This is a genomic window from Shewanella colwelliana ATCC 39565 (genome assembly GCF_000518705.1).
Lineage (GTDB): Bacteria > Pseudomonadota > Gammaproteobacteria > Enterobacterales > Shewanellaceae > Shewanella > Shewanella colwelliana.
The window spans coordinates 1-115,343 of record NZ_JAEC01000008.1; the positions used below are offsets into that span (position 1 = coordinate 1).

A 115,343-nucleotide genomic window follows, 5' to 3' on the forward strand; every position below is an offset into this window, starting at 1 on the left:
AAAAACGATTTAACTTTTGATTGTTAGATTGATACCCGAAAGGCTAAATCGGAGAGATAAAATAACCCTGTGTAGATGCGGCTGAGGGTATCGAAAACATGGCCGAAAATGTTCCCGACATTTTACGGCATTCACTACTTCCATGTAGGTCAGATGTTTTCGTTAAGCGGTCAGGGATGACGTATAGCGTCCCGAAGCAGTATCTGCACTTAAGCGAGCCGCAGGCTTTTAACTACAATGAAGATTCGACTTTAAACACAAATCCCAATTCCAAGACTGCCAAATGTTAAACCACAAAAAAATGCCAACACCTTCATTCGAAGGCCAGCTTATTTTTGTCCAAAAACGATTTAACTTTTGATTGCCAAGTGATACGAACAAGGCTAAATCGAAGAGAGTGATAACTCGGTGTAGGTATGGCGGCATGGCCGCTCTCTGACATCTATGTCAACGCGGTATTTGCGCATTCATGCGATTCACCTGCTGCAAGCAATTCAACACAATGAAGTTATGGTTTCAAATATCCTTTTAAATACCAAAGTCAGCTTGTCGCTCAAAAACTAAAGATGGGTAGATTGGCGCTATATGTTCAATCACATTACAAATACACACTGGGCAGAACCAGATTCTTCACTCCTCGCTGTGACAGTTGCTCGGCTAGCTGCTGGATATCGGTTTCGTGGCAACTTAGCCAATGTCCCGCTTCACCGGTAACGCCGTGATGATGAAAGGCGTTGAGTTTAATGCGTACAGTTTTGGGTAGCTTGACTAGGTAGTGAGATAGGGCATCGACCTCTCGGTCGAAATCGCTAATGCCGGGGATATGCAACAGGCGCACTTCATACAACTTTTCATGTTGGGCTAGTAACGTGATTGACTGAAAAACCCTGTGGTTATCGCGGCCAGTAATATAGTTGTGGGTCTCTTGCTGCCAGGCTTTTAAGTCCACCATGGCGCCGTCGAGATAGGGCAGTAGCTTATGCCAGCCAGTTAGACTTAGGCTGCCGTTGGTGTCTAGCATACAGCTGAGGTGGCTAAGTTGCGGGCAGGCTTTAATCGCCTTAAAGAGCGCGATAACCAATGGCAACTGTAGGCTAGCTTCACCGCCGCTAACCGTGATGCCATTGATAAAGGGTAGGTTAGCGCGGATCTGTGTCAGTAGCTGCTCGACACTGTATTGCAGGGTTTTAGGGTTAGATTGTTTAGTGCAAGCTGACAAACACTGATCGCAATGGCTGCATCGTTCACTGTGCCAAACAATACGTGGTTTTACGTCGCAGCTATCTAAGGCGAGCGCCGCCTGTGGGCAGGCGCTGATACAGTCGCCACAATGATCGCAAGGGGTGATGGTGTGGGGGTTGTGACAGTTTTTACAGCTGTAATTGCACCCCTGCAAAAAGATCACCAACCGACTGCCTGGCCCGTCGACACAGGAGAAGGGCAAGATTTGGCTGACATTGGCCATTGGACTTGCCGATACTCGGTTGACCTTGGTGTCATTCACAGTGGTTTTATTCACCGTAGCAGGGGGTTAACTCATGGGCGGCAACGCGAGGCTGTCGCTTGAGTATTCTGGTATTTTTAGCCGCTTCTGCGCCTAACCCTGTGGTGTTAGTGCGTGACCCCTGCTGCTTAAAGGTGGCGATATCTGACAGTTTTATCATGTAACCTGTAACACGAATTAAGTCATTAGAGGCGACATTGGCACTGAACTCGCGAAAGCCTAAGTTGAATGCGCCTTTGCATAGTTGATACATCGCTTCAGGATTTTGCTTTACGGTGGCATCAATAGTGAGAATATCGCTGATCCCTGAGGTGTAGTATTGATGGTGGGGCGCAAGGGCTTGAATATGTGCCACAGGGTTAGGCTCTGTACCATAAGGAATACGCACGCCGGGGGTGACATCAACATCTAAGCTGATGCCGCTTTGAGAATGCAGCAGTGCGCGGCCGTGGTAACCGTAGGTGACAGGTGTTGATTTAACAATGGCATCTAAGGCTTTTGATATGCGGTAACCCAACTGATTGGCGCTGTCATGGTGGCCGTAATGTTTGCTTGGTTTGTCGCTCATCTGTTCAGATATTGGGGGGTTGCCAAGCAGGATATCCACCGCCTCTGCCATGCCGTAAATGCCAAACATCGGCGCGAAACGCGATGGCTCAATTAAGCCCTCTTTCACCAAGAAACTGTCGAAAAAGTGTGACTCTTGATGGAGGAATTTAGCGCGGGCTTCAATCAACTCATAGGCGAGCGCGCAGTAGGTAGGCAAACACTGCTCAAAGAAAGCATCGATACTACTTGCCTGATTGGCCACCTGTTTTAGATTAATCCTGACCAAGGTATTGGCGCCGCCAGCAAGTGGTAGCGCGTTATAACAACTGACAATACCAAATCCTTTTGCGTCAAAGGCGCTGGCGTGCATGGGGTAGCTAGCAATATGAGGTTTATTACATTCACAAATATTGCTGGCTGCCATCAATAGTAGATCGTCGGGCGTGGTATCCGGATCATACATAAAGGTCAAATTAGGCACGACCTGTTTAAGCTCTGCATCGACCTTAAGTAGGGTGCGACAAACGATATTATCCCTTGGACCGATATTGACGTGCACAAAGGCGTCAGGCAGGGTGCGATCTAGCATGATCCATAAGTTTTTAAGCTTGCGGTATAAGGTTTGTTCGTCAATCCCCTCAACGTAGGGCATTAAGAGTTCATCGAGTTGACCCAGATATACAGGCATGTTGGTGACTGACGGAACATGATGATAGAGGATGATAAGCGCATTAATTGCTTCATCTAAATCTGTCGCGGCGGCCAGCTCTAAGTGGCGTGAGCCTTGGCGTAAGAACTTTGCATAATCTGGCAGTACATAACGTGGCTTAAAGGGCGCATGACCCTCAAACATGTCACAAATAATACCTTCCTGCATAGCGGCTTGCAGCGTTTCAGACACTTCGACATAGGGAAGACTTGCTTCAGCCTCTAAGGCCAAATAGGCGGATTTCTGTTTAGCAGAAAGATGCGGGTCGCTAACAATGCTGGCCAGTTTATCGAGAACGGTCATGATGGTATCCACAATAATGTTATGGATATAAATTTACGTGGTTAGTGGATGAGCGAAAAGTGAAAAACCGCTAATGGCGCGTTTCCAGTTTGGAAATCCGAGGGGGCAGGTCTTAGTTCTATGGCGTTGTGCGATCTAGATAAGAGATCGCCCCCTTTATGATGAAGAGGGCGATGGCTGGCTTAGAAGAAGCCTAGCGGATTGACATCGTAGCTGACGAGCAAGTTCTTAGTATTTTGGTAATGGTCGAGCATCATTTTGTGGGTTTCACGCCCAATACCTGACTTTTTATATCCGCCAAAGGCGGCGTGAGCTGGGTAAGCGTGATAGCAGTTTATCCATACGCGCCCGGCTTCTATGCCTCGCCCCATGCGTTGAGCACGGTTCATATCACGGGTCCAAAGGCCTGCTCCTAAGCCATATTCGGTGTCGTTGGCAATCGCTAGGGCTTCGGCTTCATCTTTAAAGGTGGTGACCGAGATAACAGGGCCAAATATCTCCTCTTGGAAGATTCGCATATCGTTGGTGCCTTTGAAAATGGTGGGCTCAATATAGAAGCCACTTTGCTGATCGCCATTGAGCTGGCGCATGTTGCCACCAAGAAGCACTTTTGCCCCTTCGTTACGACCAATCTCTAGATAGCTCAGAATCTTATCGAACTGCTCTTTAGAGGCTTGGGCGCCAACTTGGGTATCTGTGTCGAGTGGGTCACCCTGTTTAATGGTTTTCGCGCGGGCAATCACTCGTTCGATAAACTTGTCGTAGATAGACTCATCGATCAGCACCCGTGATGGACAGGTACAGACTTCACCTTGGTTGAAGAACGCCAGTAGCATCCCTTCAACGGCTTTATCTAGGTACTCATCTTCATGGTCCATGACGTCGGCAAAATAGATGTTGGGTGACTTACCCCCAAGCTCTACGGTCGAAGGAATGAGAGATTCTGCGGCGCACTTTAAGATGTGGTGGCCAATTTGAGTGGAGCCAGTAAAGGCAAGCTTTGCGATACGCTGACTTACTGCTAATGCCTGTCCAGCTTCGGTTCCGAAGCCGTTAACTATGTTAAGGATACCCGCTGGTAACAGATCTTCAATCAGCTCAATCATCACCAGAATCGACACAGGTGTCTGTTCGGCAGGTTTAAGTACCACACAGTTCCCCGCAGCCAATGCTGGGGCAATTTTCCATGCCGCCATGAGTAGCGGAAAGTTCCACGGGATGATTTGGCCGACGACCCCAAGGGGTTCGGGGAAATGATAGCTCACAGTGTTGCCGTCAAGATCGGCAGCGCTACCCTCTTGAGCACGGATACACCCAGCAAAGTAGCGGAAATGGTCGACAAACAGAGGGAGGTCGGCATTCAGGGTTTCACGTACCGCTTTGCCATTTTCCCAGGTTTCGGCCACAGCGAGATACTCAAGATTCTGTTCGACACGATCGGCGATTTTTAACAATAGGTTGGCGCGGTCCATCACAGATGTTTTGCCCCAAGCTACTTTGGCTGCATGGGCGGCATCGAGTGCAAGGTCAATATCTCGCGCATCGGAACGTGCGACTTGGCAAAAGACTTGGCCATCGACCGGTGAGCTATTAGAGAAATACTCACCACCAACTGGGGCGACCCACTCGCCACCAATATAGTTGTCATATTGGTGTTTAAAACTCACTTTTGCATCTGTGCTGCCAGGTTTTGTATAGATCATTTGGCTTTCCTTTTCGCTAACGTTGTCTTGTTGAGTGCCGTCATTAAGAGACGATCGTCATTGTGATAAATCAGGTTTTTCAGTGACTAAAGCGAGTGTTCATCCTAGTGTGACACTATTGGCTTTAGCCTTGTTGCTATCGCAAGGTACGCGCCAAACTGGCAGGAGTTGTGCTGGTTAGCTTGTAACAGTATGATGAAAAACTGATTTTTGATGTCCTAATGTGCGTAGTCCAGGATGATGTAGCACTGGTTGAAGGGTCGCACTGTGACATAAGTGCACACAATGAGTGTGCCAAAATGGAACGCAGGTATGACAATTACACCCCACTCTCAAGCGTGGTTAACAGATTCGTGGTCCCGCAGCCAAGGTGCTGGACTACAGCAGACCTCCAGCCCCGATGAACTGCGTCTCGACCGCGACGCGTTAGCGGTTAAACACTTTCAACACAAGCAGCTTATCGAGTTGGTGAAACAGCATGCGCTACCGCTGTTTAATCAGTTGATGGCCCACAGTAAAAGTCGGCTGATTTTGTCAGACAGTGAAGGCTATGTATTGTGTCATTGGGGGGTGAGCCAATACTCTGACAAACTTGCCAATGTGGCGCTGGATATCGGCGTCAACTGGCAAGAGCAGCATAAGGGTACCAATGCGATTGGTACCGCATTGCTGGCTAAGCAAGCGGTGCCAGTGATTGGCGATCAACATTTTATTCGTCAGCATAGATTTATGAGTTGCACGGCGAGCCCGATTTTTTCTCCACAAGGGGAGCTGATTGGGGCTATCGATATTACCAGTGAGCAGCAACGCCATACCCAGCAAACCTTACTTTTGATCTCCAGCTTAGTGCAGCAGGTTGAGACGGCGCTGCTGTGTCATCTTCCTGGGAGTCATTATCGCATCGATCTGGCGGAGCAGCCGTCGCTGATCACTTCAGGATGGCAAGGCATTGTCGTTGCCAATGCGGATGGCAAAATATTGGGGTGTAATCCCATGGCTAAGACCTTGCTGCATGACGCCAAGGTGGGCGATGATCTTCACCAGTATTTGGGTGAGAAATGGAATCGTAGCGAACATCTGCTACAGCACCAGCGCTTTCATCTTAAGACCCAATCTCTGGTGCCTGAACGTCGCACACAGGTCGTCAGCCAACAGATAGGCGTGCGCTTTCGCGACCCTATATTAGAGCGCGCGTGGCAGCAGGCCAATAAAGTGGTTCGCCGTTGTATTCCCTTGCTCATATGCGGTGAAACCGGTGTCGGTAAAGAGCAATTTGTGAAAAAACTGCATGCTCAAAGTGGTCGCAGCCAAGGACCATTAGTTGCCGTTAATTGTGCTGCATTACCGGCTGAGCTAGTGGAATCTGAACTGTTTGGTTACCAAGCGGGGGCGTTTACTGGCGCACATCGTAATGGTTACGAGGGCAAAATCCGTCAAGCCGATGGTGGATTTCTGTTTCTGGATGAAATAGGTGAGATGCCCATGGCGACTCAGAGTCGTTTGCTGCGGGTGTTGCAGGAGAGAGAAGTGGTACCTGTTGGCTCTAATCGCAGCTATAAAGTTGATATTCAAGTGGTTGCGGCTACGCATGCAAACTTGCAGGCCTTAGTGAAAGCGGGTGAGTTTCGTGAAGATCTCTACTATCGACTCAATGGGCTGCAAGTCATGTTACCCGCGTTACGTCAGCGAGCCGATAGAGAGCGGATAATTCATAAGCTACATAGGCGCTATCGCACCGCACCCCAAACCATCTGTCCGCAGTTACTGCGCTGTTTATTGGATTATGCGTGGCCGGGAAACCTCAGAGAGCTGGATAACTTGATGCAGGTAGCCTGTTTAATGGCCGAGGATGAAGTTCAGCTGCAATGGCAACATCTGCCCGATGCACTGCAAACGCAGCTGGGGGAGCAAGTGCAACCTGAGGTGTCAGCCACAACGGCTGAAGGTGAATTAAGCCTGATGATCAACGCCAATATTGTTGCAACGTTTCACAGGTTTGACGGCAATGTTAGCCGTTGTGCAAAATATTTAGGCATGAGTCGTAACACGCTGTACCGAAAATTAAAGGCGTTGGGGCTCAAGTAGGCTTAAGTGCTAGGGCTGTTTTTATGCAAAGCTAATGCGTCGTGCGCATGCTTGTTATGCAAAACGTGCAGTGTACTCATGACATTTTTTGCTCTACTCTTTTATTCTATTTCGTCATTGTTGGAGGCCCCATGTTTAAGGCGCTCGTGTTAACCCAAATTGAAAAACAGACCCAAGCTGAAGTTCGTCAGGTGCCACTAACAGACTTGCCGGAAGGCGATGTCTTGGTTGACGTGGTCTACTCCTCTTTAAATTATAAAGATGGCCTCGCGGTGACAGGCCTTGGCAAGATCATTCGCCAGTTTCCTATGGTGCCGGGTATCGACTTTGCGGGGGTGGTGAGTGAATCTGCCGATCCTCGTTATCAAGCTGGCGATCAGGTTATTCTCACCGGGTGGGGTGTAGGCGAGAATCATTGGGGTGGTATGGCACAAAAAGCACGGGTGAATGCCGATTGGTTAGTCCCTATGCCACAAGAATGCGATGCGGCCAAAGCCATGATGATAGGTACGGCGGGGTTAACAGCCATGTTATGTGTGCAAGCATTGCAAAGCGCTGGTGTGACACCTGAAGCGGGCGAAGTGTTAGTGACCGGCGCAAGCGGTGGTGTTGGCTCGGTGGCAGTAACCTTGCTGTCACAGTTGGGCTATCGTGTGGTAGCAAGCTCTGGACGTGTTGAAGAAAATGGCGAGTGGCTAAAACAGCTTGGTGCGACTGATGTGATAGATCGCAGCGAACTTGAGCAAGATAGTCGCCCGCTTGAAAAACAGCGTTGGGCTGGCGTTGTCGATACCGTGGGTAATAAGGTACTGGCCACAGCATTAGCTCAGATGAATTATGGCGGCAGTGCGGCTATTTGTGGTTTGGCAGGGGGATTTGCTTTACCGACTACAGTGATGCCATTTATTTTGCGTGGCGTGAACCTATTAGGGGTCGATTCGGTGTCGTGTCCTTTTGCTAAACGTCAGCAGGCGTGGGCGCAAGCGATAGCGTTATTGCCAGAGCGCTTTTATGAACAAGCTTGCCAAACTGTTGAGCTTGATGCAGTACCTGAACTTGCCCAGAAAATCGTGGCGGGCAAAGTGACAGGGCGAGTATTGGTTAAAGTGTCTTAACAATCAGCATAGCGATAGACTCATTGTGTGTTGGTAGCAAACGCACTTAATTGAGTGAGCTGCCAAGTGTGCTGAGTAATCTCTATATGATTAAAAAGTGGCTTAATGCCACTTTTTTTTATTCTGACGGTGGTGCAATGCCAATTAGTAAAATGGCAATCCCTAATATTGGTGTTATGATCGTGTTAATGCGTTGTTTGTTTATCGAGATTTTGAGAGAAAGTGACATCGAAGATAAATGCTTATTTAACAGGATAAACAGTAAAGATGGGGTTTCAGATCAGCCGTGTATTGACCATGGTATTGCTGTGTTGTTTACCGCTAGCGGCGACAGCCGATACACCAGCCGCCAAAATCGTGATTGGTGTGATTGGTAAAACTAAGAATGACAGCTTTTATGAGCAGTCATTTCAAGGCTGCCAAGCCTTTGCCGCCAGTAAAAGCCAAGTGCAATGCCTTTACGATGGCCCAAAAGCCTTTCAAGATATCCGTGAGCAAGTGAGTGTCACCAAAGCCATGCTTGATAAGGGAGTGGATGGGATTATGATTTCGACCACGGATTCCCAGTTTTTAAGCGACAATGCATTGCGCCTGGCTAAAGCGCGAAATATTCCTGTTATCACCTTTGATTCTGATCTCTTACCAGAGCATCAGTCATATCGTCTTGCCTATGTGGGCACCAATAATTTTGAATTTGGTGTGGCATTAGGTAACTATGCCAAGCAATTTAAACAAACGGGGGTTACCCCTGTGTGTATCCAGTCTGGGCATGCCAGTACCCCTAATTTGAATGAACGTATTCGTGGCGTACGTTTTGCGTTGTCGGGACATGACGATAATCGTCGATTAAGTGGTGACAATGGCTGGAGTGAATATTCTCGCTGCCCTTTTTATAACCTAGGCAAACGAAAAATGGCGCTCAGTCAGTTAGAGTTGCTGTTAAGAAAACAGGTTCCCATTTATATCGCTGTGGCGGGGGTTGCTCAATTTTCGCCCGACTACATAGAGCGCATAGCCCCTTACAAGATGCAGATAGCGAGCCAGACGAGTGTGATCATCTCTGCGGATACCGAAAGCGTACAACTTGAAGCGTTAACTGCTGGGCTGTCGACGGTAAATATTGGGCAGCGTCCTTTTGAGATGGGGCGGCTCAGCGCTCAAATGATGTATGAGTATATTGTTAATCAGCAACTTCCCGCACAATCACTTAACTATTTGGGCTTCCACTATTGTACGCCACAGACAGTAACGACCTGCACCCGCAATGATTAATATCAATAGGTATCTGGCGCACCGAGTAGTGACTGTATCGAGGTGGCGATAGTTTCTCTAAGCCAGCGCTGCGCCTTATCTAACTCACAACGAGAGTGCCAAAATAAACTGTAGTGAAGCGGGGCGATCTCAAAGGGGAGCGGTTTAACATGCAGTCTATGTCGAGCGGCGGCCAGTTCTGCCATCCCTTCGGGCAACGTTATGATCAATGAGTCCAGCTTAAGTAGTGCCAGTGCACTGTCTAAATTTGGTGTGCGTAAAAGCTCTTTACGCGGTGGAAACTGATCGATAGCGGCATCGACGATAGCTTTTACGCCATCGCTAATGGCGATGGTGGCATGGGGGGAGTGAAGGTAATCTTCAAGGGATAAGGCTTCAGCTGCTTTAGGGTGTTGGCTAGAGAGCAAGCAACTTACGCCGACTCGGCCTAGCGGGGTTTGTGCAAGCGGTGCTGTTTGCCCAATCGCTCGACAAATCGCCATATCGGCGCCCTGAATACTCAACTGTGCCTGCAGCGCATGGTGTTGTACTGGGATGATCTCTAGGCGGATATTGGGAGCCTGTTGATACAAGGTTGGCAAAATAAACGGCAGTAATGCCTGAATCGCAAAATCGGTGGCTGCAATGGTAAATTTTTGCTCGCACGCAAGCGGTACAAAGGCTTTAGGGGTGAGTAAGGTCAGTAAGTCGCCAGTAGGCCCTTGCAGCTGCTTATAGCAATCGAGTGCGTATTGTGTCGGTACTAGTTGTTGGCCGATACGGGAAAATAGCGGATCATTGAGCATGGCTCTTAATCGGCTCAATATGCGGCTGGTGGCCGATTGACTTAAGTGCAGTCGCTTGGCAGCCTTGGTCACACTGCGCTCCTCGACTAATATCTGCAGCGCAATAAGTAAGCTTAGATCTTGGCGGTAGATCTCTTCGAGTTCCATGACGTTCTATTATTTGGGAAAGATACCTTATCTAATTTAACAGTCTCATCCATTTTTTGCTCTCAATTTTAGGTTCAATGTGGTGCGAGCGCATTTTTGGAACTTGTTCCAAAATACCCATAAAGTAGTATTTTTGAACAAATTTGAAGCTAAGCGATGTTTTAAGAATGTTATCAACTTGTATTAATGTAACTGATGATTAACTCCCGTTTTGGAACGCATTCCAGTCTTATGATCACCTTGTCGAATAAAACAACAAGGGTGATGACAGATGAGCAATGTAGATCTGCTAGGACGCCGTAATTTCATTAAAGGTATGGGTGCCGCTGCTGGTGTAGTAATGGTATCGCCTGCGATGGCGGTTTCAGAGAAAGCTGACGGTGTAAAATGGGACAAAGAAGTTGAAGTGCTGATTATTGGATCAGGCTTTGCGGGTTTGGCGGCAGCGATAGAAGCAACACGCAAAGGCGCCAAAGATGTCCATATTTTTGAAAAGATGTCTTATTTTGGTGGTAACTCGGCCATTAACGGTGGTCTATTTGCTGCACCGGGTACGCCGATGCAGAAAAAAGAGGGCGTACAAGATTCGGTCGATCGCATGGTCGGTGACCAATTAAAATCAGGCCGTGGGATTGCCGATGAAGCATTGCTACGTCACGTAGCTTCGCACGCGGTTGAAGCACTGCAGATGACCATTGATGCGGGGGCAGAGTTCCACCCTTACCTACAGCAACTTGGTGGTCACTCTGTTGCACGTACGTATCAAACAACTGTGAGCTGTGGCGCGGGTATTACTCAGCCTCTTTACAAAGAGTGCCAACGCATTGGTGTTAAAACCCATAACCGCTCTAAGTTTGAAGGTTTCTTAGTGGGTAAGAAAGGCGAAGTGGTTGGCGTTAAAATGCGTCAGAACTACCACTTTGGTGAAGATCAGCCCGGTGAAGTACTTAATATCCGTGCCAAGCGCGGTGTGATCATGGCAACAGGTGGCTTTGCGCAAAACGTTGATCTGCGTATGGCACAAGATCCAACCTTAACCTCTGAAGTTGGTTGTACTAACGCTCCAGGTGCGACAGGTGAAGGGATGTACGAGATGTTCCGTTTAGGCGCAATCCCTGTGCATCTTGCTCATATCCAGTCAGGTCCATGGGCATCGCCAGACGAAGGTGGTTTTGGTTATGTGTCTAACTACTCTATCTATAACTTCCCTCATTCAATGGCGATTAACCGTTTAACCGGTAAACGTTTCATGAATGAAATTGCTGACCGCAAGACTCGTGCCGATGCTGAACTGGCTTGTCGCGATGAAAAGGGTAATGCACTACCGCCAATTTTGATCACTAGCTATAAGGATTCTAAGAAGCATCCCAATACTAAGAAAGTGATTAAGTATAACGTGGGTTGGAAGTTCGACACTCTCGAAGAGTTAGCTAAACATTTTGATGTGCCTTTGAAGCCACTTAAAGCGCAAATCGAAGAGTACAACAGCTACGTTAAGTCAGGTGACGACAAGCAGTTTGGTAAAAACATGACTAAGGCGAAGGACAAGTATATCCAAGCCCCATTTACCGTGGTTCGCCTATGGCCAAAAGTGCACTATTGCCAAGGTGGTGTGCAGGTCAACACTAAAGCTGAAGTGAAAGACAGTTTCACTGGTCAGTCGATCGCTGGCTTGTACGCGGCAGGTGAAGTGTGTGGCGGTATTCATGGTGTCAGCCGTTTAGGTAGCTGCTCAATTCCAGAATGTATGGTTATGGGTATGACTGCTGCACGCAGCCTCATGCAAGCCTAACGTGACCAGTTAATTAGAGGAATCAATAATGAAAAAATTTAATATTGTACTCGCGCTGGTCTTAGGTGGCTTAGTGAGTTTATCGGCTCAAGCGATTGAGCAACGCGCTTGGCATAAAGATGTGATCGGTAAAGATTGTAAGGTATGTCATGACAATGGCATCAAGCAGTTCCCGTCAGATCAAGCCTGTTTACAGTGTCATGATGTCGACGATTTAGCCGAGCAAACCGCACGTAGTGAAGAGGATAAGTGGCAGAATCCACATAACAATCTGCACTATGGTAAAGATCTACCATGCCAAGAGTGTCATGGTGAACACAAACCGAAGAAACCATTATGCAGTAACTGTCATACTTTTAAGTTTGACAAGCATCAAGAGTAGTACAGGGTTAAATAACCTGTAAGGCCCATTAACCAATGGGCCATCTCTCCCATCTTCGCTCCCTCGATATGGGTTTCCACAACTTATTTGAGTTTTCTTTTAGGTTGTCTCATTAAAGTAACATTGACTGTTTAATTATCCCTGCAAAGACAATCTAACGTTAATATTATTGCTTATCAAGCCTCTCTGGATATTCCTTAGAGGCTTTTTTTGTTCAGAATAATTTTAATTAAATTAAAATGAATTTATATTTTTATATTTAAATTGTTACAAGTATGTGCTGCATATATTTTTGGAATTGATTCCAACTGTATTGTTTGTGTTGAAAAAATGTATAAATAATATGGTGAGAAATGATGAATAAAAAAATTTTGGCTGTATCGGTAATGACTGTTTTAAGTAGTGGTGTGAATGCTGCAGACACCGAGTTTAAGTTTGGTGGTTATGTTAAAACTGATGTAATGTTTAGTGATTACAGCAATGGTGCGCCAGATTCCGGTTATATATCAAGGCAATTCTATGTTCCAGGGACCATATATGGTAAAGCTGGCAATGGTGAACAAGTTGTCGATTTTCAAGCGCGGGAATCCAGGTTTAACTTTAGTTCAATTAGCAAGGTTAATGGGCATAATTTAAAAGGCTTCATCGAGTTAGATTTCATGCCGCACGCTGATGGTAATGAAAGAGTATCAAATAGCTATTCTCCAAGAATTCGCCATGCTTTTGTGAGTTATGATAATTGGTTAGTCGGACAAACTTGGACGACATTCCAAAACCCTGCAGCATTACCTGAAAATTTAGACTTTGTTGGTGCTGCAGAGGGAACACCTTTTGTCCGTCAAGCTCAGGTGCGTTATACCAATGGAGGTTTTCAGTTTGCTGTCGAGAACCCAGAAACCACATTAACACCTAATGTTGATGGTGGACGTATAACCAGTGGAAGCGGGATGGTGCCTGATTTCGTTGCACGTTATAACTTTAATACTGAATCTGGCTCAAAGTACACGTTTGCAGCTTTAGTTCGCCAGCTCAATATTGAAAATTCAAGTTATGATGCACAAGCAATGGCTTATGGTGCCAGTGTGACGGGCTTTGTTCCATTGAGTGGTGATGATCTAAAATTCTCGGCTACGGCTGGCTCGGGTTTGGGCCGCTATATGGCAATTAACTATGCTAATGGTGCTGTGATTGACGGGAATGGTGACCTTGAAACCATTAACTCCTTTGGAGGCTATATATCATATCGTCATTGGTGGAGCGATAAGTGGCGATCTAGTTTCACTGTGTCGGGTTTTAAAGCTGACAATGATGAAGTACTTACCGGTGGCTCTGTCAATAAGGAGTCTTATTCTGGATATATTAACCTTCTATACTCACCAATAAAACCAATTACAGTCGGGATGGAGTATATGTATGCTGAGAACACTAAACAGAATGGTGACTCTGGGGAGTTGAATAGGGTTATCTTCTCGTTTAAATATGTGCTTTAGCTATCTGTAGAGGTGTTATTTAACACCTCTTTTTTGTGATGTTTGTCTATGTAGTATAAATATTTGCGTTTTTGTTTTGTTTTGTTTTGATTGTGTTTCATTTTTGGAATGGATTCCAAGAATATTATGCTACTTAGTAAGTGGTGAAAAATAATATATTAATAAGGATGAGATGAATGAAAAAGACAATCATTGGTTTGTCATTGCTGTGTGCAAATAGTGCACTGGCAGCCAACCTACCTGACTTCTTAGATCAAGCTGATATTGATAATGCACAGTTTACCTGTTTAGGTGAGCCCGTTGGGTACTCAGCGGCTGATCAAAAGTATGTCGATATGTTGTGGGACGAGACGCTAACCTACCTAAAGGCTTATGCCATCGCCTTAACCAATGGTGAAAATAGTCACTGTCTTAATTCTGATGAAGCGCTGTTTGATTCAACCCAGGGCGGCCAGAAGATGTGCATCATGGATCGCCGCGACATGAAACTGATGGTGAAAAATATCTATCAGGTGATCAATAACCCTGAGCAAGCAAAGCAGTGTTTTGGTGCGCGTGAGAACGTTAATTGGATCTACAACCCGGGCGGTGAGTTAACCAAAAATTCACCCGTGGCACAGCATTTCAAACGCACAACTTTTGATGAGTTTTTTAAAACTAAAGTCACTAATAAAGAGGTGAAAAAGATTGGTAAAACCTTTACCAAAAACTTTGCCAAGATGGTGACTGGCGAAGAAGTGAAAATGCCTGCAGCGTTTCCTTATGATATCAGCGCGAATGCTTTGCCAAACCTATGGGCAGCGGCGGGGTGGTTCCCAATGTATGCTGAAGAAAGTAAGCGTAATGATAAGAACTTCAATAATATTCGTGGCGGTTATGCCTATGCCGAGATCTTCGGTCATTGGGGATTACTGCGCATCGATGAGATTAACGGTGAAAAGGTGGGTGCAGAAGTGGGGATGACAGTGCAATCTGTCGATACGCTTTATCCCTATCATAACCATGCGATCTCTGAGATCTACTACAACATGCGTGTGCCAGCTTGCGCTAATCAGTTTAAAAGTTTTGCAGTACGTGAAGACTCACCACTGGTTCATACCGTTAAAGAAGATGACAAGATGAGACGGGTGCAGTTTGATGCCGCACAGCCTAATGGGCATACCATGTGGTTGGCAGGCAGCGCCGATCAAGACGCTTTACTTTATTTTCACCAAAACACCATCCATGCATTCGATGTTGATGGCAGTTGCGAAGCTAAACCAGAAGAGCGAGCCATTGTCTCGGTTTGGGCAAGAAGCAACGCTAACGATAAGCGTAATGACTATGGTACGACCTTATTATGTGAATCGGCTAAAAATCCAGGCACTCCAGCAAATAAAGATGAAGTTATTCAATGTGATTTAACCAAGCTTAAGTGGTAATCGAATATTGATTATCTGAGTTTATTAAATTGACTTTATGGCTGTATTTAGCCGTTATTTATTCCACTATATTTTGGTGATGGTATGAAATTATTTAAATTATCTGTTTTGTCTGTTGTGACATCTTTATTGCTCTCTAGCTCAGTTGTACAAGCACAAGAAAAAGAAGATGGCATTGATGTATCGGGAACCGTTAGGGTTAATTACGCTTATAAAGATTATAGCGAGAGCTCAAAAGATAAAGGTGGTGATTTTGCTTTCGATATGGCGGCCATTAAATTTAATGGCAAATTGGGTGAGTGGGGTTTAGCCAGTGAATACCGTTTCTTTGATGGTTGGCAGGCGCTACGCTACGGTTACGGCTTCTATGAACTGAATCCGTCATGGCAACTCCAGTTTGGTGTTAACCAAGTCCCTTTTGGGAATCCTGGCTTTATCTCTAACAGTTTTTGGTTTGGCGTACCCTATTATCTAGGTTTCGAAGATGATTACGATCTCGGGGTCAAAGGGGTTTATTCAAATGGGGCGTGGGGAACAGAGATGGCATTTTATAAAAATGCCGAATATGGTGCCAGCCGCAGCGACCGTTACTCCACTGATCTGTATACAGGTGTTGTGAACGGAACGGAATACAACAACGAAGAGACCAATCAACTTAACTTACGTCAAACTTATGAGGTGAGCTACGAAGGGGGTAAAACTCTGTTTGGTGGCTCTATTGAGTATGGTCAGATTTATAACGGTAAAACCGGTAATAATGGCGATCGTTACGCGGTAGCAGTTCACATGGACAGCAGTTATAAGGGCTGGAATCTGCAACTGCAGGCCATGCAGTATGAATATGATGCCGCCGATGCTGTCGACAGTAACAAAATTGCGGTAGCTGCCTATAATTGGCAATATGAAATCGCTGCTAAAGCTCAAGCCTATAGCATTAATATTGCTAAGAATATTGCTACGGATTGGGGCAGCCTTAAGGTTTACAATGACTTTGGTATGGTGACGCCAGATGTGGCGGATGACAGCTATGATACTAGCTACCAAAACGTGACGGGTTGTGCCATTTCAGCTGGTCCAACTTATACCATGATCGATTTCATTGTAGGTAAAAATATGTATGCCTCGACCCGCGACAATGGCCATGTGGGCTTACCTGAAGTGGGCGATAGCTGGGACAAGCGAGTTAACATTAACTTCGGCTACTACTTCTAAGTCGATGAAACGCACTTCGTCTCTGTAATAAAAATGCCAACCCTAGGGTTGGCATTTTTATTTATACTTTTAATGATTGTTTTTATTCGATTATTTTAAATTATGACAGTCAATTAGTCGGTAGGGGCACAGCTTGGAATCAATTCCACGGGTAAAGTCACCCAATGTGGGTTAGTGCCTCAGTGACGAGAGTAAATTTGTAATGAATACCATTGGCTTTAAAAAAACAATTACCCTATCGGTGATTATTTTAGTTTCCCTATGCCTCGCTTTTTCTAACCTGTTTTCTTACTTAACACTAAAAAGTAATACGATCGAGCAGGTGCGAGGCAATCTTGAAATGATTGCAAGTTTTGAGTCTGAAAGCATACAGAACTGGTTCATGGGTAAAGCCAACAGTATTGATGCACTGGCAGGGCAATACCGCCAAAACCGAGTGAATGGTGAATATGCCATGGTGGCTAAGTTGGTCAAAGATAATAGCCGTTTGTATTCTGTTTTTTGGGGGTTTGAAGATGGTAGCTCTTATGCCAGCGTAGTGGATGATGATATTTGGCATAACGGTGTTGCCGACCCCGCACAGTACGATCCAAGACCTAGAGGCTGGTATCAACTGGCTAGAAACAATAACAAAGCAGTATTGACCGATATTTATGTCGATATGGTAACGGGCAACCCGGTGATCTCTATCGTAACCGATGTTGGTGATGGGGTGTTATCTGGCGATATTGGCCTCGAAATTCTTAACAAGACCGTCAAAGATGTCAACTTCCCTGGGGCGACAGCCGCCATTGTCGATGAAGCGGGCAAGGTGTTGGCGTCAACTATGCCACAGTTAGCGGCGGGTAAACTGATGAGCCAGCAAGGTTGGAGCCAGATGGAGCAACAGTTAGTGGCCCATGATACTTTTTCGGGCGATTATCACTTTGCTGGTAAAGATCTGCTTATCTTTAGTCATGTGATCCCGCTATTACAAGGCAAAAAGAAGTGGTTTCTTGTGCTGAATATCGATCAAAAAATTGCCTTTGCCAAGGTGGATGAGGCGCTAAATTCAGCCTTAGTTAACTCAGGCATCATGTTGTTGGTCAGTATTTTACTTGTACTACTTATCTTAAATTGGCTCTATCGCCCTATCTTACAGTTGAAGCAGGTGATTTTAGGCCTCTCTCAAGGCCAGGCCGATCTGACCATGAGGTTGCCTGTGAATAGCCATGATGATCTTGGCGATATTGCCTCGGGGGTTAATCAGTTTATTGCTAACCTTGAGGTTATCGTTAAGGAGCTCTACATCGACTCCCAAGATATAGGACGAAGCATTATTGCCTTACAAGATCAGATGGATGGTAACAGTCAGGTACTGACAAAACATGTGCAAGAGACAGAGCAGATTGTGGCGGCAGTCGAGGAGATGAGCGCCACAGCCAACGATGTGGCTAATAATACCTCGCAAGGCTCTCAGGTGGCGACCTTAGCCAGCAGCCAAATTAACGATACTAAACAAATTGTAGCCAACACCCGTGAGACTGTTGGGCGGCTGATCAAGGATGTGGAGGCGACCGAAGTGAGTATTGCCAACATCTCCGATGACGCCACAACTATTACCCAAGTGCTGCAGGTGATTGGAGACATAGCCGATCAAACCAATTTGTTAGCCCTCAATGCTGCAATTGAAGCGGCTAGAGCAGGCGATCAAGGCCGAGGCTTTGCTGTGGTGGCAGATGAGGTGAGGGCCTTGGCGGCACGGACTCAAACCAGTACGGCTGAAATTGAGCAGACCTTGGATAAGTTGCTTCTGGGGATAGAGCATACCGTGGCCACGATGAAGCAAACCAAGAGAACCTGTGAGCAAACCAGTCACTGGACCAATAATGTGACCGAGAATTTAGATGAGGTGATTAAATCTGTAGAAACGGTGAGTGATCTCAACACCCAAATAGCGACTGCAGCCGAAGAGCAAAGCATGGTGTCGGCCGAGGTGAGCCGCAATATGGCAGAAATACGCGATATGGTTGTGGTGCTAGAGGACAGCGGCGCAGCGAGTCGAGATGAGACACATAAGCTGTCGGCGTCGAATCAAAAACTGGTGGCTGTGGTGGATAAGTTTACTATTGATAATGTGTAATATAGCGCTGACTGGATGAGCTTTTATCTGGGGTATTGTCTATATCCATTGGAAGCTTAGCGAACAAAAGTGCCGGTTGTCGGCACTTTTTCATCTCTCACGGCAAGACTAGTTGTTGCTGGCTTCAGCGAGATGCTCGACGTTCGCTTTGATCAATGTGATCAACTGCTGGGTTGCGTCAGTTTGGGTATCAGGGTTGAGGTACAAGGCCTCGTTAAACACTGGGAGCACTGGCAAATGATGCTCGATTGGATCTAAGATCTGCATATTGTCGTTAATGCGAAACTCTGCAATGGGCGCAATCGCGAGGTCGTTTTCTACTGCCATACACAAGGCTTGTGGCGACGGAGTCGATAACAATACATTAATCGGTCGCATCGTCAGCTGATGATTAGCAAATACCTGCGCTCTAATCGGGCAATTCTCTGGGTAAAGTGCCATCGGAATGGTATCGCGTTTATGGGCGTTACCTATTTTTGCCGCGACCCAATGAAATTTGCGCTCAAATAGCAGTTCACCGTGTGCCGGTGGCTGCCAGTGGGTGGCAACAATTAGATCAAACTCCCCTTGCTGTAAGCGTTTATACAGATTGCCACTGACATCGGTATCAATGACCAGTTCGATACAGGTAAATTCGCGAATGAACTCCAGTAAGCAGCTATTGAGGTAGCGTTTAATATAATCGGTTGGCACCCCAAGTCGAATGATTTCGCGGTTTTGGCAATCTTTAAGATCATCCAGTGCTTGGGAGTTAAGCTGCATCATTTTGTAGGCATAGTTGAGCAGTGTTTCACCTGACTCAGTAAGTGTCACCCCTTTGTTATCACGTAGCAGTAATGGCTGGCCGACACTCTCTTCCAGTTTTTTAATCTGCAAGCTTAACGTTGATTGAGTACGACAAATCTTGTCGGCTGCTTTTGATAAATTGCCACACTCTGCAACCGCGATAAAACTTTCGAGTAATTCGATTTTTAACATAGGGTATTGGCTTTGCTCATAGTGGTATCAGTATTACTCAATATCGACGGGTCACAAACCCTGTTATCGTTTGATTGTGAAGTTGCAATGTTTTTGTTTGTAAAAATGTGATGAGGTCGGTATGAGCAGTTGGGAACAGAGAACGGATTATCTTGTTGAGGTGGCGCAGCGTTGCCTTAGGGGGCATCAAAGTTTCGATTTGTGCCGCTCTCATCTTGTGGCAGCGAGTCAGATCTCTAAGGGAACCATCTATAATCATTTCACCACTGAGGCTGACTTGGTCGTCGCAGTCGCTTGTGCCCAATATCAAGATTGGTTGGTCGCCGCTGCGCGTGATCAACAGCAATACACAGACCCCTTTGAATGCTATCTGTTTCATCACTGCCAACGCCTACATGACGTGTTAGCTCAGAAGCGCTTTGTGATAGAACGAATGATGCCCAATCAAGAGTTATTACAGCAAGCTTCAGATGTATATCGTGATCGATTTAATGATTTGCTCGAGCAATATCAAGCATGGAATCAAGGTATTATTTTGCGCGTTGGCGAGCGAGCGGGATTTGACCGTTATGAACTACTCAAAAACTATATTCGTGGCACCATGATCAACAGCGATGATGGCATTAGGCGATGCGACGATCTGCAGACCTATTATCAATTTAGTTATGCGATGGCTCAGCTAATGGGGCATTCGGACAAGCGAATCCCCTCCAAGCAAACATTTGCCGACTGGTTGTCACAACAACACCAACCGCAAGCCGCTATGTCAGCCGCGTGATGATATTGCCATTTCTTAAGTGGTGAAATGCGCACATTCAGCGTGTAAGCGCTGGGTTAAATCACTCAATTGTGTCGACTGTTTGGCGACCTTATCTGATATTGAGGCAACATGCTGACTGACTTGCTCAATTTGGCCTAGGTTGTCAGTTAGCTCCGTGGTGGCTTGGGCCTGTTCTTTACTGCCCAGTGCTATCGATGCCAATTGGGTCGTCGACTCCTCCATTTGATTCACTATGTGATTAAACGCCTGCTCGGTCTGTCGCGCTATCTTATTGCCTTCGGACATTTTTTGAAGTGAGTTATCAGTAAGGCCTATGGTCTTTGAGGCTGCGATGGCTGTGCGGTTTGCTAGGCTTCTAACCTCATCGGCCACCACAGAAAACCCTCGACCAAACTCTCCTGCTCGTGCGGCCTCGATGGCGGCATTGAGCGCAATCAGATTAGTTTGATCGGCGATGTTGGTGATCTCCTTCATGATGCTGGCGATTTCGTTGCCTGATTGATTTATGCCGTCTAAGGAGACAGTGAGCGATTGCATCTGCTGATAGCCGCCTGCCGCTTGAGTTAATATTTCGCTACTTTGTCGGTGCATACCATCGGATGAGTGCGCGGTGATTTGGGTTTGGCTCTCTATTTCATGCAGTGCAGAGCTCATGGAGGCTAAATAGCTCAGTTGGGTGCTGGCACCATTCTCCAGTTGAGTACCATCTTGTTTCAAGGTACTTGAGGTGTGTTGGATGGCATCACTGCACTGTTTTACCGAGAGAATGAGCCTAGAAAGGTTCGCCAACATTTTGGACAATGCCTGACCGAGTACATCTTTTTCGCTGGCCAGTTTGATTTGACCTGAGAGATCGCCCGCAGCAATTTTTTCCGCGCTTACCACCTGTTGGCGTAGTATTGCAACTAAGTGTGATACAGCCTGTGCGATATGCCCCAGCTCATCTTTTCTATCTAGCAGGGATTGCCATTGAGTTTGGTTTAAGCGGCTAAGTTCAATATCGCCAATGGCGAGATCATCAATGGCGGTAGATACGGTACTGAGTCCTTGAGTGACCAAGGTCACCAGCTTAATGATCAGCAATGACACAATCAAAATGGCAATGAGAGACACGACAGCACTTACGATGATTAACTGTGATTGGCTATCTTCGATAACTTGTTTTTTTATAGCACTCACGATTAACCAACCACTGGTGGGTTCCTGTTGGACCCAGCCTTGATAGGTTTGATTTTGTTCGTCAAAGTCTACAATTTGATTCTTCTTGCTGCATAAGTCTTTAAAGTTAAGTGATTCATTGTTTGTGCTGGCTAATTTACTGTGAGCGACCAGTTGGCATGTTTGCGACAACACGAATGCATTGCTGTGTTGATTGACCTCGCCAATATCCACATAGTCTTGATAAAAATTATCCAATGGCAGACTCATAAACAGTAAGCCTTTGCCTGAGACTTTTATTGCAAAAGTCACCAGCAGTTTGCCATCGACACGACTTTTAGTTGGCTCAGAAATTACAGCGTGTTGGCTATGCTTAGCCAGCATAACGTAACGCATGCTGGCGTAGCTTTTACCGATACGGCTAGGTTTGCTGGCGGCAATGGCTATTTGTTGTTGATCAAGTAACGCAATATTTCTAGCGCCATATTGCTCTGCCATCTCCTTAAGGTGTGCCGATACATTTGACCGAAAAGCGGGGTCCTCAAGTGCCATAAGTATAAATGGGCTTTTTGATAAGGCATTAATGGTGTTTAGATTGCCATTGACCCATGCGCTGATATTGTTTTTTAGCAGCGCATTACTGCCCTGAATACTACTGGTTGATGCCTGCTGCATTGCACTGAGACTCATGCTGATCGTGATATAAGCGATCGCAATGAACCCGAGCGTCACGAGCGGCAGCAATAGCGCATTAAATCTGTGCGTTAACTTCATAATTGTCCTCGTATCCAGTGGCAGCAATACCGTGAGTTCAGGTGTTAAATGACCACCTGATTGAACAGGTTTTGTATAATGAATAGCCCAATGAAACAGGCAATCGCAGACATTATCGGTGTGATCACCCAGCCGATAAGTATTCTAAAAAGGACTTTCCATTGAATAGGCAATCGCTTGAGTAATGCGATGCCGACAACGGCACCAATAACCGCTTGAGAGCTTGATACAGGCACCAGAGGGATGGGCGGTAATCCGATACTGACGAACGCATTTGATAAGGTTTGAGAGGAGAAAATAAACAAAACGATAGAGTGGGCCATCACCACCACCCAAGCGGTGACGGGGGTCATGGCGATGAGGTTGTCACCCACAGTCAGCATCACTTTTTTTGAGTAAGTAAATACCCCTATGCTGATCGCGACAGCACCGATAAAAAACAGCTGCATTGCTGCGGTGAGTTCAATGTTGAATATCTTAATGGGATCTATGGGGGTACTGAGTACAAACACCCCCATGACATTAGCGATGTTATTAGCACCTAGGCTGTAGGACCCAAAAGCCCCTGCCAAGATAAGGCCTATGCGGGTCCACTGATCGAGTTGAAACAGCCCCGGACGAAGTTTAGCAATCGCTGAGGTGACGCACTTAAACAGGATAACCGCAGTGACTGCTGCAAGTATTGGGCACAATACCCAGGTACTTAATATTTTTGATAACACCTCGGGATCTGTTTCCATGCCGCTAAACAGGTTCCAGCCAATGATGGCCCCAACAATGGCTTGCCCGGTAGAGACTGGCAGGCCTGATTTCGTCATGAAATAAACCGTGGTTGCTGCAGCGAGTGCAACGGTAAATGCGCCGCCTAACGCAGAGACTTTACCAAGCGCACCTAAGGTATGTGATGCCCCTGCACCACTGATCACTGCACCTAATATGACCATTACTGAGCAGATCATTGCAGCGGTCGAGAACTTAACCATATTTGAGCCAACGGCAGTACCGAAGACGTTGGCAGCGTCATTGGCTCCGAGAGACCAACCGAGAAACAGGCCGCTAGAAAGAAAAATCCAGATTGCAATATCCATACTTAAACTCCTTACTGCACGCGTTTAAGGGTGAAGATTGCTATCCGGTCACTAATGTCTTCCGCGAGGTTGGCGACTTGGTCGATACGGTCGCAAAAATAGCGCAGCTGAATTTTGTTAACTAGTGGTAGGTCGGTATCAAATAACATCACTTTGGTGCGAGTGCATAGTAGGTCGGCTTGGCTTTCAAAAGCGATAACTTTGGTATGGTACTCTTGCACTCGCTGTAAATCGGTGAAGAAGCTTTTGGCACACAGGAGTGTGTGATCTATGGTGTCGCTGACAGTATTAAGTAAGCTAAGCAGTTCATCGCCAATCTCTTTAGGAATAAGCGGTTGCTCAATTTTTAGGTGTAAGCCTATGGTTTCTTGTTTGTTGATTAAACGGTCGGTGAGATCAATTAATGATGCCACATCAGAGCGTAAGTCAGGGATAAGCGTCTTTCGGTAAAGCGTATGCTCTATCTCTCTTTTTAATAGATCAGCTTGATGCTCAATACTTTGAAGTTCGGCCAATGTTTTTTCAAACTCAGCGCTCTTGGCACCGTAAGTTAAGTAGTTTTTCCACATCTGGATGGACTTATGGTGAGATAAGGTGACCTGTTCAAAAAAGAGGTAAACCTTTGTTTCTGTAGATTCGCTCTTTGAAAGAAGCGTAGTGAGCCGAGAAAAGCCAAACATGGCATCTCCTTATTCGATTGGATAGGTGTGTAGGTAACGCTGAGGGGAAGGCCAAATATCACTAAAGGGAGCAATTTAGTAACACTTGGCCTTAGTCGGGTTTAATTAAACCCTTTTGACATCTTAAAGGTGGCAGATGTCTTAGAGCCGTTGTTTTCACTCGGCATGTTCACTTTATTAACTTCTTCGTTGAGGAAGTTATAAGCTTCTTCTAGGTAACTCTTATCGCTAGCGTGGCCTTTAAACGAGAACTCGGTAAAGGTGACGCGAGGCTTGCGGTAGTAAGGGGTCCACAACTGAAAATCGATCTCTAAATTTTCGTAGCGAGGGTCTTTAAGACTACCTTCCCAGCCATGCGTTCTCATCACTAAGGTTTGCTGCAGTTTGTCTTTATTATTTTCGTAGATAGGGCCTACGATTTCCCAAACCGTGTCATCTTTCTTCAAAATATTGAAGACGCTTTCGATATCGACTCTTTTGACATCAATATCTGCTGGCGAGTACGGCACATCGTAACTGACACTGTAGGCTGATTTGTCGTTAGTAAAGTCAATTTCAGCTTTTTTGTAGTCACTCACCTCGCCAAAACCTTCAGGGTTTGCCGCTCTGAGTTTGACCGTTATTTTACTTTTTCTCGGTTTGGTGACATGTTCTCTGACACGGATTTGAATGTTATCGGCTTTAAAAGCACGATCGGCTGTATCGATATAAGTGACTAGTTTTACTGAAATATCATCATCCAAGTTAATAAAGCTAAATGCTTTCTTGAAGGCATCTGTTTGTTTGTCTGCAGCATAGGGTAAGGTTTTTCCTACCCCTGTATTGACGTGATACTCAAGTTGAGTAAACGCGTCGGGTGATAGTGCATAAGCACTGGCACTAAGGCAGAGATTGATTGCACCGATTAGAAATAAATTATTTCTCATAATGTAGGCTCCTTACCTTAAAATGCGAACTGTAGGCGAGCTTGGAAAATATTACCGTCTTGATCGTATTGTTCTACACCATTGATATCTGTGTATGGCGAGACATAATCGGCCTGGGTATGTACGTAGTTGAGTTGGGCTTTAAGGTTGTCTTCTAAGTACCAGTTTAATCCCAGTACGTAATCTGTTTTCTTACCGCCTTCGATCCCTGCATCGACATCATCAAAGTTGGCTTGATCAACTCTCAAGGCAACTTCCCATGCACCCCAACCTCCAGAAGAGATAGGACTATCGGGAGAAACAGCTTTGAATGTGCCTTTCTTGCCGCTATAACGCCATTTTTCGCCTGTGATGGTATAGACAGCTTGTGCATAGTAAGAGTTAACACTCACTTTCGGGTCATCAATTTGATCAACCGCAGCGGTCATGTATTCGGCTTGCAACAATAGATTACTGTATTGATAGGCTAGCTCTGCACCGTAGTGAATGCCCGATTCCGCTTTTATCTTGCCAGTATCTACAATACGCTCTGTCGGCTTGGTATTTGGACGCGCACGATAGCGCAGGGATTTAGCGGCATCATCATTGAGGTTGTTATAGAGTCCGCTCGCACCAATGTGGAGCAAGTGACCATTACTATTGATCGGCGCCATGGTGAAGCGCGCGTTAAGCATATCCATTTTGGCGTGGTTTTGATCGTCAGTTTCTTCAAACTCATTCTCGGTGATCACGCCATAACCTAAATGCAGGTTGTAGTTATTACCCACATAGCGCCACTGCACACCTAATGCTCTGTCTGGAGAGAAACTATCAGTCGATGCGCGCTCTAAAAAGGCAAGGTGAGCGGAGCTACCTGTTGCTTCCATACCAAAGGCATATTTTTGGAAACCCAGTTTTAAGGTCGAATTGTCCCAGCCTTTATAGGTGACGTTGGCATCTTTAACTTCAACTTCGGCAAGTCCATCGAAATCGAGTTCCAGTTCATATTCCCAAGAGTTTGAAAAGTATCCCTCTATGCCAAAACGTAGGCGGCGAATACTTGCGTCGGTAAAGCTCTCTACATAGTCACCGCCATTTTTGTAAAGCTCATCAGCTTTGACGTAATCAGCTTGAATACGTGCTTTAAACTCTAACGTAGAGCGGCCATCTTGGGAGATCAAGGCTGGGCTTGGCGAATCTTTAGAGAATTTAACGCGGTCGACTTTATTGGCAGCATCTTTGGCTTCAATTAACTCCATTTCTAATGCATTGAGTCGTTCTTCTAGCTCTAAGACCTTATCTGTTTCCGTCGCCATGACTGCAGATGAAAAACATAGCACTGAGGCGGAAATTGCTAGCGCGATAGGTGAGATTGAAAACATCTTTTTACTGTTCATAATACGCTTCCTTCGGTAACTTCTTATTGTATACACTTGGTGTTAAACGCTTTCTAAACTTGATGTGTTAAGAGTATGCTTTATATGTGCTAAAAAACATGATCGATGTCAACTAATTACAACTAAATCGTACACATTGTTGATTTTTTGGTGGTTGATTTTGTCTTGGGTGGATATGCGCTAATGTATAAATGCTAATCGATGCCTAGCTTCTATCTTACACAGGGTATAAGCGTGTCGTTGGCTACTCTGGTGTTAGTTGTTAATGTTGTCAGATTAGGTGGTTTTTCTTTCTGATTAACTAGCCTTTAATGTTATGTTTTATATCTACTTTGTCTATGCGGTGTATTCCTTTTCTGCTCACAAAAAGCTTGTAGTGATCATGGGTTTCCTGCGCGCCATGTTGCAGTGTCACAATGAGGTGTACCGTGTTGACTTTGTGGATGTTGGTATATTTGATATTTGACTCATTTTCATACCAGTGCTGACTCATTACCTTAGGGAGTTTTCGTAAAGGTCTGCTCAAATTTATTGTAAGTTCATCTAAAAACTTTTCCTCAGAATTTGTGTTGTTTGTTGTCGTAAAATGATAACTACGCTGATGGACAAAAGCGGTATTAAATCGACTACTTTCGGTATTGTTGGCGCGCTTGATAATTGCCTTTACCTCCTCATTTAACAGATGTCGATTTTGGCTATAGTAAGTCTCTTTTAGATCGCAGAGGCTGTTGTCATCATTGGTATAGAAACGGTAATGATGTTGAAAAAAATGGGAGAAAAATTTCTGCATCAGGTAGTTGCGACCCAGCTCTTTAATGCGATCTTTAAAAATGTAGGAGAGCACTAAAGAGACAAAGAAAGGAGTTGAAAAGTTGCCAAAGGCTTTTTGAGTGGCAAAGGCAACTCCAGTCGCAAATGCCATGGCTAATGCAGCGGCAAAGCCAAAAATGAGTTGTTCGACAACCGCACCATCATTCAATTTTTTACAGCGGACTTTATAGGGGCTGTTAATAATCCTACGTCCCATATGCAAACGACGCAGGAGTTTCTCCTGCCCATCTTCGCTGCTATCGGTTAACTTGATATGGTGCTTGTTGGCATAATTGCAGGTGTGGATTATTTTGCTTTCAATATCACTTTTTTCAGACTTACATGCCTTAAGTTTGTGTTGCAGTAGCGTTTGGTGGAAGTGATAGAGGAGTTGATGGTTGGCGAGCTGAAAACGTTTATGATGAGTGAGTTGATTCTCATTGTCATGAATACCTTGAAAAGATTCAATCAATTCGCCAACTAGCGCCAACTGTGAAGTACTAGCGGTTAATAGCATTTGATTTATGCCTGAGACGAAGTTCGATAATGCGCGAATATAGTTGTTGGAGTTGTGGGTTGCTTTGGCGTAAGCCGTTTGTCTCAGGGTAAATAGGTCGCGTTTGACTGAGTCGACGTTCATTGGCGTCGCTTTTATCAGTGATTGTTTTTGTAATAAGGATTGATAGAAGTGGGATGGAGAGAAAAAGTCGCTATGATCGGCCAATGGTGCTGGGTAAAAGTAGTGTACTTTTACCCGTGCATTTTTAATGGTGGCGGCAAGCTCAACATTAATGGCTAAGTGGTATTGGTCGGCGATCGATAGCGACAACATAATTATTACTGTTACCAGGTAGTATAAGGTTGCTTCATTAGTATTGAGTTGTAGTAACGCGTGTCACCAGTGACCTCTTCACCTAACCAACTTGGCTTGTTGACGGTTTGCGCTTCAGTTGTCAGTTCAACCTCAGCAACAGTTAAGCCTTGGTTACTTTGGTAGAATTCATCGACTTCAAAAAGATGATTCTCATGTTCAACTAAGTAACGGGTTTTATCGATCACACCCGGCTCGCAAATTTTAAGTAACTCTTGTGCTTCGGAGACTGGGATTTCACTTTCCCACTCGTAACGTGAAGCCCCCGATTCATTACCTATCCCTTTAATGGTGAGAAACCCTTTGTCACCCTTAACTCTTACTCTAACGGTTCGCTCAGGAACACTACTCAAATACCCTTGAATGATGCGAACTGAACGAGCTGCTTGCTGCTTAAACTCATCACTTTTGACTAAATATTTACGTTCAATTTCTTGTGCCATGATCCGTTTCCTTAAAATTAATTAGCCAGCGGTAAATTTTTCATGCCGATGACGCGCTTGATCGCTTGCAGGTAATTGATGTTTTCAACACCTTCTAATTTCACATCTTTGACTGTCTGTTGAATATCTTCGAGTTCTGTTGATTCGCTATTGATGCTAACAATACGCGCACCGTTAACAAGCACATTGGCCACTTCACAGATAGTGTTGTTGACCATGTAGCCAAAACGCTCTTTGTGGATTTTTACTGCTTGCAGATCTGGATGCGCGTCAATGATTGCGATGAATTCGTCAAAAGTGTACTCCTCTTTATCTAAATCAGGCTGTTCGACCATAAATGCGGGGAATATCTCTTCTATCAATTGTGCTGCGCTAATCGGGAACTCAGCTTTTAGTTTCGGGTCCCACTGCTCAAGGCCATCAATGGTTTGTACATAGCATTTGACGTCCATTTTGCCGTCGCGGATTTTAGTATTATTCAGATCATTAGTACGCGACATAATATAGATTTCGTCGCTTTCTCGATGCCAGACCTTCTCTGGGATCGGTACAGAAAGTCGTGCCATACGTTGGGCGGCTTCGGTAAAATCTTGACCGAACGTGCGGAATTCGAAACGAGGCTTTGAAATTTCGCCAATTTTAAGTTCTGACATAAATGCTTCCTTGATACGGTTTTTTAGGTGGTTAAGTACGCTATTTACAGTACTCCTAGAAAACTAAAAATAAACCGATCTAGATCAACTTTAAATAATTTAGTTACAACCTAATCGTACGCGCTTTCCGTTTACGCTGTATGCGTATTCTTGCAAGTTATTGTTTCTAATTGTTTTGATGTGTTTTGGGGTTGAGCTTTACCTGTGTTAATACTTTTTATGTAAAAACTAAATTGTATTTATGTTGATCTGGATCCAGTTTTGTTTCGGCGTATGAGAGTAAGGTTTGCTTAATCACTATCCAGTTTAAGGGCGCAGTTAGATGACTCAAGGAAACGTTAGTGCAGCCAATCCGCTAGATATGCATCAAGATTCAACCGATGGGCTTGCTGTAAGATATAACCCTAGTAACAAAGCGAAGGTAGAAGAGGGCATGAGTGTGGAACAAAAGGAGGCGAGCCAAATCGATCCACTCGATATGAATCAATACCGTATGGAAAAATTACCCGTTAGACATAAAAGCCCTATTGAAGTGTGGCTAGCTAGGGCGGGTATCTGGATTGCGGCGGCGGTATTTGTATTGTTGTTGAGCAGTCAGCCGCTTAGTTTTCTGGTGGATTTTGATCCGAGCATGCTGAGTAAAACCGCAGCGGCTCACTTTGCTGAAGTTGGTGGTGTGTTATTTAGTTGGCATGGTCAGGCCATGCTGGCCATTTTTTGTACTGCGGTGATTTTATGGATAACAGAGCCTATTCCAAATTATTTGACCTCGCTTATGGTGATCATCGCGATGGTCTTAACGGGTGTTCTACCTGAAAAAGTTGCCTATGCTCAGTTAGGGCATCCAATTATGTGGCTGAATATATTGTCTTTTATTCTTGCTTCTATGTTGGTGTCATCGGGTGCAGCTAAACGTTTCGCGCTATGGTTTATTTGTCGATTTGGCACCAGTGCTACGCCAATTTTTTATAGCTTTATGGTCATAAACCTCGCGTTGTCTGCGTTTATCTCGGCGACCACCGCCAAAGCTGCGATTTTGATGCCCATTTTTATGGTTATAGCAGCGGTTTATGGCGCCAAAGGCGGAGATAACAAGAATAACTTCGGCCGTAATTTAGTTTTACAAAACCTGTTGCAAATAAATCTTTGTGCTGGGGCGTTTGTGACGGGATCCGGAGCAAATCTCCTGGCGGCGAGTTTAATTGCAGGGGCTATTGGCGGCAGCTTTTTCTTTGCCGATTGGATGATAGTGGCGATGCCCATTGTCATTTGCATGGTGGTGATTGGTTGGTTAATTGCCACCAAAATTTTCTTCCCGTTGGCTGAAGAAGAACGATTGCCGCAAATTGAGGGGGGAATGGATCGCCTAAAAGAAGAATTGGCTAAAATGGGAACAATCTCGACACGAGAGATAAAGTCTCTTGTGATTTTTGTGACCATCTTAATATTTTGGGCAACCGATAAGTATCATGGTGTTAGTGCAACCGCAATAGCGTTTATTGGTGCCATTGTCGCTTTAAGTCCTAGAATTGGTGTCGTTAATTGGAACCAAGTGGATGTGCCCTGGCACTTACTACTGTTTTCTGCAGGAGCTTATACGTTAGGGGCGGGGTTTAAACAGACGGATTTACCTAATTTAGCAGTGAATTTTAGTTTAGAATACTTTGGTTTAGATGAAAGTACGCCATTTAGCGTGTTCTATGTTTTACTCACTGGAGCCATGCTATTTAGTTCGTTGGTGTTTCAGTCAAAAACCATGAGAACGATGCTGTTTGTGCCGATAGCTATTGGTATTGCACAACGCTTTGACTTTCCGATTATGAGTTTGGCGTTGCCTGTGGCCCTTTTAATTGAACATGTTTATGTGTTGCCCTTTAACAGTAAGCCAGCGCTACTCTTGTATTCAACTGACCATTATAGTTTGAGCGATACCTTTAAATTTGGTTTTACTATGTTATTGATCGGTTGGGCGACAAGTATTTTGATGGGTGAGACGTGGTTTAGATGGTTGGGTTATACGCCAAATGGTGTGTTTGGCTAAGGCCGCTCTTCATTGTGAAATGGAATATTATTGAGAGTTTGCTATGAGCGCAAAGAATAATGAAATCCGCAGTAAGCTAGCCTTATTACAATTGGCAACTGAACTTGGCAGTATCAGTAAAGCCTGTGAAATTATGGGATATAGCAGGGACAGTTATTATCGCTTCAAAAAGCAATACGAGACTGTTGGTGAGAGAGGGTTGAAGAATCTGTCGCGGAAAAAGCCTGCGATGAAAAACCGTGTCTCACAAGAGGTGGAAGATCAGGTTATTGAGATAGCATTGGATTACCCTAATTATGGTCAAGCCAAAGTCGCAGAGTTACTCGGTGCCAGAGGCTGTAGTATCTCTGCTAGCGGTGTTCGAACTATTTGGCTGCGACATAACTTAGAAACCAAAAAGAACCGTTTATTGGCATTACACAATAAGCTCAAGCAAAACCAGAAGTTTGCGCCATTAGATCAGCAGCACATTGAACAGCTTTATAAGCAAGATCCTAATGATCCCAATATTGAGTGCCTTTATCCTGGTGATATATGTGTACAAGATACTTTTGATCTAGGTGTCATTTCTCCACTGGGGCAGCTGTCTCTACATACCTTTGTGGACGGGTATAGTCAGTATGCGATATCGACTGTCATGACGGATAACAGTTCGGCGAGTGTCGCTCAATTTTTACGTGAGGTTGTGCTGCCTTGGTATCGAGAGAATTCGATTAACATCAACAGTATTCTGACAGATAGAGGGCCTGAATTCTCAGGGAAGAAAAGCCAAGAATTTAGTCAGTTCTTGAGCGAACAACAGATTAACCATATTCAGATGAGGGCGTATAACGGCCCTGTTGTTAATGGATTAGCGGCAAGATTTCAGACGTTTGCCAATAGTGAGTTTTTTGAGCCCTATTTTAAGGCGAATAAAGTCGAATCATTGGCGCAGATCAATCATCAATTTAGTGCATGGCAAGCTGACTATAATCAACATCAATCACTATCTGGGCGTTATACCTTAGGTAAAACCGCTGCAGAGGTCCTTAGTGTCAGCCGCCACCTGATTGGTGCAGATAATGATTGACTTAACTAGCCCATCAGGCTGCTATTTCGGCAGCCTAATGGTGATTTTTAGCCCCTGAGGTGACAGGTTGCTGGCTGTTATCTTACCCTTGTGGGCGTCGATAGCAGCTTTGGCAATTGCGAGTCCTAATCCCCAGCCACCCGATTCTCTTTCCCTTGCTGATTGCGGTCGGTAGAAGGGTTCAAAAATTGCTTGTAGGTCGCGTTCATCTTCAATACCTGGTCCATCATCGGCAATGGTAAGTTCTATCTGTTCAGGGTGCTGAATGGCATGAATGCTGACATCTTGGTTGGCATAACGAATGGCATTACGCAGTAGGTTTTCGATGGCTCGAGCCAGTGGCCTCGGGGTCATGGCAAAACAGAGTTGCTCGTCGATGTCGATATTGAGCTGTTTATCTTGCTGGGCGGCTTCAAATTCGGCGTCATCTAACACTTGCCCTAAGGTTTCACTCAAGGATAAATGATGTTTATTTTCATGTAGGTTGAGTTTAACCCGAGACAATTCAAGTAGCTCGGCAATCATGGCTTCTAGTTGTTCGGCTTCGTAGCTGATGCGTTCTAGCTCGGTAGAGGTTTGTCCCTTCTTACGGGCCAATGCCAATGCCAGTTGCAAGCGGGTCAGTGGTGTTCTCAGCTCATGGGAGATGTCACTAATCAACCTTTGTTGACTATTCACCATAGATTCAATAGCGCCGGCCATCGCATTAAATGATTGAGCCAACTGGCCAATTTCATCTTTACGTTTAGTGGTACTGCTATCGGCCCTGTGACCTAAATCGCCACTGGCGACAGCTTCGGCACTGTGCTTTAAGGCCCGTAGCGGTTTTCCAAGGTGCCAAGCCAACAAGGCACACAGCAAGCCAGAGAGAAGAATAGCCAATGCCAAGGTTAGGATGATGTTTTCGGCAAAAAAGAAAAACCACGGCCTAGGGTGCATCTCTGCGAGACGACCGTAAAGACTGTATTGTTCGCCATTGACTTCAAACGTATGAGGGCCAAACAGTAATTCGTTTTTAAACTGATGACTGATAGGGCGGGTTGCGTCATCGGCCATAAGCATAAAACGACGTATAGCGCGCGAAGGGTGCTCGGTATTGAGTATCTGCCCCTGTGCATTGGCGAGATAAAAGCGAACAGGTTTGTTGTTCATCTCTCTGAATCTGTGCCAGCGTCTATCGCGTTGGGTTGTGATCAGTTCTGGGTTGGCTTGGATCCGTTTAGCGATCCTGTCGAGCAGGTTGACAAGGTGAGGCGGAATTGGGGCCCGATCGTGGTTTTGCTGCAGCAGTGGCAGCAGGCCGACGGTAGCAATAATTAAACTGCTACAGAGCCAGAAGCTTAGCAGCAGTTTGATAAATATGTTGTTGGGTAAGTGACTAACTTTCATTAGGTTAACCAGATATATCCTTTGCCACGTAGGGTTTTTACTCGTGGACGACCATCGCTACGTTCCGGCAGCTTTTTACGTAAATTTGACAGGTGCATATCTAAACTACGGTCGAATGGCATCAGCTTTTTACCTAAGACTTTTTCACTCAGGCTGTCTTTGCTCAATACTTCGCCGCTATGCTGGATCATGTGGTAAAGCAGGCTAAACTCGGTGCCCGTTAAGATGAGTAATTGCTCTTGGCAGATCACCTCCTGGCGGCTCGGGTCTAGCTTAATGTCGGCGAATTCGAGCACACTCGGTTGTTGCTCATCAATTTGCTGATGCGTGCGGCGAATAATCGCCTTAATGCGAGCAATCAACTCACGGTCATTAAATGGTTTGGGCAGGTAATCGTCGGCACCAATTTCTAGGCCGACAACTCTATCAATTTCATCGCCACGAGCCGTTAGCATCAATACCGGAGTTTGCTTCTTGGCACGCAGGGCCTTGAGCACTTCAAAGCCATTGAGTTGTGGTAGCATGACGTCCAGTAAGATGAGATCAAATGTTTGTGTCAGCGCCAGCTGTAATCCCGTTTGACCATCATGGGCTAGCGTTAGTGTAAAACCTTCCAGCTCAAGCAGTTGTGCCAACAATTCTGCGAGTCCTAGATCATCATCAATTAACAAAATGTGGCTCATACTACTTCTCTTCTCTTTCTATAACAGCTTGAGTATACCTGTTTCGATGTCAATTGCCGTCTATAGAATGTAAGTCTACGTAAAGTGCTGTTCTTTGAAGGCGATGCAGTAACTTTACGCAGTTTTACGTAGGTCAAACCCTAGATTACATTGCAGGGATTACACTAGCTCATGTTGGAACTCACTTAAGAGTTTATTTACCTATTCCACTCGCTATAAAAGCTAAGAGGTAGCTTATGAACAAGATGACAGTAAAATCCGCATTGTTTGCATTAATGACTAGCGCAGTATTGTTAGCACCGACGGTTAGCGCAGAGAATGGATCTAATCAAGGGCAAGGCTACCATGAGATGCGCGGTGAACATCGTGGGCATCATGGTGATATGCGCAAGATGTTACGTGGCCTAGATTTAACTGAGCAGCAGCGCACTGAAATTAAAAGCTTAATGAAAGCACATAAGAGTGAGAGGGCAGCACAACGTCCATCGGCAGAGGTGCGTCAGGCTCATCAGCAACAGATGTTAGATATGATCTCTAGCGACAGTTTTAGTGAAGCAGACGTGGTAAATATGATGGATGCACGCCAGGAAAAACGTCAACAAGCTGCCGTTGAAAGAGTGAAGATGCAGCGTGCAATCTACCAACTGCTTACGCCAGAGCAGCAAGCTAAATTTAAAGCGAATTTTGCTCAGCGTGGGTCACGTAAAGGAGATCGCTCATAGCGACTAACTGAGTTACAATTGGGTCATGTTTCTTCCCCTACTGAACTAGTAGTAATATGACCCTATGACAGACACTTCCCAATACGATTTCTGGGTGAAGCTGGCAAGCCGCGCAGCGGTGGCAACGGCGTTCACCCTTATTATTATCAAATTAGCGGCGTGGATGTATTCTGGCTCGGCGAGTATGCTGGCATCACTCACCGACTCTTTTGCTGATGCACTCGCTTCTATTGTTAATTTCATAGCGATACGTTATGCCATTGTGCCGGCTGATAAAGATCACCGATATGGTCACGGTAAAGCTGAACCGCTCGCCGCCTTGGCCCAGTCTGCTTTTATTCTCGGTTCGGCATTTTTGTTGCTATTTCATGGTGGCGACCGCTTAATCAATCCTGCACCTGTACAACATGCAATGATAGGCGTGGTGGTCTCTGTTATCGCAATTATCTTGACCTTTGCCCTAGTGATGTTACAAAAGCGTGCAGTCGCCGCAACCTCAAGCACTGTTGTTGAGGCCGATGCGCTGCACTATAAGTCAGATCTCTTTCTCAATGCTGCGGTGTTGCTTGCCTTAGTGTTATCACAGTTTGGATGGTGGTGGGCCGATGGCCTGTTTGCGGTGCTGATTGCGCTGTTTATTGGTCAGCAAGCATTAGGGTTAGGGTATCGCTCCGCACAGTCGCTACTCGATAGAGAACTGGATGCAGATACCAAACTTAAAATCGTACAGGCATTAGAGCAAGACCCTCGTATTAACGGATTTCACGACTTGCGTACACGAGAGTCAGGTAAAACGACCTTTGTGCAGTGCCATTTAGAGCTTGATGGTCGACTTACCTTGCTAGAGGCGCATGCCATTGCTGATGCGGCAGAGGCAAGAGTTCGTCACCTATTTGAAGATGTAGAGGTGCTGATACATCAAGATCCTGTGTGATAGTCGCACCCAGTCTGTCATTGAGCCTACGGTAGTTAAGCCTGCTGTAGGCGGTCCTTCTCGTTAAAACTGCACCATGTTAATTCTACATAACCCCTGTTTCGGGGGAATTATTTTGCTGCCAATTTGTTCATTCTTTTCCTAAAATTAATTCTTCTAATGAGGAATTAATATGGCAGAAGCGAAAAAGCGTGTTGGTCGTCCCAGCGGTGATAGTCAAAATCGCGATAAGCTTATTTTAGCGGCACGAAACCTGTTTATTGAGCGTGACTATGCGCAGGTCACCATTCGTGAGATAGCGAGCTGTGCTGGCACCGATCCTGGCTTGATCCGATACTACTTTGGTTCGAAAGAGAGTCTGTTTTCTGCCATGATCCGTGAAACGGCGCTACCAGTTGCCCAGTTGGTGTATCAGTCCAAATTGGACATACAAGCTGACGGTCCAGCGAGTTTGATGCAAACCTATTACACCATCATGGCGAAACACCCTCATTTTCCTCGCCTGATGTTCCGTATTGCGGGCTTAGACCAGAGCTTGCCGGAAAATGAAGAGGTCACCAAAGCGTTTTATGAAGTGGTTAACTTTGATCACATTGCCATGTTTAAGCGGATGAAAGACAAAGGGATGTTAAAAGATGATATTGATGATCGTTGTGCGCAACTGTCTTTTTTCGCCATGATGGTGTTTCCGTTTCTGGTGCCCGATAACCTATTAAAGCGTGTCGGGATTGAGATCACGCCTGAGTTTCTGCAAACCTTAGCAAAACAAAATGCCAATTTACTCCGCAGAGGATTACTGCGTGAAAAGGACCACACTGATGAATAATAAAAAACGCCTAATATTTGTTGGGTTCGGCATAGGTATGTTGGTACTGGTTCTTGCGGGACTGTTAAAGCCTTCGCCTTCTCTGGTGCAAGGATATGATAAGGCGCGTTTTGTTGAAGTGTTGTCGCTTAAGCAGATTGAATTAGCGCCGCGGATCGAAGGGTTTGGGCGCGTAGAGCCCAAACATGTTTGGCAAGCCATGGCTGAGGTGGGTGGTAAAGTTATCTATCGCCACCCTCAATTAGAAACGGGGCGGATGCTAGCCAAAGGTACGCAGGTGTTAGCGATCGACCCTCTGGAGTACGAGCTTAAGTTGGCACAGGCTCAGGCCAATCTTAATGCGACGCAAGCCCAGTTGACTCGGCTAGCACAGCAAGAGCGCAACCTTAACACTAGCCTTAAAATTGAGCAGCAGAAGTTGGTGTTAGCAGAGCAGGAGTATCAACGTAAGGTTACCCTTAAAAAGCGTGACCTAGTGTCAAGTTCTGAAGTCGAAAATCAAAAGCAATCTTTGCTGGTACAGACCAAGTTAGTGGAAGATCTACAAAGCTCATTAAAGCTGCTGCCCGATGACCGACGAGTGAGCCAAGCGCAAGAGAAAGTGGATATTGCCTTGTTGGCTGATGCACAGCGGCGACTGGAGCAGACTAAGGTTGTCCTGCCGTTCGATGCCAGAATCTCAGATGTTAACATTGAACAAGATCAGGTTGTGACCACAGGTTCTGTGATGCTGGTGGCACATCAGCTGGGCACTGCAGAGATTAAGGCCGAGCTCTCTATTCAAGATATGCGTACCTTAGTTGGTAGCATATTATCCACATCAGCCACGATGAATATGCCCTCAATTGAACGCTTTGAGCTGCAAGCGGAAGTTACTTTTGAGGCAGGTAATAACCGCTTCACTTGGCCGGCTAAGGTGACACGCGTTGCAGAGACGGTAAATCCAAACCTAGCCACGATCGGGGTTTACCTTGAAGTGGAGCAAGATTTTCATCAGTTGGATCTATTAACACGCCCGCCATTAACTAAGGGGATGTTTGTCCGCGCGGATATCATTGGCGGGGCAAAACCTCACTTTGTTATCCCAGAGAAGGCACTTCATGGCGGCGCCATTTATCTAATGGATAATGATGACCGACTGCAAATTAAACCGGTGGAAGTGCTATTTCGTGATGGCTTACAAGTCGCCATTGATGGGGAGATAGCGACAGGAGATCGTTTAGTGCTCAATGATCTCATTCCTGCTATTCCTGGCATGTCCCTTAAGGTCGTACAGCCCAATGCGGCGCAAGCTGGCACCAAGGAGGCCAGTCTGTGATCGCCTATATTACCAAGCACCCAACATTAGCCAATTTGATCATGCTGGCCTTTTTGATGCTGGGCTTGATCAATATGGGGTCGATAAAACGAGAGACATTTCCTGAGTTTGCGCCGCCTTATGTCGTGGCTACCGTGGTGTATCCCGGCGCTTCGCCTGTCGAGGTGGAAGAGAGTATTTGTCTGCGTATGGAAGATGCGGTGGACGGTTTAGCCAATATTGAAGAGGTGAAGTGTGATGCCCAAGAAGGCGTGGCGTCGATGCGACTTAAGCTCGAGTCCAATGCTGATTTAGGGCGGATGTTGGTTGATGTTCAGACACAAATTAATGCCATTCAGAACTTTCCGACCCAAATCGAACCCCCTGTGGTCAAAGAGCTTGATTGGGCGGAGCCGGTCGTCGACATTGCGATTGTCGCCGACACCAGCTGGCCACATTTAAAGAGTTATGCTGAAGATATAAAGCGACGCCTGAAGATCGATGCGGGTGTCAATTTGGTATCGATAGCGGGCTTTTCCGATCACCAGCTTCGTATCGAATTAGATAGTATTGCGATGCGTCGCCTAGGGCTGACTGCGGCTGATGTGGCAGATAAAGTGGGCCGGCAAAATGTTAAAATGCCAGCGGGTAATATTGAGCTGCAAGACAAGAATATTTTGCTGCGTTTTGATGAGCGCAAAGTTACACCTCAAGCGCTAGGCCGCACTATTGTAGCCTCCAATAGTGATGGTAGTGTGGTACGGCTTGACGATATTGCCACCATCACAGACAGGTTTGAGCTGGATGAAGAGCATATCCAGTTTAACGGTAAGAATGCCGCGTTAATCAAGGTGCAAAAAAATAAGGCCGATGATGCGTTGCGGATTAAAGAGCGAGTCAATGCGTTTATCGCGCTTGAGCAGACTCGGGCACCAGAGGGTGTCACCTTAACCATGACCAATGATCTGTCTTCGGTATTACAAGACAGGCTGGACATGATGCTAACCAATGGTTGGCAGGGGATCATCTTAGTCTTCTTTAGCATGTGGCTGTTTTTCTCATTGCGCTACTCATTTTGGGTATCGGCAGGACTTCCGGTCGCTTTTCTTGGCGGCCTCTATTTGATGAGCCTATTTGGGGTCTCCATTAACCTCATGAGCTTGGTCGGTCTGCTAATGGCTATCGGTATTATGATGGATGATGCGATTGTGATTGCGGAATCCATTGCATCGCACATTGACCGTGGCTTCTCTCCGAGTGATGCGGTGGTCAAAGGGGTCAGTAAGGTGGCGCCAGGCGTCGTGTCCTCCTTTTTGACGACTGTGTTGATCTTTAGTGCGCTGCTTGGGCTCGACGGCCAGATGGGCGCAGTGCTGTCGGCGATTCCAACTGTGCTTATCATGGTGTTGACCGTGAGTTTGGTTGAAGCCTTTTTGATTTTACCCAATCACCTAAACCATTCGCTTACCCATGCTGGTAAAGAGCGTGAACCGCTTGAATTTAAGCGTAAGTTCCTGGCTAAGTTTGAGTCTTTTAGAAACAATCAGCTGGTAGATATGGTCACCTTTATGGTGCGTTGGCGCTATGCCAGTGTTGGCGCAACGTTAGGCATTCTGCTTATCTCAATATCGCTAGTGGTGGGCGGTGCGATTAAGTTTGTTCCGTTTCCTGAGCTCGATGGCGATATCGCTGAAGCCCGGATTATTTTGCCGCCAGGCACCTCTTTGAATCAAACTAAAGCGGTGGTGGAGCAGTTAATCGCCAGTGCCAAGCTAACAGGTGATAGGTACAGTGAAGAGGTGGAAGAGGGGGTTGAGCTCATACAAGATATCACTGCACAATATAATTTTAACGCTGATGCGGGAGAGAAGGGACCACATGTGGCCACAGTGCGCTTAGATCTGCTATCGGCAGAGACGCGCAACACCCTCATCGATGCTTTTATTGCCGATTGGCGTACCAATAGTGGCGACTTGGCGCTACCGCTTTCGATTGTCTATAAACAGCCAACCATGGGGCCTGCGGGGCGTGATATCGAAGTGCGCTTACAGGGCGATGATCTCGATACGCTTAAGCAGGCGTCGGTATCACTGCAATCTTATTTGGCGCAGTTTGATGGGATTAGCGGCATCCTCGATGACATGCGGCCTGGTAAAGAGGAGATAAAAGTCAGTTTACGTCCCGGTGCTGAAACCTTTGGTATCGATGGCCAATTGGTGGCTGCACAGCTGCGCAGTGCTTTCTATGGTCAAACCGCCGATGAGATCCAAGTTGGGCCGGAAAATATCGAGATTGATGTACGTCTTAATACGAAGCAAGCCGGCGACTTACAGGCGTTGGCGAATTTCCCCATCATACTCGCTGATGGCAGCCAACTGCCACTGTCAGCAATTGCGAAGCTGGAAGACCAACGCTCTTATGTGCGCATTCAGCGCATCAACAGTTTGCGCACAGTAACCGTGATGGCCGATGTGAATAACCATAGCGCCAATGCCAATGAAACCTTAGCTAAGGTTAAATCTGAGTGGTTACCACAAGTGACGACTCAATATCCTAGCTTAAGGGTCGATTTTGAAGGTTCAGCTAAGGAGACCGCCAAGACGGGCAGTTCAATGGCCAAGGGCTTTATGATTGGTCTGTTTGGGTTGTTTGCGATATTGAGTTTCCAGTTTCGCAGTTATTTAGAGCCTACCGTGGTGATGTTGGCGATACCATTGGCATTAATTGGTGTGTTATGGGGCCACTTTTTGTTGGGGTACAACTTGTCGATGCCATCGATAATGGGCTTTATCTCGCTGGCGGGGATCGTGGTGAATGACTCGATACTCTTGGTGCAATATATTCGTCACCATGTGGATGAGGGCGATAGCGTCCAACAAGCGGTGATCAGCGCCAGCCGAGAACGTTTTCGTGCGGTTTTCTTAACCTCGTTGACCACAGCTGCGGGACTATTACCACTGCTGATGGAAAGCAGCTTACAGGCACAAGTGGTACAGCCTTTGGTTGTCTCCATTGTGTTTGGAATTTTTGCATCGACCTTACTGGTGTTGTTTATCATTCCGTGTGCCTATGCCATCTTGGCAGATTTTGGCAAGGTACATAAACACCAAGACATTTAGATAAGTGCCAATAAGTAAACGCCCTCCAATAATGAGGGCGTTTTACTAATGGGCTTTATAGTTGTGCGGCATGGCTCAAGTAACTCAACCTTGCCATCTGGCCCTGATCTTTTAACTCCAACGCCTGTAAAAAGAAGGGGGCTTTCAGACCTGACGCTATGATAGTGTCACGGTCAAATATTAGACTAACTTGACCATCTCCCTCTAACCACAATGCCGACTGGCTGCGCAGAATATTGCCGACAGCACCGCTCGCGTCGGTACCCACCAATACGGCCGATAGCTCATAGCGTCCAGGATTTGCGATTTGTAGATCCAGCATCGCTTTAACGGGCAACTGCTGTTGCCAATGTATCTGAGCTGACTCACCCCACATCGCCGAAGGTACATACTGTTTGAATGCCGTTTTGACGGTACGGATAATGGGCTTGTTGTCGATACGGGTTTCGATATCTAGCTGTATTTCACTCAGTCCACGATTGCTGCTGGGTAAGGTTAATGCCTCTGGCAATTGCGCTTGCCACTGCTGATCGACATTAACTAAAGTCAGTTGATGATATTGACCATCACTCTGCTTTAATGTCGCTGTTGGCTGCAGCGCGATGTCGCTATTGCTGATGGCTAACGAGAAGTTAAGCGTGGCATTACTGCTCGCCAGCGTTGCGGGGGCGTGCAGTTCAAGCTGGTAAGGGCTTCCCTTTTCTTTGACATTAATTAGGTAGCTATCTTGTGCGGCCAATGGCTGCATGACCTGCAGTTGATATTGTCCTGCGCTGGCTTGCTTTGACAGAGTGAGTGCGCTGGAGTCATCGATAATCCCTGCTGTTGCCATGGCTTGTGGATCGCTTGTTGAGTGGATCATGGAGGCTGATCTATCGATGCCGTTTTTATTGATCTTATACAGGCGTAATTGCTCTGGAGCGATGGCGGGGCTGTGAATGAGTCCGCCTGAACGATTATCACCACGGGGGGCGATGCGAATAACGCTCTCGCTTTGGCTGATCGCAAGCTTAATACCTGCGTTAAGTTGCGCACCGCTCACTGTGCGCCAATATTGATCGCTGTTCTGTTGCTGTGTCAGCGACGGCGCGACCAAGTTAAGTGTGGCGTCGATAGACTGTGAGAAGCCAATAGCATCATGGGATTGGTTAATTGGGGGTAATGCACTTGCTGTTATGTCTGTGACGCTTAAATCATTGCCACTTGGCTGTAACAGTTGCACTGTGGTGATGACACTAGCTTGCTTATCCGTCGTTGCGTTGCTGGCGGTGTCTTCTGATTGGCACGCTGTCAAAAGGCTTGCTATGGCGAACAAACTCGCCAGCTGGATTGATTGTTTCATCAGTTGGCTCCTAAATATGATCGGCGATGATGGTGTCGAGATTGAAGCATGCTCTGCGGCTTTGCTGATGACTCAGAGGTTCTCTGCCTGCAGTGCGTTGTTTATCGGTAAACCACACAGTGCCCGCCGCGCTTTGTGATTGGCATTCAAGAAAGCCATCTGAGCAATCGTCGAGCCAGTTTTGGGTGGTTTCTAGTGCTACTTGATATTGATAGCCAGCGCAATAACTGTCGCTATCCCAAAAGGCTGAATCCACATCAGAGCCGACGATCACTTCAAACGGCTTACCTAATGTTGGGCGGCCTGCAGTACCATTGAGCCAGGTATTGTTGTAATAACTCATCCAACTAACTTGCTGCTGTTTAACGGCATTACTGCCATAACCCAACAACCAGCCTAACGAGGTTTCAAATACATTGCCTTGGTTGACGGCATCGGCCAGCGGTGTGCCGCCGCTTGAGGGAGCGATGGCAATTACATTGGAGATGGCATTGATGATTTTAGGATAACGTCCATCCCAGGTTGGGTTAGATAACACCCAGCGCACCACATTACCGCCATTGGAGTGAGTGATAAGGGTTAGGTCGGTGATCGCCTTGTCATCAATAAAGCGGGTGAGCTGCTCCGCAAGGCACCCAGCGGCAACATCTTCCCACATGTATTGGTCGAAATTGCAGTTAATGACAACATAGTTGTTGGGAGTAGTCGCACCTTGACGTACTGAATCGACAAAGTCTCTTGTCCAGTAATCTGATAGTGCATCGGTTTGGTTGCCAGTTCCATGGATGAACGCGAGTCCTGAAGCGGCATAAGACAATGGGCTGACAGCAAACAGACCCAGCAGTAGTAGCTTGGTATAGATCTTCATTGGCTTATCTCTATTTATTATTTTAGTTACTAGGGTTAGCAGGTCTAACAGTAGACCTGTTTGCAACCTAACGGCATCAATGCATCGCTTCAAGGCTTATTATCGGTACTTTAGTACATGTTAAAGTGGGCAGGTTAGCTCAGCTGTTTTAAACATATTTAGCAGCAGCGGTAACTATGGTGTTGCAAGGGGTAACAGAGCTAGTAGCTGTTTTAATATAAAGTTAAAAAAATATCGCTTGGCGTATTTTATAGTGGCATATTTTTAAAGTTAATCGTTATTTAGATTAAAACTCTGAATTTTTATCGATATCTGTGCACTTATTAGGTATGACGGCGCTTTTACTTGCCACTCACATGATGTCTGCAAATCCGTTAACACCACAAATATTGGTCAGTAACCAGCAATCACCCTTAGCTAAAACGGTCACCGAGGCTGCGATGAGTTACGCGAATTTTTGGAATACCGGTGATGCAAAATTTGCGCGTAAGGCGTTGCTAGAGGACTTTCAGGATATGACACCACCAGAAGGCCGTGAAGCGGGAATTGCTGGTGTATTAGCGGCATCGAGCCAGTTTCGTCAGGCTGTTCCCAATCTGCATGTAGAGGTAGAGCACCTATTAGTTTCTGATAACTATGCAACCATTCGCTACCGGTTTAAAGGTAACTTCACCGGCAAAATGGGTGAAAAGCAGGGAGCAGGACAGGTTGTAGATTTTCCTGCAGTGGATATTTATGAAGTACATCAAGGCAAGATAACCAAAAATTGGCACTTAGAAGACTATTACACCTTCTTTTCACAGATTCACTAATATGAACTGGCGTCTGTAACCTGTAAGGTCACCGACGCTATAAGGTTCATGCAGTGACCATATTGAAAGGCGATGTGAGCTAGAATCTAAATTGAGCACTGTGGATGAAGGTGGGCTTGCTGGCTAAGACTGAGGAGCGCCTCTGCTGCGGGGGTCAGTGGTAGGTCCTTACGCCAGATTAACGCTAGATCCCAGGTGAGATTGGGCTCCATTGGTATAAATACCAATTTGTTGCTGCTCAGTTTATTGCTGATGGGTTGGGGTAAGATAGCCACGCCCATTTGTGCTTCAACCATAGTCCCTAAGAAGTCCCATTGACCGCTTCGAAAGGCGATATTAAGTTGGACGCCTGCTTTAGCACTTAGGCGAGTAATAAGCTTGGCCAGTGAGAAATCTTCGTTGTAAAGAATAAAAGGATAAGCTTCAAAATCTTGCCAAGTAATCGATGTTTTATTGGCTAATTCATGCCCTTCAGGCACACAGGCAAGCAAGGGATAGCGAGTTAGTGCTTGATTTGCCAATTCGGTATCGTGGGTGGTGGGTAGAGCGGTAAAGGCGATGTCGAGACTGTTACTAAGCAGCGCTTGTTCACAGCCAAACCCCCCATATTCATACATCTGCAGCTCTATACCTTGGTAGCGTTGTCGAAACTCAGTCAGCAAGCCAATGATCAGGCTGCTCATCATAGGGCAAACGCCAAGACGAAGTCGACCAGATTTAAGGCCACTTAAGTTGTTTAAGTCTTCTTGCAACCTATGCCATTGACCCAGTATCTCTCGGGCACTTTTTTCTAGTAAAAGGCCAGCTTGGGTTAGCTCCACTTTTTGATTGTTGCGATGCAGCAGTTGTTGGCCGAGATTCTCTTCAAGTCGCTGGATGATTTTGCTCAATGTGGGTTGAGTGATAAAGCATTTGTCAGCCGCGCGAGTAAAGTTCGCGGTTTCCACTAGGGTCAAAAAGCACTGCAGTGTTTTGATTGGAATGTTCATGCCAAAAAGGAATTTAGGTAATAGTATTTATTCATTTTACTAATAGTCGCCTAAGCATTACTTTGATCCGGTAAGCAAAAAGGGGAACTAAATGAAAGCGAATCAAAATTTGTGGGTAGGCGCTTTGTGGCAAGCGGCGATGCCTGTGCAGCAGACTGAGACTGAAGCTCTGTCCGACGCACTACCTCAATCGGTGATAGTGACTGCCGAAAAGAGTACTAATAACCCAGCGTAAGCTGGGTTATTTTTTGCAAAAAATGGTTTGAGTTGTTTAGCCTATGCCATACCAATCAGTATAAGAAAATGATCTACTTAGCATATTTTTTGGCAACTACTCCATCTCTAACTCTTTAAGCTTGCGAGTTAAGGTATTTCTTCCCCAGCCTAAGCGCTTGGCGGCTTCTTGCTTGTGCCCTTTAGTATGTTTAAGGGCGGTTTTCAACAAAATGCGTTCAAAGGCGGGCTGTACTTCGGTGAGCAGATCGCTATCGCCGCTACTGAGTCGCTGATCTATCCATTGTGTTAAAGCTTCTTGCCAGCTTCCTGCCTCTGCCGCGGCTTGCTGTTGGCCGTTAAGGCTTGGGCTTAACAGTTCGGGTGGTAGATCTTGCGGTAATATCTCCTGCCCTGAAGCCATGACCATTAACCAGCGACAGGTGTTTTCTAACTGGCGCACGTTACCCGGCCACGGAAGGTTAGCTAAGGTTTCTGCAGTGCTTTTAGCCAGTACCTTCGGCTCTACGCTGATCTCTTTGGCCGCTGTGGCTAAAAAGTGGCGCGCCAATTGAGGAATATCTTCACGTCGCTGTGATAGTGGTGGCAGGTGTACTCGAATCACATTGAGGCGATGAAAGAGATCTTCACGAAACTCGCCTTTACTTACTTGAGACTCAAGGTTTTGATGGGTTGCCGCGATAATACGCACATCCACCTGCACTGGTGAGTGACCACCAATACGATAAAATTGACCATCGGCCAATACACGTAGTAAGCGGGTTTGCACATCTAGCGGCATATCGCCAATCTCATCGAGAAACAGGGTGCCACCATCAGCTTGCTCAAAACGCCCTTGACGCACACTGGCTGCGCCGGTGAATGCGCCTTTTTCATGGCCAAAAAGTTCTGATTCAATCAGCTCTTTTGGGATAGCCGCCATGTTGAGGGCAATAAAAGGTTTGTCTTTGCGTGGGCTATGCTTGTGCAGGGCGCCAGCAACGAGTTCTTTACCTGTACCCGATTGACCATTGATCAGCACGCTGATTGATGAGCGAGATAGGCGACCGATAGCACGGAACACCTCCTGCATGGCCGGCGCTTCACCGATGATCTCCGGCGCTTTAATTTCTGGCTCAGTTTTAGCTTTGGGTGACTGCTCTTTGGCGTGGCTAATCGCACGTTCCACTAAACCCACGGCTTCATCAATATCGAACGGTTTAGGTAGGTACTCAAATGCCCCCGCTTGATAAGCACTTACTGCGCTGTCTAAGTCTGAGTGGGCCGTCATGATGATTACTGGAATGTGGGGATAGTGCAGCTGTAAACGATCGAGCAAGGTGAGCCCGTCGGTGCCAGGCATTCTAATGTCGGAGATGATCACTTGCGGCTGGGCAAGCTCGAGTGCCTGCCAGAGGGATTCGGCAGCGGCGAAGCTCGCACAAGTTATTTTAGCGCCTTTTAGCGCGCGCTCTACTACCCAGCGTATGGAACTGTCATCGTCGAGAACCCAAACTTTTTCTGTCATACATCTACTCTCTTAAGTTGAATGCTCATGTTGGTGTCCTCTTACAGGCCGTTTAACGGCAGTAAAATTGTGAATTCTGTTTTGCCAGCCACTGAGCTGCAGTCGATACGACCGCCATGGAGTCTGGCAAAGTTGTGAGCGATAGATAATCCGAGCCCAGAGCCTTGCTCACGCCCGGTGACCATAGGGTAAAATAGGGTGTCCATCAGTTCGGGCTTGATCCCGGGGCCGTTGTCGATTATCGATAAGGCCAACACTAGCTTATGCCTCATAGTGCCAATGGTAACTTGGTGCTCGGTACGGGTTTTGATGCGTATTTCACCGCCTTCAGTTCCGGTCTCCAATGCCTGTATCGCGTTTTGCACTATGTTCAACACCGCCTGCTGAAGTTGTTCCTGATCCATTTCGATATCTGGAATCGAGGGATCATAATCTTGGATCAGGTGGATATTACTGGGCAGCGTGACATTCACCAGCTTAAGCACTTTTTGGATCACTTCATGAATATTGTGCAGACTATGCTGGGTTGGCTTTTGTGGCCCTAATAGGCGATCGACTAAGTTACGTAAGCGATCAGCTTGTTCAATTATTAGGTCGGTAAACTCACGTTGCTCAGCATCTTCCAACTCTCTCGCCAGCAGCTGGGCTGCACCTCTGAGCCCCCCCAACGGGTTCTTAATTTCATGGGCGAGGTTACGTACCAAGTATTGCGCCGCTTGTTGCTGCGCATCTAAGGTCAATTGCTGATGGATTCGCCTTTGTTGGTCAACCTGACGTAGCTCTAATAGCCCTTGTGCCGACGTTTCAGCGGTTTCAATGGGAGTTAGGGTGATATCTACCGTATGGTGATGGCCATCTAAGGTAACAATATTGGCGGTATTCACTGTCAGCCCTTGATGCTCTCTAATCGCAATGCTTAACAGCTCTGATTCAACACTGAGAACTTGATAACAGTCGGTCAGTTTATGTTCGGTAAGTCGGTGGCTACCCAAACCGAGTAACTGCTCGGCGGCACTATTGGCATAGCACAGCTTTAGATCACCATTGATGACAATAACGGCGGTCACCAAATGGTTGAGCAAGGGTTCAGTGTTCATCGACGACTCCAATAAAATAGACTGCACCATGATGGTGCACCAATTTGGTGCATGGTGCAAGCTTACTTCATCGAGGTCGAATGGTGATAGTTAGAATGTAACTATTTAAAAAACATAAGTATTAATGTCTTTAATTACCTCGAGGCGTCGGTCTAGGCCTCGCATTTACGGTGGCTCGATGAAGAAATATGGTTCTTGGAGGAGTGGATGCAAGTTGTTTGCCGTTTTGTGCCAGAGCCTTTATTTCGAAGGTGTGCTCGCCTCGGTCGACATTCTCTAGGTTAAAAATTGGTGAGTACTGGGCTGGACCTGTCACTTTGCCATCCATCACTAAAACCAACACGTGACTTTTAGCGAGATCAGGGCTAATGGAGCCAATAATGGTGATATTGCCATTATTGTCACGGATAGTTTCCTCGGCAGAGGGGCTAGTGATCCGCATTTGGTACAGGTCGCCTTGAGGCTCTGTTTCGTTATCTTTGACGCCAGAGTCGATGACAATTGGGGGAGGAAGTTTGATTTGGTTTTCGGTATTACTTTTAAACTCTACTGCTTGAGCGTTCTCAACAGGCGAATCTGAGTAATGTACTTTGCCATCCTTGTCGACCCACTTATAGATCGCACCATGGGCGAGTCCTGCCATGAATAACAGGGCAATGATGAGTAGCGTGCGCATAAGAGATCCTTTGTTATACGGTAGTATCCCTATCAGATTAGCCGTTTTTTAGACAAAAATCATGGTGTAAATGACCAGAGAAGAGACTCTTGTCGGCCCATTTTAATTAATGGGGAGTTGATGACGCGAAAAGGTTTGTTTGAGCACCACGGTTGACTCTATGCTGGCAATACATTTGAGGCTACCCAGTGACTGTTTCACAAAGCGTTCATACTCCAACAGGTTATGGGCGACAATTTTTAATAGATAATCGTGAGCCCCTGTGATCACAGAGCACTCGAGCACGGGGTCGAGTAGTGCCATCTGCTGCTCAAACTGCTCAGCATAGCTGTCGGAGTTCTCGGTTAATCGAACCGAGGCGTACACCACCACATCCAGTGCCAATGCCTGAGCATCAAGGCGCGCGCTGTAGCCTTGGATATAGCCATCTTGCTCTAATCTTTTGATGCGCCTTAAACACGGCGTGTCGGATAAATTAAGCCGTGTGGCTAGTTCAGCCACAGAAATACGACCCTCTTTTTGCAAAATGATCAGTATCTGTTTGTCCTTGCTGTCTAGAGTTTTCATATTTCGAACGTCTATTTTTGAGAGGATATTGTTATTTATAATCCAATTGTTATTGGAAATCACTAACTTGGTGCGATATTAATATGAACATTGATGATTTGACCTAACGTTATGGTGTTAGGTTATCAGGGCTCCCTCAGTAACTAACAACAGCAAAAGGGTACCCTATGAGTGAACATGTTCAAGCGTTCGATCGCTGGATTAGAGAAGAGTTTGTGACACTGAACTCAGCACTAGAAAGACTTTATTTACAACAAGATGATCCAGCGAATGTGCAGGGCGTGGGTGATGAACTCAAATCGACTTTAGCAGAACAGGGACGGGTGCTAGTTCAGGCGTTAGTCGAAGAGGGCAATACCGATGAAGGTTTTGACAGTGCCTTCGATCTGCTGGGGAATGTAGGGCTATATATGGCGGCATGTCGACGCCATGAGATCACTGAACCCAGCCGTGAAACGAGTTCGCCTTTAATCGAGGCATCCGCACTGGCTATGCATATAGGTGCATCGATTGGGGTGACACCGAGGTTTGCGACCGCCCATTTGACGACCCATAACCGAGCGGTTAATGGTGTTTTTAAACGTTTTACCGATTTGGACGATGAAAAACTGTTTGTTGACTACAACACCAAGGGAATTTTGGCCTACAAACGCGCCGCCGATGCCTTGCTAAAAATCCAGCCTTTGGGGATCTCTCACCCTATCAGCGCCGATCTGTTTACTGTGGCACTTAAGGCGTTGCAAGAGGTGATAGCTTCCAATCAAATACTGTTTGAACGCCTAGATAAAGAGATGTTCTTCAATTGTGTTCGTCCCTATTACAAACCTCATCGTGTTGGACAGCAGGTGTATCGAGGTGCCAATGCGGGCGACTTTGCAGGTATTAATGTGATCGATCTGCAGTTAGGCTTGTGCTTTGCTAATGAGCCCTCCTATTCGCAACTGCTGGTGGATAAGTTTCTCTATATGATGCCTGAAGATCAGCGGATTTTGCGAGATTGCATGCGCCGTAGCAGTATCATGGATGAGTTTCTTGCAGCGCAGGAGCACGCAGAAGAAGAGTGGTATCAGCAGAACTTGTCACTCTTTTTAGCGGTTTGTCAGTGCCACGGTGAAACGGCCATTCAGCACCACAATCAGCTGGTGGAGAAATATATCACTGAGCCTTCCACACGTATGGTGCAGGAACACATGGAGAAGGTGACGGCCAGTGGACCACCATTGGCGGTGTTACTCAGCGCGTTAGAGAAGCTACGTGACCGACGTGCGGCGGCCAAACGTGATGATATTCGTACCCGTTTCGATGATATTGCTGCGTTAACCTTGACCTTAAAGGGAGCCGAGTAACCTATGTTGCAACAAGATTTTGTTTTACCCCAATCGGTTTATCTACTCAATCATTCAGTTGGGCGCCCGCTGAAAACCACTAAAGCCGCCTTTACTCAGCATTTCCTTAGCCCTTGGCATGATTCGGGGCGCGAACCTTGGGGAGATTGGCTAGGGGTGATAGAGCGGTTTACTTCAGGGTTAGCTGCGCTATTTAATAGTCAGTCAACGCAGTTTTGTCCGCAGACAAACCTCTCTAGTGCGTTAACTAAATTGGTGATGTCCGTGCCGCAGTTGCGCCGCGACCATGCCGTCATATTGATGAGTGAAACGGATTTTCCAAGCATGGGCTTTGCCCTTCGCCAAGCGTTACCCCATTGTCAGATACGTTTTATTGGTCAGCATTTAGATATTACAGATGCCAATGTTTGGCGCGATCACATGAATGATCAATTGGACTTAGTTTTTATTAGCCATGCTTACTCCAATACAGGCCAACAAGCGCCTGTGACAGAAGTCGTCGAGATGGCGCGTCAACAAGGGTGTTTATCTGTCGTTGATGTGGCACAGTCTGCTGGCGTATTGCCCATCGACTTAAGCGTATTACGTCCCGACTTTATGATTGGTTCAAGTGTCAAATGGTTGTGCGGTGGACCGGGCGCGGCGTACCTATGGGTGAATACCGAGGCCTTAGAGCTGTGCGAGCCAATGGATGTGGGTTGGTTTAGCCATGAGAACCCGTTTGAGTTTGATATTCATCACTTTCGCTATCATCCCACGGCACTGAGATTTTGGGGAGGAACTCCCTCCATCGCGCCATTTGCCATAGCTGCCAACAGTATCCATTACTTCGCGCAATTAGGATGTGACAGAGTGCACCAGCACAATCAACACCTTATTGGTATTGTTACCGAGCAAGCAGCATCCGTGTTGGTGTCGCCTAACACGCAAAGTAAACGTAGTGGTACCCTGATCTTGCAGTTTTCTAGTCGAGAGGATGAGGTAATAGCGGCCTTAGCTGAGGCCAATATTAGCGTCGATGCGCGTAGCCAAGGGATAAGAATATCACCCCATGTCTATAACACCGAGCAAGATATCGCGCAGCTATTGCAGGTGATCAAGCCTTACTATTAGTGATTACTGGGAGGATATAGCCGCTTGATTAAAGCGGCTGTATCTACCTTGTTAGTCAAGGTACTGGCAGCAGTATTGAGCGATTTCGGTGCAGCGAATGCTAAAGCTAACTTGTGCAGCCAGGTGGAATTCACTGCCTGCGGCATAATCCACCCATTCAAGGGTTTCTGGCAGTAAAATCGATAGCGTGCCATCAGTGACTTGCATTATTTCACCAACGGCAGTGGAAAATTGGTATTCCCCCGGCAGCACAACGCCCAATGTCTGCTGACTACCATCGGCCAAAGTTATTGTACGGCTAGTGACTTTACCATCGAAATAGATATTGGCCTGCTTGGCGACTGATACCTGTTGAAATTGACTCATGCACTGACTCCAAAAAACGATTTGAATGAATATATACTCGATAATTCAGATTATCTATTCTTAATTGTGCTGAGTTATTCATCTTGATGTGCCAGCTTATTGTCTGGCGTTCACCTGGTCGATAAAGGCTTGCATGATGGCACTGTTGGCTAAAATGCGTTGATCTAGGTTTTGCTTCCCAGGTGTTTCACTGCACACGCCGACGCTGGCGCCTAGACGCACTAAAAATGCCTCAAATGAGAGATCGAAATGGTTAAAGATGATGCCATCTCTTACCGGGCAATCATCGATTTCACCATCTTGTGCGATAGGGAAAAACTGTCCTAGTGTGTCACGTAGATGTTTACTAAATGGACCAGGATTTTGATTGGCTTCGAATGAGTAGATATAAGTATCTGTGAGTAACACATCCTCATGGCAGGTTAAGATGCCATCTTTACTGGCCGCTTGTAATAGTTGTGAATGCTCAAGCAATACCTTGCCTTCAGCAGATGTGTCATCATTGCTTTTACCTCGGCCATTATCTAGTACGAAACCTCGGTTAGGGTTTTCTCCTAACTGATTGAATCTATGACCACGTTTAAACCCAGTTGGATTGACCAAGGGTAACAGACTGAGATTAATCTGCTGAAATAACTCTGGCTCTAGTTCATTGAGGAAATGCAGCAACCCCCATGGCCCTGCGGCTTCTTCACCATGAAACCCTGCACTAATGAGTAGTGAAGGCTGTCCCGATTTCTGTGCGGGTGATTGATACAGGTTGAGCGGATAACGGCCAGCATCGCCTAGCTTTCGCTCCAATAAACCGAGTCGAGTCACTTGCTCATTTAAGCGGGCATAAAAGGTACTGATATCGTTGCTATCACAACTGAAAATATCGCTTTTCCACGTGTAGCTTTGAAAGGGATCTCGACTCGACATAATTGATTCTAAGTTAAATTAACGACTTGCTCATGATAGCAGTTTAGGCATAAAGATAAATCATTTTAGGCACTAGTACGGGTTAATTATTGTAGGTTAAACCTGAGAGTCGATTAATGATGTTCAGTGTGCGTGTTGAGATAAAGAGAGGGCTAATTTCTGTTTGCTACCACGTTGCATGTTTAGTCAGATTAAAGTGAGGTTGTTCTACTGAGACCATTGCATGTTATTGGTTGCACTAAAATGGTGCGTGGTGAGTCATTTTTTAGATTGTTGTTTATTATGACTTTATTTTTCCTGACAGTTGGCGGGAATCATAGTTTCGACTGTAGTGACTGAATTGATTTCAATAATACCGTCATAGTCTGCGGCGAAACCGTCAATGAAAGCGGGATTGCAGTCCCGGGAGATGGGAAAGATCTCGGCCTCAACATAAATCGGTTGATAGGGCTGTGATCTTTGCTCGCTGAGGGTCAAAGCGAGTTGATTGAGCTGGTCTGTGGTTGGTGTGGCACGTACCCAATATACTTGCTGACTATCACAGAGCTGAAAGGCGGCAACTTCATGCCCCCAAATATAGAGGCCAGCCGTGGTTGTGGCTGGGGCGATTCCAGCTAGCGCCGCCGCATTGGTTAATTCAATATTGTCAGTTTTAGATTGAACACAGCTACAACCAATCAAGATGAGCATTAGACTGCTACCTAAGATCAATCTATTTAATATCATGCACCTATCCCTTTGTTGTTGGCTTGGTTCACACTTAATGTTGGATCGCAAAATACATGATTAGTGCCCCGAGTATTGCACCAATTAGGCCCGCCGCGATAAGTAGTGCAGGCTGATTGTAGATGGAGATTGACCGGAGTTCGTCAGCGTTTGGGTGAGGCACAGATCTCAGTGTTGCTTGATCAACCTCGAGTACCGCGCATAAGCCCAAAAGGGTTTCACTCGATGCACTGCCCTCTTTTTCTACCCGCTGTATAGTGCGAATACTGATGTCACAAGCATCGGCTAAGTGTTGTTGAGTCCAGCCTCTTTGCTGGCGCAGTTGTTTGACACTTTCTGCGTTAATATCCATAGTTTTGCTCTTGTCCTAGCCAAAAAGTTTTGCGGCAATGAGCCCTGCCAGTGCACCTGTGATTATGCCACCGATAAAGAATAAGCCTATCTTCTTCAGAGAGGTCGAAGTGGTATCTTGGGTATAGGCTTTGGTTTCGGTTTCGAGCAGTTGCTCATTTTTATAGAGTGAGCAGACAATCTCACCTTTGAGTATGCTGGTGACATTGAACTCGACTCGATAGTTATCTTGCGCAACGTTAAATTGATGCTGACTGTGACGACGATAATTTCGCAGTGACGAGATTAGTTGATCATTAAGATAGACCGATTCTTTACCTGAATAGCCCGAACCGTGTATCGCAAATTGGCGATTTTCATCACGGAAGTAGAACCAATAGCCATTGGTTAACGTGACTTTGTCTGAGTGTTTATCCATGTGGTGGGGCTGTGCTGCGTTATCCATAATATGCTCCAAATCTTGCCAGTTGTGATTGAGGAGTGCAAGTGAAGCATAGGTAAGGTAAAAAAACGCCGACAGGGTTATGACAGACAGTTATCTGTCATATGACACGAGAGGTGTCACATGGATTTTATCATAATAATAACAAGTAATTAGTTTGGCGATGAGTGTTAAGTCCACCCATAAAAAAACCGCCCGTTAAGGCGGTTTTTTTATGGGTTCTAACGGATTACAAGCTGTAGTAAAGCTCGAATTCAACTGGGTGAGTAGTGCGAGACACTTGCTCTGCTTCAGCTGTTTTCAGCGTGATATAAGAGTTGATGAAATCTTCACTGAATACATCACCTTTAGTTAAGAACTCACGGTCAGCATCTAGACACTCAAGTGCATTCTCAAGTGAAGTAGCAACTTGTGGTATCTCAGCGGCTTCTTCTGCAGGTAGATCGTACAAATCTTTATCCATCGCTTCACCTGGGTGAATCTTGTTTTGGATACCGTCAAGGCCAGCCATAAGTAGCGCTGCAAACGCTAAATATGGGTTAGCGGTTGGATCTGGGAAGCGAGTTTCAATACGACGTGCTTTCGGGCTTGGTACCACTGGGATACGGATAGAAGCACTACGGTTACGTGCAGAGTATGCAAGCATAACTGGTGCTTCAAAATGTGGAACCAAACGCTTGTAAGAGTTAGTGCTTGGGTTAGTGAAAGCATTAAGGGCGCGAGCGTGCTTAATAATACCACCTATGTAGTAAAGTGCTGTTTCACTTAGGCCAGCATACTTGTCACCAGAGAATAGGTTAACACCGTCTTTTGCTAGTGATTGGTGAACGTGCATACCGCTACCGTTGTCACCAACGATTGGCTTAGGCATGAAGGTTGCTGTTTTGCCATATGCATGTGCCATGTTGTGCACGACATACTTCAGGATCTGGATTTCATCAGCCTTTTCAGTAAGTGTGTTGAAACGCGTGGCGATTTCGTTTTGACCCGCAGTCGCCACTTCGTGGTGATGCGCTTCAACAACTTGACCCATCTCTTCTAGTACTAGACACATTGCGCTACGCAAGTCTTGTGAAGAGTCAACGGGTGCAACTGGGAAGTAACCGCCTTTAACGAACGGACGGTGACCAGTGTTACCATCTTCGTAGTGAGTACCTGAGTTCCAAGCGGCTTCTTTAGCATCTAGCTTAACGAAACAACCTGACATGTCAGTACCAAACTTAACATCGTCAAATAGGAAGAATTCTGGCTCTGGACCAATCAATACGGTATCAGCGATACCCGTTGAGATGAGGTACTCTTCTGCTTTCTTAGCGATAGAGCGTGGGTCACGGTCGTAACCAGTCATAGTGCCTGGTTCAAGAATGTCACAACGAATCAGTGCCGTCGTTTCTTCGGTGAAAGGGTCTAATACAAATGTTGTTGGGTCAGGCATTAATACCATGTCTGACTCGTTAATGCCTTTCCAACCAGCAATTGATGAACCATCGAACATCTTACCGTCTTCAAAGAAATCGGCATCAACCTGGTGAGATGGAATAGAAACGTGCTGCTCTTTACCTTTAGTATCGGTAAAACGCAAATCAACAAACTTAACTTCAAGTTCTTCTAGTTGTTGTAAAACTGATTCAACTGACATTCTAAAGTCTCCGAGTAGGGTAGAGGGGATGCCCTTCTTATAAAATTCAACTTAGCGCTTAACGCGGTTCTGGCTATTGTAAAGCTAGACTCGTGCCAACATTCTAAGTTGTTGATATTTATGGGTTGATTGGTAAGTGACAGGACTGCCATCAGCATTTCTGCACCAGAATGGTGCGGTATTTGCTTTATGGTGGTGCAATATCCATATTGGTGCGCACCATGATAAACATGACTATTCATAGCTGACTAAAAAATAATCCTGTGCGAGAGCCCTCGGCTAGAGTAGAATGGCACGTTTTTTATTGCAACAGCTATTATTAAAGCTGTTATCAATACCCTATTTTTTTTGATGGTAAGAGGTTTATCCGTGTTAGAGAATTTACGTAACATCGCCATTATTGCACACGTTGACCATGGTAAAACAACCTTGGTTGATAAGTTGCTGGCACAGTCAGGAACCCTTGAAACTCGAGGAGAGGCCGCTGAGCGGGTGATGGATTCGAACGATCTTGAAAAGGAGCGTGGAATCACGATTCTTGCAAAGAATACTGCCATCAAGTGGAACGATTACCGCATTAACATCGTCGACACTCCTGGTCACGCCGACTTCGGTGGTGAAGTAGAGCGTGTTCTTTCTATGGTTGACTGTGTATTGCTATTGGTTGACGCGGTTGATGGCTCAATGCCACAAACTCGTTTCGTTACTAAGAAAGCATTCGCTCAAGGCCTAAAGCCAATCGTTGTTATCAACAAGATTGACCGTCCAGGTGCTCGCCCTGATTGGGTTATTGATCAAGTCTTTGACCTGTTCGACAACCTAGGCGCTACCGATGAACAACTAGATTTCCCAATCGTTTACGCTTCAGCGTTAAACGGTTACGCAACCTTAGATCCAGAAGATACTGGCGTAGATATGACGCCACTTTTCGAAACTATCGTTGAAAAAGTTTCATTCCCAGATGCTGACTCGGAAGGTGACTTCCAGATGCAGATCACTCAACTTGATTACAACTCATATGTCGGTGTTATCGGTGTAGGTCGTATCAAGCGTGGTAGCGTTAAGACTAACCAGCAAGTGACTATTGTCGGTGCTGATGGTAAGCAACGTAACGGTAAGATGGGCCAAGTATTAGGTTACATGGGTCTAGATCGTACCGAAGTTGAAATTGCTAACGCGGGTGACATTGTTGCTATTACTGGTCTTGGTGAACTTAAAATTTCTGACACTGTATGCGCAGCCGGTGCTGTTGAAGCCATGCCTGCATTGTCAGTTGATGAGCCAACACTAACCATGACTTTCCAGGTCAACACTTCTCCATTCGCTGGTAAAGAAGGTAAGTACGTGACTTCACGTAATATCCTTGAGCGTCTAGAGCAGGAGCTAGTGCACAACGTAGCACTACGCGTTGAAGAGACTGAGAGTCCAGATCGTTTCCGCGTATCAGGTCGTGGTGAACTTCACCTTTCAATCTTAATTGAAAACATGCGTCGTGAAGGTTACGAGCTAGCCGTTTCTCGTCCAGAAGTGATCATGAAAGAGATCGATGGTGAGATGTGCGAACCATACGAAACCGTTACCGTTGATGTTGAAGAAGAGCATCAAGGTACTGTTATCGAGAAGCTTGGTACTCGTAAAGCTGAAATGAAAGATATGCAGCTTGACGGTAAGGGTCGTGTTCGTATCGACTTCGTTATCCCAAGCCGTGGTTTGATTGGTTTCCAAACTGAGTTCCTAACTGCGACTTCAGGTACCGGTCTTATCTATCATTCATTTGACCACTATGGTCCACATAAAGGTGGCGAGATTGGTCAACGCGCTAACGGCGTATTGATCTCTAACGCAACGGGTAAGGCACTAACATTCGCTCTATTTGGTCTACAGGACCGTGGTCGTCTGTTTATTGGTCATGCAGCTGAAGTTTACGAAGGTCAAGTGGTGGGTATCCACGCACGTTCTAACGACTTAACAGTAAACTGTCTTAAAGGTAAGCAGCTTACCAACATGCGTGCGTCGGGTACCGATGAAGCGCAAGTATTGACTACGCCAATTAACTTAACCCTTGAGCAAGCGCTTGAATTCATCGATGACGATGAGCTAGTTGAAGTAACGCCACAGAGCATCCGTGTTCGTAAGCGTTTCTTGACTGAAAACGAGCGTAAGCGCCACAACCGTGGTTCAAAAGACGCTTCTTAAGTCGGCAAGGTTATTGAGCACTGTATTGGTGCAGTGATAACCCCGCGATAAGCATTAAAAAGCCCTGAACATCTAGATGTTCAGGGCTTTTTGTATTGATTAGGTAGACCCCTTTTTTTGGCATTGCATCAAGAGCCCAACGTTTTCTTGTTAACTGCTGACGCTACGATTTAAACGGTCGTTGCCATCAGCTGCAATTGATTCAAACTGGGTGTCTAATTCTTGATAGATATCCCAGCGCTCCTTTGCCAGTGTCGCAGCAATACGGTCAATGACGTGTAATTCGAGCGATTCAACCCTTTTCCCTTTCCAGAGTTTATCTGCCAGTGCAATGAGCAGCTCTTCAGTAGAACAATCCATTTCATGCCAGCGAGCATGGGACATACAACAGCGAGCTATCTTGGGCGAAACACCTTCACTAAGAAGAATTCTCTCTCCTTCTGGTTCGTGCTCTGAGCCGGGGGCCGTCATTTCTTGGGCGTGGGTAATTTTTCCTATATCGTGAATAGCTACCCCAATTTTTACAAACTCCGAATCAATCGGCACCCCTAACTGCTTACATTTATCCAGAATTAAATCTGCCGCTTCTCCGACGAGCTTAACATGAGTTAGTAGGTGCTCCGATGCGCCCAAATTACTCATAAGCGTTAGTGCATCAACTTTTGAATTTAACACCAATACTCCTTTAGACAGTTAACGTTCCGTTTAAAGCACGGGGTAGCTGTATTTAACATCAAAATGGCCAAACTTTCATTGGAAGGTGTTAATGCCCTATGGCATTCAAATGTTGGATCAAATACATCCTGATCTCTGTTGGCGTCTGACTGACCCAATATCCGCAGCTATAGGCGATAAGCGGGAGCATAAACAATATCATCAATAGCATAATCATCAGCCCTCGCCCAGATAATTGAATGCCGTTACGGGTGCTGAACTGAAGCGCTTCTTTCTTTGGACAGGCCGATATACAACGCATACAAGCTTGGCACTCATCTGAGCGGATATTTGCTTGAGTATGGACATTGATGGCAGCAGGACAGGCGCGAGTGCACTTATCACAGCTCATCCCTCTAGATTCAATCAGGCAATGTTCGGTATTTCTACGAATTTTAAACGGACTGAGAAAGCTTAGTAATCCTAATAGCGCACCATAGGGACAGATGTAACGACAAAAGCCTTGGCGTCGCCAAGCGGCCAGTCCTAAAATTATGCCAAAGCCTATGAGTGTAACGAGCCCCGGAGTAATGAAAAACAGCGCCATCTTTAAGTCGGCAATCTTATGATAATTTCCGTTTAGGTATTGGGGTAGTGAGGCTGTTGGCATGGTAATGATGATATACAGCAGGCCTGCGAGCAGTAGATATTTGAGCATGCGCAGGGGCCAGTCGAGCCATTTTGGGGGTAATAACTCAGATTTAATGAAGCGTTTTCTGAATTTATAAAGATACTCCCCAGCTAAGCCCAGCGGGCAGGCCCAACCACAAAATGCGCGTTTGCATAATAAACCGGTCAGCAATACTAGCGTTAGCATCACCGCTGCAGCAGGATGGTTTTGATCCCAAAGCCCTAAGGTGACAATTGCCTTGATTTCAATGCCGCCAGCAATGGGTAAAAAGGCATCGCCTACGTCGGGACGCATTAACCAAGGAGTCATGCCCATTTTTAGCATGACGGCATTGGCCGCAAATTGAATCCCAACAAGTAGCATCGACAGGGCTAACAGGTGTTGAATCACTTCTCGTTGGGTGTTGATACGTTGTTCACCGTTTACCCATTGTGGCCGAAGCCTACCGAGCACGCCAATGGTCACCGCAGCAAGCGCAAGGCATAAAAATAGTGGCCAATAGAGTGTGCTGAGGGTAGCCGCAAGGAGTGTTGTTGCGCTGGCAATTGCCCCCCATTTCTTGCCACTCCAGTAAAGTAAGCTGGTGCCATAAATCAGTGCCAGCATTAAGGTTAACGATTCAATCATGCTCATCGTGAGAAGATCCCGTGACAGTTTGTATCACTAGGAGGCTGGCAAGGCTTATTAGTTCTTGCACGGTATTGAGACTGTGGTAAAGGTCACTAAATTTTGTCGGGCCGTTACTATTTTGATGATCAATGTCGCCTTATTGCTAGCTTGTAACATCTGATACTGGGTATGCCTAAGCACTGGTAGGATGTTTTTTGATGAGTAGATAACGATCTCTCGGTCAATGGAACTCGCATTTATGCTGTGGAAGGTCGTGATGTTCATTCTTTAAAATTGTTTTAATTCAATTGATTAAATAAAAATTAAACTTGTGTGTGGTTTCATTTTGTTTTGTTTTTTGACCTTGGTGATACAGATTAATACATTGCGCCGCAGTGGTAGCGCAATGACGCTACGTGATTCGTGAGTGAAGCTGTGATTGCTTCCTAGGTAAAGGTATTTATGTTGCGTTCTGTATTGATGGTAGGTGTATTAGGGTTAGCGCTTGTTGGGTGTGGTGGTTCGAATAGTGACAATGGGGTAAAACCGGGTCCAGATAAAATTAAACCTAAGCCAATATTAATTGATAGATATCCAGAAGGTATTTATCTTGGCAGTTTAGCGAATGATGCTGGGGATATTGTCCGTGGTGTTAATGGCTATAGCCAGTATGTTGGCGTTGGTTTTGCTGTAGATGTAGGGACCGTAGGACAGATAACTCAAGAGTTTGAGGCCAGCATTGCTGAGATCGGTGGTGAGGCAAATCAAGCGGGTGATTGGTACAGTTTAACCACTAAAGCGAGCAAGACAGATAAACTGCTTCATGACATCGATTTAAATTACTGTGTGTATGAGGGGGCGACATCATGCCCTGTTGCTCAAGCGAGTACAGAGATCGGTGACCGCCTGCTTAAGCCATTATCATCACTCCATCGTGCGCAACTGGAATCCAACCGATTTGCGCCAAATTTTTCGCCAATTCTCACCAATAAAGGCTTTACTGTTGAGACTGATCTGGTCACGCCCACCTCATTACTATTTGTTAAAACACAAGCGCTACAGCTTAACGGTGAACTAATGAGATCGTTAGTGGGCAGTGAATGGCTGGGGCCAACATCTCATGCAAAGGCCAGTCATTACAGTCGTTATCGCTTTCAACAACTACCTAGTGGTGGCCTCATCATCAATGCTTCTATGCTCGATGAGCAAGGCCAAGCGCAATGTCGAGTAACAAGTGAGCGTAGCTTTAATGCCAAACAAGGTTTGCTGATGACGTTTTCGGTGGAGATGAATCTTGATGAGCAACTTAACTGTAATACCTACCTCAAAAATATGGGACAGTCAGATGAGTTTGTGAAGGCGCTGCAAACTCCCCAAACCGTCACCATCGGCTTTATTGCTGGTGAAAGTGGTTTACCAACGATGGCTTTAAAACAGGTGGCTGGTGACTATTCTGTTGCTGGTTCAGGCTTATTTATGCGCTAGGTGTCGCCGCCGGGAATAGGCTGCCGGTAGGCAGCCTATTTGGCTTGCGGCGCAGGGAAATAGGTTTGTGCGCGGTCACAGTAGTCCTGGAATATATCAATCCAAGTACCAAGATCATTGCTTAGGCGTTCATTTTTTATTAATGACTCCCAGGCACCTAAACATCTTTGTTGTATGTTGTCTGGGTCAAGCTGAGTGAAAATTTGTTTTGAGGGTAGTACTAACGACAGTGATACTTGAGACTTTAGGTAGTACAGGCGAAACAGATCGGGCTTACTCTCTTTGAGTGCGAGATCAGATAGCACGAGATAAACGAATGCATTGTCGATTTGATTGTTAAACCGTGCTTTAAACAATCGCTCTCTGGCGTTTTCATGCTGGCCCATTTTGAAGTTTAATAGCCCTAGCCAGATCTCCATCTCCTCTTCGGGATTGGGAAAGTCACGCTCCATACGTTCTAACCAATGCGTCATTTTTTGTGGCTCAAGTGCCGGGGTTTGCAATAGCTGACGTGCCAGATAGTTGACCTCTGATGAACTGAGCTGCTGGCTATCAAGTTGTGCAGCCATTGTTTTAGAGACAAAAGCCAGCGTATCATTCTGTTGGGGTTGTGGAATGGCTGGCAGGGCAAAAAACTTTGCCAAATCAGCAGTCATACGTGCAATTCCGCTGTCGAGCGCCTTGATGTCGAGTGAGTATTCTCCGCTAAAGATACGTTTTTCACTGCTATGAAAAACTAACTCAAGTTGTGCGATTAGCTCAAAGTCAGAACGACCTTTGCTGAGGCGTAGGTTGAGTTTGTAATCACTAAAGAGGGTGTTTCTGGAGCCTGGCCAATAGGGGCTATCATCTATTTGGCTAAGGAAATAGCTAGGCGCATCTTGATTGTTCACATTGATATAGGGGTAGGCTATCTGTTGTGCCAAGAGTGCTGTTTTGATGGCTTTAATATAGGGTTTAAGCGAGTTGTCGGTAACGTTCACTTTATGGAGCAGCAGTTCGACAACTGGCACGGTAACAGATGAACTGGCTGGTGCCGTGGTGATCTTAGATTCTTGTTGTGGCGTTAGGCCAATAAACAGACCAACGGTAACCAGTAATATAGCGATATAAACCAGGTGAACACTCCACTTCTTGGGAGATGGTGTTGGCGGGCTTGCCAATGGCTGCTCAATGGCCTCCACTAAACTGACTCTAGCAGCATTAAGGTAGTAGCCCTTTTTAGGGTAAGTTACCAGCAGTTTAGTCGCATCAGATTCGGGTGAGTGCTCTTTAAAAATAGCGCGTAGGGTACTGATTCTATTAGTGAGTACATTTTTAGATATAAAGTTACTCTGCCAAACCTTGGCGATGAGCTCGTCGGCGGCGATCGGAGTGCCAGTTTGTTGTAGCAAGACTTCCAGGAGTTCTTGGCTGCGGGGCTCTAGTTCAATCTCTTTACCCGCTTTGCTTAATTGGCGATGAACGGGGTCATAGATTAAGGTATCTATCGCAATCTTACATTGACGTGTTTTTGCTTGAGAAAGAATATCTGCCATAGATTAAGAGTCAGCTGTCACTTGCAATATCTTGGTGTGGAAAGTAGCGCCTCTGAAGAGGCGCCAATAGATTTACTTGCCGCCTTCAATCGATTCGATAAATTTGGTTGATTCGGCAATCGACTTGTTCATCTCTTTAATTAGGCTTGATATGTCAGTTTGTAGACTAGCAAATTCTCCTTTTATCGCACCAATGGCTTGGGCGTTAAGGTTGTGCTTAAGGTAGAGCATGTTATCTTTCATGGCGGTGAGAATTGGCGGCATCTTGCTTTCGGCACGGCGCATGGTTTTAACCAGTTGCTGGTATGAACGTTGGGTTTCACGTAATTTGGTTTCACTGTTGCGGCGCAGACTGGCTTTGCTTATTTCACCAATTTCAGTTTGCCACTCATCAAACAGCGCCTCGGCGACATCTTCAACCTTATCGATACGGCTGCTTACCTCATCAGCGGCTTCTTGAGATGATTCATACTCATCCTTTGCTTTATTGTAGGCTTTTTCAAGGTCGCCACCATCATGGTTAAGTAGCGCCTGCATCTCTTCGAGTGCCGAGCTAAACTGCTCTTGTGCTTCTTCTTGTGACTCTTTGGCGGCAGTCACGCGGTCGACCATGATGTCACGCTTATGGTAGCCCACTTTTTCCATGGCGCCGTAATAAGCGCTTTGGCAGCCGCTAAGCAACATTGCTGAGGTGATGACAACAGCTGATAATACGTTTTTCATCCTGAAATTATCCTTTAATAAGTTAGTCGGCCTTAAACTTTGCCGCGTCGATAATGCTCCAAAGGTGGGCAATGCCGCCAATGATAGCCGGTACAATGAGCCACCACATGGCATAACCAACAATGGTGATCACGCAAAATAGTATGGCGGCTAAGATGCGCCCTTGGACTAATTGTCCCAATCCTGGGAAGAAGAAACTTGCAATTGCAGCAATAACATTGCCTGCAGAACCTTGTTGTGACATCTATTTGTTCCTTACACTTGTAACTAGCATCTTTAAACTTGTAATCTAGCTTACGCAGTTAACACCACTTGAATCAAGAGAATACCGTGATAAATAGAATTGATGGGAGCCTATTTCGCTCGATTATGCTGGGTATCTGGGAGTTTATGATACATCTAAAGCAGCGTGTGGCGGAAGATCAGATTAATATGCGTGCTGGGCACTTAGCTTATGTGACTTTATTGTCTCTGGTGCCTATGATCGCTGTGACCATGTCTATGCTGTCCGCGTTTCCGGTTTTTAAGGGCATTCGGGGTCAGATTGAAGCTTTTATCTACGAAAATTTTATCCCCTCGGCTGGTGACAGCGTCCAAGTTTATATTAATGAGTTTGTCGCCAATGCTTCTAAAGGCACTGCTGTGGGTATTGGTGCCCTAGTGGTTGTGGCGATTTTGTTGATCTCCAATATCGATAAATCTTTAAATGGTATCTGGCGCACTACTGAGAAGCGCTCGTTTGTGGTCTCCTTTTCGATGTATTGGATGGTGTTAACGCTAGGGCCAGTGTTAATGGGCGCGAGCATTGTTGCCAGCTCTTACCTGGTGTCGCTAAAGGTGTTTAATGGAGCAGATTTAAGTGGTGTGGTCCCGTTACTGGTGGAACGCCTGCCGATGTTTTTCTCTGTCGCGACCTTTTTGCTTATCTATATGGTGGTGCCTAATACAAAGGTTAAGTTTTTCCATGCCCTTTTGGGGGCTATTGTTGCGGCATTATTATTTGAGTTGGGTAAAAAAGGATTTGCGCTGTATATCACCGAATTTCCCTCCTATGAAGCCATTTACGGAGCATTGGCAACGATTCCAATTCTGTTTGTTTGGGTATATCTGTCATGGATGATTGTCTTAATTGGTGCTGAGATAACCGCTGCCATGCCGGAATATTTGGATAAGCGTTTACTCGCCATTGATGATGGTGCTGAGCCTGATGTCAGTGAAGCAAAACAGCAAACCTCTGCCATGGACATGGATAAGTGAATAAGGGTGATGGCCACCCCTTCACCCGCCAAGATTGGTTAGATGTGGGTGCAGGGCATCAGCTTTTTTTAGCACAATATGGTGACCCTCAAGGTGTTCCTGTGCTCTACCTGCATGGCGGGCCAGGTGCAGGCTGCAGTGCCGAGGAGTTGAAACTCTTTATTGATGATGGTTTTCATATCTACATGCTGGACCAGCGTGCGGCAGGTCGCTCAAAGCCTTGCGGAGTATTAGAGCATAACAATCTACTTGAGCTGCTCAAAGATATCGAACGGGTGCGAAACTGGGCCAAGGTAGACGCATGGTGTCTGCTTGGTGGCTCATTTGGGGCAACTCTGGGTTACCTTTATAGCTGTATTTACCCTAAGCGGGTGTTGAGTCAGGTGTATTGGGGCATGTTTATTCCATCACCAGAGGGCGCTGATTGGCTTTATGGCCCAGGCGGCGCGGCGCAGATATTCTCAACCCAATACCGAGAATTCACCCGAGGGTTTAACGGCACTCTCGATGCCTTGTTTGAGCAGTTTCATCAAGATTTTCATGCTCCTTGCAGTGATGTGCGTGATCATTCTATCCGCAGATGGTTAGCCTGGGAGCTTGAGTTGGCAGCGCCTGGCTGCACCATCCATGATCGTTATGCAGAGCAAAGTAGTGTGCTGGCGAGGTTAGAGCTGCACTATGCCAAGAATGACTATTTCGGTGCCTACGCCTTGATGAAAAAGGTGGGGGCTGCGTTAACCGCGCCAACCGTTATTTTGCAAGGGGAGCTCGACTGGGTCTGCCCACAACCGATAGTGGACAAGTTTTTAGCTTGCGATGGCCCAGAGTTGTTAAGCTCTCGTTTAGTAAAGAGCGGTTACCATACCTTGTCTGATGAGCGCATGTGTAGCGCCGTGGCGGCGGCAGTGTCGCAAATGGGACGTTATGTAAAAAGCCTTTAAGGCAATGCTTTGGGTGAGGTGTTGTCGTGCTGAGACAATACCAATCAGAATAAATGTAATGATCAATCTGCGCATGATGCGCCTATATGAAGAAAGAGAGATGGGATGAAAAAACTGATAATTGCTAGTGTAGTGTTGTCATTGTGCGGCTGCGCGATGACTGATACCAAAGAAACTGCGCCTGACGTTAATCAAGTGCCAGAAAAGGTGTACTTAAGTGGCATGAGTAATGAATTGGCGACGGATGCGCTACTGGTCTCTTTGATTAATAAGAACTATATGGCGAAAAAGGTCGCATCAAACCGCATCGGAGTACAATTGGGCGGCCATCAATTTGTATTGCAGCCTAGCTTAAATCCGCAAGGTGTCGATAGAATTTTAGCTAGCCGCTATTACGCGGTACACCCTAAGCTAGCAAACAGCCAAGATTTAATGGTGTTAATTGGCAGCTTAAATCACAAGTTAAACTTTGCGAAGTTCACCCTGCGCGACAACGGTAAGGTGATTCAGGTCCAAGGCGCCGCGACCTTTGTGGGTACCCTTGAGCTCGAAGAGCTACGTCGTTTCTTGATATGGACTGACGATGCCCTCAAGCAAGTGGCAAAGTCATTGCCTAATAGTGCCGAAGAGCTGATTAAACCTATGCCAGTAATGCCTTGATATTGGGTGTTAAGTCTGGGAGATAAGAAATCGTGATTGCGTTAATACAGCGTGTGAAACAGGCCAAGGTCGATGTAGCGGGCCAAACCATTGGCGCCATCGACCAAGGTTTATTGGTGTTGCTCGGTGTCGAGCGCGACGATGATCTGGCTAAGATGGAGAAGCTGGCCACTAAGGTGATGAGTTATCGAGTTTTTGGTGATGACAATGGCAAGATGAATCTTAATTTACAACAGGTTGGTGGCAGTTTATTGGTGGTGTCGCAGTTTACCTTAGCGGCCGATACCGGGCGCGGCCTGAGGCCTAGTTTCTCAGGCGCTGGCACGCCGGATCAAGCGAATACTCTTTATGAAGCGTTCGTGGCGTTTTGCCGGAATAAAGGCGTCAATACCCAAACCGGTGAGTTTGCGGCAGATATGCAGGTCAGTTTGGTTAATGATGGCCCTGTGACCTTTAACTTGCAGGTGTAGTATGGCTAATGATGCATTGCTTACCCAGTTGCAGGCCACTTGGCATCGCACTATACCCGTAAGCCAGTTTATGCAGATAACACCAGAGGCATACCGCGACGGCACCTTTAGTGTGTCTGCGCCCTTGGCCCCGAATCTCAATCTTCACGACACCATGTTTGCTGGCAGCATCTACACCTTGATGACTTTAACGGGGTGGGGGGCGGTGTGGCTTAATCAACGCTTATCTGAGGTCGAAGGCGACATAGTATTGGCGAAAGCGGATATACGCTATCTTGCTCCTGTTGATGCTAACCCTGTGGCGAAAGTAAGCTGGCCAGAGGTTGATTTAACAGTATTGGCAGAGGGGCAAAAAGCGAAGGTGAACTTGTCGGTGGAACTTTATAGTGGCGATAGGTGCTGTGCCAAGTTTGAAGGCACTTACGTCAGTTTGCCACAGATTAGGTAACCGTTTAAGCAGATAAAAAAGCCTCATAATGAGGCTTTTTTTGGGTTCATATTTTCAGGCTAGTGCTGAAAATTGATGCTTATCCTTTTGGATAAACGTGTGCAACGCCTTTATGACAGTCAACACAGGTCTTACGCTTGTCAGCATCTTTCTTAAAGTTGTTGGCGTGCATTCTCTTCGCCATCTTCTTCATAGTTTCAGGCTGATCTTCGTAGATTCGTGTGTGACAGTGCTGGCAGTTTGCGCTGTCGTTTGAGCGGAAATACTTAAGTGCTAAATCAGCTTGCTCTTTACGGTTTTCATCCAACCACTCTTGGGTGTTGAAACCATCGATAGTAAGGAAACCATATAGATCTTTAGATACGATGATCTTTTTGATCAGGTAGTCAACTGGGCCATGTGGTAAGTGACAGTCTTGACACTGAACGGTAACACCCGCTCGTCCGCCACCGTGTGCAGAAGCCAGTACTTCATCTTTTAGTGAATGGTTGCTGTGGCAAGACATACAGAATTCATCTGTGCTTGTAGCATGTAAGGTTTGCTGTGTAGCAAAGTAGCCCACAACACCGACAACAATACCAACAACTAGTAGGGCTAGTATTGAGTATTTTGCGCTTGGTTTAAATAGTGCACGCCAGTTCATCACTCTATCTCCAAAATAATATAGTTATTATATCTATTATATTTACTTCATCTCTGTAACGGTGAGTATAACCAGATTGGGCTGATTGATCTGGCTTTAAAGCTACAAAATGAGAGCTAGCTCTAACTCTATATTACATAAGCAAGAATATCTGAATTTGCTCAATATATATGCGCAAACTCTAAAGTTAATCCATCCACAACAATATGACAAGTTTGTCGTATCTTTTACTGCTTGGTAATGATTTTGTTGGTGAATTGTCCTGCTTTAGTATGACAACGATGTGACCTTCAAAGAATTATTTTGCAGTGCGTTGAACCTTTTTGCTTAATTCCAGGTCTACTGCAATAACCGATAAAAACTATTTTGGGCAACCGCAGTAAATGATGGTTAACTTGGCAAAAGCATTCTTGATTATCGCGCTGATGGGGCAGTTTATTCTGACTCCAGCGATGGCGATGCCGAGTGCTTTACTGACGCTGTTACATGGTCAACATGAAATGACGGCGATGTCGATGGGTGATAATAGCCGCTCTGAGGCGCTGGCCTCTTCCATGGTCGATGAGTCAGTGATGGCCAAATCCCATGGTGATGAACCTTGCATGCATTTAACCGCGGATTCAAAATTGTTATCGATGATCGATTGCCAAGCAGTGTGTGACGCACTTGGAAGTGGCAATTGTATGGCCCATTGCGCCTCAACATTAGGATCGTTAATCGAACCTAATCTTTTGGTCATTAGCATTGACTTAGGTGGCGCTATCGATAGTGCCTCTTGGTCACTGCAAACCGCAGAACTCGTTCAAACTTCTCCCCCTCCAATAAGCTAAACCCTAACATTCATATATTTACCTTACAGAATATAGGCTGTTGCCGTGCTGCATATAGCGCATGAACATGGCCTCAATGTTAGACATCCCTATATGTTTTTGGAGTGTATTATGAAATCTATATCTACTATTGCTACAGCATTGGTTGCATTTTTACTGTTTGCAAGCGCGTCCGTTGCAGCTGCGAGTATTACCTTTCCCGATGTGCTTGAAGTGCACAATGATGTGCCATCTCAAGGCGCTAATACGTTTGAGTTTAACAAGGGAAGGCAGCTAATTGAGTTGACCTATCGTGATATTTTTGCTGATAACGCCGATGATTCTGGCGCCTGGATAAAGTCGGATCCGCTTTACTTGACCTTAGAGTTGGCGGCCGACGCTCATTATCGCATCACGCTACCGAACATTGATAGTGAACAGGAAGCGCGGGCATTTATTCAGCGCCCAAAGGTGACGCTTATTGGCAGTGATGGGCAGGTTGAGCCGCTGGCACTGCTGAATCATCAGGAGTTGATGGCGATGATATGGATATCCAAATAGCCGTTTTAATTGGCAATTTTACTTAATTCAGTAAACTGACTTGTTTAGATTATGTGAATTCAGTCAAGGTTGTTTTCAATTATCGTGATAGACTTAATCCATCTCATTATCAGGAAGCGTCATGCGTAAAATGCTGCGTCACCATACATTCGTCATCATTACTTTGCTCAGCATGCTGGGTCAGGTATTGCTGTCTAATGGCTTTTCTATGGTGTCTTATGCACAAGCGGATGAGATGCCGATGGTAATGCAGATGGAAAATGGTGCCAACTGTCATTCGTCTCCAACACAGATGAAGTCTCACTGCTGCGATGCCGAGCAAAATGTGCTTCCCGCGGCTCAGCATTGCTGTGAAGGCAATGGATATTGCAAGGGAGATTGTAATCATTGTTTGGTGATCTCCGTGACAGGAACACTATTTACCGTGAAGTCTTGGCCTAGCTTTAACGGATCAGAGTCTATCTTGGCCACTCAAATGCCTCATTTTCACTCCATCTCGTTAGGTTCCGATCTCCGACCTCCAATCGCTTAATAGTGCTCTATTTGTGCTGCCTGCATGGTCAGGTTTGCGATCGCGTTATCTAACACAAAAATTATTTAGTCATCCGTAACAGTTCGGTGAGTGCTATCCGTAGGTGCTACTTTGTGTCCACACAAGAGCAAAGATAATCTATGGCAAAAAGCGTTAACACCAAACTGATTTATAACGATAATTGCTTTATATTAGCCGTTCATTGTTTATCCTTGGTTGCTGTCTTAATTAGGGCTCAAGGGAGGCAATACGGTTACCATTATGATGGAGTCAATGAATGAAAACCCTTATCAGCTTAGTGCTAACCGCTTTTCTTTTTGTAATGTCAGCGCCGATGGCGTTTGCACACCAGCATGCTCATGGTGAGCAAGCTGTACAAAACTATGATTGCCCTATGCATCCTGAAGTGACTGGCAAAAAAGGGGATACCTGCCCTAAATGTGGCATGAACCTCGAGGTCGCTAAAGGTTCCGCTGACACTAAAAACTGCCCGCATGGTAAGCACGCAGCAGATGCCAATGTGCATCATGAAAAAAGCAAGTGTGATAACTGTCCAAAGCATCAAAAACACCACAAAGTAACGGCCAAATATGATTGCCCTATGCACCCTGAAGTGACGGGGAGTAAAGGCGATACTTGCCCTAAATGTGGCATGAATTTGGAACCAGTAAAAACTGCTAGCAGCCCTGCTCAGCACCAACATCACTAGTTACTGAGTGGAAGTGAGGCATTATGAGTCATTTAAATTTATCCAATAAGCGCCAAAAGGCGGCTTATCTTTTAAGCCTATTTTTAGTTACTGCACCATTGAGCTCGACGAGTTTAGCGGCAACGGAGCTATCAAACCATCAGAGTCATGAACACGGCGCTGAGCAGAAAAATTATGCGTGCCCAATGCACCCAGAAGAGACCAGTCATCAAGCGGGTAGTCGTTGTCCCAAGTGCAATATGTTCTTAGTGGAACAAGAGGCCGATGGTGTCGATAGCCAAGCGGTTGCTGAGCAGAAAACTTATGTGTGCCCAATGCACCCAGAAGAGATAAGTCATCAAGCGGGTAGCCGTTGTCCTAAGTGCAATATGTTCTTAGTTGAAGAGGAAGAGGAGGAGCGCCTCTCTGATCCCCACGCAGCCCATCAGCAAACTGAAGGGCTGCCCGTATCAAGTCAGGCCGACGAGATACTCAACCAACCTAAGCCGACATTAATGCCAGCGGCTCAAAGCAGTGGCGATGGCAATGTGAAATATGTCTGCCCAATGCATCCACATGTGGTGTCTGACGTGCCCGGCACTTGCCCTATTTGCGGGATGAACCTTGAAAAAGTCACCTTGGGTGAAGTGGGCGAAGAGGTGGTTGTTGGCGTATCGGGAGGCATGCAGCAAGCATTAGGCATGCGCAGTGAAACCGTTGGCGAAGGGACCCTATGGAAGTTAGTTAAAACTATTGGCACCGTTGAGTACAACCAGAACGCGATAGGTCATGCGCATACCCGTGTTAATGGCTGGATAGAATCTTTAATGGTGCACAATATTGGTCAGCAAGTTAAAAAGGGGCAGTTGTTATACGAGCTCTATTCACCTGAGCTTATCAATGCCCAAGATGACTATATGCAGGCAAAAGACTACCTAAAGCAAGACAAGGTGAGGGGAGAGTCGCTATTACGTAAAGCGCGTCTTCGCCTTGAGCTATTAGGGGTGACATCAGCAACCATTAAACAGCTAGAGCGCACTGGCGAAACCATTTATCGGGTGCCTTTTTATGCGGAGCAAGATGGCTTTGTCAGTCAATTATCGGTACGTCATGGCATGTATGTGCAGCCCGGCGACACCCTGTTTGAGATTGTCGACCTCAGTAGTGTATGGGTTATTGCCGATGTGTTTGAAAATGAGCAAAGTTGGCTTGAAACCGGACGCCCAGTTGAGGTGACATCAGCGGCGCAAGGCTTATTTGATTTAGCGTCCAGTATTGACTACATCTACCCAGAACTGGACCCCGTTTCACGTGCTATGCGGGTGCGCATTAAGCTTGAAAACGCCGACAAGCTGCTTAAGCCTGGCACTTTAGTGGACGTTAAACTGTTTGGTGGCCCTAAACGTGGTGTGCTGACCGTGCCTACCGAAGCATTGATCCTCACTGGTCGCGAAAATCGAGTGGTGGTGCAGCGTGACGATAATCGCTTTACCTCAGTGACGGTAAAAGTTGGCATGATTGCTCAGGGGAAAGCTGAGATTATTGAAGGCTTACAGGCTGGCGATAAAGTCATCGTATCAGGCCAGTTCTTACTGGACTCTGAAGCGAGCATTCAAGGTAGCTTGCAGCGATTGAGTGGCAGCAATAGTGACGCTACAGCTGACCCTCATGCCAACCATTAATCGGAGACCGTTATGTTAGAGAAAATAATTAGCGCTTCGATTAGGCAGCGGGTGATGGTGTTAGTGCTCACTGCGGTGATTGCTTTAGTCGGTTACCAAGCAATGCGGACCACCCCATTAGACGCACTACCGGATCTATCCGATGTCCAAGTGATCGTAAAAACCTCCTATCCTGGTCAAGCGCCACAGTTGGTAGAAGATCAGATCACTTATCCTTTGTCGACAGCGATGTTGGCAGTGCCAGGGGCGAAAACCGTGCGTGGTTTTTCGATGTTTGGTGACTCCTACGTCTATATCATCTTTGAAGATGGCACAGACATCTATTGGGCGCGCTCGCGGGTGTTGGAATACCTGTCGCAAACTCAAGGCCAACTACCCGATAGTGTTACGCCCACACTAGGGCCAGATGCCTCTGGCGTCGGCTGGGTATTTCAATATGCGTTAGTTGACCGTAAAGGCCAGCATGATTTAGCACAACTACGTTCATTGCAAGATTGGTTCTTGAAACTGGAGTTGCAGAGTGTGGCTGGCGTGTCAGAAATTGCCACCATTGGTGGTATGGAACAGTCTTACCAGATCATTGTCGATCCCCATAAGCTGGCGCTGTATCAAATTGATTTGATGACAGTGAAAAATGCGTTAGACAACTCAAACAGCTCAACGGGTGGCTCTGTCATAGAGATGGCGGAAGCCGAGTATATGATCACCTCCTCAGGCTATCGACAAACTTTAGCCGATTTTGCCGAGATCCCACTGGGTATCGTCTCGGAGTCGGGCACGCCAGTCCTGATGAAAGACGTGGCACAGCTGCGCACAGGGCCTGCGGCTCGTCGTGGTATTGCCGAGCTCGATGGTGAGGGCGAAGTGGTTGGCGGTATCGTAGTGATGCGTTACGGCGAGAATGCTCTGACGACCATCAATAATGTGAAAGAGAAGCTCAAAGAGATTGAAAATGGTCTGCCCGATGGCGTAGAGATTATTATTACCTATGATCGCTCTGAGCTGATTTTAAATTCGGTGGATAACCTCAAGCATAAAGTGATTGAAGAGATGCTGGTTGTGGGGCTTATCTGCTTAATCTTTTTACTGCATGCTCGCTCAACCTTAGTGGCAATTATCTCCTTGCCTATTTCTATTTTGATCAGCTTTATTGTGATGAACCTCATTGGAGTGAATGCCAATATCATGAGCTTGGGCGGCATTGCGATTGCCATCGGTGCTGTGGTGGATGCGGCAATCGTCATGGTCGAAAATGTGCATAAGCATCTGGAACACTACCGCACCACACACAATGGTGAGGTGCCACAGGGTGAGGCGCATTGGGAGTTGGTGCGTAAAGCGTCAGTCGAAGTGGGTCCAGCGCTATTTTTCAGTTTGCTGATCATCACTCTCAGCTTTGTGCCTGTGTTCGCTTTAGAGGCGCAAGAGGGGTGCTTATTCCATCCTCTGGCATTTACCAAAACTTTTGCCATGGCGGGCAGTGCCATTTTAGCCATCACCTTGATACCGGTATTGATGGGCTATTTTGTGCGCGGTAAAATTCCCGATGAAAAGAAAAACCCTATTAGTCGGGTGCTGATCGCTATCTATGAACCTGCGTTACGCTTAGTGCTGCGCTTTCCTAAGGTGAGTATCTTAGTAGCACTGATTGCATTAGGCAGTGCGGTCTATCCTTTTAGTCAGATGGGGTCAGAATTCATGCCTGAGCTAGAAGAGGGCGATCTGCTGTATATGCCGACAACCTTACCCGCGGTGAGCTCAGGTAAAGCGGCGGAGATTTTACAGCAAACTGACCGATTGATTAAAACTGTGCCTGAGGTAAAACGTGTCTTTGGTAAGGTCGGGCGCGCCATGACCGCCACCGATCCTGCTCCGTTGACCATGCTAGAAACCACTATCATGCTCAACCCGCGTGATACCTGGCGTGCAGGGATGACGTTGGAAGGTATCATCGCTGAGCTACAAAAAACCGTGAGGGTACCAGGCATGACCAACGCTTGGGTACAACCGATTAAGACGCGTATTGATATGTTATCGACAGGGGTGCGCACACCTGTGGGCATAAAAATATCAGGCTCAGACATTGATGAGTTGCAACGTATCGGCACTGAAATAGAGGCTGTGGTGAGTGGCTTACCTGGCACTATGTCGGCTTTTGCGCAGCGCACCAGTGGCGGACGCTATATTGATATTGAACCGGATCTTAAAAATGCCGCCCGTTATGGCATGACCTTAAAGGATATCCAAGATGTGGTGCGTATGGCCATTGGTGGTATGCAAGTGGGGCAGTCTATTCAGGGACAAGAGCGCTACCCCATCAATATCCGTTACCCGCGTGAACTGCGTGACAATATAGAAAAAATCAAAGACTTACCAGTACTCACCAAAACGGGCAAGTACATCCCGCTAGGCAATTTGGCCAGTATTACGATTAGCGATGGTGCGCCCATGCTCGCCAGTGAAAATGGTCGCCTAATCAGTTGGGTGTTTGTCGACCTGAAAGATATTTCCATTGGCGAGTATATTGCGATGGCAAGAACTGCGCTGGATGAGCAGATCCAGCTACCACCGCGTTATAGCTACAGCTTTGCTGGTCAATATGAGTATATGCAGCGAGTCGAGGCGAAAATGGAGCTGGTAATTCCATTAATGCTGGCCGTGATCTTTATGCTATTGATGATGACGTTTAGCTCATTTGTGCAAGCTTCGGTGATCATGTTGAGTTTGCCATTCTCTTTGGTAGGCAGTGCGTGGCTGCTCTATTTCTTAGATTTCAACTTTTCGGTCGCAGTTTCAGTTGGGATGATCGCGCTTGCAGGGGTGGCGGCCGAATTTGGCGTAGTGATGCAGGTTTACCTTAATAACAGCATTCGAGATCGTAAGGAAGCTGGGCGTTACCACAGTCGTAGCGATTTATGTGAGGCGTTAATTCACGGTGCTGTAATGCGTATTCGTCCCAAAGCGATGACAGTGGCAACCATCTTTTTTGGTTTGCTGCCGATCATGTGGGGCAGCGGGACGGGAAATGAGGTGATGCAGAAGATTGCAGCACCTATGGTTGGCGGCATGGTGACAGCGCCCCTGTTGTCGCTGTTTGTTTTACCAGCGCTGTACCTCATTATTTATGGGCGTAAGCTTGCTAAAAGTTAGTCTGTAGGTTGATAGAGAGGAATATAAAAAAAGCACTGTAAATACAGTGCTTTTTTCTGTCACTCGCAAATCAATCCCATGTGGATGTGGCCAATTAAGCGTTTACGGTGGGTAAACGGAGAGTGCTCACACCGTTAACAGAGGGAATATTACTTTTTGCAACGACTGATGTTTGAGCCTGTGGCTCTGACTTTGGTGCACTCTTTAGTTGTTTTCTTCGCAGCGCTGTTGCTCGCTACAGAATCAGCGTCGGTGTCACTTGTCGAGGCGCAACCGCTTAAGCCGAGGACGGCAACGGGTATCAGTACCACTATCCATTTTTTTAGCATTGTATACATCCCTGATTAAATTGTTGTTCATTTTCTGGTTGCTGTCAGACAACACAGACCCAATAAACTAACTAAAAAAATGTAGTGATACAACGTTATAAACTAAAGGCTTAGTGTAAATTAATGCTTTCTACTGACAAAGACTACTCGTTTAGCTTAATCACAGAGAAAAAACCGCCTTGTGGATCATTGAGTACCGAAAATCGTCCAACGCCCTCAATATCTGTGGGAGGCACACAGACTTTACCGCCAATCTCTGCGGCTTTAGCGGCTGTGGCATCACAGCTATCGACCATGATGTATGGCATCCAGTGAGGTGGCATCTCCCCCCACTCTTCATTCATCACCATCATACCGCCGATAGCCGTGCCATCGACTAGCCACTGGGTATAGTTAAAGTCTGCCATCGGTGTCTCTTTGGCCTGCCATTTTAACACTTGGGCATAAAATGCTTTAGCCATCTGCGGCTGTCGACATGCCAGTTCTACCCAGCAAAGGGTATTGGCCTCATTGTTGCGCATTGACCCCATATGTTGCCCGGCTTGCCACAGTGAAAATACGCTACCTTCAGGATCTTGGCATTGAGCCATTTGGCCAGCATCTCCCACAGAATGGGGACCTATCAATACTTTTCCGCCGTTAGTTTTCACTGCTTCTATGCTGCTGGCTAAGTCATCCACCGCAAAATAGATGGTCCAATGGGTGAGGATATTATCGTCGATGAGTGTTTGAGGAAGCTGGTACATGGCGCCGATATCGTCATCATCGATGGCAAACATGGTATAGATCCCCTCTGGGATCGGCATATCTTTGAGTTGCCAATTAAACAGTGAACTGTAGAAATATTTGCCAGAGAGTGCTTCTTCGCTTGCGAGCTCTATCCAGCATGGAGCGCCATGCTGATAACTTGAGATCTTCATCGTGAATTCCTTAAACGTCGCGCAGAAAAATAGTCGCGTTATTGATTTAGTTAAGCCTGTTTTCTGGTGACTGTCTATGTCAAAACCAAGAGTTTTACTTGGCAAGTGAGGAAGAGGCTATGGTGCAGCGGTTAATACTGATTGGCATCATTGCCCACTGCACCACGCCGGGAAGCTTAAAGTGAATAGAAGTAATAGATTTGCGATTTCATGCGGATCACTATGCCTCTGATCACGTCGAGAAAGGCGAGGAAGCTGATAGGTTTCTCGCCGGAGATCCAGGCGAGCCCCACCGCGCCAACGGGAATGTCATAGCCTTGGGTTTCGGTTAGCCTTAATCGAACAAAATGGTGTTTGTTGTTAAGGTTTTGGCCTGTGGTTTGGCGCACATTGTCATCGCGTGCAAACAGGTTCCCCTGTGCTTCACCTGTGGCTTCAATGATCCCTTCGACTTCGGCGGTAAAGATTTTTCCTGGGTAGACAGCTGAGGCAAACTCCGCTTGTTGGCCCACTTTAACGTTACGAATCGCCTGATGATTAACTCGCATCAGCACATACTTTTCATCGGTATACATCTGAATTCGTGGTACGACACCAATAAATTGCCCTTCTCGCATGATAAAGTTAGTCGGGTAACCGTCTGCAGGGGCATAGATTTTAGTTTGCTCTAGGTCCCATTGCGCTTTGGCCACATTTTCTATCTCTGACGCTAGACCTGAGCGGCGACTTTGTACCGCGAGCTGTGCCTTTTTGATGTCTAACTTGGCCTTGTTTTCGGTCAGTTTGGCCTTTTCTATTTGAGTGACAAAAGTGTCGTGCTGCGCCTGAGCCAAATCAATCGATGTTTGCTGCTCATCCAGTTGGCTTTTGGTGATGGTATCGGGAACGACTCGATTTTGTTCCACGTAACGCGCAAGGGTGGTTTGCTTCCAAGCCAGATCTTTTTTAGCCGCCGCCAGCTGATTTTGGCTAATAGTGATATCGGCAAGGGTAGCTTGCCGCTGTTTACGCGCAACGTTTACATCTTCTTTCGCCATGGCAAGTAGAACATCCGCGCTCTGTTGAGCCACTTTGGCTTTATTTAACGCGATGCGATAAGGCTGGTCATCCAGTTCATAGATAAGCTGTCCGGCCTCGACTCGTTGATTTGGCTTGACGTAGATACGGTTAACTTGCCCCTTGATTTGACTCGATGCAGGCCTGAGTTGAATATGAGGAGACTGCACCAACGAGCCACCTGAGAGGTCCATAGGGGTGTAGTTAAGTAGTCCAGCCCAGACAAAAAGTAGCCAGCTACCGCCACCTAGATAAGCAAAGCTTTTACTGTATTGATTCCAAGGCATACCCACTAAGCGCAGCAGGTAGATAAAGAGTGCCCAAACCGCTAAACCTTCAAGCATGCTTGTTGTCCTCAGTGGGGTGTGGTGGCTCTTTCTCGCGCCAAATATCGCGAACTCTTCGCAGTGCCTTCTCGCTATCGACAAAGGCAACGCAAACCGCTAACACCCATACCCAATGCCAGATAAAGCCTATCCAAGTCAGTATGGTTATCAAACCTAGTTGCTGGTGTTGCTCGCGGTGAGCCTTGTTGATCGGCAGCTCATGAATTTTCCAAAAACCATAGGCTAATGCAGCGATAGTGCCCACCATGACAAAGGTCGCTATGACATGCAGTGTGGTATCTACACTGGTGTCGACGAAGGGCATACTGAGTAGACTCATAAACATCCTCTGGGATAAAAATAGTCAGCCATTTTGATAGCTTCTCCAACTAACACAATAACTAAAGGCTAACTACATCAAATTATGGTATTTTTGGAGTTAATTAGACTGTTTTGGCGGGGCGATGGATACATCATTTATTAGAGTGTGTTACGTGCGGGCGTTGCTTTATGGGGTACAGCAACAATATGGTATTACGCCACAGCAACTTGATATTCCTCACGCATTGTTAGCCGAGCCAATGGCATTAATCCCGTTTACAGATGTTGCGCGTTGGCTTGAGACGATTGCCCATGAATCCGCAGATGACACCTTTATGTTGTCGATTGCAGAGCATCTTCATCTGTCCGATCTTGCATTGCCTAATAACTGGTTCTTGAGTGCGCCAGATTTAGCCGTGGCGGTTAGGCGAATCAATCATGGATTAGCGAGTTTTCAGTCTGGGGCCAGCTATTACGTGATTCAATCGGGTAAGTTACTAAAATGGTGTTATAGCAACCCCTATGTAATGGGAGAGGCTCGTTCTCACGACGCACTGCGGGTAGCGATCACGTTAGTGCACGTGTTACGTCACTTTTTAGGGGCACAATATTCACCTCTTAAAGTCTTGCTGTGCGGCGCCTCATTAGGCCACCAGAAACAGTTAGACTATTTCGGTTGTCAGGTGAGTTGGAGTGGGTCACAGGTTGAGATTTGGCTCGATATTGAATCATTGCTACAGGTTAACCAGTGGGAAGGGACGCATCAAAGTCAGACGACAGTCTCGCTTGCACAGTTTGGCTGCTATTTAGATATGCCCCAACCCCATGATTTCCCAAAAGTCCTGTATGAGATGATTAACTATTCTCGCTACTACGGTTTACCTAAGGTCGACGCAATCGCGGCACTTTATGGGTTGTCCAGGCAGCAGTTACAACGTCGCTTAGTGCAATTTGGGTTTAACTTTAATAGCTTGTGTGGCTATATCCTCAGTAACCAAGCGATTAAATACATGATGGAGGGCAAAGGCGTTGAGGAGATTAGTGACCTACTCGGTTACGCCAATACACAGAGTTTTAGTCGTGCCTTTAAACGTTTAAGACGGATAACGCCAGCGCAGTATATCGTACATCTCAATAAAAACGGCGCTCAATGAGCGCCGTTTTCTTATCGATAAACCTAACTGTTATGAACCATATACTGGCAGCAAATCTGCCATGACCAATAAGTGACAGGCGGCTGTTAACACGCCGTAGGCCACAACGATGACGATCACCGCTGTGCCACCAGGTACCCTGAATGTGTCGGCTTGCGCAAACATCTGCCTAGACTTATACGCCATTAAGGCTGGTACGATGGCGGCCCAGATAGTTGCCGCGAGTGCGGCGAAACCAATCGCAATTAAAAAGCCATTAGGGAAAAGTAACCCCAGCAGAGTGGGTGGCAGAAAGGTGACTGCCGCGGTTTTGAGGCGACCGCTACGTGACTCATCAAACCCAAATAGATCAGCCAGATAATCAAACAGACCTAATGTGACACCTAGGAAGGAGGAAGCCACAGCAAGGTTAGCAAACAGGGTGAGCATAGTGGTAAGCCAATCACTGGCCATGACATCAGACAGTGCCGCAACCAGCACGCCCATGTTGCCTCCTTTATGGATGATATCAACAAACTCACTGCGGGCGATATTTCCCATAGTCGCCACTAACCAACATACATAGATCACAAATGCGATAAGGGTACCTAAGGTGATGGCTTTGACGATAGTGTTGGCATCTTTACCATAATACTTAACCAAGCTTGGCACATTTCCATGATAGCCAAAACTGACCAAACCAAACGGAATAGCGGCTAGCATATAAGGTAGATAGGTCGCTTCACCATCGGGGACAAAAAGCTTGCTTGGCTCAATCTCGATCAGCAGGTTACCAATAGCGAGGAAGAAAGTGATGATCATGCCACCCAGCATAATGGTAGTGATCCGATCGACCGCTTTGGTACTGATAAACACGATAATGGCTAGACCGACAGCGAACACCAGTCCCGCGACACTTTGTGGCAGTTCGATGCCAAGCCCCGTAAGGCTATGATTGACAATCGAGCCGCCGCCGCTGATATAGGCGTACGCGAGAATGTATAATACAAAGGCGATAGAGAGGCCGTTAACGATACGCCAAAAGTTACCGAGCGTATCTCTAGTCAGGGTGTCGAAGCTGGCGCCGGGTTCAAAATGTAAGTTGGTTTCTAGTAATAGTAGGCCAGAGACCAGCATACAAAACCAAACGCCCACCATCATTAGCATTGAGTAGCTAAACCACATCCCTGCACCGACGACAGGCAGTGAAAACATCCCAGCGCCCACAGCGGTACCAGCGATGATCATCGCCCCACCCAATAATGACTTCCCTGATGCTCTGTTTTTGGCAGCATTCATATGATTAGCCATTATTTAGCGTGCTCCGCTGCTACGCTATCGACGATAGTTTGCTTGACCGATGAACGCAGTAAACTGTTGGCACGTGAGCGAATACGTTGTACCGCTTGTTGATTGCCAGTTTGTGAGAGGTAACCTAACTCTTTTAGTTTAACACTGAGGGTGCCATACAGTTTCTTGTCGTAGAACTCAGGGGCGGTAATGCCGTGCAATGCGCCTAAACGTTGGGCTAACTGATGGCTGTCGCTTTCCAGTTCTGCACGTTCAATGTTAGGTGACGACGCCAATAGATTAAAGATAATCGCATAGCGTTGCATGGTTTCGCTGACGGTACCCGCTAACAAGAGGAGCTGGTTAAGATGTTCATCGTTTACACAAAGGTGTTCAGATTCGGTAACCATCCCCTGTTTAATTAGGATATCGATATTGCTTGACACATATTGTGTTAAATCGTCGATGCCCATAAAGAGTTCCGCTTGAAGCAGCGGGTAGAAATCTTCTACCGTCTCTAAAATCTGTGCACGGCTGCACTGCTTGTTGCGTGTGAGGCAGCTAGCAATTAACGATGGCACGACCAATAGGTGGATAATGTTGTTGCGATAATAGGTCATCGCAATGGCGATGCTTTCATCTATCGAGATGATATCGCCGAGGGGATCGCTATCAAGCTGGAGTTTTTTCAACTCCAGTCCTTGGGTGACAAGTTTGGCACCGTCACCTTCGACAACCGATGCAAACTCAGTATAGGGCTGCTCCTTCAAGATAGTCAGATAGAGATCGAGCTGCCTTTCTAGCTGTGAACGCTCTAAGGCATTCTGCTCAGATGCGAGCAGGACTAAGCTGGTTAGGGTGACCGAACTCACCGCTGCGGCATCGTTAATACGAGTCATAACTCGGTTGGCTAAGGTATTGACCACAGGGGTTAACCAAGTCGGTTTTTGTTCTGGATCTTTCGCTAACTCTTCACGCCACGTGGGGACTTGCTCGTTAAGGAAACTGTGCAAGGTAATTGGCTCACCAAAATTGACATAACCTTGGCCAAAATTACTTAGTTTGCGGATAGCACCGAACACCTGCCATACCGATTCTTTCTTCTTTTTCTTACCACTGAGTTCTTTGTGGTAAGTGGCGACTTCCATCACGTGATCATAGCCAAGATAAACAGGTACCAGTGTCACAGGGCGCTCTACGCCACGTAATACGCTGTTAAGCGTCATGGCGATCATGCCTGTTTTGGGAGCGAGTAGGCGGCCTGTGCGAGAGCGTCCACCCTCGGTGAAGTATTCCACCGAATATCCTTTGGCAAACAGTTGATCAAGGTATTCACGGAATACCGCAGTGTAGAGTTTATTGCCACGGAAACTGCGGCGAATAAAGAAGGCCCCGCCGCGGCGGAACATAGGTCCTGCGGGCCAGAAGTTAAGGTTGATACCAGCGGCAATGTGCGGTGGCACCATGCCTTGGTAATAAAGAATATAGGAGAGTAGCAGGTAATCCATGTGACTACGGTGGCAGGGCACATACACGATCTCATGGCCATCGTGGTGCAGCTGACGCACCTGTTCAGCCCCTTTAATGTTGATCCCTTTGTAGAGCTTATTCCACAACCAAGTGAGGAAGCGCTCAGCAATACGAACTAGGCTGTCTGAATAGTCGGCTGCGATCTCATCAAGATACTCCATCGCTTTTTCGCGGGCCTGCTCTTCAGAGATCTTCTTACTTTGCGCCTCTTCTTGAATCGCTTTTTTCATCGACTCAGACTTGAGCAATGCATGGAATAAGTTCTGCCTATTGGGCAGCACCGGTCCTGTCATTACTTTACGTTGCCGGCGGAAGTGTACACGTGCTACACGGGCTAATTTCTGTGCGATCCGTTTGTCGGTGCCGTGTTCATCAGCCATATAGCGTAATGACATTGCATTGGAAAATTGCACAAAGTTATGCCGACCGAGGAAGAGGATCATTAAGCATTTACGCAGCCAAGTCGGGTTTTCACGCTCTAATACCGCGGCTTTCATGGTGTCATCTTCTTTACCAGGAGTGCGTCCCCAATAAAGGCTTACTGGTACTAATTGGATGTCTAACTCGGGATGCTGCTTGTGGGCGCTGAGTAACCGAGTGAAGCTTTCAAGATAATGTTGATTACCTTCACGTTGACCAAATAGGGGTTTGGCCCCTTCAACACAGACAACGCGCGGTGCCGTTTCACCTTCAACCTTGAGCGGTTCATAAGGGCTAGGTAGACCGAGTTTTTCTGTCATTTCGCTGAGGGCAGCAATGTCGCTGATCGACTCAGTCTTCATCACGTAGACAAGCGGCTTGTCTGAATCGAGGTTAAGGTCGTCAAAAGGATCATGGGGTACAACAATAGTGTGTACTAATTTCTTTTGGATCCAGCGTAATGATTTGAACCACAGCGAGTCTTGTTTGGACATTATTCTTTATGCATAGAAGTCATTTAATAACTGCATAGAATACCAGAAAACCATCACCGATCCCTAATTTGTGTATCACGCTTTGGTAAAGTACTGGTAAATCTAAGGTGTTAAGTTAATTAAAATAAAACAGCGCCATAAAAGGCGCTGTTATTCATCTTTGATTCTCACAAAGCTTTAAATTTGTGGAAACCAAGCACTATCAAGCGGAGGGCTACATATCTGCAATAAAGTCATCCATTAGAATAACGCTTAGCGGCGCGCCGCCCCCTTGAGCATCAACCGCTGCGACGCCATATAATCCACCCGCTGCCAAGCTCACACTAAGTGGGCCAATTGCCACCGTTTTTGTACCTGTTGGGGTTACACTTATTACATAGTCACCTGGCGCAACAGATAAGCTGCCCGATGCGGCCATAAACGGTACGTTGGTTAAAGCGGGAGTCGCTTCTGATATGTCATCGGACTCAGTAAGATAGATGTCTACGTTGCCTGCCGAATAAGAGGCATGAGCCACATTCAATTTGGCTTCAGTTGCCACAGAACGACGGTTTTCCATTAGTACCCATGGCTGAATGTCATCACCGCCGAGTGAACCTACAGCCATTACGGTATAACTATCGCCTGCATTTAAGGTGACTTCCGCTTCATCGATCACCACTACACTGTTATCGACGTCGGCCGCTACAGTGACGGTGTGAGTGCCCTCTGGGACATTAAGGTAGCCAGTGGCGTTACCGAATGCCAGCATGTCTACAGCAGGAGTACTTGCACCATCGAGAAACACATCAACCTCGGGGGCGTCTGCAACGGCGTGCACCACTCGCACATCACTGCCTGCCATTTTGTCTAGCAGCACCAGCTGGGCATTATCCAATGCCACCAACAGTGCTACCGGTGAGTCACCTGACCATGCGTTGGGAATGGCGGTGATTAAATAGCCAGTGGTGGCCTGCAGCGCTACAGCGCCAGAATCAAATACTGGGGTTTTACTACCCGATCCTGTGATTCTGATTTGGTAATCGCCAGCAAGTACTTCGAGTTGATCGCTGGCATCTAAAAAGTTGGCCGACAGGGTAGGTGCAGTGGTCGTGATGTCTGCGTCGGGGGCGGTCACGTAGATATCAACCAGACCGACATCTGAAGTGCCGTGCAGTACCTGAACGCGAGCGTAATCATCGGCGATATCGCTGGTGGCATTTGCAATCAGTTTAAGTTGCAAGGTTTCGTCAGCGACTTTACCTACAGCGACGGCGGTGTATTCCATCTCTGTCATCGCATCTAAGTCTGCGTTTAGGACTTCAGTGACGGTACCGTCTGCAAGTTTGGCATCAACTGTAACGGCATACATGCCTTCAGGCACAGTGAGCAAACCGCTTGAAACGGCATAGTCAACATCGGTAAGAATTTCAGCACCATTAGCATTGACATTGACTGCTGGCGCATCGACGCCTGCATGGATAACGCGGATGTTGGTTTCGGCAACGGGTAGGTTTGTTGCGGGCATCTCATTATCATCGTCGCTGCTACAAGCGGTAAGACCTATCATAGTGCTGAGCAGTAACGCGGGGTATATCCGTTTCATTAGCTTTTCCTCAGTTACAATTGATTACCCTGTGCTTTACGCTGCAAAAATTCAGCAGGATCACTTTTTGACGATTAATCGTTCACCTAATGATTTGGGGGCTTATTGCTCATTCGATGCTGTGAGAGAAAAGCCTAGGTTATATCCTTGTCAGATTTAAACCTGCAGATGAGGTGTTAATGGTTCTAAAAATTAGATTGTTTTGGAGAGTTTTATGCGCTTATCTTGCAATTAATTGAGGTATAGACTGAGCCTCAATTATCGAAAACGGCATTGGGGAAACAAACATGGCAAAGGTTTTAATATTAAAATCGAGCATATTAGGGGACTACTCGCAGTCAGCTAAATTGGTTGAACACTTGCAGTCTCACTGGCAAATACAAGGGGCGAGCATCACGGTGCGCGATCTGGTGGCGGATACGCTACCTATCCTTGATGGTGAAATTGCCACGGGATTGCGCGGTGGTGACGAGCTGACATTGCGCCAGCAGCAGGCATTAGATTTGTCTGACCGCTTGATTGAAGAGTTAAAGTCGCACGATACCTTAGTGATAGCGGCGCCTATGTATAACTTTAGTATCCCGACACAGTTAAAAAACTGGATTGATTTGATTGCGCGAGCGGGTGTGACGTTTACCTACACAGAAACAGGACCAAAGGGCTTGCTTGAAGGGAAGCGCGCAGTATTGCTGACAACTCGTGGTGGGGTACATAAAGATGGTGTGAGCGATCATGTGGTGCCTTACCTGAAAACGGTTTTAGGTTTTATTGGCATTACAGATGTTGAAACCGTTTATGGCGAAGCCCTGAATATGGGGCCTGATGCAACTGAACAGGGTATTAATTTAGCTAAACAGAATATCGAGCTGTTGAGCGCCTAACCTTTTGGCTGCAAACATTTTCACTATCATCAACCCTAGACCCAAATGCTCATGTCAGTTTATGTAGCGATAGGTTACAGCGCCATTTTGAATTGAGTGGCGCTTTTTATTTATCTTGAATAGCTGTTACTTAACCTTGTCTAAGTCGCACAGCGTACATCGGTCACTCGTCACATTGGTTTCAATATAACGCACTTTGTGGCTGGCCAAGCGTCGGTTTGCCGAAAAGCTAAAGTGAGCGCTGGCTTTGTTATCACTGCGGGGTGGCGTTTTAGTCGTTCTAGGCTTCATTAAAAGGGGCTCACTATATTGGTTGGCAACAGAGGAGATCTTTAAGTGAACCGCCATTGATGGCACAGCTAAAGCCCTGAGCCTTTAAGATATCACAGCCTTTCTGGGCACGGATCCCTGCGCCACAATAGAGCACAATGGACGCTTGTTTGTCGGTAACCTGAGTTAATCCGCTTTCTAAATTGGCTAACGGTATATTTATCGCGCCTGGCAAATGGCCGCTATTGAACTCCTCTGGTGAGCGCACATCGATCACTTTGGCCCCTTGCTCAATAAGTTGCCAACAGGTGTGTCCATCTTGGCTACCAGAGAGTTTAGCTAATAACGATTGAAACATAACAACGCCCATTCATTAGAAAATATTCAATAAGATTATTCTAATTGATTGTTAAATGCAATATCTTCATTTAAAGCTGTTTGGTCATAAAAATGCTATTAGGGTCGGGTTGATAATCAGCAAAGGGCGGGCAGATGTGAAAGCCAAACTTGCTGTATAGGTTTCTTGCTGGCGCAAAAAACGCCATAGAGCCTGTTTCTAAACTGATCTGTTTGCCCCCTTGTTGTGCGGCATCTGCCACTAAATGATGCAAAATTTTTGCACCGAGCCCTTGTTGACGGTAACTCAGTGCGATGCGCATGGACTTGATCTCGTAGTGGTTGTGACAGAGGCGTTTGAGTGCGCCGCAACCCGCAAGTTGCTCATTGTCCCATAGACTCCAAAATCGAATGCAGGGCTGCTTTAATGCGCTGAGATCGAGTGCGTGAACGCTTTCTGAGGGGGAGGTGGAATACATCTCTTCGAGGTGTTGCTGCAATAACTGGGCGATAGCGTCACCCGTCAGTTCGTCTAAAATAAACTTCACCAATTGTCCTAATTTATTGAGCTGGTCGCTTGTATCTATGTTGAGCAATAGCAAAAGCGGTGCCGGTTTTCGTTAAGTGTTGTGAACTTAGACAAAGCGATGCCGTGTCGTTTTGCCTAGGTTTAGACTATGTGAAGTCATCAAGGGCGTTTGTTCGCCCTTCAGGCTGTGTTATGTGGTTGCTGTTTGGTAAACCGGTAAAAATTCACTCGCGCCAGCGTTTGAAGATTAACGAGGTATTAATACCACCAAAAGCAAAGTTATTGCTCATGACGTAGTCGGTATTTATCTGCCTAATATCATCTTTGATATAATCGAGCTCGCCGCATTCGGGGTCGATGTTACTGAGGTTAAGAGTTGGCGCGAACCAACCAGCATTCATCATCTCAATGCTTACCCAAGCTTCGAGAGCGCCACATGCGCCTAAGGTATGACCGGTGTAACTCTTGAGTGATGAGATGGGCATAGTGGGGCCAAACACCGCCGATGTGGCCTGTGTTTCAGCAATATCCCCTCTATCGGTGGCGGTACCGTGGGCATTAACATAGCCGATTGCATCTGGGGCTAGCGCGGCATCTTTGAGTGCCAAGCGTATGGCAACTTCCATGGTGTTGGCATTGGGCTGGGTTACATGCAAGCCGTCTGAATTGGTGCCAAAGCCGACAATCTCAGCATAGATTTTAGCGCCGCGCGCCTGAGCATGTTCGAGTTCCTCTAATACTAAGGTGCAAGCGCCTTCGCCGATGACTAAGCCATCTCTATCTCTGTCGAATGGGCTTGGAGTGTTCGCTGGCTGATCATTTTTGGTGCTGGTGGCAAAGAGGGTATCAAATACCACGGCTTCGGTTGGACACAGCTCCTCTCCTCCGCCTGCAAGCATTAGATCTTGTTGGCCATATTTAATCGCCTCGTAGGCATAACCTATGCCTTGGCTACCAGAGGTGCAGGCGCTGCTGGTGGTGTGCACGCGTCCCTTGAGACCAAAGAATACTCCGACATTGACGGCCGTGGTGTGCGCCATCATGCGGATATAGCTAGTGGCCGTAACGCCAGACATATCACCCTCTTTGAGCATGTCTCCAAAGGCGACAATTGGATCGGTACTTCCCGTCGACGAGCCATAGGCGATTCCCATCGCCCCCGAGGTTACCACTGGAGAGTCGAGTAATTCTGCATCCATAAGGGCTTTTTCGCTGGCCCATGCGGCCATGATCGACACGCGCCCCATAGAACGAATTTTTTTGCGTGAGTAGTGGGCGGGCTTGTCGAAGTCGACGATTGGGGCGGCAAGGCGGGTATTTAATCCATCATAGCGATCCCAATCATCCATGCGAACAACACGGTTTTTTTGTGCTTTTAGGCGACTGGCAATGGTTTGCCAGTCGTGGCCGAGGGCGGTGACGCCACCTACACCGGTTATCACGACTCGTCTGCTGCTGTTTGTCATCAAATCATGCCACCATTTACTGATATGACCTGCCTAGTAATATAGGCCGCTTCATCGGATAACAGGAAATTTGCCAGCCCAGCAATCTCTGAGGGTTTTCCCATGCGGCGCATCGGTACCAACTCTTTGACCATATCGCTAGGAAACTCTGCCACCATATCAGTTTCAATTAACCCAGGCGCGATGCAGTTAACGGTAATTTTACGCTTGGCTAGCTCTAGGCTTAGGGCCTTGGTTGCACCGATAATACCGGCTTTAGAGGCGCTATAATTCACTTGGCCGCGGTTGCCTGCAATACCTGAAACTGATGCCATGGTAATGATCCGTCCACCTTTGCGGGTTTGAATCATTGGCATAGTGCAGGGATGTACCACGTTATAGAAGCCATCTAGGTTAGTGTGGATAACGCTATCCCACTCTTCTTCTGTCATGGCTGGGAACGCGGTGTCACGGTTAATGCCCGCATTGAGGATTAGGCCGTAATAAGCTCCATGGGTGGCGATATCATTTTCGATAGCCTGTTTAACGCCAGCGCGATCCGCGACATCAAACTGCAGCTTACTCACATTGACCCCTATAGCTGTCAGCTCTGCTTCGGTATCTGCCGCTGCGGTGACATTGCTATGAAAATGCAGGGCAATATCGTAACCCGACTGTGCCAGCTTGAGAGCTATCGCCTTTCCTATGCCACGGCTAGCGCCTGTAACTAATACTCTTTTATTCATCCTGGTCTCACTTACCCATTACCTTGAATACTGTCAGCGATATACGCTTGGGTATCCTGAGGCTGAAAAACATTGACGTTGGCTGAAGCAACGACTTGATCTTGATGTGAAATTTGGCAATCAAACACCGCAAGGCCACTCTCCTCTTGATAGAGTCTGGTCACGCTAACTTGGTAGCATTGATCTAGCTTATAGTCTGTTATACTCATGGCCAATTTACGCGTTCCTAATAAAAAACCTACCTGAATGGGCTCATCGCGCGCGATAGCTTCGATACCTGCAAGTGCCGCAATACTTTGTGCCATATACTCGATGCCAACATAGTTTGGTACGCTAGCAGTGTGTGAGTTGTAATAGGCACTGTGCTTACCAATGGTAACTTCAGTGGTTAAGGAGTCGGGTTTATGTTGCAGCAGGCGATCAATCAAGATCATCGGCGCGCGGTGAGGCACCACATCATCGACAGCAATATGGCTAACATCGACTATCTGACTCATGTATTGGTCTCTCTTTTGCTAAAAATGATACTGGCATTGCTGCCGCCAAAGGCAAATGAGTTACTCATCACATAGTGCAGTGGCGTTTGAGTGTTGGCATCAACAAAATTGAGCGCCGGATTGTGACTGTCCCATTGCTGATCACCGACTTGTGGCGGTAGGCGCTGCAGAGTATTAAGAGATGAAAGCAGTAAATAACAGAATGCCGCTTCTATGGCTCCTGCAGCCCCTAAGGCGTGACCCGTCAGAGGCTTGGTTGAACTGACCCATGGCTGGTGATGGTGAAATATTTCACTTAATGCATGGCTTTCCATGGCATCGTTTTTCATGGTCGCGGTACCATGCAAGTTTATATAATCAATCTGTTCGGCACGGATACTGGCATCATCAAGTGCCATCTTAATGGCGGCAATCGCGCCACGCCCTTCAGGATGGGGCGCAGAGATATGATGGGCATCGCTTGACTCTCCAACGCCAGCAAGCATGACAGCGCTTTGGCCCGACGTTAAGGTAAACAGTGCTGCGCCTTCACCGATATTAATGCCATCGCGATTGCGACTAAAAGGCTGGCAATGAGCTTTCGATACTGATTCGAGCGAATGAAAACCATTAAGCGTGAGTTTGCATAGGCTGTCGGCGCCACCAAGGATCACCATATCGCACAGATTAGCCTTAAGCATGCGTTTAGCGCTGGCAAACACTTTGGCACTGGACGAGCACGCCGTTGAGACGGTATAGCAGGGGCCTGTTAATTCAAAATAGGCCTTTAAAAACTCTGCGCTATTACCGAGCTCCTGTTTTGAGTAGAGGTAATCTTCCGGCAGCGTACCGTGAGTATCGCGATAGGCCAATGCCTCTTCGCCTTTGGCGATACCAGAGGTGCTAGTACCTAAAATAATGGCTACTCTATCGACGCCGTAACGTGCCTTTGCAGCGCTGACGCTGGCTTCTATTTGCTTTGCCGCTTTTAATAACAGTTGATTATTACGCGAACTAAAACAGTGTAATGAGGCAGGGATCTCCGGTAGGGCATAGTCCACCATACCGACTAACACCTCCTCATTAGGGATAAGATCATTACGCCATTGCATTGCACTGGTGTCGCCCGCAAGTAGCCGAGTTAACACCTCTTTGGGTGTCTGGCCTAAGGGGGTGCACAATCCCAAATCTGTGATGGCGATATCTGTCATAGTGTCCGTTCTATTTAGTGGAGTCATTGACTCGGTTTACTCAGCAATTGGGTTGATGGTTAGTGTCAAGTCTGCCTGTGCAATCGATAACGCGACCTTAGCCATCCAAAGTGACTGCTGGTCATAGCGGATCTCAATCTGTGGCGTATCACTGCCGTTAGCATATAGGCTTCTGCATTGCACTGCATCACAGTCGGCTGAGCGTAATTGTCCACCATGTAAATTGCGATTTACATCTTCGATAGGCCAGTATATCAATTGCAGTAAGCCAAGGAGATATTCTGCCTTAAATTGATCGCCCAGCAAGATACTTTGCTGGCTGCTGACGCTATGCCCATCATAGGTGACGGTAAATAACGCCTGCCCTAGTGGCGCGAGGCCAACCAAGGTCAACTGTTGCGGCACAATCTCAAGCTGGCTGAGTAGTTGATGTCTTTCGCCTTGCACTGCAATGCTGACCTGTTGTGTTTGACTTTGGTTAACATCGCTTTGCAGTGGTGCTAAGCAGTAGTCCACCCCACGAACTAAGGACATACAAGTGTTTCGATCCAATTGTTGAGCACAACCGCTTAATAGCAGCAGCCACATGGCGAATAACAAACCAATGCGTGGTCGCACCCGCTTAAGTGAAGTGATAAACCGCCTTGTCATTTGCATAGCTCAACGATCATATTGAGGCGTCGCTCCGACTCGGTGACAAACGGATTATTTTGATCCCAAGCGTAGCCCGCTAGAATTGAGCAGATCATCTGCTTAATTTTCGGGTTAGGCGCTTCGAAAAAGATCACATCTTGAAAGCGGCCATCATACCAAGCTTGTACGTAGGTTCTAAAGGTATCTACTCCGAGCATCAGTGGCGCTGCGTAGTCGACTTGCCAATCGACCTCCTGGCCATTGAGTTGTTTAACGACACATTTAGCAGCCATTGAGGCTGATTGCATCGCTATGGTTACGCCAGAGGAGAATACGGGGTCTAAAAACTCGCCAGCATTGCCCAGCAAGGCAAATTTGTTGGTGGCCAAGGTGCTTACGTTGGCAGAGTAACCTTCAAGGCGAGCGCAGGGGCGAACTACCTTTGCTTTAGCCAATAACTGCTTGAGTCTAGGCTCTTCATTAACGAGTCGCATCAGCACCGATTCAAGATCGTCACCAATATCCCCAAGGAGGTGGGGCTCTCCCACGACACCTAACGAGCAACGGCCATTGCTAAAGGGGATGAGCCAATACCAAATATCTCGGTTATCGGGGTGAACACTAATCAGGATCTTGTTGCGATCGAACTGGTAATCTGCCAGTTCAATTTCATCGATATGATCGTCGATATGGGTGAAAATTGCAGTACGGCTAGGTAGATCTGAGGGACGCTCCAAGTCGAGTAGTCGAGGTAAGACGCGGCCAAAGCCACTGGCATCGAGTAGATAGCGTGCCTGCACTTGATACGGTATGCCTTGCTTATCGACAATGGATAGCAGAGGATCGGCCGATAGATCAATGGCCTCCACCGTATCGCCAAAGCGGATCTCTACACCTTGCTCTATGGCGGTGTCGGCAAGCAGTTTATCAAAGCTGCCACGCTCTACCTGAAAGGTGGTGCCGGGACCTGGAGTAAACTTATCGGTAAAATCAAAATGTGTGCTGCGTCCATTAGCATTAAAGGCTGCGCCATTTTTAAATTGAAACCCTGCATTATTTACCGCGTCGAGCATATTGGCTTCGTCAAGCATTTGCATACAGCATGGCAGCAGGCTTTCCCCAATTGAAAAGCGCGGAAACGCTTGCTTTTCAAGTACAAGAACCTTTTTTCCTTGCTGGTGCAATAGGCTTGCCGCAACACTTCCTGATGGTCCAGCTCCTATGATGACAACATCATATTGGGCAATTGCATGAGCTGGTGATTGGGCTGATTCCATCACTTGTGGGTCCTTATAAAATTATGTACGAAGGGGGATAGCAGGAAGGTACATCCGATACCTAAGAGCAAGGTTAAACCAAAATAGTGAATAGCGGGTGTTTGGCTAAAGGCCAATAGGCCAAATGCCAAGAGTGTCGAACAGGCTGACATAAACACCGCCATCATCACGGCTCGCCCCTGTTTTGCCTCAGCGAAAAACAGGCTGTAATCAACCCCAATGCCAAAGACTAGGATTAGTGCAAGTGCATGAAATAGGGTGAGCCCCGAGCCGAAAAGCCCTAATAACCCGAGGGTTAGCAGCGCAGAGGTAGCGGGTACAGCAGTGACATACAAGGCGAGCCTGACGCCAAATCGCATTGAAAAAATGCCCCAGGCGATCAGCAGTGACAATAGCAGTAACCACAGCGTGAGCGAGCGGTATTTGGCCATGACATGAGAAATATCGGCGACTTTATCTACCAGTTGTACACTGGATGTCGTCGCAAGCGCCTGCTGAAGTGTGTCAATGTTGCTGATCCCCCCTAGCAGCACGATAGCGCCAAAGTCGCGCTCTTGATTGGATGCAGGTAACCATAAAGGAGAAAAGAGTTGCCCTGCGGGGCTATTAAAAAATGCCTCTGGCGTAATGGTTAGTGCCGCCGCCTGCTGGTATTGCTGACGCAAATCACTGGCGAGTTCTGGCGCTAATCCCATCTTTGCAAGAATGTGGTCGATATTGTGGTAAATCTCACCCTGCAACCGATAGTTAGTGGCTTGAGTTGTTTGGCTTGGTAGGTAGTTTGCCAAGTTGATAGCATTACCAATCACACCATCTTGTGTCAGTTTGTTTAGTGTTGGCTTGATCGCTTCAAGCTGTTGCAGCAGCGCTTGGGCGTTAGGCGCACGTACTAAGATAAATTGGTTATCGGTGCCGCCACTGAGTAATAAGCGTAGTTGCGCCTCTTGGCTGACCACGTCATTGGGACTTTGTTGCAGATTACGAATATCGTCATCCGTCTGCAACTGGCTTAACCCTAGCGCAGTGACTAGCGCGATACCAAGCAAGCCTGTCCGCCACCATGAGGTATTACCTTGCTGACTGAGTACAGCAATCTTATCGAGATACTGTTGTGCTAAGCGCAGCGGTAGAGGTCGATGAGGCAATCGGCTATTGGCAATGAAGGGATAGGCCAACACTAAGGTGATATAAGCACCAATAAGGCCAGCCGCGCAGAAGATAGCTACTTGCTGCATTCCCGGAAAGGGGGTCATACCTATTGCGCTGTAGGCGAGCACTGTAGTGATTAACGCTAACGTCGCTGCGGGGAATACCTTAGTCACTGCCACTGACGCAGAGCTATCAGCCTGTTCCAAGCGTTCGCAATAAAAATGAAAACTAAAGTCGATGGCAATACCGATAAGACTGGTTCCAAAGACTAAGGTCAGCAAGTGTAATTCACCAAATAGACTCAATGTCGCGACAACGGCAAACAGTAAACTTGTGGCTATGGTTAGGCTGGCTATTAGCAGTGGCATCATAGAGCGAAATGCCCACCAGACCAATGCAATCACACCAATAAGTGAGGCCAGACCGAGAGATGACACCTCTTTTTTGGCTTGTAAGGTGGCGGCGCTGGCATGGAACAGTGCACCAGCTTTAAGTACCTTAAGCTCAACACCTGTAGGTAACTGCGCTCGCACAACTGCAATAGATTCGGTGAGTTTATTGATTTGTTGCTGCTGGCTTTGGGGGTTAAATGCGCTGCCAACCCCTTTTGCCATAACGATGGCTGAATAATATGATTGCCCCAAGTCATTGTGCGTTGTAGAGACTAATATTCCTTGGGCAACTTTGACTTTTTGCGTCGGTGCCATAGCCTTTAACGTATCGGGATACAGCAATAGCGGGTCTTGGCTGATCAGCTCGCTGTTGGCGTAGCCAAAAGCATTGTATAGCTGAGCTAAAGCATTAGCCTCCAACCGCGCTAATTGTTTGTTCTCTATTAGAGTCTGCTGGTTTGCCGTGAGTAAACTAAAGCGGTGAGGAAAGTAAAACTGATTTAGTGCGCGAACGCTATCAATGTCGCCACTTTTGACATCGGTAAAAACGTTTTTATCTGTGCGTAACTGAGTTAGTAGCAGCTGGGCTGAGTCAATGGCTTGCGCCTCACTGCTGGCCTGCAGCGCGATGTAGACCCTATCAGCCAGTTGGCTTTCTACGCGTTCAAGTGCTACTTGAGTCAATGCTTCCTCATGTATCTCAGGTAGCATGGCCAAAATATCGCTTTGAATTTTTGCGCCTTGGTTAAGTTGATAGGCCCCAAGCATGAAAGCGCAAAATACTAACGCAAACCAAATCATGGCTTTGCGTTTAATTGAGCCTTGGCCTGCTGGATTTGAACCTTTAATCATCATTATTGCGCAGGCTTAGGTGTTACCGATGAGAAGTAGTTGAGTTGCTGCTCAGTCAATGGCTGGTTAGTGATCTGCTCAAAGTGGATTTCGCTGCGGTCACCATTGTGGCCTAGTAAGATGAGTTGTTGCAGTTGCTGCTCACCTTGTAACACCAATTTGGGCATCGCTTGTTTAATTAAGGGGTCGAGTGGCACCAAACCAAGTTGCCACTGCTGACCCTCTTGCAGTAGGAAAAGGCTAAATTGTGAGGTTAAAGGGGCAATCTCGCCTTGCAACAAGCCATTCATCAAGGTGGGCATCATCTGAGCAAGAGCATTGGCTTGTTGATTATTCTGTGCTTGAGAGACCTGCCGATTGCCGTCGCTATCGATCTGTATCAATGCTCCTTGGGTCAGCACTAAGCCACTGGCAAAAGGACGAGTTTGTAACCAAGCGAGCCCCTGTTGGTTTTGAAATAGGAATTGTCCATGGCTGACTAACGGCTTTTTGAGGACTTTAAGGTAGCGGTACTGGGTGAAACTGCCCTGCGCCGTTTCGCCGCTATTGAGGCGTTGCGCTAAGGTTTGCAGCTGAGCATTGTCGGCATTTTGACTAAAAAGAGCATCGTAAGAGGGACTTTGATTAGCATGGCTAAACAAGCTTAGACTAAAAAGCAGTACGCCAATCAAGCATGTGCGGGGTAATAATGAGGCCATATTAGCTTTCCCCACTAAGGTCGACGAGATGAGCGATTTTTTCACGGAAGCAATTGGGTGTCACAAAGCACAGCTCCTTAGTCTTCATCTCAACGGCGGCTTGGATAGTGTAGCCTTTGGTTAACCGTTTATTGGTTAATGCATCTCGCACTTCATAAGTGATCTTAATGCGGTTTTCCCATTCGACTAACTTGGCGACCACTTTCACTTGCTGATCGAAACTACTCGACTGAACATACTTAATTTGCAGGTCGACAATGGGCCAAGCGTAACCAGAATCTTGCATCGTACGGTAGCCATAATCTATCTGGTCGAGTAACTGACAGCGAACGACCTCAAAGTATCTCAGATAGTTGCCATGCCAGGTTATCCCCATTGGGTCGACATCATGGAATGGGATCACCATGTCCAACTCGGTGGTCAGTATCGCCTTCATCGTAGTGGCTCCTTAATGACACACTTCCCAGTGGGCTTGCTGTATCTTCTCTACGGTTTGTCTTAAGACTTGTTCAAGTGGTCGGTCTTCTGTGAGCAGCTCAAAATCAGCGCTAACCTGAGTCAAGGTCTTAGCCACTGACGGGGTGAGTGATGCTTGGCATAGCTCCCCTTGGCTGACGCGTAGATGAATGCCTTGGGTCATTGCTAGCAGCGCAGCGGCGGCAACCTGTTCAGTCAACTGCAGCACACGCATGCAGTCTCTAGCGGCAATAGTGCCCATGCTGACCTTATCTTGGTTGTGACACTCTGTAGAGCGTGAAAATACGCTGGCGGGCATGGTCTGTTTAAGTGCTTCAGCTGTCCACGCTGATACGCCAATTTGTACGGCTTTAAAACCGTGGTTAATGGCGCGGCGTTCACCTGTGGCGCCAGAAAGGTTGGCAGGTAGACCATTATTAAATTTAGGGTCCATGACCAATGCCATCTGACGGTCGATAAGGTCGGCGATATTGGCAACACAATTTTTCATTGAGTCCATGACAAAGGCAATATGTCCGCCATAGAAGTGACCCCCATGAAGAATATGTTCGCCTTCGGCATCGACAATTGGGTTGTCATTGGCGCTGTTGAGTTCTGTTTCGATAAACTGACGCATAAATGGTAAGGCATCTTGCAGTACACCAATAATGTGCGGTGCACAGCGAATTGAGTATCTATCTTGCAGACGATCAGAGTTTCTTGGGTGTTCATGATGATTAAGGTCTTCACGGATCCAAGCGGCTATCTGGTTCTGTCCTGGGTGTGGTTTAGCCGCAAAGAGAATGTCATCAAAGTGGTTGGAATTCCCCTTAAGCGTTAATGAAGCCATGGCTGTGATACGACTTGCCATTTTGGCCATGTATTGAGCTCTATCGTAGGCAAGGCATGCAAGGGCGGTCATTACGGCAGTGCCGTTCATTAGTGCCAATCCCTCTTTAGGTCTGAGTTTAAGCGGTATGATACCGAGTTCGCTGTATACCTCTGCGGTGCTTTGACGCTGCCCTTGGTAGATCACATCACGTTCACCGACGAGTACGGCGGCTAGGTAGGAAAGTGGCGTCAGATCGCCGCTGGCACCCACAGACCCCTCTTCAGGGATCACAGGAATGATATTCAAGTTAAGCAGTGTTTCAATACGCTGAAGTAGTTCATAGCTTACGCCAGATTTACCGACTGCAAGCGAACTAAGGCGACAGGCCATGACCGCTCTAGCCTGCATCGGAGATAGGATTTCGCCGAGCCCGCAGCCATGAAAACGTGACAGATGCAGAGGGAGTTCGTGAACTAAATCAAGCCCAACCGTGACAGTACATGAGTCGCCATAGCCTGTGGTAACGCCATACACTACGCCCTCTTCAGCGAGTAAGCTGTCGATAAATCGCGCGCCTTTCTGGATATATTCTTGATATGCAGGGCTGACTTGCAGTTGCGCTTTCGCGCCTTTTGCCACCGCAACAACCTCTTCAAGGGTTAGCGAGCGTTGGCCAAATTTAACAATCTCTTCTGTATGAGAAGGTGTAATCGTTTGAGTCATCTATCTGTCTATCCTATTAGTATGCTTTGGGGCAGACGTTGCTGCTGCGCGCTGGATCTCTTCATCTTTGCGCCAAAAATCGAAAAAGTTAAACCATTGCAATGGTTCACGCCGTGCGTAGTATTCAAGTCGAGCACTATAGCGGTTAACCGCGGCTTCTAAGCGTTCCATCCTGCCAGTGCGAGGCCCTTTGAGCGTATCTGAAAAATGCTCTAGGTGAACGTGATAACGCCCCTGTTCTCGTAGGCAAAACATTAAATAAACTGGGCAATCCAGCAGGCCAGCTAGAATAAATGGACCTTGTGGGAAGGGCGCGGCTTTACCCATAAATGGCGCATAGATCACCCGACCTTCGCTGTTCGACGAGGTGCGATCCCCTGCGATGACCACCAGTTCGCCTTGCTCAATTTTCTCTTGCAGCAACATCGAAGTACTCGGTCCCAATTCGGTGACCTGAATCAGGTTCAGGGCGCTGTCGGGATTGAGTTGTTTCAGTACTCGATTAAAGTTCTCGGCGTTTTGGGTCAGCACCATTACATTGACTTTCACTTTGCGCTGATGGATTGAGATAGCCCGGCATAGCTCCAAATTACCTAAATGTGACACCAATAATACGGCGCCTTGACCTTGTGCTAAGGGTTCGGCAAGAGCTTCGCGGTTGGGGAAGTCGACTTGGCTGAGCTTAATGCGATCGCACCACGCATCGATACGATCAAGTGCCGCATTACCGAATGCAATAAAGTGTTTGAGGCTATGACGCCAACCTATGGTGCCCTGTAGCTGTGGGTGGTCGGGGTCAAAACTTTGCACCTGATTAAGAAAATCGAGCGAGGCTTGCCTTGCATTACGCCCCGTTAGGAAAAAGTAGCCAATCACTGGATACATGATGGCACGGCATAGCCAATGGCCACCAATTTTATAACTACTGGCAAGGAGCTTAATGCCCCAATAGCTGCCTCGTTCACCGATGCTCGACTAATGTGTACTGGCATCTGTTTGCTTGTTACGTGTTAACAACTGCGGCAAACGGCGTAACATGCCAAAAAATAGCTTAGTGTGCATGGCTGAGATCCGCACATTGTCTTTCACTCCTTGAAAGTGGCTGGTGCCATCTTCTGGATAGATAACCCGAGTGGGGAGATGTTTGACACTGACGCCCTGCCAAAAGAGTTTGACTAAGATTTCAATATCGAAATCCATACGTTCGCCTAACGCTTGGCTTAAGAAAAGCTGTTCTGTTGCGGCCAATGGATAGATTCGGAAGCCGCACATAGAGTCTTTGATGTCGAAACTTAAGGTTTCTATCCATACCCAAAAGTGGGTGATATATCTGCCGTAAAGCCTGCCTTTGGGGACTGACTCATCATATTGCGGCAGACCTGATATCAAGGCTTTGGGATGCGCTTGTGCCTCGGCGATCATAGCGGGGATATCATTAAGATCGTGCTGACCATCGGCATCCACTTGTAGTGCATGGCTAAACCCGTCGGCAAAGGCTGCCCGTAATCCACTAGTCACCGCAGCCCCTTTGCCGCGATTAAAGGGGTGATGAATTAATTTGACCCAAGGATACTGTTTAGCAAGCTCGCACAGCAGGTGACGCGTGTCATCATTGCTGCCATCGTTGATTAAATAACAAGTCAGATTTAGCGGTGCTAACTGCGCCAGCGTCATTTTAATCGCTTGCTGATGATTGTAGTTCGGGATCACTAACGCCAGTTGCATAAGCTATGCTTCCTCCGCCATTGTCGCCACAGAGAATGCGATACGACCGGAGCCAAAACGTTTGTCAGCACAGTAGTAAGCGAACGTGAGTTTGTGCTTACTTGGGTTGTGGCTGATATTGAGAAATACTTGGGTACCCGGCAAGATGAGTTGCTGAAACTTGAGTACTTCAAGGGTGGCTACTTCAGGTGCATAGCCGTAGTGAGATGCCCCTAATTGAATCGCCCAGTCGAGTTGTGTTACCCCTGGCAGTACAGCTTGCTGTGGAAAGTGTCCTTCGAAAAAGGGCAAGTCAGCATCGACCGATAGCAGCCACTCGACGCCATCTTCCATTGTGGTTTTGGTGAGAATGGGCGGTAAACTCGACTTAATCATGTTCAAATAACTCGAGTATATGGCTAAGAAGGTACTTACCTTGGTTATTACTGGGTAGCGCGGCAGGGTAACGCCAGCGCTTTGGCAGAGTAACGCGTTCAAACTGTGTAAGCAGATGGGCTTTAAGCTGATTATTAATTGCCAATTTACCCTCTGCTTCTAGCTGTTCTTGTCCTAATGGTGACAAGACGATGGCCGCGCCCAGCAGAGTACGCGGTTGTTCCAGTACAGCGAGTACTGCTTCAGCGACAAAGGGATGGGTAACCAGCAGGTCTTCCATTTGAGCTAATGAAAGTCGTTTTTCCTCAATTTTCACAATCCTATCGAGTCGGCCAAGTAACTGAAATTCACCATCGCCTGTGAGGCTAATTTTATCATCACACTTTAACCATTGGCTGGTGTCTAAATAGGGAGACTTGAGCAGTAAGGCACCGTCTTGCTGATCTTGATGAATTTGATGTGATGCAAAAGTACGCCAAGCCTGATTTTCGACACTCTGGCGACGATAAGCGATACCACCCGTTTCCGTACTGCCATACACCTCAATGGGAGGCTTGCCGTAGCAGTGCGAGATATCATTGGCCGCTTGAAAGCTTAATGGGCCACCTGAACTGAACACTAAACTGGGCGAACGCATCTGCGGCTGGTGCTCTAGCGCATCGGGCAAGCGCGACAACTGAGCCGGACTGCTGATTAGGCACAGATTAGGAAACAGGTTGGTGTAATAGGTTAAGGTTTCAGGGTATTCAACCAGATCGCTTAAAAACGGTCGACTGGCCGCTAATGGCCATAGGATTTTGAACAATAAGCCATAGATGTGTTGATGTGACACGGTTGCTATCACGCTGCACTGTGGCAGATGGGCGGCAAAAGTGCTTTCCAGCACAGTCACTTCTGCATCGAGCTGAGCGATGGTTTTTTCGATGGCCTTGGGCTGACCGCTACTGCCAGAGGTAAACAGTAATAAGCTGCCAAGTTGTTCGCTTTGGGGCCAAGGTAATGTGCTATTAGCGAGCTCTTTTTTGAGCGGAAAAAAGGCTTTGCCTTCACACAGTGGCATGTCAGAAATAACACCGTCGAATTCATGGGTCAACAGACTCAATGATCCCGATTGGGTATTGGCTGGCAAAATGAGTTGTTTATCCGCCAGTAATCCCGCGCATAAACCCACTGCAAACAGATCGCTGCTGTCACAGGCTAATAACCAGCGCTTGGCTGGTGTTTGACTTAGCTGTAGGTGTAACGCGGCGACTTGTGCTGTGAAGGCACTGCCAGTCACAATATCGTGATGATTAAAGCTAATCAGCTGTTGGCTTGATGGCCCTTTGGCGAGCCAGTTCTTAAGTAACCCTGTCATGATTTTTTCAACCACAATGTTCGATACAACCATTCCCCACCGAGTAACATGCCAATAAGCAGATATGCGATGAGCCCGTTATAGAGTGTCCATACCTCAAGGCTGGTGTAGCTTGCCGTGTAGTAAGCGACAGCGCCATTAAAGATGAAGAGTGCGCACCAAATTTGGGTGACCCGGTTCAAATATGGCACTGCTTCAGGTGGCAGTGATGGCTCTTTCAATCTTGCTAGGCGCTCTATCATGCTTGGGCCTCGCTTTAGCGAATAAGCAAAAAGGCCTAACATACTGAGATTGATCACTACGGGATAGTAGAGCAACCAATCATTGCGTTTGGCGAGATAACTGCCTGCTGTTAATACTATACCAACGATAACTGGCAGGATTAACGGTTTTACTTGTTGTTTTTGTAGCGCTAACCTAATGATTAGCATTAAGCAAAGTAGCAAAGCAATGCTGCCTGCGGGCAAATAGGTTAGGCCAAAATAGACGGCTATTGGGTAGCCCAATAACAAGAAGCCCGTCACTATTTGCAAGAACAGGCGCATTACTCTTTCACTAGGCCTTCGATGGCTGACACAACGTCATCGACAGTTCTTACCGCTTTAAACTCTTCAGGTTTGATTTTCTTACCTGTAAGTTGCTGTAGCTTGATGACTAAGTCAACGGCATCGATGCTGTCGAGATCTAGCTCTTCATACAGTGAGGCTTGCAGTGTGATGTCGTTGGCATCAATTTCAAACTCATCAACTAAAATTTGAGTCAGCAGCTCAAGGATCTGTTCACGGTTTTGCATGCTGGCTCCTATGCTCGTTGTGATTCGATAAAGCTGGCTAAGCTGGCCACACTATAAAAATGGGCTTTTGTTGCTTCTGAATTGGCTTCAATTTTGACATCGAATTGCTTTTTAATCGCAAGTCCAAGCTCTAATGCGTCTATAGAGTCTAACCCTAAGCCTTCACCAAAAAGTGGTGCGTCTGTTTCAATATCATCAATGCTGACATCTTCAAGATCTAAGCAGTCAATGATCAGTTGTTTAATTTCGTTTTGTAAGCTCATAATTAGTATCAAGTTGTTGTTTATAATAGTTTTCGAGGTCTCGTGTCAGTTGACGCGCCATCTTGGCATCACCGCCTGACTGAGCATAATACCTGATATGGTCAACAGTTTCGCCTACTTCGACACTCATGCCGATGGTTTGGCGAGGGATCTCATACCAAGGTTGCTGTTTGGTCAATCCAATCGCATTGGTACGTAGCACGACCGGAATAAGATCGGTTTTGGTTCGAAGAGCGATGTTGGCTGCGCCGCGAGCAAAGTCGTTCACAATAAGGCCCTTCAGTGTACGGGTACCCTCAGGGAAAATAATCACATTAGTGCCACTAGCTAATACCTGCTGGCAGTCAGTCAGCAGCAGTTCCGCGCCACGGTTAGGAATATAGCCTGCGCAGGAAACCACTCCTCTTAAAAAGGGATTTCGCCAGAGTCCTTGCTTTACGATACAGCCAACATTAGGCATTAAGCTGATTAGCACCACAACATCAACCAAGGTGGGGTGGTTAGCAATGATAACTTTGCCCTTGGCTGTCGCTAGCCGTTGTAAATGTTGGGTCTCGACTTTGATCACGCCAGCCCAAGTTAACATGTGCACAAAACCACGAAACATGATGTGCACGGCACGTTGCACGCGGGCAACGCGTGTTTGCGGTGTGCCGGGCCAAAATCGTAGTAAAGGTAATATGGTTAACGAGCTAAGTAAGCCGCCTAAGCCAAATGCAACATAGCAACTAACACCGCCTAACCAGCGGGGGATATAGGCAATGCCGCTTAATCGCTTAGCGACCATCATCTCAGCCATGGTTAAGTTGCCAATGGTATTGGTTTAAGGTGCCGCAAAGATTTTGCTTACTGGCAATGGCTTGCAGTAGGGCGCCATAAGTGAATTTTGTCCTTGCTAGGGCATGCATTGCTTCTGAACGTGTATCAAGCGTTAGTCGAGTTAGGCCGCTGTCATTGTCAGTGGTTTTGGTCAGCAGAAGCCCTAATGCAATAGGTAATTCAGGCTCGGAGGTAAACTCTTTATAGATATCAGATACAGGTTCATCACCAAACACCAGCAACAGTGGCTGGTTATTTTCACTTAACTGGCAAAAAGCTTCAATAAGCGCTTGCTCCAGCGTATTTTCACCGGCAGCAATTGAGGTCGAGGCCGCCTGATTATTGGTTAAAATACTCAAGATGCCGCTGGCAGTATTATGAACCGATTGACTAAAGCCTATTGGCGAAATGGGTTGTTCGCGTACGATATCTTGCAGTAGCGTGACGGTACGATTAAGTTCGCCGTGGCGCGAAGCGAATATTGTACGGCATTGGGCTGGGGGGTCACATTGAAAGGCCACTTCAAGTAGCATTTTAGTGAGCTTGCTGTAACGTCTGCGCTGCATTGCTGGCACTTGAGGCAGTTTTGGGGCAATAGCTAGGCTATCGGTGTCATTAACCTGAGAATGTGGCCAGTGTTGCCAGTCGGTAAGTTGCTGGTATAGCGGAGACCAAGCGCCTGCGGATTGGATGGTAAAGGTTAACTGCACTACTTTGCCTCTAAATACAGCCTATGGCTGCGGTTTTCCATAACAAATAACGAACGTAAAGCCCTGTTTTACGATTGCGTCATTGTACACTTAAGTGTGGCGAGAAAACATCTTTTGTGCTGTGAACATGTCGCTTTACTGGTGTTAGTGTTTTTTAAAAGCTGGTCAATAGGTTATAACGGCTATAGCAAGATGAGAGCGTCCACAGTAATCCTGTGGACGCTTCAATAAAGTGGTTACTGGCTAAGTTGCTTTTTAAGCTTTCTCAGTGCTGCTTTAATTTTTTTACTGTTCTCTGGGCCCATACGAATCATCAATTTTTGTGCGTTGGGTAAGGCTTCGAGTTCTGGGTCAACAAATTGATAGTTGACACTGACGCTGTCTAGTTCGATGGCTTGTTCGATGATAGGTGCAGCCAGCATAATGTCAATTGCTTCAATCATGCGCTCATCGAAAGGTTTATCGCCATAGCCTAGCTCTTCGAAGGCTTCGCTGAGTAACGGAGAAACCTGTTTGTAGGTGGTTGCCAGTTGCGCTTCATCTAAGTTCGTTACAAAGTCAGCGTATAGGTCGTATCTATGATAACTGTCTGGGTTGAGATAGGTTTTATCGGTGACATCTGACACAGTAAAGTTGCGGTTAGGCGCCTTTAGTGGACTCACTTTTCTGGCAAGTTCTCCTTGGGCTAGGTTGTCGACAAACACCACAAAATGCCGAACAAGATCTTCTTCAACCAATAACGGGTCTATCTTCATGCCATTAGCGACTTCCAGGGTCTTATCGTGCGCATACTGATCGCTTTCTGCTAAGGTTGGCAGAGGCTCGACTTGTGGCGTAGGGAGGATTTCGACGACAGGATCTGTCTCTGGTTCAGGTAATACCTCTGGTTCTGGCAAGCTGTCATCGGCAGGCAAAGGCTCTGCTGGCGTTATTTCTGGTAGCGTCACAGGTGTTGGCAGCTCAGGCTCTGGCGCAGTATCTTTATTGCCGAGTAAAAAGTAAGCGCCAGCCGCTGCGATAAGCAATATGATCACCACAGCGATGGTGATTGCACTAGCGCCGCTACGTTTTTCTTGAGGCGCAATTCTATCTTCTTGACTGACTTGCATGAGGTTTCCTTAAAAATACTTCGAGTGTAAGGAGCGTGTCGATGAGTGAATTCCAACCTCATCATCTGTGTTATTAATGACTAATGCGTGTATCTGCTGCATTGTAAATTTTTTAATGAGAATAATTCGTTACTCTCATCTACAGCGTGTATCAGCGTATCTATCCGATTATTAAAATGATCGCTGATTCAGTTTGATTGGCATTACACCATTCTGCAAAATTAACCGTGCTTGTCTAGTTAAGTTCGCTCAAATAAAAAATAATTAATTCTAAAGTTGACGATTAGGCCTGAACATATTGTTCTCGCTGTCCTAGCCAGCGATGCACAATAAGATCGACATTTTCCGGAGCTTGTTGCATCACATGTTGTGCTAGTTTTTGAATATGCGGGATCAAGGCTTGGTCGCGGATGAGATCGGCGATCTTCATATCGGCTATACCAGTTTGTTTTGTCCCTAACACTTCGCCTGGTCCGCGGATTTCCAGATCTTTCTGCGCAATAATAAATCCATCGTTACTGTCGCGTAACACACCTAGGCGCTTTGTGGCAGTCTGCGACAGTGGCGCTTTATACATCAGCACACAGTGGCTGGCGATGGCACCACGTCCTACTCGCCCTCTAAGTTGATGTAACTGGGCTAAACCAAGGCGCTCAGGATTTTCGATAATCATTAAACTCGCATTGGGCACATCAACACCCACTTCAATGACCGTTGTGGCCACTAACAGATGCACGGCACCTGATTTAAACTCGGCCATCATAGCCTGCTTTTCGGCGGGCTTCATACGACCATGGACCAGGCCAATATTGAGCTCTGGCAAGCGTTGTTTTAGTTCTTCGGCAGTGTCCTCGGCGGCTTGACACTCAAGGACTTCTGACTCTTCAATTAATGTACATACCCAGTAGGCTTGGCGTCCGTCATTGAGGGCTGCCTGTCGTACGCGATCGATAACCTGTTCACGACGGCTATCAGATACCGCAACGGTTGTGACTGGCGTACGCCCTGGTGGCAGCTCATCGATGATTGAGGTATCTAGGTCTGCATAGGCTGTCATCGCGAGTGTGCGCGGAATAGGGGTGGCGGTCATGATAAGCTGATGGGGGTGGTAGCCTTGGCTAATCCCTTTCTCTCGCAGCCCCAGGCGCTGATGCACGCCAAATCTGTGTTGCTCGTCGATGATGATGAGTGACAACTTATGGAACTCTACTTGCTCCTGAAATATAGCATGGGTACCAATGACGATATGCGCTTCACCATTTTTGATGCTCGCTAACGATTGGGTGCGCGCTTTGCCTTTGAGTTTACCGGCAAGCCAGCCGACTTTTAATCCTAATGGCTCCAGCCAAGCTGTAAAATTGATGGCATGTTGTTCTGCTAACAGTTCGGTCGGTGCCATCATTGCCACTTGATAGCCATTCTCTATGGCTTGTAGTGCAGCAAGTGCAGCGACTAAGGTTTTACCTGAGCCCACATCGCCCTGGACTAAACGCATCATTGGGTGAGGCAGCTCAAGATCTCGGCCTATTTCGGCCACGACCCGCTGTTGGGCTGCCGTCGGTTTAAAAGGCAGGGCTGCCAAAAATGGGGTTAATAGTTGCCCTGTTGCGTACATAGATATTGCGGCATCATGGTTACTGCGCTGCCTGAGTTTAAGCATGCTGAGGTTGTGGGCCAGTAATTCCTCTTGAATCAACCTTTGCTGTGCTGGGTGAGTGCCTTGCTCCAACTCAAATGAAGCGATACCGGTATGGGGGCGGTGAAGTAGCTGCAATGCGTCATTTAAAGACATATTATTTGGCTGCAAACTTGGCGGTAATAGTTCTTGCAGGGCACCATGGGCCAGTAATGTGAGCGCTTGATCGGTGAGTTTAATCCAGCTGGCCTGTTTGAGCCCCTCGGTTGTTGGATAGATAGGGGTGAGGGTTTCACTTAGCGCTAAGTCGCTATCGCCATGGATCACTTTGTATTCTGGATGGATTATCTCTGGGTGATGTTTGCCGCGTCGTATTTCTCCATAAGCACGAATAGTCGTCCCGTTTTCTAGGCCGTTACGCTGGGCGACTGAAAAATTAAAGAAGCGCAGTGTCATGGTGCCAGTGTCGTCGCGCACGGTACAGGTTAGCATGCGTTTGCGGCCTTGGATCACCTGACTCGACAGAATAGTCGCTTCTATGGTGCCGTAGCTGCCAGGATACAATGAGGCGATTGAATATATCTGGGTGCGATCTTCATACCGCAGTGGCAGATGAAACAGCAGGTCTTGGACCGTGTTAATGCCGAGCTTTTCTAGCCGCTGCGCCATCTTAGTGGCCACGCCTTTTAACTCAGTCACTGCCATGCTATCGAGTCTATCCACTCTCAATACCTGTCTGATTCATTGAGTCATTTTGTAAATGGATGACTCAAACACTGTAAATATATACATATATTATCAGAGAATCGCGTTAACGCAATCTTGCCGTTGATTAGCCCTTTGGCGGGCCAGTCAGTGGCCTGTTATAGCCACCCCTTTTGTTGGGCGATACGAGCAGCGTCAATACGGTTGCTAGCATGGAGTTTCGCGATGGCTTCAGACAAGTAGTTGCGTACAGTGCCCTCGGCAATAAATAAACTTTCTGCTATCTCGGCGGTGCTGCGTCCTTCACTGGCTAAACGCAATGCGCGGCGCTCTTTATCGTTCAGTGGGTCACACTCTCCCACCGCCATGATGGCAAGTTCTGGGTCTATGATACGCTTGCCTTTGAGCACATGGGCGATGGCATCGATCAGTGATTCTGATGGGGCATCTTTTAGTAGAAAGCCACCGACACCAGCTTCAATCGCCCGTTTAATGTAACCCGCTCTACCAAAGGTGGTTAATATGATGACTTTTAATGGCAGTTTTTGGGTTTGACACCAAGCGGCTAGCTCTAAGCCTGTGTAGCCAGGCATTTCGATATCAGTAAGCAGTAGGTCAAAACTCTCTTGCTTAAGCAACGCTAAGGCTTGGTTGCCATCTTTGGCCTGAATAACCTCAAAGTCTCCCTCTAGAGAGAGTAGCGCCGCTAAGGCGCCTCGCACCATGGCTTGATCTTCGGCGAGTAATATCTTCATTTAGACGCGTGTCCTTGGCGTGGCAATGTAAGCGTAAATTGGGTTGTTGCCTCGAGTTGATAGTCGAGTGTACCACCCAATTGTGCCATGCGCTCACGTATGCCTGTGAGGCCATTTCCTTCCGTGAGACTTTTGGTCGCCGCATTGTCTGTCACGGCAATAGCGATCTCATGTTCGGTTTGTGACAAGTTGATATCACAGTGAGTCCCTTTGCTGTGGCGGATGATGTTATTGCACAGTTCGGTTACGCTCAAAATAAGATGAGTTTCAACTGCTTCATCCAATTGGGGTATCTCCCCTGTGAGGGTCACGCTCATGCCTTTGTCCCTTAATGATTGGCAAAGTTGGGTTAGCACTGCTGTAAAACCTTTATGTTTATAGCCCGATACTGTTTGACGTATTTGACTTAAACTGTCGCGCGCAATGGTGTTAAGTTCGTTCAACTCGGCGCTGGCCTGTTCAACTCTATTTTTGGCTAACAGCTTCTGTGCTAGTTCGGCTTTCAGAGAGATGGAGGAGAGTGAATGCCCCATAATATCGTGCAGATCCCGAGCGATACGTTCCCTTTCTAACATGGTTGCAAGCTGGCTTATCTCTTGCTGACTTTGGCGTTGAGCGATTTTTGCAGCCACACGCTTACGCTCTGCAACCCCAAAGAAACCGACTCCTGTGACTAATGCGGTGCCATAGATTAAAAAGTAGTGATGCAAGTCCAGTAGTGAGCAGAGCAGTGCCAGCATGGTTGCTAGACCGATAAGACAATAGAAAGCATGACGTAAAGAGTAGTTAAAGCCGATAAAGAAACCCGCAAAGGTGAACAGTGATAAAGAGCCTGTGTTTATAGGAGTGATGGCAATACCAATGGCAATCATCGCCAATATTGGCTTATAAACTTGATGACTGGGACTGCGATAGGCCCAGAAGTAGCAGTAGATAAAAGGGACCAAAACAATAAGGCTGAGGGCTATTTGCCAAATAGGCATCGATTGCACAAAAAGTGGAATAAGATAAAAACCTAAGTTGATGAGATAGACCCAGGCCAGTTTATCTTCAACCTTGTGTTCAGTATCAAGTTGATTGTTACTGCAGGTTTGAGCTTTGTTCATAGCGTTAGTCTCTTTTTAGGCCGGAGCCATGCAGGCTCCGGTAACGTCCGATGTTGTGCTGATTTATTGATTTTGCTTGAGTAAAAAATTGGCCCAGGCGTAATCTTGTTGCACGGCTAACGCGGCTTGCCAATCGGTGATAGCACCCTGCTTATCGCCCAAGTTTTGTTTGGCGAGCCCTCTCCATGTATAGGCTTCAGCATATCCCCAGCAAATATCATCACAAGGTATTTCAAATAGATTGATGGCTTTGCTGCTTAATGTTATCGCACGCTCCATGCTGCCACCATATTGCGTGGGTGTCGAGTAGGCAGAAATGGCTTTGACTAGGGCCAACCGTGGATTGTCAGGATTAAGAGATTCAGCTTGCTCAATGGCTTGAGCAATCAGTGGGCCGTAATGGGCTCCCTTGCTACTATCTAACCCAATTTGCATGCCATAAACCGATGCAAGTAACGTATAGGTTTCGGCGTCTGCTTGCCGAGTTGTGAGTGTTACTAAGGTTTGTTCTGCGGTATCGAGTGCTGTTTGAGCTGTCGTTCTTTGCCCCATAGCATTAGCGGCAACCGCGAGGCGGTATTCTGCGTAGGCGTGTTCATAGCCTTGGGTCTGCTCGCTGATAGTTTGCAGTGACTCGATGTTCATCTGGTTCGATGCAATATCGATGGATACAATTTCGTTGGCCTGGGTGAACTGGCTGACGATGGCGAGGCTTGATGCAAATAGTAAACTTTTCATGTGATGCTCCTTGATTAACAGAGGCTAATGCCTTTGTAGGTAAAGTCCCTTTAATACTGCTTGGTATATTGGGCTTAAGGAGAGTATCGGGGTTCGCAGCAGATAAGTGCATGCACAGATGTCACCGATTGATAATGACAAATGTCACTATCAATGGTTTTGGGATAAAAACGGGTGACTAAGAGGCTGCGTTACTAATTAAGTAGCAGATATAAGTGAGGTAAACCATCAGTAGTAGGGCACCCTCTCTGCGGCCAATCCGCAGACCGGTCCACGCCAAAGGTAGTAAGACCATAGATAACACCAGCATGACGCCAATATCGACAATATTTAGGCCGCTAGCCATAATTGGCTGCACGACAGCGGTAAGACCTAAAATCCCCAAAATATTAAATAGGTTAGAACCGACCACGTTACCGATAGCAATATCGCTTTGGCCTTTACGGGCGGCTACTATCGAAGTGACAAGCTCTGGCATGCTGGTACCTATGGCGACAATGGTCAGGCCGATCACTAGCTCACTGATCCCAAATAGTGTGGCGAGCTCCACTGCGCCATCAACAAACAAAATACCGCCCCCGACAAGCAAGCTGATCCCCACCACAATCAGTAGGCCAGCCAATAGGGGATTGAGTGTACTTGAGCCTGGGATATCATCAGCTTCATGACTTTGACCGCTGAGGTAGCTAAAACCAAGATAGGCAACCAACAAAGAGGTTAACAGTGCGCCATCGAAGCGACTTAGGCTGCCGTCAACCAATAGCCCCCAAAATAGCAGCGATGCCATGATCATGATCGGGATATCACGTTTGACCATTTGAGATTGGATTTGAATGGGGCGTATAAGGGCTGTGATGCCTAAGATAAGGCCGATGTTGGCGATGTTGGAGCCAATGACATTGCCGATAGCGATTCCAGAGTTACCTGCTAACGCAGATTTTAAGCTTACCGCTAACTCTGGGGCACTGGTACCAAAAGCGACAATGGTTAAGCCTATGATTAAAGGTGTGATCCCTAGCCTCAACGCCAGTGAACTCGCGCCGCGGACTAAGGCTTCAGCACCTGCAGTTAAGATGATAAAACCACCAATAATGGCCAGTGCGATGAACATGTTTGACTCTCTAAAATTGACAGGCGGCTAGCATAGGCTTTAACGGTTTTTTGGCAACAAAATTTTGTGAGCAGAGGATTAAATTTTGTTTAACCAAAATGAGGCGTTTTTAATAAAAAAGGCACGTCTTAGACGTGCCTCGTCGTTGCGTGAGCTGAGTTATTCTATCTCACTTTCCCAGCGCACTTTGCCACCACGCAGGCCATCGACTTTGGCGCTGAATTTGGCTTCCAATACGTGACGTTTAATCTTTAGCGTTGGTGTCAGCACATCGTTATCGACATCCCAAGCCTCACTCACCACCACAATGGCGTCGACCGTTTCGTGTGACTCAAGGTTAGGGTTAATGCTATCTAATGTTGCCTTGAGTGAGGTGCGAACCTCCTCTCTTGGTTGTAACGCTGCACCTTCAGATAACTGTACTAATGCAATAGGGTGTGGGAGGCCAGAGCCAATAACACAGATAAGCTCTACGTGCGGGTCTTGTGCCAATTTGCGTTCGATAGGCACAGGCGCCACATATTTACCTTTAGAGGTCTTGAAGTTATCTTTCACTCGCCCAGTAATAGTGACACAGCCATCGCTATCGATGGCGCAGAGATCACCCGTATGGAAGAAGCCATCAGCATCGAAGCTGCTTGCGCTGACTTCAGGTTGTTTGTAGTAGCCTTGCATTAAGCCTGGGCTCTTGACTAATAGCTCACCTGTGTCAGCCATTTTAATTTCACACCCCTCAACCGCATGACCAACAGTCCCAATTTTTCGGGCATCAAAAGGATGGTTGATAATCGAGTAGGCGCTGTTTTCTGTCATTCCCCACGCTTCACTGATATTCAGACCAATTTTATGGTACCAAGCGATCAATGACGGTGGGATGGGCGCCGAGCCAGAACCCAGTAGATGGCAATGCTCTAAGCCTAAACCTTGGTGGATCTTCTTTTTTACTATGCCGCTAATGATTGGTACTTTAAGTAGGAAGTTAAGTTTGCGGTAGCCAATCTTATCGATAATATTTTTTTGGAACAGGCTCCAAAGTCGTGGTACTGAGAAAAATACTGTGGGTTGCGCGCGTTGTACATCCGTAACAAAGCTATCTAGGCTTTCAACAAAGGCGACACGGCTGCCTGAATAGAAGGATGAGCCTTCGATAGCGACACGCTCAGTAATATGTGCCAGTGGCAGGTAGGACAGCAAGCGGTCTTCGCCGTCGGTTTTCAGATCGCGAACCACAGCTTTACAGGTCCAAGCGTAACTAGCGAATGTCTGAATGGCCCCTTTAGGTTTACCCGTAGAGCCCGACGTATAGATGAGGGTCATTGTTTGCTCAGCAGTGGGCGCTGCGGTGTCAATCAATGGTTGGCCTAAGTTTAGCAAAGTCTCCCACTGATATTGAGCTGGCATAGTGTCATAAGGCATGGCCATTCTAAGAATATCGCCACCCACTCCAGATTCTTGGTCAGCCCAGTAATCGAGTTTACCGATAAAAATTGCTTTGGCTTCACTATGCTCTAGCACATAGCGAATCGTATCGGCGTTGGCCGTTGGGTAAATCGGCACGCTGATATAACCGCCATGCATTAAGGCAAGGTCGGTAATAAACCACTCCGCACAGTTTTTCGATAGCACGGCAACTTTGTCGCCGGGCTGTAATCCTAAATGACGTAGGCCGCCAGCGATCTGCTGCATTTTTTGCTGTACTTCGCGCCAGCTAAAATCAAGGTACTGACCATTAATTGGTTGTCTCAGGTAGATATTGTCTCCATATTGCTCGACCCAATGTTGCAACATGTCGACTGGAGATTTGAATGTAGAGTCCATCAGCTATTCCGTCATTATTCTTAGAGTTAAGGGAGACGCATTTAGTTGTTCTATTTATCGATGCGTGAACCTGAGTATGGCGAATAATGTGATCTATGACAATTGTTTTGCCTGAATAATAGACCAGTTGTCATGGATTTAGGAGAGATGTTGTTGAAATGTAGCGCACCAATGGCGCGCTCTTTTGTCTGTTTAAAACGTTAAGCTTCTGCTTGAGGATCTGGTTCGCGCATTCGCTGCCACCAGGTTTCATCGGCAAGGATCTGGCCTTGGTCATCAATTTGCGGGTAGGGGATATTCTTTCGGCGGCAAGCTTTGGCGTAAATGGGGTGGCCCTGTTCAAACAACATGGTCTGACAATAAGCGTCATCTAATGTACGTGTGCCATATTTACCAGCTTGTGCTCGTTGGCGCTGCGCTTCGTACATAATAAGTGCCGATGCGACAGAAACATTGAGTGATTGCACCATGCCAATCATAGGAATAATGATATGTTGGTCGGCAATCGCCAGTCCCTCATCGCTGACGCCATCACGTTCATTACCCATGATCACCACTGTGGGCTTAGTGTAATCAACGTCGCGAAAATCGACCGCTGTGTTGGAAAAGTTGGTGGCCAACACCTGCATGTCTTGCGCTTTAAACTGCTCTGCCGCTTCGCTCATGTGGTAATGCTTGATGGTCTTAACCCACTGCTGACTACCTGAGGCGGTATTGCCTGAGACGCGCATCTCGATGTCAGGCCAAACGGCGTGAATTTGATGAATACCGACTGCGTCTGCTGTGCGGATCACTGCGGCAATATTGTTAGTTTTATGGACTTTATCCAAGCAGATAGTAAGGTCGGTTTGGCGGTTATCAAGCATTTGATTAATGCGGGCGAAGCGTTCAGGACTCATGGTAATTAAGCTTTATCTGTATTCAAAAAAGAGAAGGGCGCCTAGGCGCCCTAATGCAGTCGCGTGCTGTTACAGCTCCATTACGCCATCCATCTCAACCAGAGAGTCTTTTGGTAACTGCTTCACACCGATAGCCGCGCGCGCTGGGTAAGGTTGTTCGAAGTAGCGTCCCATGATCTCATTGACTGTGGCAAAGTTGCTTAGGTCGGTCATAAAGATGTTTAGCTTAACAATATCCTTAAGTGAACCACCAGCCGCTTCACACACAGCGGTTAAGTTATCAAACACTTGCACAACTTGGGCGTCAAACTCATCACTGACCATCTGCATGGTTGCTGGGTTTAGTGGAATTTGACCAGATAAATAAACGGTTCCGCCAACTTTGACTGCTTGAGAATAGGTACCGATAGCCTGTGGTGCCTTGTCGGTCGCAATAATGATCTTCTCTGCCATAACGCTCTCTCTACTTAGGTTTAAAAATACAGGGTTAACGGTTACGTGATGTTCTTAGCACTTCGGGAAGTACACGAATACGGCGCATCACATTGGCTAAATGGATTCGGTCAGTTACCGAGATTCGCAAATTAATCAGGAATACTCTGCCGTCGCGTTCTTCGGTACTCAGGTTGTGAATGTTAGAGCCTTCTGCGGCGACAATAGAAGTAATTTTTGCCAGTGCCCCTTGATGATTGACAATCTCGATCCGCAAATTGGCTTGGAACTCGACGCCTTCGGCGTTATCCCAATGCACAGGAATGTACTTATCGGGTTCACCTTGGTAGCCACGAATATTGGCGCAGCTTTCCATGTGAACCACCAAGCCTTTACCTGGGCTGACGTGTGCGATCACGGCGTCACCAGGAATAGGACGACAGCAGTTAGCAAAGGATACTAGCATTCCCTCTGCACCACGGATCGGCATCATGTTAGCTTCTTTGTGTTCAGGAGTTTCAACTCTATCGCCCTTAAGACGCTGGGCAATCACAATGCTCATGGCATTGCCTAAACCGATATCGGCCAATAGCGCGTCGAGACTCTTATGTTTGGTGTCATTAACAACTTTGTCTACCTGCTCTGGTGCTATGTCCTTGAGCTTTACATCACCCAAAGCATGGTTGAGCAGGCGTCGACCCAGTACTACTGCCTCATCTTCTTTTAGGCTCTTAAGTAGT

Annotated in this window: 107 protein-coding genes and 1 pseudogene (1 of these 108 running past the window's edge); 36 read left to right on the forward strand and 72 right to left on the reverse strand. The window is 46.7% G+C overall.

Features of this window, described 5'->3' with window-relative positions; translation table 11 throughout:
• Positions 1-598: 598 nt before the first annotated feature.
• From L876_RS0105680 to exaC, 3 genes are all read right to left on the reverse strand, one after another.
• Positions 599-1,465, reverse strand: a complete 867-nt coding sequence (locus L876_RS0105680) for a YjjW family glycine radical enzyme activase (protein WP_028762911.1) — start codon at positions 1,463-1,465, stop codon at positions 599-601.
• Between the two features lie 46 nt (positions 1,466-1,511).
• On the reverse strand, positions 1,512-3,065 hold the full coding sequence (locus tag L876_RS0105685) for a YjjI family glycine radical enzyme (protein ID WP_028762912.1): 1,554 nt from the start codon (positions 3,063-3,065) through the stop codon (positions 1,512-1,514).
• Positions 3,066-3,247: 182 nt separating this feature from the next.
• Entirely contained in the window at positions 3,248-4,768 is a 1,521-nt protein-coding gene (gene exaC, locus L876_RS0105690; RefSeq protein WP_028762913.1) for an acetaldehyde dehydrogenase ExaC, read from the reverse strand.
• A 312-nt stretch (positions 4,769-5,080) separates the two neighbouring features.
• On the opposite strand from exaC, the gene L876_RS0105695 reads away from it, so the two are divergent.
• From L876_RS0105695 to L876_RS21190, 3 genes are all read left to right on the forward strand, one after another.
• Positions 5,081-6,853 (forward strand): sigma-54-dependent Fis family transcriptional regulator, encoded by a 1,773-nt coding sequence (locus L876_RS0105695; protein ID WP_028762914.1) that lies wholly within the window; start codon positions 5,081-5,083, stop codon positions 6,851-6,853.
• 131 nt (positions 6,854-6,984) lie between these two features.
• Positions 6,985-7,968 carry an acrylyl-CoA reductase (NADPH) gene (gene acuI / locus L876_RS0105700; RefSeq protein ID WP_028762915.1) on the forward strand — a complete coding sequence of 328 codons (984 nt, stop codon included), beginning with the start codon at positions 6,985-6,987 and terminating at the stop codon, positions 7,966-7,968.
• Between the two features lie 267 nt (positions 7,969-8,235).
• Positions 8,236-9,240, forward strand: coding sequence for a substrate-binding domain-containing protein (locus L876_RS21190; RefSeq protein ID WP_037428087.1), 1,005 nt, complete (start codon positions 8,236-8,238; stop codon positions 9,238-9,240).
• A gap of 2 nt (positions 9,241-9,242) precedes the next feature.
• Here the strand turns inward: L876_RS21190 and L876_RS0105710 are convergent, their stop codons facing one another.
• Positions 9,243-10,172, reverse strand: coding sequence for a LysR family transcriptional regulator (locus tag L876_RS0105710; RefSeq protein WP_028762916.1), 930 nt, complete (start codon positions 10,170-10,172; stop codon positions 9,243-9,245).
• 271 nt (positions 10,173-10,443) lie between these two features.
• Between L876_RS0105710 and ardA the strand changes: the two genes are divergently transcribed.
• From ardA to L876_RS0105740, 6 genes are all read left to right on the forward strand, one after another.
• Entirely contained in the window at positions 10,444-11,964 is a 1,521-nt protein-coding gene (ardA, locus tag L876_RS0105715; protein WP_028762917.1) for an acrylate reductase flavoprotein subunit ArdA, read from the forward strand.
• Between the two features lie 28 nt (positions 11,965-11,992).
• On the forward strand, positions 11,993-12,346 hold the full coding sequence (ardB, locus tag L876_RS0105720) for an acrylate reductase cytochrome subunit ArdB (RefSeq protein ID WP_028762918.1): 354 nt from the start codon (positions 11,993-11,995) through the stop codon (positions 12,344-12,346).
• A 353-nt stretch (positions 12,347-12,699) separates the two neighbouring features.
• Positions 12,700-13,836: a DcaP family trimeric outer membrane transporter gene (locus L876_RS0105725; protein WP_028762919.1), complete on the forward strand. Its 1,137-nt coding sequence runs from the start codon at positions 12,700-12,702 to the stop codon at positions 13,834-13,836.
• Between the two features lie 176 nt (positions 13,837-14,012).
• A complete protein-coding gene (dddY, locus tag L876_RS0105730) occupies positions 14,013-15,257 on the forward strand; it encodes a dimethylsulfoniopropionate lyase DddY (protein ID WP_028762920.1) in 1,245 nt (414 codons plus the stop codon).
• An 84-nt stretch (positions 15,258-15,341) separates the two neighbouring features.
• The gene (locus L876_RS0105735; RefSeq protein WP_028762921.1) at positions 15,342-16,469 is read left to right on the forward strand and encodes a hypothetical protein; all 1,128 of its coding nucleotides are present in this window, start codon (positions 15,342-15,344) and stop codon (positions 16,467-16,469) included.
• A 202-nt stretch (positions 16,470-16,671) separates the two neighbouring features.
• Positions 16,672-18,591 carry a methyl-accepting chemotaxis protein gene (locus L876_RS0105740; RefSeq protein WP_028762922.1) on the forward strand — a complete coding sequence of 640 codons (1,920 nt, stop codon included), beginning with the start codon at positions 16,672-16,674 and terminating at the stop codon, positions 18,589-18,591.
• 108 nt (positions 18,592-18,699) lie between these two features.
• On the opposite strand, the gene L876_RS0105745 is transcribed toward L876_RS0105740, so the two are convergent.
• The gene (locus L876_RS0105745) at positions 18,700-19,569 is read right to left on the reverse strand and encodes a LysR family transcriptional regulator (RefSeq protein WP_028762923.1); all 870 of its coding nucleotides are present in this window, start codon (positions 19,567-19,569) and stop codon (positions 18,700-18,702) included.
• 121 nt (positions 19,570-19,690) lie between these two features.
• Here L876_RS0105745 and L876_RS0105750 point away from each other — a divergent pair, with 121 nt between their 5' ends.
• Positions 19,691-20,347: a TetR/AcrR family transcriptional regulator gene (locus tag L876_RS0105750; RefSeq protein WP_028762924.1), complete on the forward strand. Its 657-nt coding sequence runs from the start codon at positions 19,691-19,693 to the stop codon at positions 20,345-20,347.
• 15 nt (positions 20,348-20,362) lie between these two features.
• Here the strand turns inward: L876_RS0105750 and L876_RS0105755 are convergent, their stop codons facing one another.
• From L876_RS0105755 to L876_RS0105790, 8 genes are all read right to left on the reverse strand, one after another.
• Positions 20,363-22,282, reverse strand: coding sequence for a methyl-accepting chemotaxis protein (locus L876_RS0105755; RefSeq protein WP_028762925.1), 1,920 nt, complete (start codon positions 22,280-22,282; stop codon positions 20,363-20,365).
• Between the two features lie 44 nt (positions 22,283-22,326).
• Entirely contained in the window at positions 22,327-23,370 is a 1,044-nt protein-coding gene (locus L876_RS0105760; RefSeq protein WP_028762926.1) for an inorganic phosphate transporter, read from the reverse strand.
• An 11-nt stretch (positions 23,371-23,381) separates the two neighbouring features.
• Positions 23,382-24,050 carry a DUF47 domain-containing protein gene (locus tag L876_RS0105765; protein WP_028762927.1) on the reverse strand — a complete coding sequence of 223 codons (669 nt, stop codon included), beginning with the start codon at positions 24,048-24,050 and terminating at the stop codon, positions 23,382-23,384.
• A gap of 101 nt (positions 24,051-24,151) precedes the next feature.
• Positions 24,152-24,976 carry a hypothetical protein gene (locus L876_RS0105770; RefSeq protein WP_028762928.1) on the reverse strand — a complete coding sequence of 275 codons (825 nt, stop codon included), beginning with the start codon at positions 24,974-24,976 and terminating at the stop codon, positions 24,152-24,154.
• A gap of 17 nt (positions 24,977-24,993) precedes the next feature.
• Positions 24,994-26,352 carry an OprO/OprP family phosphate-selective porin gene (locus tag L876_RS0105775; protein ID WP_028762929.1) on the reverse strand — a complete coding sequence of 453 codons (1,359 nt, stop codon included), beginning with the start codon at positions 26,350-26,352 and terminating at the stop codon, positions 24,994-24,996.
• Between the two features lie 301 nt (positions 26,353-26,653).
• Complete coding sequence (locus L876_RS0105780) at positions 26,654-27,994, reverse strand: hypothetical protein (protein WP_028762930.1); 1,341 nt, start codon at positions 27,992-27,994, stop codon at positions 26,654-26,656.
• A gap of 11 nt (positions 27,995-28,005) precedes the next feature.
• On the reverse strand, positions 28,006-28,476 hold the full coding sequence (locus tag L876_RS0105785) for a CYTH domain-containing protein (RefSeq protein WP_028762931.1): 471 nt from the start codon (positions 28,474-28,476) through the stop codon (positions 28,006-28,008).
• A gap of 17 nt (positions 28,477-28,493) precedes the next feature.
• A complete protein-coding gene (locus L876_RS0105790; RefSeq protein ID WP_028762932.1) occupies positions 28,494-29,129 on the reverse strand; it encodes a hypothetical protein in 636 nt (211 codons plus the stop codon).
• A gap of 322 nt (positions 29,130-29,451) precedes the next feature.
• On the opposite strand from L876_RS0105790, the gene L876_RS0105795 reads away from it, so the two are divergent.
• Both L876_RS0105795 and L876_RS0105800 read left to right on the forward strand, forming a co-directional pair.
• Entirely contained in the window at positions 29,452-31,170 is a 1,719-nt protein-coding gene (locus L876_RS0105795; protein ID WP_245686978.1) for an SLC13 family permease, read from the forward strand.
• A gap of 43 nt (positions 31,171-31,213) precedes the next feature.
• Positions 31,214-32,239 (forward strand): helix-turn-helix domain-containing protein, encoded by a 1,026-nt coding sequence (locus L876_RS0105800; protein ID WP_028762934.1) that lies wholly within the window; start codon positions 31,214-31,216, stop codon positions 32,237-32,239.
• Between the two features lie 21 nt (positions 32,240-32,260).
• Here the strand turns inward: L876_RS0105800 and L876_RS0105805 are convergent, their stop codons facing one another.
• Together L876_RS0105805 and L876_RS0105810 are read right to left on the reverse strand one after the other, a co-directional pair.
• Entirely contained in the window at positions 32,261-33,628 is a 1,368-nt protein-coding gene (locus L876_RS0105805; protein ID WP_028762935.1) for an ATP-binding protein, read from the reverse strand.
• Positions 33,628-34,311 (reverse strand): response regulator, encoded by a 684-nt coding sequence (locus L876_RS0105810; RefSeq protein ID WP_028762936.1) that lies wholly within the window; start codon positions 34,309-34,311, stop codon positions 33,628-33,630. The genes L876_RS0105805 and L876_RS0105810 overlap by 1 nt, the downstream gene beginning before the upstream one ends.
• Positions 34,312-34,547: 236 nt before the next feature.
• On the opposite strand from L876_RS0105810, the gene L876_RS0105815 reads away from it, so the two are divergent.
• The 5 genes from L876_RS0105815 (at position 34,548) to L876_RS0105835 (ending at position 41,209) form a co-directional block, all read left to right on the forward strand.
• Entirely contained in the window at positions 34,548-35,033 is a 486-nt protein-coding gene (locus tag L876_RS0105815) for a Spy/CpxP family protein refolding chaperone (protein ID WP_028762937.1), read from the forward strand.
• A gap of 64 nt (positions 35,034-35,097) precedes the next feature.
• A complete protein-coding gene (gene fieF / locus L876_RS0105820; RefSeq protein ID WP_028762938.1) occupies positions 35,098-35,967 on the forward strand; it encodes a cation efflux pump FieF in 870 nt (289 codons plus the stop codon).
• 172 nt (positions 35,968-36,139) lie between these two features.
• Positions 36,140-36,793: a TetR/AcrR family transcriptional regulator gene (locus tag L876_RS0105825; RefSeq protein ID WP_028762939.1), complete on the forward strand. Its 654-nt coding sequence runs from the start codon at positions 36,140-36,142 to the stop codon at positions 36,791-36,793.
• Complete coding sequence (locus L876_RS0105830; protein WP_028762940.1) at positions 36,786-38,111, forward strand: efflux RND transporter periplasmic adaptor subunit; 1,326 nt, start codon at positions 36,786-36,788, stop codon at positions 38,109-38,111. Before L876_RS0105825 ends, L876_RS0105830 begins: the two co-directional genes overlap by 8 nt.
• Positions 38,108-41,209: an efflux RND transporter permease subunit gene (locus L876_RS0105835; protein WP_028762941.1), complete on the forward strand. Its 3,102-nt coding sequence runs from the start codon at positions 38,108-38,110 to the stop codon at positions 41,207-41,209. Before L876_RS0105830 ends, L876_RS0105835 begins: the two co-directional genes overlap by 4 nt.
• A gap of 55 nt (positions 41,210-41,264) precedes the next feature.
• Here L876_RS0105835 and L876_RS0105840 read toward each other — a convergent pair whose 3' ends face one another.
• Together L876_RS0105840 and L876_RS0105845 are read right to left on the reverse strand one after the other, a co-directional pair.
• Entirely contained in the window at positions 41,265-42,551 is a 1,287-nt protein-coding gene (locus tag L876_RS0105840) for a DUF4785 domain-containing protein (RefSeq protein ID WP_028762942.1), read from the reverse strand.
• Positions 42,552-42,561: 10 nt separating this feature from the next.
• Entirely contained in the window at positions 42,562-43,419 is an 858-nt protein-coding gene (locus L876_RS0105845; protein WP_028762943.1) for a lipase family protein, read from the reverse strand.
• 329 nt (positions 43,420-43,748) lie between these two features.
• On the opposite strand from L876_RS0105845, the gene L876_RS0105850 reads away from it, so the two are divergent.
• Positions 43,749-44,231, forward strand: a complete 483-nt coding sequence (locus L876_RS0105850; RefSeq protein ID WP_037428117.1) for an ester cyclase — start codon at positions 43,749-43,751, stop codon at positions 44,229-44,231.
• A gap of 86 nt (positions 44,232-44,317) precedes the next feature.
• On the opposite strand, the gene L876_RS0105855 is transcribed toward L876_RS0105850, so the two are convergent.
• Positions 44,318-45,220 carry a LysR family transcriptional regulator gene (locus L876_RS0105855; RefSeq protein WP_028762945.1) on the reverse strand — a complete coding sequence of 301 codons (903 nt, stop codon included), beginning with the start codon at positions 45,218-45,220 and terminating at the stop codon, positions 44,318-44,320.
• 91 nt (positions 45,221-45,311) lie between these two features.
• Here L876_RS0105855 and L876_RS22695 point away from each other — a divergent pair, with 91 nt between their 5' ends.
• Positions 45,312-45,455 carry a hypothetical protein gene (locus tag L876_RS22695; protein WP_156029382.1) on the forward strand — a complete coding sequence of 48 codons (144 nt, stop codon included), beginning with the start codon at positions 45,312-45,314 and terminating at the stop codon, positions 45,453-45,455.
• Positions 45,456-45,551: 96 nt separating this feature from the next.
• Here L876_RS22695 and glnG read toward each other — a convergent pair whose 3' ends face one another.
• The 4 genes from glnG to L876_RS0105880 all read right to left on the reverse strand — a co-directional run bounded on the left by glnG (position 45,552) and on the right by L876_RS0105880 (position 49,301).
• Positions 45,552-46,961 (reverse strand): nitrogen regulation protein NR(I), encoded by a 1,410-nt coding sequence (glnG, locus tag L876_RS0105865; protein WP_028762946.1) that lies wholly within the window; start codon positions 46,959-46,961, stop codon positions 45,552-45,554.
• Between the two features lie 41 nt (positions 46,962-47,002).
• Positions 47,003-48,058, reverse strand: coding sequence for a nitrogen regulation protein NR(II) (gene glnL, locus L876_RS0105870; RefSeq protein WP_028762947.1), 1,056 nt, complete (start codon positions 48,056-48,058; stop codon positions 47,003-47,005).
• A gap of 130 nt (positions 48,059-48,188) precedes the next feature.
• Positions 48,189-48,734, reverse strand: coding sequence for a DUF4124 domain-containing protein (locus L876_RS0105875; RefSeq protein WP_028762948.1), 546 nt, complete (start codon positions 48,732-48,734; stop codon positions 48,189-48,191).
• A gap of 102 nt (positions 48,735-48,836) precedes the next feature.
• Positions 48,837-49,301, reverse strand: a complete 465-nt coding sequence (locus tag L876_RS0105880) for an Lrp/AsnC family transcriptional regulator (RefSeq protein ID WP_028762949.1) — start codon at positions 49,299-49,301, stop codon at positions 48,837-48,839.
• Positions 49,302-49,468: 167 nt separating this feature from the next.
• Here L876_RS0105880 and L876_RS0105885 point away from each other — a divergent pair, with 167 nt between their 5' ends.
• A complete protein-coding gene (locus L876_RS0105885) occupies positions 49,469-50,647 on the forward strand; it encodes a PrnB family protein (RefSeq protein ID WP_028762950.1) in 1,179 nt (392 codons plus the stop codon).
• A gap of 3 nt (positions 50,648-50,650) precedes the next feature.
• Complete coding sequence (locus L876_RS0105890) at positions 50,651-51,760, forward strand: aminotransferase class V-fold PLP-dependent enzyme (RefSeq protein ID WP_028762951.1); 1,110 nt, start codon at positions 50,651-50,653, stop codon at positions 51,758-51,760.
• A gap of 51 nt (positions 51,761-51,811) precedes the next feature.
• Here L876_RS0105890 and ppnP read toward each other — a convergent pair whose 3' ends face one another.
• From ppnP to glnA, 6 genes are all read right to left on the reverse strand, one after another.
• Positions 51,812-52,126 (reverse strand): pyrimidine/purine nucleoside phosphorylase, encoded by a 315-nt coding sequence (gene ppnP, locus L876_RS0105895; protein ID WP_028762952.1) that lies wholly within the window; start codon positions 52,124-52,126, stop codon positions 51,812-51,814.
• A gap of 96 nt (positions 52,127-52,222) precedes the next feature.
• Positions 52,223-53,047, reverse strand: a complete 825-nt coding sequence (locus tag L876_RS0105900; RefSeq protein WP_028762953.1) for an N-acetyl-ornithine deacetylase — start codon at positions 53,045-53,047, stop codon at positions 52,223-52,225.
• Positions 53,048-53,335: 288 nt separating this feature from the next.
• Complete coding sequence (locus L876_RS0105905) at positions 53,336-53,773, reverse strand: hypothetical protein (RefSeq protein ID WP_028762954.1); 438 nt, start codon at positions 53,771-53,773, stop codon at positions 53,336-53,338.
• A gap of 34 nt (positions 53,774-53,807) precedes the next feature.
• A complete protein-coding gene (locus L876_RS0105910) occupies positions 53,808-54,125 on the reverse strand; it encodes a helix-turn-helix domain-containing protein (RefSeq protein ID WP_028762955.1) in 318 nt (105 codons plus the stop codon).
• A 15-nt stretch (positions 54,126-54,140) separates the two neighbouring features.
• Positions 54,141-54,569 (reverse strand): hypothetical protein, encoded by a 429-nt coding sequence (locus L876_RS21195; protein WP_037428092.1) that lies wholly within the window; start codon positions 54,567-54,569, stop codon positions 54,141-54,143.
• Between the two features lie 226 nt (positions 54,570-54,795).
• The gene (gene glnA / locus L876_RS0105920) at positions 54,796-56,205 is read right to left on the reverse strand and encodes a glutamate--ammonia ligase (protein ID WP_028762956.1); all 1,410 of its coding nucleotides are present in this window, start codon (positions 56,203-56,205) and stop codon (positions 54,796-54,798) included.
• Between the two features lie 369 nt (positions 56,206-56,574).
• Here glnA and typA point away from each other — a divergent pair, with 369 nt between their 5' ends.
• A complete protein-coding gene (gene typA / locus L876_RS0105925) occupies positions 56,575-58,401 on the forward strand; it encodes a translational GTPase TypA (protein WP_028762957.1) in 1,827 nt (608 codons plus the stop codon).
• A 150-nt stretch (positions 58,402-58,551) separates the two neighbouring features.
• On the opposite strand, the gene L876_RS0105930 is transcribed toward typA, so the two are convergent.
• Positions 58,552-59,076, reverse strand: coding sequence for an HD domain-containing protein (locus tag L876_RS0105930; RefSeq protein WP_211237643.1), 525 nt, complete (start codon positions 59,074-59,076; stop codon positions 58,552-58,554).
• Positions 59,077-59,164: 88 nt separating this feature from the next.
• A complete protein-coding gene (locus L876_RS0105935) occupies positions 59,165-60,379 on the reverse strand; it encodes a 4Fe-4S binding protein (RefSeq protein WP_028762959.1) in 1,215 nt (404 codons plus the stop codon).
• A 438-nt stretch (positions 60,380-60,817) separates the two neighbouring features.
• Between L876_RS0105935 and L876_RS0105940 the strand changes: the two genes are divergently transcribed.
• The gene (locus L876_RS0105940; RefSeq protein ID WP_028762960.1) at positions 60,818-61,840 is read left to right on the forward strand and encodes a hypothetical protein; all 1,023 of its coding nucleotides are present in this window, start codon (positions 60,818-60,820) and stop codon (positions 61,838-61,840) included.
• A 35-nt stretch (positions 61,841-61,875) separates the two neighbouring features.
• Here the strand turns inward: L876_RS0105940 and L876_RS0105945 are convergent, their stop codons facing one another.
• From L876_RS0105945 to L876_RS0105955, 3 genes are all read right to left on the reverse strand, one after another.
• On the reverse strand, positions 61,876-63,378 hold the full coding sequence (locus tag L876_RS0105945; RefSeq protein WP_028762961.1) for a winged helix-turn-helix domain-containing protein: 1,503 nt from the start codon (positions 63,376-63,378) through the stop codon (positions 61,876-61,878).
• Between the two features lie 72 nt (positions 63,379-63,450).
• Positions 63,451-64,101, reverse strand: coding sequence for a DUF2959 domain-containing protein (locus L876_RS0105950; protein ID WP_028762962.1), 651 nt, complete (start codon positions 64,099-64,101; stop codon positions 63,451-63,453).
• 22 nt (positions 64,102-64,123) lie between these two features.
• The gene (locus L876_RS0105955; protein ID WP_028762963.1) at positions 64,124-64,345 is read right to left on the reverse strand and encodes a hypothetical protein; all 222 of its coding nucleotides are present in this window, start codon (positions 64,343-64,345) and stop codon (positions 64,124-64,126) included.
• 86 nt (positions 64,346-64,431) lie between these two features.
• On the opposite strand from L876_RS0105955, the gene L876_RS21200 reads away from it, so the two are divergent.
• The 5 genes from L876_RS21200 (at position 64,432) to L876_RS0105980 (ending at position 67,877) form a co-directional block, all read left to right on the forward strand.
• On the forward strand, positions 64,432-65,358 hold the full coding sequence (locus L876_RS21200; protein WP_037428094.1) for a virulence factor BrkB family protein: 927 nt from the start codon (positions 64,432-64,434) through the stop codon (positions 65,356-65,358).
• Positions 65,355-66,299 carry an alpha/beta fold hydrolase gene (locus L876_RS0105965; protein ID WP_028762964.1) on the forward strand — a complete coding sequence of 315 codons (945 nt, stop codon included), beginning with the start codon at positions 65,355-65,357 and terminating at the stop codon, positions 66,297-66,299. Before L876_RS21200 ends, L876_RS0105965 begins: the two co-directional genes overlap by 4 nt.
• Before the next feature lie 105 nt (positions 66,300-66,404).
• Entirely contained in the window at positions 66,405-66,959 is a 555-nt protein-coding gene (locus tag L876_RS0105970; RefSeq protein WP_028762965.1) for a hypothetical protein, read from the forward strand.
• Positions 66,960-66,991: 32 nt separating this feature from the next.
• Positions 66,992-67,429 carry a D-aminoacyl-tRNA deacylase gene (gene dtd, locus L876_RS0105975; protein ID WP_028762966.1) on the forward strand — a complete coding sequence of 146 codons (438 nt, stop codon included), beginning with the start codon at positions 66,992-66,994 and terminating at the stop codon, positions 67,427-67,429.
• Between the two features lies 1 nt (position 67,430).
• On the forward strand, positions 67,431-67,877 hold the full coding sequence (locus L876_RS0105980; RefSeq protein WP_028762967.1) for a thioesterase domain-containing protein: 447 nt from the start codon (positions 67,431-67,433) through the stop codon (positions 67,875-67,877).
• Positions 67,878-67,956: 79 nt separating this feature from the next.
• On the opposite strand, the gene L876_RS0105985 is transcribed toward L876_RS0105980, so the two are convergent.
• On the reverse strand, positions 67,957-68,520 hold the full coding sequence (locus tag L876_RS0105985; protein WP_028762968.1) for a NapC/NirT family cytochrome c: 564 nt from the start codon (positions 68,518-68,520) through the stop codon (positions 67,957-67,959).
• A 383-nt stretch (positions 68,521-68,903) separates the two neighbouring features.
• Here L876_RS0105985 and L876_RS21205 point away from each other — a divergent pair, with 383 nt between their 5' ends.
• From L876_RS21205 to L876_RS0106015, 6 genes are all read left to right on the forward strand, one after another.
• Positions 68,904-69,350 carry a hypothetical protein gene (locus L876_RS21205; protein WP_037428097.1) on the forward strand — a complete coding sequence of 149 codons (447 nt, stop codon included), beginning with the start codon at positions 68,904-68,906 and terminating at the stop codon, positions 69,348-69,350.
• 111 nt (positions 69,351-69,461) lie between these two features.
• Positions 69,462-69,890 (forward strand): DUF2057 family protein, encoded by a 429-nt coding sequence (locus tag L876_RS0105995; RefSeq protein WP_051412957.1) that lies wholly within the window; start codon positions 69,462-69,464, stop codon positions 69,888-69,890.
• Between the two features lie 121 nt (positions 69,891-70,011).
• Positions 70,012-70,422 (forward strand): hypothetical protein, encoded by a 411-nt coding sequence (locus tag L876_RS0106000; RefSeq protein ID WP_028762970.1) that lies wholly within the window; start codon positions 70,012-70,014, stop codon positions 70,420-70,422.
• Between the two features lie 277 nt (positions 70,423-70,699).
• Positions 70,700-71,131 (forward strand): heavy metal-binding domain-containing protein, encoded by a 432-nt coding sequence (locus L876_RS0106005; protein ID WP_028762971.1) that lies wholly within the window; start codon positions 70,700-70,702, stop codon positions 71,129-71,131.
• Between the two features lie 23 nt (positions 71,132-71,154).
• Positions 71,155-72,792 carry an efflux RND transporter periplasmic adaptor subunit gene (locus L876_RS21210; RefSeq protein WP_051412959.1) on the forward strand — a complete coding sequence of 546 codons (1,638 nt, stop codon included), beginning with the start codon at positions 71,155-71,157 and terminating at the stop codon, positions 72,790-72,792.
• 12 nt (positions 72,793-72,804) lie between these two features.
• Positions 72,805-75,942, forward strand: a complete 3,138-nt coding sequence (locus tag L876_RS0106015; RefSeq protein ID WP_028762972.1) for an efflux RND transporter permease subunit — start codon at positions 72,805-72,807, stop codon at positions 75,940-75,942.
• Between the two features lie 149 nt (positions 75,943-76,091).
• Here L876_RS0106015 and L876_RS22395 read toward each other — a convergent pair whose 3' ends face one another.
• From L876_RS22395 to L876_RS0106035, 4 genes are all read right to left on the reverse strand, one after another.
• Positions 76,092-76,271 carry a hypothetical protein gene (locus tag L876_RS22395; protein ID WP_081730639.1) on the reverse strand — a complete coding sequence of 60 codons (180 nt, stop codon included), beginning with the start codon at positions 76,269-76,271 and terminating at the stop codon, positions 76,092-76,094.
• A gap of 143 nt (positions 76,272-76,414) precedes the next feature.
• The gene (locus L876_RS0106025; RefSeq protein ID WP_028762973.1) at positions 76,415-77,191 is read right to left on the reverse strand and encodes a VOC family protein; all 777 of its coding nucleotides are present in this window, start codon (positions 77,189-77,191) and stop codon (positions 76,415-76,417) included.
• A gap of 176 nt (positions 77,192-77,367) precedes the next feature.
• Positions 77,368-78,591: an HlyD family secretion protein gene (locus L876_RS0106030; RefSeq protein WP_028762974.1), complete on the reverse strand. Its 1,224-nt coding sequence runs from the start codon at positions 78,589-78,591 to the stop codon at positions 77,368-77,370.
• Entirely contained in the window at positions 78,584-78,913 is a 330-nt protein-coding gene (locus L876_RS0106035; protein WP_028762975.1) for an MFS transporter, read from the reverse strand. The genes L876_RS0106030 and L876_RS0106035 overlap by 8 nt, the downstream gene beginning before the upstream one ends.
• 124 nt (positions 78,914-79,037) lie before the next feature.
• Between L876_RS0106035 and L876_RS0106040 the strand changes: the two genes are divergently transcribed.
• The gene (locus L876_RS0106040) at positions 79,038-80,048 is read left to right on the forward strand and encodes an AraC family transcriptional regulator (RefSeq protein WP_028762976.1); all 1,011 of its coding nucleotides are present in this window, start codon (positions 79,038-79,040) and stop codon (positions 80,046-80,048) included.
• Positions 80,049-80,078: 30 nt separating this feature from the next.
• Here the strand turns inward: L876_RS0106040 and mtr are convergent, their stop codons facing one another.
• From mtr to L876_RS0106055, 3 genes are all read right to left on the reverse strand, one after another.
• Positions 80,079-81,338 (reverse strand): tryptophan permease, encoded by a 1,260-nt coding sequence (mtr, locus tag L876_RS0106045; protein WP_028762977.1) that lies wholly within the window; start codon positions 81,336-81,338, stop codon positions 80,079-80,081.
• Positions 81,338-83,761, reverse strand: coding sequence for a glycerol-3-phosphate 1-O-acyltransferase PlsB (gene plsB / locus L876_RS0106050; RefSeq protein WP_028762978.1), 2,424 nt, complete (start codon positions 83,759-83,761; stop codon positions 81,338-81,340). The genes mtr and plsB overlap by 1 nt, the downstream gene beginning before the upstream one ends.
• Positions 83,762-83,975: 214 nt before the next feature.
• Positions 83,976-85,346: a DUF4397 domain-containing protein gene (locus L876_RS0106055; protein WP_028762979.1), complete on the reverse strand. Its 1,371-nt coding sequence runs from the start codon at positions 85,344-85,346 to the stop codon at positions 83,976-83,978.
• Positions 85,347-85,633: 287 nt separating this feature from the next.
• On the opposite strand from L876_RS0106055, the gene L876_RS0106060 reads away from it, so the two are divergent.
• Positions 85,634-86,227 carry an FMN-dependent NADH-azoreductase gene (locus L876_RS0106060; protein ID WP_028762980.1) on the forward strand — a complete coding sequence of 198 codons (594 nt, stop codon included), beginning with the start codon at positions 85,634-85,636 and terminating at the stop codon, positions 86,225-86,227.
• A 126-nt stretch (positions 86,228-86,353) separates the two neighbouring features.
• On the opposite strand, the gene L876_RS22700 is transcribed toward L876_RS0106060, so the two are convergent.
• The 31 genes and pseudogenes from L876_RS22700 to spoT form a co-directional block, all read right to left on the reverse strand.
• On the reverse strand, positions 86,354-86,518 hold the full coding sequence (locus L876_RS22700) for a hypothetical protein (protein WP_156029383.1): 165 nt from the start codon (positions 86,516-86,518) through the stop codon (positions 86,354-86,356).
• A gap of 13 nt (positions 86,519-86,531) precedes the next feature.
• A complete protein-coding gene (locus L876_RS0106065; protein WP_028762981.1) occupies positions 86,532-86,855 on the reverse strand; it encodes a rhodanese-like domain-containing protein in 324 nt (107 codons plus the stop codon).
• 70 nt (positions 86,856-86,925) lie between these two features.
• Entirely contained in the window at positions 86,926-87,381 is a 456-nt protein-coding gene (locus L876_RS0106070) for a GNAT family N-acetyltransferase (RefSeq protein ID WP_028762982.1), read from the reverse strand.
• A gap of 205 nt (positions 87,382-87,586) precedes the next feature.
• Entirely contained in the window at positions 87,587-88,828 is a 1,242-nt protein-coding gene (locus L876_RS0106075) for a beta-ketoacyl-ACP synthase (protein WP_028762983.1), read from the reverse strand.
• A complete protein-coding gene (locus L876_RS0106080) occupies positions 88,828-89,553 on the reverse strand; it encodes a 3-ketoacyl-ACP reductase FabG2 (RefSeq protein ID WP_028762984.1) in 726 nt (241 codons plus the stop codon). The genes L876_RS0106075 and L876_RS0106080 overlap by 1 nt, the downstream gene beginning before the upstream one ends.
• Positions 89,554-89,564: 11 nt before the next feature.
• Positions 89,565-90,050 (reverse strand): hotdog family protein, encoded by a 486-nt coding sequence (locus L876_RS0106085; RefSeq protein WP_037428100.1) that lies wholly within the window; start codon positions 90,048-90,050, stop codon positions 89,565-89,567.
• Entirely contained in the window at positions 90,047-91,240 is a 1,194-nt protein-coding gene (locus tag L876_RS0106090) for a beta-ketoacyl-[acyl-carrier-protein] synthase family protein (RefSeq protein WP_028762986.1), read from the reverse strand. Before L876_RS0106090 ends, L876_RS0106085 begins: the two co-directional genes overlap by 4 nt.
• Positions 91,241-91,276: 36 nt before the next feature.
• Positions 91,277-91,774 carry a DUF3261 domain-containing protein gene (locus tag L876_RS0106095; RefSeq protein WP_248674496.1) on the reverse strand — a complete coding sequence of 166 codons (498 nt, stop codon included), beginning with the start codon at positions 91,772-91,774 and terminating at the stop codon, positions 91,277-91,279.
• 113 nt (positions 91,775-91,887) lie between these two features.
• Complete coding sequence (locus L876_RS0106100) at positions 91,888-93,150, reverse strand: NAD(P)/FAD-dependent oxidoreductase (RefSeq protein WP_028762988.1); 1,263 nt, start codon at positions 93,148-93,150, stop codon at positions 91,888-91,890.
• Positions 93,150-95,543 (reverse strand): MMPL family transporter, encoded by a 2,394-nt coding sequence (locus L876_RS0106105; RefSeq protein ID WP_248674498.1) that lies wholly within the window; start codon positions 95,541-95,543, stop codon positions 93,150-93,152. Before L876_RS0106105 ends, L876_RS0106100 begins: the two co-directional genes overlap by 1 nt.
• A gap of 2 nt (positions 95,544-95,545) precedes the next feature.
• On the reverse strand, positions 95,546-96,241 hold the full coding sequence (locus tag L876_RS21220; RefSeq protein ID WP_051412965.1) for an outer membrane lipoprotein carrier protein LolA: 696 nt from the start codon (positions 96,239-96,241) through the stop codon (positions 95,546-95,548).
• 1 nt (position 96,242) lies between these two features.
• Positions 96,243-96,677 (reverse strand): acyl-CoA thioesterase, encoded by a 435-nt coding sequence (locus L876_RS0106115; protein ID WP_028762990.1) that lies wholly within the window; start codon positions 96,675-96,677, stop codon positions 96,243-96,245.
• 12 nt (positions 96,678-96,689) lie between these two features.
• Positions 96,690-98,252, reverse strand: coding sequence for an HAL/PAL/TAL family ammonia-lyase (locus L876_RS0106120; RefSeq protein ID WP_028762991.1), 1,563 nt, complete (start codon positions 98,250-98,252; stop codon positions 96,690-96,692).
• Positions 98,253-99,977: pseudogene (locus L876_RS21225) on the reverse strand (glycosyltransferase family 2 protein).
• A gap of 3 nt (positions 99,978-99,980) precedes the next feature.
• On the reverse strand, positions 99,981-100,352 hold the full coding sequence (locus L876_RS0106130) for a 3-hydroxyacyl-ACP dehydratase FabZ family protein (protein WP_028762992.1): 372 nt from the start codon (positions 100,350-100,352) through the stop codon (positions 99,981-99,983).
• Positions 100,345-101,709 carry an AMP-binding protein gene (locus L876_RS0106135; protein ID WP_028762993.1) on the reverse strand — a complete coding sequence of 455 codons (1,365 nt, stop codon included), beginning with the start codon at positions 101,707-101,709 and terminating at the stop codon, positions 100,345-100,347. Before L876_RS0106135 ends, L876_RS0106130 begins: the two co-directional genes overlap by 8 nt.
• Entirely contained in the window at positions 101,706-102,254 is a 549-nt protein-coding gene (locus L876_RS0106140; protein ID WP_028762994.1) for a COG4648 family protein, read from the reverse strand. The genes L876_RS0106135 and L876_RS0106140 overlap by 4 nt, the downstream gene beginning before the upstream one ends.
• Positions 102,254-102,502 carry an acyl carrier protein gene (locus L876_RS0106145; protein ID WP_028762995.1) on the reverse strand — a complete coding sequence of 83 codons (249 nt, stop codon included), beginning with the start codon at positions 102,500-102,502 and terminating at the stop codon, positions 102,254-102,256. Before L876_RS0106145 ends, L876_RS0106140 begins: the two co-directional genes overlap by 1 nt.
• Before the next feature lie 8 nt (positions 102,503-102,510).
• A complete protein-coding gene (locus tag L876_RS0106150) occupies positions 102,511-102,765 on the reverse strand; it encodes a phosphopantetheine-binding protein (RefSeq protein WP_028762996.1) in 255 nt (84 codons plus the stop codon).
• Positions 102,743-103,564, reverse strand: coding sequence for a lysophospholipid acyltransferase family protein (locus L876_RS0106155; protein WP_028762997.1), 822 nt, complete (start codon positions 103,562-103,564; stop codon positions 102,743-102,745). The genes L876_RS0106150 and L876_RS0106155 overlap by 23 nt, the downstream gene beginning before the upstream one ends.
• The gene (locus L876_RS0106160; protein ID WP_028762998.1) at positions 103,557-104,294 is read right to left on the reverse strand and encodes a beta-ketoacyl synthase chain length factor; all 738 of its coding nucleotides are present in this window, start codon (positions 104,292-104,294) and stop codon (positions 103,557-103,559) included. Before L876_RS0106160 ends, L876_RS0106155 begins: the two co-directional genes overlap by 8 nt.
• A 236-nt stretch (positions 104,295-104,530) precedes the next feature.
• Entirely contained in the window at positions 104,531-105,403 is an 873-nt protein-coding gene (locus L876_RS0106165; RefSeq protein ID WP_028762999.1) for a DUF3014 domain-containing protein, read from the reverse strand.
• A gap of 283 nt (positions 105,404-105,686) precedes the next feature.
• Positions 105,687-107,744: an ATP-dependent DNA helicase RecG gene (recG, locus tag L876_RS0106170; RefSeq protein ID WP_373316125.1), complete on the reverse strand. Its 2,058-nt coding sequence runs from the start codon at positions 107,742-107,744 to the stop codon at positions 105,687-105,689.
• 158 nt (positions 107,745-107,902) lie between these two features.
• Positions 107,903-108,499, reverse strand: a complete 597-nt coding sequence (locus L876_RS0106175) for a response regulator transcription factor (protein WP_028763001.1) — start codon at positions 108,497-108,499, stop codon at positions 107,903-107,905.
• Positions 108,496-109,605: a sensor histidine kinase gene (locus L876_RS0106180; RefSeq protein ID WP_037428103.1), complete on the reverse strand. Its 1,110-nt coding sequence runs from the start codon at positions 109,603-109,605 to the stop codon at positions 108,496-108,498. The genes L876_RS0106175 and L876_RS0106180 overlap by 4 nt, the downstream gene beginning before the upstream one ends.
• Positions 109,606-109,668: 63 nt before the next feature.
• A complete protein-coding gene (locus L876_RS0106185; RefSeq protein WP_028763003.1) occupies positions 109,669-110,343 on the reverse strand; it encodes a hypothetical protein in 675 nt (224 codons plus the stop codon).
• Positions 110,344-110,521: 178 nt separating this feature from the next.
• Complete coding sequence (locus L876_RS0106190) at positions 110,522-111,454, reverse strand: calcium/sodium antiporter (protein ID WP_028763004.1); 933 nt, start codon at positions 111,452-111,454, stop codon at positions 110,522-110,524.
• Between the two features lie 159 nt (positions 111,455-111,613).
• On the reverse strand, positions 111,614-113,272 hold the full coding sequence (locus tag L876_RS0106195; RefSeq protein WP_028763005.1) for an AMP-binding protein: 1,659 nt from the start codon (positions 113,270-113,272) through the stop codon (positions 111,614-111,616).
• A 200-nt stretch (positions 113,273-113,472) separates the two neighbouring features.
• Positions 113,473-114,171 (reverse strand): tRNA (guanosine(18)-2'-O)-methyltransferase TrmH, encoded by a 699-nt coding sequence (gene trmH / locus L876_RS0106200; protein WP_028763006.1) that lies wholly within the window; start codon positions 114,169-114,171, stop codon positions 113,473-113,475.
• A gap of 69 nt (positions 114,172-114,240) precedes the next feature.
• Positions 114,241-114,624 (reverse strand): RidA family protein, encoded by a 384-nt coding sequence (locus tag L876_RS0106205; protein ID WP_028763007.1) that lies wholly within the window; start codon positions 114,622-114,624, stop codon positions 114,241-114,243.
• Positions 114,625-114,658: 34 nt separating this feature from the next.
• On the reverse strand, positions 114,659-115,343 hold the 3' end of the coding sequence (gene spoT / locus L876_RS0106210) for a bifunctional GTP diphosphokinase/guanosine-3',5'-bis pyrophosphate 3'-pyrophosphohydrolase (protein ID WP_028763008.1). It continues 1,421 nt past the right edge of the window; the window shows 685 of its 2,106 coding nt (coding positions 1,422-2,106); its start codon lies off the right edge, out of view; it ends in the stop codon at positions 114,659-114,661.

Coding starts and splice junctions, on each gene's coding strand:
- L876_RS0105680 (WP_028762911.1), bottom strand. CDS start 1,465: ATGGCCAATGTCAGCCAAATCTTGCCCTTCTCCTGTGTCGACGGGCCA.
- L876_RS0105685 (WP_028762912.1), bottom strand. CDS start 3,065: ATGACCGTTCTCGATAAACTGGCCAGCATTGTTAGCGACCCGCATCTT.
- exaC (WP_028762913.1), bottom strand. CDS start 4,768: ATGATCTATACAAAACCTGGCAGCACAGATGCAAAAGTGAGTTTTAAA.
- L876_RS0105695 (WP_028762914.1), top strand. CDS start 5,081: ATGACAATTACACCCCACTCTCAAGCGTGGTTAACAGATTCGTGGTCC.
- acuI (WP_028762915.1), top strand. CDS start 6,985: ATGTTTAAGGCGCTCGTGTTAACCCAAATTGAAAAACAGACCCAAGCT.
- L876_RS21190 (WP_037428087.1), top strand. CDS start 8,236: ATGGGGTTTCAGATCAGCCGTGTATTGACCATGGTATTGCTGTGTTGT.
- L876_RS0105710 (WP_028762916.1), bottom strand. CDS start 10,172: ATGGAACTCGAAGAGATCTACCGCCAAGATCTAAGCTTACTTATTGCG.
- ardA (WP_028762917.1), top strand. CDS start 10,444: ATGAGCAATGTAGATCTGCTAGGACGCCGTAATTTCATTAAAGGTATG.
- ardB (WP_028762918.1), top strand. CDS start 11,993: ATGAAAAAATTTAATATTGTACTCGCGCTGGTCTTAGGTGGCTTAGTG.
- L876_RS0105725 (WP_028762919.1), top strand. CDS start 12,700: ATGATGAATAAAAAAATTTTGGCTGTATCGGTAATGACTGTTTTAAGT.
- dddY (WP_028762920.1), top strand. CDS start 14,013: ATGAAAAAGACAATCATTGGTTTGTCATTGCTGTGTGCAAATAGTGCA.
- L876_RS0105735 (WP_028762921.1), top strand. CDS start 15,342: ATGAAATTATTTAAATTATCTGTTTTGTCTGTTGTGACATCTTTATTG.
- L876_RS0105740 (WP_028762922.1), top strand. CDS start 16,672: ATGAATACCATTGGCTTTAAAAAAACAATTACCCTATCGGTGATTATT.
- L876_RS0105745 (WP_028762923.1), bottom strand. CDS start 19,569: ATGTTAAAAATCGAATTACTCGAAAGTTTTATCGCGGTTGCAGAGTGT.
- L876_RS0105750 (WP_028762924.1), top strand. CDS start 19,691: ATGAGCAGTTGGGAACAGAGAACGGATTATCTTGTTGAGGTGGCGCAG.
- L876_RS0105755 (WP_028762925.1), bottom strand. CDS start 22,282: ATGAAGTTAACGCACAGATTTAATGCGCTATTGCTGCCGCTCGTGACG.
- L876_RS0105760 (WP_028762926.1), bottom strand. CDS start 23,370: ATGGATATTGCAATCTGGATTTTTCTTTCTAGCGGCCTGTTTCTCGGT.
- L876_RS0105765 (WP_028762927.1), bottom strand. CDS start 24,050: ATGTTTGGCTTTTCTCGGCTCACTACGCTTCTTTCAAAGAGCGAATCT.
- L876_RS0105770 (WP_028762928.1), bottom strand. CDS start 24,976: ATGAGAAATAATTTATTTCTAATCGGTGCAATCAATCTCTGCCTTAGT.
- L876_RS0105775 (WP_028762929.1), bottom strand. CDS start 26,352: ATGAACAGTAAAAAGATGTTTTCAATCTCACCTATCGCGCTAGCAATT.
- L876_RS0105780 (WP_028762930.1), bottom strand. CDS start 27,994: ATGTTGTCGCTATCGATCGCCGACCAATACCACTTAGCCATTAATGTT.
- L876_RS0105785 (WP_028762931.1), bottom strand. CDS start 28,476: ATGGCACAAGAAATTGAACGTAAATATTTAGTCAAAAGTGATGAGTTT.
- L876_RS0105790 (WP_028762932.1), bottom strand. CDS start 29,129: ATGTCAGAACTTAAAATTGGCGAAATTTCAAAGCCTCGTTTCGAATTC.
- L876_RS0105795 (WP_245686978.1), top strand. CDS start 29,452: ATGACTCAAGGAAACGTTAGTGCAGCCAATCCGCTAGATATGCATCAA.
- L876_RS0105800 (WP_028762934.1), top strand. CDS start 31,214: ATGAGCGCAAAGAATAATGAAATCCGCAGTAAGCTAGCCTTATTACAA.
- L876_RS0105805 (WP_028762935.1), bottom strand. CDS start 33,628: ATGAAAGTTAGTCACTTACCCAACAACATATTTATCAAACTGCTGCTA.
- L876_RS0105810 (WP_028762936.1), bottom strand. CDS start 34,311: ATGAGCCACATTTTGTTAATTGATGATGATCTAGGACTCGCAGAATTG.
- L876_RS0105815 (WP_028762937.1), top strand. CDS start 34,548: ATGAACAAGATGACAGTAAAATCCGCATTGTTTGCATTAATGACTAGC.
- fieF (WP_028762938.1), top strand. CDS start 35,098: ATGACAGACACTTCCCAATACGATTTCTGGGTGAAGCTGGCAAGCCGC.
- L876_RS0105825 (WP_028762939.1), top strand. CDS start 36,140: ATGGCAGAAGCGAAAAAGCGTGTTGGTCGTCCCAGCGGTGATAGTCAA.
- L876_RS0105830 (WP_028762940.1), top strand. CDS start 36,786: ATGAATAATAAAAAACGCCTAATATTTGTTGGGTTCGGCATAGGTATG.
- L876_RS0105840 (WP_028762942.1), bottom strand. CDS start 42,551: ATGAAACAATCAATCCAGCTGGCGAGTTTGTTCGCCATAGCAAGCCTT.
- L876_RS0105845 (WP_028762943.1), bottom strand. CDS start 43,419: ATGAAGATCTATACCAAGCTACTACTGCTGGGTCTGTTTGCTGTCAGC.
- L876_RS0105850 (WP_037428117.1), top strand. CDS start 43,749: ATGACGGCGCTTTTACTTGCCACTCACATGATGTCTGCAAATCCGTTA.
- L876_RS0105855 (WP_028762945.1), bottom strand. CDS start 45,220: ATGAACATTCCAATCAAAACACTGCAGTGCTTTTTGACCCTAGTGGAA.
- L876_RS22695 (WP_156029382.1), top strand. CDS start 45,312: ATGAAAGCGAATCAAAATTTGTGGGTAGGCGCTTTGTGGCAAGCGGCG.
- glnG (WP_028762946.1), bottom strand. CDS start 46,961: ATGACAGAAAAAGTTTGGGTTCTCGACGATGACAGTTCCATACGCTGG.
- glnL (WP_028762947.1), bottom strand. CDS start 48,058: ATGAACACTGAACCCTTGCTCAACCATTTGGTGACCGCCGTTATTGTC.
- L876_RS0105875 (WP_028762948.1), bottom strand. CDS start 48,734: ATGCGCACGCTACTCATCATTGCCCTGTTATTCATGGCAGGACTCGCC.
- L876_RS0105880 (WP_028762949.1), bottom strand. CDS start 49,301: ATGAAAACTCTAGACAGCAAGGACAAACAGATACTGATCATTTTGCAA.
- L876_RS0105885 (WP_028762950.1), top strand. CDS start 49,469: ATGAGTGAACATGTTCAAGCGTTCGATCGCTGGATTAGAGAAGAGTTT.
- L876_RS0105890 (WP_028762951.1), top strand. CDS start 50,651: ATGTTGCAACAAGATTTTGTTTTACCCCAATCGGTTTATCTACTCAAT.
- ppnP (WP_028762952.1), bottom strand. CDS start 52,126: ATGAGTCAATTTCAACAGGTATCAGTCGCCAAGCAGGCCAATATCTAT.
- L876_RS0105900 (WP_028762953.1), bottom strand. CDS start 53,047: ATGTCGAGTCGAGATCCCTTTCAAAGCTACACGTGGAAAAGCGATATT.
- L876_RS0105905 (WP_028762954.1), bottom strand. CDS start 53,773: ATGATATTAAATAGATTGATCTTAGGTAGCAGTCTAATGCTCATCTTG.
- L876_RS0105910 (WP_028762955.1), bottom strand. CDS start 54,125: ATGGATATTAACGCAGAAAGTGTCAAACAACTGCGCCAGCAAAGAGGC.
- L876_RS21195 (WP_037428092.1), bottom strand. CDS start 54,569: ATGGATAACGCAGCACAGCCCCACCACATGGATAAACACTCAGACAAA.
- glnA (WP_028762956.1), bottom strand. CDS start 56,205: ATGTCAGTTGAATCAGTTTTACAACAACTAGAAGAACTTGAAGTTAAG.
- L876_RS0105935 (WP_028762959.1), bottom strand. CDS start 60,379: ATGAGCATGATTGAATCGTTAACCTTAATGCTGGCACTGATTTATGGC.
- L876_RS0105940 (WP_028762960.1), top strand. CDS start 60,818: ATGTTGCGTTCTGTATTGATGGTAGGTGTATTAGGGTTAGCGCTTGTT.
- L876_RS0105945 (WP_028762961.1), bottom strand. CDS start 63,378: ATGGCAGATATTCTTTCTCAAGCAAAAACACGTCAATGTAAGATTGCG.
- L876_RS0105950 (WP_028762962.1), bottom strand. CDS start 64,101: ATGAAAAACGTATTATCAGCTGTTGTCATCACCTCAGCAATGTTGCTT.
- L876_RS0105955 (WP_028762963.1), bottom strand. CDS start 64,345: ATGTCACAACAAGGTTCTGCAGGCAATGTTATTGCTGCAATTGCAAGT.
- L876_RS0105970 (WP_028762965.1), top strand. CDS start 66,405: ATGAAAAAACTGATAATTGCTAGTGTAGTGTTGTCATTGTGCGGCTGC.
- L876_RS0105980 (WP_028762967.1), top strand. CDS start 67,431: ATGGCTAATGATGCATTGCTTACCCAGTTGCAGGCCACTTGGCATCGC.
- L876_RS0105985 (WP_028762968.1), bottom strand. CDS start 68,520: ATGAACTGGCGTGCACTATTTAAACCAAGCGCAAAATACTCAATACTA.
- L876_RS21205 (WP_037428097.1), top strand. CDS start 68,904: ATGATGGTTAACTTGGCAAAAGCATTCTTGATTATCGCGCTGATGGGG.
- L876_RS0105995 (WP_051412957.1), top strand. CDS start 69,462: ATGAAATCTATATCTACTATTGCTACAGCATTGGTTGCATTTTTACTG.
- L876_RS0106000 (WP_028762970.1), top strand. CDS start 70,012: ATGCGTAAAATGCTGCGTCACCATACATTCGTCATCATTACTTTGCTC.
- L876_RS0106005 (WP_028762971.1), top strand. CDS start 70,700: ATGAAAACCCTTATCAGCTTAGTGCTAACCGCTTTTCTTTTTGTAATG.
- L876_RS21210 (WP_051412959.1), top strand. CDS start 71,155: ATGAGTCATTTAAATTTATCCAATAAGCGCCAAAAGGCGGCTTATCTT.
- L876_RS0106015 (WP_028762972.1), top strand. CDS start 72,805: ATGTTAGAGAAAATAATTAGCGCTTCGATTAGGCAGCGGGTGATGGTG.
- L876_RS22395 (WP_081730639.1), bottom strand. CDS start 76,271: ATGCTAAAAAAATGGATAGTGGTACTGATACCCGTTGCCGTCCTCGGC.
- L876_RS0106025 (WP_028762973.1), bottom strand. CDS start 77,191: ATGAAGATCTCAAGTTATCAGCATGGCGCTCCATGCTGGATAGAGCTC.
- L876_RS0106030 (WP_028762974.1), bottom strand. CDS start 78,591: ATGCTTGAAGGTTTAGCGGTTTGGGCACTCTTTATCTACCTGCTGCGC.
- L876_RS0106035 (WP_028762975.1), bottom strand. CDS start 78,913: ATGAGTCTACTCAGTATGCCCTTCGTCGACACCAGTGTAGATACCACA.
- L876_RS0106040 (WP_028762976.1), top strand. CDS start 79,038: ATGGATACATCATTTATTAGAGTGTGTTACGTGCGGGCGTTGCTTTAT.
- mtr (WP_028762977.1), bottom strand. CDS start 81,338: ATGGCTAATCATATGAATGCTGCCAAAAACAGAGCATCAGGGAAGTCA.
- plsB (WP_028762978.1), bottom strand. CDS start 83,761: ATGTCCAAACAAGACTCGCTGTGGTTCAAATCATTACGCTGGATCCAA.
- L876_RS0106055 (WP_028762979.1), bottom strand. CDS start 85,346: ATGAAACGGATATACCCCGCGTTACTGCTCAGCACTATGATAGGTCTT.
- L876_RS0106060 (WP_028762980.1), top strand. CDS start 85,634: ATGGCAAAGGTTTTAATATTAAAATCGAGCATATTAGGGGACTACTCG.
- L876_RS22700 (WP_156029383.1), bottom strand. CDS start 86,518: ATGAAGCCTAGAACGACTAAAACGCCACCCCGCAGTGATAACAAAGCC.
- L876_RS0106065 (WP_028762981.1), bottom strand. CDS start 86,855: ATGTTTCAATCGTTATTAGCTAAACTCTCTGGTAGCCAAGATGGACAC.
- L876_RS0106075 (WP_028762983.1), bottom strand. CDS start 88,828: ATGACAAACAGCAGCAGACGAGTCGTGATAACCGGTGTAGGTGGCGTC.
- L876_RS0106080 (WP_028762984.1), bottom strand. CDS start 89,553: ATGAATAAAAGAGTATTAGTTACAGGCGCTAGCCGTGGCATAGGAAAG.
- L876_RS0106085 (WP_037428100.1), bottom strand. CDS start 90,050: ATGAGTCAGATAGTCGATGTTAGCCATATTGCTGTCGATGATGTGGTG.
- L876_RS0106090 (WP_028762986.1), bottom strand. CDS start 91,240: ATGACAGATATCGCCATCACAGATTTGGGATTGTGCACCCCCTTAGGC.
- L876_RS0106095 (WP_248674496.1), bottom strand. CDS start 91,774: ATGTCCTTAGTTCGTGGGGTGGACTACTGCTTAGCACCACTGCAAAGC.
- L876_RS0106100 (WP_028762988.1), bottom strand. CDS start 93,150: ATGGAATCAGCCCAATCACCAGCTCATGCAATTGCCCAATATGATGTT.
- L876_RS0106105 (WP_248674498.1), bottom strand. CDS start 95,543: ATGATTAAAGGTTCAAATCCAGCAGGCCAAGGCTCAATTAAACGCAAA.
- L876_RS21220 (WP_051412965.1), bottom strand. CDS start 96,241: ATGGCCTCATTATTACCCCGCACATGCTTGATTGGCGTACTGCTTTTT.
- L876_RS0106115 (WP_028762990.1), bottom strand. CDS start 96,677: ATGAAGGCGATACTGACCACCGAGTTGGACATGGTGATCCCATTCCAT.
- L876_RS0106120 (WP_028762991.1), bottom strand. CDS start 98,252: ATGACTCAAACGATTACACCTTCTCATACAGAAGAGATTGTTAAATTT.
- L876_RS0106130 (WP_028762992.1), bottom strand. CDS start 100,352: ATGATTAAGTCGAGTTTACCGCCCATTCTCACCAAAACCACAATGGAA.
- L876_RS0106135 (WP_028762993.1), bottom strand. CDS start 101,709: ATGACAGGGTTACTTAAGAACTGGCTCGCCAAAGGGCCATCAAGCCAA.
- L876_RS0106140 (WP_028762994.1), bottom strand. CDS start 102,254: ATGCGCCTGTTCTTGCAAATAGTGACGGGCTTCTTGTTATTGGGCTAC.
- L876_RS0106145 (WP_028762995.1), bottom strand. CDS start 102,502: ATGCAAAACCGTGAACAGATCCTTGAGCTGCTGACTCAAATTTTAGTT.
- L876_RS0106150 (WP_028762996.1), bottom strand. CDS start 102,765: ATGAGCTTACAAAACGAAATTAAACAACTGATCATTGACTGCTTAGAT.
- L876_RS0106155 (WP_028762997.1), bottom strand. CDS start 103,564: ATGGCTGAGATGATGGTCGCTAAGCGATTAAGCGGCATTGCCTATATC.
- L876_RS0106165 (WP_028762999.1), bottom strand. CDS start 105,403: ATGCAAGTCAGTCAAGAAGATAGAATTGCGCCTCAAGAAAAACGTAGC.
- recG (WP_373316125.1), bottom strand. CDS start 107,744: ATGGCAGTGACTGAGTTAAAAGGCGTGGCCACTAAGATGGCGCAGCGG.
- L876_RS0106175 (WP_028763001.1), bottom strand. CDS start 108,499: ATGAAGATATTACTCGCCGAAGATCAAGCCATGGTGCGAGGCGCCTTA.
- L876_RS0106180 (WP_037428103.1), bottom strand. CDS start 109,605: ATGAACAAAGCTCAAACCTGCAGTAACAATCAACTTGATACTGAACAC.
- L876_RS0106185 (WP_028763003.1), bottom strand. CDS start 110,343: ATGAAAAGTTTACTATTTGCATCAAGCCTCGCCATCGTCAGCCAGTTC.
- L876_RS0106190 (WP_028763004.1), bottom strand. CDS start 111,454: ATGTTCATCGCACTGGCCATTATTGGTGGTTTTATCATCTTAACTGCA.
- L876_RS0106195 (WP_028763005.1), bottom strand. CDS start 113,272: ATGGACTCTACATTCAAATCTCCAGTCGACATGTTGCAACATTGGGTC.
- trmH (WP_028763006.1), bottom strand. CDS start 114,171: ATGAGTCCTGAACGCTTCGCCCGCATTAATCAAATGCTTGATAACCGC.
- L876_RS0106205 (WP_028763007.1), bottom strand. CDS start 114,624: ATGGCAGAGAAGATCATTATTGCGACCGACAAGGCACCACAGGCTATC.